At 56.6% G+C, this 114928-nt stretch carries 108 protein-coding genes (1 of these 108 running past the window's edge); 46 read left to right on the top strand and 62 right to left on the bottom strand.

Features of this window, described 5'->3' with window-relative positions; genetic code table 11:
• Positions 1-23: 23 nt before the first annotated feature.
• The 12 genes from trpS to BJP35_RS01095 all read right to left on the bottom strand — a co-directional run bounded on the left by trpS (position 24) and on the right by BJP35_RS01095 (position 10025).
• Positions 24-1028 (bottom strand): tryptophan--tRNA ligase, encoded by a 1005-nt coding sequence (trpS, locus tag BJP35_RS01155; protein ID WP_014171943.1) that lies wholly within the window; start codon positions 1026-1028, stop codon positions 24-26.
• A complete protein-coding gene (gene gph / locus BJP35_RS01150) occupies positions 1021-1782 on the bottom strand; it encodes a phosphoglycolate phosphatase (RefSeq protein WP_020884582.1) in 762 nt (253 codons plus the stop codon). Before gph ends, trpS begins: the two co-directional genes overlap by 8 nt.
• Entirely contained in the window at positions 1775-2452 is a 678-nt protein-coding gene (gene rpe / locus BJP35_RS01145; RefSeq protein ID WP_014885523.1) for a ribulose-phosphate 3-epimerase, read from the bottom strand. Before rpe ends, gph begins: the two co-directional genes overlap by 8 nt.
• A 41-nt stretch (positions 2453-2493) precedes the next feature.
• Positions 2494-3306, bottom strand: a complete 813-nt coding sequence (dam, locus tag BJP35_RS01140; protein WP_014171946.1) for an adenine-specific DNA-methyltransferase — start codon at positions 3304-3306, stop codon at positions 2494-2496.
• 67 nt (positions 3307-3373) lie between these two features.
• The gene (damX, locus tag BJP35_RS01135; protein ID WP_047366225.1) at positions 3374-4702 is read right to left on the bottom strand and encodes a cell division protein DamX; all 1329 of its coding nucleotides are present in this window, start codon (positions 4700-4702) and stop codon (positions 3374-3376) included.
• Positions 4703-4794: 92 nt separating this feature from the next.
• Entirely contained in the window at positions 4795-5883 is a 1089-nt protein-coding gene (aroB, locus tag BJP35_RS01130; protein ID WP_086462864.1) for a 3-dehydroquinate synthase, read from the bottom strand.
• Between the two features lie 57 nt (positions 5884-5940).
• Entirely contained in the window at positions 5941-6462 is a 522-nt protein-coding gene (gene aroK, locus BJP35_RS01125) for a shikimate kinase AroK (protein ID WP_003861630.1), read from the bottom strand.
• Between the two features lie 286 nt (positions 6463-6748).
• Entirely contained in the window at positions 6749-7987 is a 1239-nt protein-coding gene (hofQ, locus tag BJP35_RS01115; protein ID WP_086462863.1) for a DNA uptake porin HofQ, read from the bottom strand.
• Positions 7899-8303 carry a HofP DNA utilization family protein gene (locus BJP35_RS01110; RefSeq protein WP_072049757.1) on the bottom strand — a complete coding sequence of 135 codons (405 nt, stop codon included), beginning with the start codon at positions 8301-8303 and terminating at the stop codon, positions 7899-7901. Before BJP35_RS01110 ends, hofQ begins: the two co-directional genes overlap by 89 nt.
• Positions 8293-8754: a hypothetical protein gene (locus BJP35_RS01105; RefSeq protein ID WP_044866195.1), complete on the bottom strand. Its 462-nt coding sequence runs from the start codon at positions 8752-8754 to the stop codon at positions 8293-8295. Before BJP35_RS01105 ends, BJP35_RS01110 begins: the two co-directional genes overlap by 11 nt.
• Positions 8755-8757: 3 nt before the next feature.
• Complete coding sequence (locus BJP35_RS01100; RefSeq protein WP_086462862.1) at positions 8758-9252, bottom strand: PilN domain-containing protein; 495 nt, start codon at positions 9250-9252, stop codon at positions 8758-8760.
• Positions 9249-10025: a DNA utilization protein HofM gene (locus tag BJP35_RS01095; protein ID WP_086462861.1), complete on the bottom strand. Its 777-nt coding sequence runs from the start codon at positions 10023-10025 to the stop codon at positions 9249-9251. The genes BJP35_RS01100 and BJP35_RS01095 overlap by 4 nt, the downstream gene beginning before the upstream one ends.
• A gap of 119 nt (positions 10026-10144) precedes the next feature.
• Here BJP35_RS01095 and mrcA point away from each other — a divergent pair, with 119 nt between their 5' ends.
• A complete protein-coding gene (gene mrcA / locus BJP35_RS01090; RefSeq protein ID WP_020884575.1) occupies positions 10145-12697 on the top strand; it encodes a peptidoglycan glycosyltransferase/peptidoglycan DD-transpeptidase MrcA in 2553 nt (850 codons plus the stop codon).
• A 72-nt stretch (positions 12698-12769) separates the two neighbouring features.
• Here mrcA and nudE read toward each other — a convergent pair whose 3' ends face one another.
• Entirely contained in the window at positions 12770-13330 is a 561-nt protein-coding gene (nudE, locus tag BJP35_RS01085) for an ADP compounds hydrolase NudE (protein WP_014171956.1), read from the bottom strand.
• A gap of 326 nt (positions 13331-13656) precedes the next feature.
• Between nudE and BJP35_RS01075 the strand changes: the two genes are divergently transcribed.
• From BJP35_RS01075 to pckA, 5 genes are all read left to right on the top strand, one after another.
• Positions 13657-15792: an intracellular growth attenuator family protein gene (locus tag BJP35_RS01075; RefSeq protein WP_047742585.1), complete on the top strand. Its 2136-nt coding sequence runs from the start codon at positions 13657-13659 to the stop codon at positions 15790-15792.
• A gap of 67 nt (positions 15793-15859) precedes the next feature.
• A complete protein-coding gene (gene yrfG, locus BJP35_RS01070; RefSeq protein ID WP_025202858.1) occupies positions 15860-16543 on the top strand; it encodes a GMP/IMP nucleotidase in 684 nt (227 codons plus the stop codon).
• Positions 16540-16941, top strand: a complete 402-nt coding sequence (gene hslR / locus BJP35_RS01065) for a ribosome-associated heat shock protein Hsp15 (RefSeq protein WP_020884572.1) — start codon at positions 16540-16542, stop codon at positions 16939-16941. Before yrfG ends, hslR begins: the two co-directional genes overlap by 4 nt.
• A gap of 24 nt (positions 16942-16965) precedes the next feature.
• Positions 16966-17844: an Hsp33 family molecular chaperone HslO gene (gene hslO / locus BJP35_RS01060; RefSeq protein WP_014171960.1), complete on the top strand. Its 879-nt coding sequence runs from the start codon at positions 16966-16968 to the stop codon at positions 17842-17844.
• A gap of 353 nt (positions 17845-18197) precedes the next feature.
• Positions 18198-19817, top strand: a complete 1620-nt coding sequence (gene pckA / locus BJP35_RS01055; protein WP_032680145.1) for a phosphoenolpyruvate carboxykinase (ATP) — start codon at positions 18198-18200, stop codon at positions 19815-19817.
• Between the two features lie 47 nt (positions 19818-19864).
• Here the strand turns inward: pckA and envZ are convergent, their stop codons facing one another.
• Both envZ and ompR read right to left on the bottom strand, forming a co-directional pair.
• Positions 19865-21211: a two-component system sensor histidine kinase EnvZ gene (gene envZ, locus BJP35_RS01050; protein WP_014171962.1), complete on the bottom strand. Its 1347-nt coding sequence runs from the start codon at positions 21209-21211 to the stop codon at positions 19865-19867.
• A complete protein-coding gene (ompR, locus tag BJP35_RS01045; protein WP_006177890.1) occupies positions 21208-21927 on the bottom strand; it encodes a two-component system response regulator OmpR in 720 nt (239 codons plus the stop codon). Before ompR ends, envZ begins: the two co-directional genes overlap by 4 nt.
• A gap of 232 nt (positions 21928-22159) precedes the next feature.
• Here ompR and greB point away from each other — a divergent pair, with 232 nt between their 5' ends.
• From greB to feoC, 5 genes are all read left to right on the top strand, one after another.
• Positions 22160-22633, top strand: a complete 474-nt coding sequence (gene greB / locus BJP35_RS01040; protein ID WP_014171964.1) for a transcription elongation factor GreB — start codon at positions 22160-22162, stop codon at positions 22631-22633.
• Positions 22634-22721: 88 nt separating this feature from the next.
• Entirely contained in the window at positions 22722-25052 is a 2331-nt protein-coding gene (locus tag BJP35_RS01035) for a Tex family protein (protein WP_025202857.1), read from the top strand.
• A 292-nt stretch (positions 25053-25344) separates the two neighbouring features.
• The gene (feoA, locus tag BJP35_RS01030; RefSeq protein ID WP_020884570.1) at positions 25345-25572 is read left to right on the top strand and encodes a ferrous iron transporter A; all 228 of its coding nucleotides are present in this window, start codon (positions 25345-25347) and stop codon (positions 25570-25572) included.
• 30 nt (positions 25573-25602) lie between these two features.
• Positions 25603-27921: a Fe(2+) transporter permease subunit FeoB gene (feoB, locus tag BJP35_RS01025; RefSeq protein ID WP_086462860.1), complete on the top strand. Its 2319-nt coding sequence runs from the start codon at positions 25603-25605 to the stop codon at positions 27919-27921.
• A 10-nt stretch (positions 27922-27931) separates the two neighbouring features.
• A complete protein-coding gene (gene feoC / locus BJP35_RS01020; RefSeq protein ID WP_014171968.1) occupies positions 27932-28171 on the top strand; it encodes a [Fe-S]-dependent transcriptional repressor FeoC in 240 nt (79 codons plus the stop codon).
• 30 nt (positions 28172-28201) lie between these two features.
• Here the strand turns inward: feoC and BJP35_RS01015 are convergent, their stop codons facing one another.
• Together BJP35_RS01015 and bioH are read right to left on the bottom strand one after the other, a co-directional pair.
• Positions 28202-28471 (bottom strand): YdgH/BhsA/McbA-like domain containing protein, encoded by a 270-nt coding sequence (locus tag BJP35_RS01015; RefSeq protein ID WP_020884569.1) that lies wholly within the window; start codon positions 28469-28471, stop codon positions 28202-28204.
• Positions 28472-28582: 111 nt separating this feature from the next.
• Positions 28583-29356 (bottom strand): pimeloyl-ACP methyl ester esterase BioH, encoded by a 774-nt coding sequence (gene bioH, locus BJP35_RS01010; protein WP_040018212.1) that lies wholly within the window; start codon positions 29354-29356, stop codon positions 28583-28585.
• Between the two features lie 36 nt (positions 29357-29392).
• Here bioH and gntX point away from each other — a divergent pair, with 36 nt between their 5' ends.
• The 3 genes from gntX (at position 29393) to gntT (ending at position 32337) form a co-directional block, all read left to right on the top strand.
• Entirely contained in the window at positions 29393-30076 is a 684-nt protein-coding gene (gene gntX, locus BJP35_RS01005; RefSeq protein ID WP_086462859.1) for a DNA utilization protein GntX, read from the top strand.
• A gap of 61 nt (positions 30077-30137) precedes the next feature.
• Positions 30138-30713 carry a Fe-S biogenesis protein NfuA gene (nfuA, locus tag BJP35_RS01000; RefSeq protein WP_003861601.1) on the top strand — a complete coding sequence of 192 codons (576 nt, stop codon included), beginning with the start codon at positions 30138-30140 and terminating at the stop codon, positions 30711-30713.
• A gap of 307 nt (positions 30714-31020) precedes the next feature.
• Positions 31021-32337, top strand: a complete 1317-nt coding sequence (gene gntT / locus BJP35_RS00995) for a gluconate transporter (RefSeq protein WP_014171973.1) — start codon at positions 31021-31023, stop codon at positions 32335-32337.
• A gap of 52 nt (positions 32338-32389) precedes the next feature.
• On the opposite strand, the gene malQ is transcribed toward gntT, so the two are convergent.
• Positions 32390-34471: a 4-alpha-glucanotransferase gene (gene malQ, locus BJP35_RS00990; protein ID WP_086462858.1), complete on the bottom strand. Its 2082-nt coding sequence runs from the start codon at positions 34469-34471 to the stop codon at positions 32390-32392.
• Between the two features lie 9 nt (positions 34472-34480).
• Entirely contained in the window at positions 34481-36874 is a 2394-nt protein-coding gene (malP, locus tag BJP35_RS00985; protein WP_025202851.1) for a maltodextrin phosphorylase, read from the bottom strand.
• 585 nt (positions 36875-37459) lie between these two features.
• Here malP and malT point away from each other — a divergent pair.
• Complete coding sequence (malT, locus tag BJP35_RS00980; protein ID WP_020884564.1) at positions 37460-40165, top strand: HTH-type transcriptional regulator MalT; 2706 nt, start codon at positions 37460-37462, stop codon at positions 40163-40165.
• Between the two features lie 83 nt (positions 40166-40248).
• On the opposite strand, the gene BJP35_RS00975 is transcribed toward malT, so the two are convergent.
• From BJP35_RS00975 to glpE, 3 genes are read right to left on the bottom strand one after another with little or no spacing between them, the layout of a single operon-like run.
• A complete protein-coding gene (locus tag BJP35_RS00975) occupies positions 40249-41007 on the bottom strand; it encodes a DeoR/GlpR family transcriptional regulator (RefSeq protein ID WP_008503060.1) in 759 nt (252 codons plus the stop codon).
• Between the two features lie 16 nt (positions 41008-41023).
• Positions 41024-41854 (bottom strand): rhomboid family intramembrane serine protease GlpG, encoded by an 831-nt coding sequence (gene glpG / locus BJP35_RS00970; protein ID WP_086462857.1) that lies wholly within the window; start codon positions 41852-41854, stop codon positions 41024-41026.
• Between the two features lie 47 nt (positions 41855-41901).
• On the bottom strand, positions 41902-42234 hold the full coding sequence (glpE, locus tag BJP35_RS00965; RefSeq protein WP_041162890.1) for a thiosulfate sulfurtransferase GlpE: 333 nt from the start codon (positions 42232-42234) through the stop codon (positions 41902-41904).
• Between the two features lie 252 nt (positions 42235-42486).
• Here glpE and glpD point away from each other — a divergent pair, with 252 nt between their 5' ends.
• Entirely contained in the window at positions 42487-43995 is a 1509-nt protein-coding gene (gene glpD, locus BJP35_RS00960; protein ID WP_020884561.1) for a glycerol-3-phosphate dehydrogenase, read from the top strand.
• Positions 43996-44082: 87 nt separating this feature from the next.
• On the opposite strand, the gene glgP is transcribed toward glpD, so the two are convergent.
• From glgP to asd, 6 genes are all read right to left on the bottom strand, one after another.
• On the bottom strand, positions 44083-46530 hold the full coding sequence (gene glgP, locus BJP35_RS00955; protein WP_014171981.1) for a glycogen phosphorylase: 2448 nt from the start codon (positions 46528-46530) through the stop codon (positions 44083-44085).
• Positions 46531-46548: 18 nt separating this feature from the next.
• Positions 46549-47982 carry a glycogen synthase GlgA gene (gene glgA / locus BJP35_RS00950; RefSeq protein ID WP_014171982.1) on the bottom strand — a complete coding sequence of 478 codons (1434 nt, stop codon included), beginning with the start codon at positions 47980-47982 and terminating at the stop codon, positions 46549-46551.
• Complete coding sequence (gene glgC / locus BJP35_RS00945; protein WP_020884559.1) at positions 47982-49277, bottom strand: glucose-1-phosphate adenylyltransferase; 1296 nt, start codon at positions 49275-49277, stop codon at positions 47982-47984. The genes glgA and glgC overlap by 1 nt, the downstream gene beginning before the upstream one ends.
• A gap of 17 nt (positions 49278-49294) precedes the next feature.
• Complete coding sequence (gene glgX / locus BJP35_RS00940; RefSeq protein ID WP_025202848.1) at positions 49295-51268, bottom strand: glycogen debranching protein GlgX; 1974 nt, start codon at positions 51266-51268, stop codon at positions 49295-49297.
• Positions 51265-53451 (bottom strand): 1,4-alpha-glucan branching enzyme, encoded by a 2187-nt coding sequence (gene glgB, locus BJP35_RS00935; protein ID WP_086462856.1) that lies wholly within the window; start codon positions 53449-53451, stop codon positions 51265-51267. Before glgB ends, glgX begins: the two co-directional genes overlap by 4 nt.
• A 231-nt stretch (positions 53452-53682) precedes the next feature.
• The gene (gene asd, locus BJP35_RS00930) at positions 53683-54786 is read right to left on the bottom strand and encodes an aspartate-semialdehyde dehydrogenase (RefSeq protein ID WP_014171986.1); all 1104 of its coding nucleotides are present in this window, start codon (positions 54784-54786) and stop codon (positions 53683-53685) included.
• A gap of 177 nt (positions 54787-54963) precedes the next feature.
• Between asd and yhgN the strand changes: the two genes are divergently transcribed.
• Positions 54964-55557 carry an NAAT family transporter YhgN gene (yhgN, locus tag BJP35_RS00925; protein ID WP_003861574.1) on the top strand — a complete coding sequence of 198 codons (594 nt, stop codon included), beginning with the start codon at positions 54964-54966 and terminating at the stop codon, positions 55555-55557.
• Positions 55558-55607: 50 nt separating this feature from the next.
• Here yhgN and gntU read toward each other — a convergent pair whose 3' ends face one another.
• The 5 genes from gntU to BJP35_RS00900 form a co-directional block, all read right to left on the bottom strand.
• Positions 55608-56948 carry a gluconate transporter gene (gntU, locus tag BJP35_RS00920; protein WP_014171987.1) on the bottom strand — a complete coding sequence of 447 codons (1341 nt, stop codon included), beginning with the start codon at positions 56946-56948 and terminating at the stop codon, positions 55608-55610.
• A gap of 3 nt (positions 56949-56951) precedes the next feature.
• Positions 56952-57479, bottom strand: coding sequence for a gluconokinase (gene gntK / locus BJP35_RS00915; RefSeq protein ID WP_020884556.1), 528 nt, complete (start codon positions 57477-57479; stop codon positions 56952-56954).
• Between the two features lie 126 nt (positions 57480-57605).
• On the bottom strand, positions 57606-58601 hold the full coding sequence (gene gntR, locus BJP35_RS00910; protein WP_014171989.1) for a gluconate operon transcriptional repressor GntR: 996 nt from the start codon (positions 58599-58601) through the stop codon (positions 57606-57608).
• Positions 58602-58701: 100 nt separating this feature from the next.
• Positions 58702-59397, bottom strand: coding sequence for a pirin family protein (locus tag BJP35_RS00905; protein WP_014171990.1), 696 nt, complete (start codon positions 59395-59397; stop codon positions 58702-58704).
• Between the two features lie 122 nt (positions 59398-59519).
• Positions 59520-60557: an oxidoreductase gene (locus BJP35_RS00900; RefSeq protein ID WP_020884555.1), complete on the bottom strand. Its 1038-nt coding sequence runs from the start codon at positions 60555-60557 to the stop codon at positions 59520-59522.
• A 308-nt stretch (positions 60558-60865) separates the two neighbouring features.
• Between BJP35_RS00900 and yhhY the strand changes: the two genes are divergently transcribed.
• Positions 60866-61354 carry an N-acetyltransferase gene (gene yhhY / locus BJP35_RS00895; RefSeq protein WP_014171992.1) on the top strand — a complete coding sequence of 163 codons (489 nt, stop codon included), beginning with the start codon at positions 60866-60868 and terminating at the stop codon, positions 61352-61354.
• Between the two features lie 39 nt (positions 61355-61393).
• Here the strand turns inward: yhhY and ggt are convergent, their stop codons facing one another.
• Positions 61394-63136 (bottom strand): gamma-glutamyltransferase, encoded by a 1743-nt coding sequence (ggt, locus tag BJP35_RS00890; protein ID WP_025202845.1) that lies wholly within the window; start codon positions 63134-63136, stop codon positions 61394-61396.
• Positions 63137-63262: 126 nt separating this feature from the next.
• Between ggt and BJP35_RS00885 the strand changes: the two genes are divergently transcribed.
• The gene (locus BJP35_RS00885; protein ID WP_025202844.1) at positions 63263-63649 is read left to right on the top strand and encodes a DUF2756 family protein; all 387 of its coding nucleotides are present in this window, start codon (positions 63263-63265) and stop codon (positions 63647-63649) included.
• Here BJP35_RS00885 and ugpQ read toward each other — a convergent pair.
• The 10 genes from ugpQ to livK all read right to left on the bottom strand — a co-directional run bounded on the left by ugpQ (position 63630) and on the right by livK (position 73629).
• Positions 63630-64379 (bottom strand): glycerophosphodiester phosphodiesterase, encoded by a 750-nt coding sequence (gene ugpQ / locus BJP35_RS00880; protein WP_047742597.1) that lies wholly within the window; start codon positions 64377-64379, stop codon positions 63630-63632. The two genes, BJP35_RS00885 and ugpQ, sit on opposite strands and share 20 nt — an antisense overlap.
• Positions 64376-65446: a sn-glycerol-3-phosphate import ATP-binding protein UgpC gene (locus BJP35_RS00875; protein ID WP_032679131.1), complete on the bottom strand. Its 1071-nt coding sequence runs from the start codon at positions 65444-65446 to the stop codon at positions 64376-64378. The genes ugpQ and BJP35_RS00875 overlap by 4 nt, the downstream gene beginning before the upstream one ends.
• 1 nt (position 65447) lies before the next feature.
• Positions 65448-66293 (bottom strand): sn-glycerol-3-phosphate ABC transporter permease UgpE, encoded by an 846-nt coding sequence (ugpE, locus tag BJP35_RS00870; protein ID WP_014171997.1) that lies wholly within the window; start codon positions 66291-66293, stop codon positions 65448-65450.
• Positions 66290-67177, bottom strand: coding sequence for a sn-glycerol-3-phosphate ABC transporter permease UgpA (gene ugpA, locus BJP35_RS00865; protein ID WP_014171998.1), 888 nt, complete (start codon positions 67175-67177; stop codon positions 66290-66292). The genes ugpE and ugpA overlap by 4 nt, the downstream gene beginning before the upstream one ends.
• A gap of 73 nt (positions 67178-67250) precedes the next feature.
• Complete coding sequence (ugpB, locus tag BJP35_RS00860) at positions 67251-68567, bottom strand: sn-glycerol-3-phosphate ABC transporter substrate-binding protein UgpB (protein WP_047742599.1); 1317 nt, start codon at positions 68565-68567, stop codon at positions 67251-67253.
• A gap of 226 nt (positions 68568-68793) precedes the next feature.
• Complete coding sequence (gene livF / locus BJP35_RS00855; RefSeq protein WP_020884549.1) at positions 68794-69507, bottom strand: high-affinity branched-chain amino acid ABC transporter ATP-binding protein LivF; 714 nt, start codon at positions 69505-69507, stop codon at positions 68794-68796.
• A gap of 1 nt (position 69508) precedes the next feature.
• Positions 69509-70276: a high-affinity branched-chain amino acid ABC transporter ATP-binding protein LivG gene (gene livG, locus BJP35_RS00850; protein WP_014172002.1), complete on the bottom strand. Its 768-nt coding sequence runs from the start codon at positions 70274-70276 to the stop codon at positions 69509-69511.
• The gene (gene livM / locus BJP35_RS00845; RefSeq protein WP_014172003.1) at positions 70273-71550 is read right to left on the bottom strand and encodes a branched chain amino acid ABC transporter permease LivM; all 1278 of its coding nucleotides are present in this window, start codon (positions 71548-71550) and stop codon (positions 70273-70275) included. The genes livG and livM overlap by 4 nt, the downstream gene beginning before the upstream one ends.
• On the bottom strand, positions 71547-72473 hold the full coding sequence (livH, locus tag BJP35_RS00840) for a high-affinity branched-chain amino acid ABC transporter permease LivH (RefSeq protein WP_020884547.1): 927 nt from the start codon (positions 72471-72473) through the stop codon (positions 71547-71549). The genes livM and livH overlap by 4 nt, the downstream gene beginning before the upstream one ends.
• Positions 72474-72519: 46 nt before the next feature.
• Positions 72520-73629, bottom strand: coding sequence for a high-affinity branched-chain amino acid ABC transporter substrate-binding protein LivK (gene livK, locus BJP35_RS00835; protein ID WP_020884546.1), 1110 nt, complete (start codon positions 73627-73629; stop codon positions 72520-72522).
• Between the two features lie 423 nt (positions 73630-74052).
• Here livK and panM point away from each other — a divergent pair, with 423 nt between their 5' ends.
• Positions 74053-74445 carry an aspartate 1-decarboxylase autocleavage activator PanM gene (gene panM, locus BJP35_RS00825; RefSeq protein ID WP_020884545.1) on the top strand — a complete coding sequence of 131 codons (393 nt, stop codon included), beginning with the start codon at positions 74053-74055 and terminating at the stop codon, positions 74443-74445.
• A gap of 86 nt (positions 74446-74531) precedes the next feature.
• Here the strand turns inward: panM and livJ are convergent, their stop codons facing one another.
• The 6 genes from livJ to ftsY form a co-directional block, all read right to left on the bottom strand.
• Positions 74532-75632, bottom strand: a complete 1101-nt coding sequence (gene livJ, locus BJP35_RS00820; protein ID WP_072126534.1) for a branched chain amino acid ABC transporter substrate-binding protein LivJ — start codon at positions 75630-75632, stop codon at positions 74532-74534.
• Between the two features lie 196 nt (positions 75633-75828).
• Positions 75829-77094: a 4-aminobutyrate--2-oxoglutarate transaminase gene (locus tag BJP35_RS00815; protein WP_014172010.1), complete on the bottom strand. Its 1266-nt coding sequence runs from the start codon at positions 77092-77094 to the stop codon at positions 75829-75831.
• Between the two features lie 135 nt (positions 77095-77229).
• Positions 77230-78087 carry an RNA polymerase sigma factor RpoH gene (rpoH, locus tag BJP35_RS00810; RefSeq protein ID WP_014172011.1) on the bottom strand — a complete coding sequence of 286 codons (858 nt, stop codon included), beginning with the start codon at positions 78085-78087 and terminating at the stop codon, positions 77230-77232.
• A gap of 251 nt (positions 78088-78338) precedes the next feature.
• Positions 78339-79394 (bottom strand): permease-like cell division protein FtsX, encoded by a 1056-nt coding sequence (ftsX, locus tag BJP35_RS00805; RefSeq protein WP_014172012.1) that lies wholly within the window; start codon positions 79392-79394, stop codon positions 78339-78341.
• Positions 79387-80052: a cell division ATP-binding protein FtsE gene (gene ftsE, locus BJP35_RS00800; protein WP_014172013.1), complete on the bottom strand. Its 666-nt coding sequence runs from the start codon at positions 80050-80052 to the stop codon at positions 79387-79389. The genes ftsX and ftsE overlap by 8 nt, the downstream gene beginning before the upstream one ends.
• Positions 80053-80054: 2 nt before the next feature.
• A complete protein-coding gene (gene ftsY, locus BJP35_RS00795) occupies positions 80055-81521 on the bottom strand; it encodes a signal recognition particle-docking protein FtsY (protein ID WP_044857784.1) in 1467 nt (488 codons plus the stop codon).
• Positions 81522-81648: 127 nt separating this feature from the next.
• On the opposite strand from ftsY, the gene rsmD reads away from it, so the two are divergent.
• Together rsmD and BJP35_RS00785 are read left to right on the top strand one after the other, a co-directional pair.
• The gene (gene rsmD, locus BJP35_RS00790; protein WP_020884541.1) at positions 81649-82251 is read left to right on the top strand and encodes a 16S rRNA (guanine(966)-N(2))-methyltransferase; all 603 of its coding nucleotides are present in this window, start codon (positions 81649-81651) and stop codon (positions 82249-82251) included.
• Positions 82235-82516 carry a DUF1145 family protein gene (locus BJP35_RS00785; protein WP_014172016.1) on the top strand — a complete coding sequence of 94 codons (282 nt, stop codon included), beginning with the start codon at positions 82235-82237 and terminating at the stop codon, positions 82514-82516. Before rsmD ends, BJP35_RS00785 begins: the two co-directional genes overlap by 17 nt.
• A gap of 47 nt (positions 82517-82563) precedes the next feature.
• Here the strand turns inward: BJP35_RS00785 and BJP35_RS00780 are convergent, their stop codons facing one another.
• Entirely contained in the window at positions 82564-82923 is a 360-nt protein-coding gene (locus BJP35_RS00780) for a DUF2500 domain-containing protein (RefSeq protein ID WP_032679142.1), read from the bottom strand.
• Between the two features lie 129 nt (positions 82924-83052).
• On the opposite strand from BJP35_RS00780, the gene BJP35_RS00775 reads away from it, so the two are divergent.
• Positions 83053-83679 carry a lysoplasmalogenase gene (locus BJP35_RS00775; RefSeq protein ID WP_014172018.1) on the top strand — a complete coding sequence of 209 codons (627 nt, stop codon included), beginning with the start codon at positions 83053-83055 and terminating at the stop codon, positions 83677-83679.
• A gap of 76 nt (positions 83680-83755) precedes the next feature.
• Entirely contained in the window at positions 83756-85942 is a 2187-nt protein-coding gene (gene zntA / locus BJP35_RS00770; protein ID WP_047742608.1) for a Zn(II)/Cd(II)/Pb(II) translocating P-type ATPase ZntA, read from the top strand.
• Between the two features lie 42 nt (positions 85943-85984).
• On the opposite strand, the gene BJP35_RS00765 is transcribed toward zntA, so the two are convergent.
• From BJP35_RS00765 to tusA, 4 genes are all read right to left on the bottom strand, one after another.
• The gene (locus BJP35_RS00765) at positions 85985-87271 is read right to left on the bottom strand and encodes a TRAP transporter large permease (RefSeq protein ID WP_014172020.1); all 1287 of its coding nucleotides are present in this window, start codon (positions 87269-87271) and stop codon (positions 85985-85987) included.
• Positions 87272-87281: 10 nt separating this feature from the next.
• Positions 87282-87791 (bottom strand): TRAP transporter small permease, encoded by a 510-nt coding sequence (locus BJP35_RS00760; RefSeq protein ID WP_014172021.1) that lies wholly within the window; start codon positions 87789-87791, stop codon positions 87282-87284.
• An 11-nt stretch (positions 87792-87802) separates the two neighbouring features.
• On the bottom strand, positions 87803-88774 hold the full coding sequence (locus BJP35_RS00755; protein ID WP_014172022.1) for a TRAP transporter substrate-binding protein: 972 nt from the start codon (positions 88772-88774) through the stop codon (positions 87803-87805).
• Positions 88775-88965: 191 nt separating this feature from the next.
• Entirely contained in the window at positions 88966-89208 is a 243-nt protein-coding gene (tusA, locus tag BJP35_RS00750) for a sulfurtransferase TusA (protein ID WP_020884537.1), read from the bottom strand.
• 166 nt (positions 89209-89374) lie between these two features.
• Here tusA and BJP35_RS00745 point away from each other — a divergent pair, with 166 nt between their 5' ends.
• Together BJP35_RS00745 and BJP35_RS00740 are read left to right on the top strand one after the other, a co-directional pair.
• Positions 89375-90040 (top strand): 7-cyano-7-deazaguanine/7-aminomethyl-7-deazaguanine transporter, encoded by a 666-nt coding sequence (locus BJP35_RS00745; RefSeq protein ID WP_020884536.1) that lies wholly within the window; start codon positions 89375-89377, stop codon positions 90038-90040.
• A gap of 72 nt (positions 90041-90112) precedes the next feature.
• Complete coding sequence (locus BJP35_RS00740; RefSeq protein ID WP_014172025.1) at positions 90113-90670, top strand: DcrB family lipoprotein; 558 nt, start codon at positions 90113-90115, stop codon at positions 90668-90670.
• A 4-nt stretch (positions 90671-90674) separates the two neighbouring features.
• On the opposite strand, the gene BJP35_RS00735 is transcribed toward BJP35_RS00740, so the two are convergent.
• Positions 90675-91892 (bottom strand): MFS transporter, encoded by a 1218-nt coding sequence (locus BJP35_RS00735; protein ID WP_020884535.1) that lies wholly within the window; start codon positions 91890-91892, stop codon positions 90675-90677.
• 144 nt (positions 91893-92036) lie between these two features.
• Between BJP35_RS00735 and BJP35_RS00730 the strand changes: the two genes are divergently transcribed.
• The 20 genes from BJP35_RS00730 to acpT all read left to right on the top strand — a co-directional run bounded on the left by BJP35_RS00730 (position 92037) and on the right by acpT (position 109090).
• The gene (locus BJP35_RS00730) at positions 92037-93086 is read left to right on the top strand and encodes an AI-2E family transporter (RefSeq protein ID WP_014172027.1); all 1050 of its coding nucleotides are present in this window, start codon (positions 92037-92039) and stop codon (positions 93084-93086) included.
• A 323-nt stretch (positions 93087-93409) separates the two neighbouring features.
• Positions 93410-93799 (top strand): hypothetical protein, encoded by a 390-nt coding sequence (locus tag BJP35_RS00725; RefSeq protein ID WP_020884534.1) that lies wholly within the window; start codon positions 93410-93412, stop codon positions 93797-93799.
• Positions 93800-93866: 67 nt separating this feature from the next.
• A complete protein-coding gene (locus BJP35_RS00720; protein WP_014172029.1) occupies positions 93867-94931 on the top strand; it encodes a methyltransferase in 1065 nt (354 codons plus the stop codon).
• 64 nt (positions 94932-94995) lie between these two features.
• Positions 94996-95718 (top strand): beta-ketoacyl synthase chain length factor, encoded by a 723-nt coding sequence (locus tag BJP35_RS00715; RefSeq protein ID WP_040018231.1) that lies wholly within the window; start codon positions 94996-94998, stop codon positions 95716-95718.
• Positions 95715-96530 carry a 1-acyl-sn-glycerol-3-phosphate acyltransferase gene (locus BJP35_RS00710; protein WP_025202835.1) on the top strand — a complete coding sequence of 272 codons (816 nt, stop codon included), beginning with the start codon at positions 95715-95717 and terminating at the stop codon, positions 96528-96530. Before BJP35_RS00715 ends, BJP35_RS00710 begins: the two co-directional genes overlap by 4 nt.
• Positions 96511-96768: a phosphopantetheine-binding protein gene (locus BJP35_RS00705; protein WP_020884530.1), complete on the top strand. Its 258-nt coding sequence runs from the start codon at positions 96511-96513 to the stop codon at positions 96766-96768. Before BJP35_RS00710 ends, BJP35_RS00705 begins: the two co-directional genes overlap by 20 nt.
• A 13-nt stretch (positions 96769-96781) precedes the next feature.
• Positions 96782-97033, top strand: coding sequence for an acyl carrier protein (locus tag BJP35_RS00700; protein WP_014172033.1), 252 nt, complete (start codon positions 96782-96784; stop codon positions 97031-97033).
• 6 nt (positions 97034-97039) lie between these two features.
• Positions 97040-97627 carry a hypothetical protein gene (locus tag BJP35_RS00695; RefSeq protein ID WP_047742612.1) on the top strand — a complete coding sequence of 196 codons (588 nt, stop codon included), beginning with the start codon at positions 97040-97042 and terminating at the stop codon, positions 97625-97627.
• On the top strand, positions 97620-98981 hold the full coding sequence (locus BJP35_RS00690; protein ID WP_047742614.1) for an AMP-binding protein: 1362 nt from the start codon (positions 97620-97622) through the stop codon (positions 98979-98981). The genes BJP35_RS00695 and BJP35_RS00690 overlap by 8 nt, the downstream gene beginning before the upstream one ends.
• Complete coding sequence (locus tag BJP35_RS00685; RefSeq protein WP_020884527.1) at positions 98968-99321, top strand: beta-hydroxyacyl-ACP dehydratase; 354 nt, start codon at positions 98968-98970, stop codon at positions 99319-99321. Before BJP35_RS00690 ends, BJP35_RS00685 begins: the two co-directional genes overlap by 14 nt.
• Positions 99312-101003 carry a glycosyltransferase gene (locus tag BJP35_RS00680; protein WP_047742617.1) on the top strand — a complete coding sequence of 564 codons (1692 nt, stop codon included), beginning with the start codon at positions 99312-99314 and terminating at the stop codon, positions 101001-101003. The genes BJP35_RS00685 and BJP35_RS00680 overlap by 10 nt, the downstream gene beginning before the upstream one ends.
• A gap of 3 nt (positions 101004-101006) precedes the next feature.
• On the top strand, positions 101007-101429 hold the full coding sequence (locus BJP35_RS00675) for a thioesterase family protein (RefSeq protein WP_014172038.1): 423 nt from the start codon (positions 101007-101009) through the stop codon (positions 101427-101429).
• Complete coding sequence (locus tag BJP35_RS00670; protein ID WP_025202832.1) at positions 101426-102031, top strand: outer membrane lipoprotein carrier protein LolA; 606 nt, start codon at positions 101426-101428, stop codon at positions 102029-102031. The genes BJP35_RS00675 and BJP35_RS00670 overlap by 4 nt, the downstream gene beginning before the upstream one ends.
• On the top strand, positions 102000-104324 hold the full coding sequence (locus BJP35_RS00665) for an MMPL family transporter (RefSeq protein WP_047742620.1): 2325 nt from the start codon (positions 102000-102002) through the stop codon (positions 104322-104324). Before BJP35_RS00670 ends, BJP35_RS00665 begins: the two co-directional genes overlap by 32 nt.
• The gene (locus tag BJP35_RS00660) at positions 104321-104899 is read left to right on the top strand and encodes a DUF3261 domain-containing protein (RefSeq protein WP_014172042.1); all 579 of its coding nucleotides are present in this window, start codon (positions 104321-104323) and stop codon (positions 104897-104899) included. Before BJP35_RS00665 ends, BJP35_RS00660 begins: the two co-directional genes overlap by 4 nt.
• A gap of 1 nt (position 104900) precedes the next feature.
• Positions 104901-106070: a beta-ketoacyl-[acyl-carrier-protein] synthase family protein gene (locus tag BJP35_RS00655; RefSeq protein ID WP_047742622.1), complete on the top strand. Its 1170-nt coding sequence runs from the start codon at positions 104901-104903 to the stop codon at positions 106068-106070.
• Entirely contained in the window at positions 106067-106540 is a 474-nt protein-coding gene (locus tag BJP35_RS00650) for a 3-hydroxy-fatty acyl-ACP dehydratase (RefSeq protein ID WP_025202828.1), read from the top strand. The genes BJP35_RS00655 and BJP35_RS00650 overlap by 4 nt, the downstream gene beginning before the upstream one ends.
• Entirely contained in the window at positions 106537-107268 is a 732-nt protein-coding gene (locus tag BJP35_RS00645) for a 3-ketoacyl-ACP reductase FabG2 (RefSeq protein ID WP_020884521.1), read from the top strand. The genes BJP35_RS00650 and BJP35_RS00645 overlap by 4 nt, the downstream gene beginning before the upstream one ends.
• On the top strand, positions 107265-108494 hold the full coding sequence (locus BJP35_RS00640) for a beta-ketoacyl-ACP synthase (protein WP_020884520.1): 1230 nt from the start codon (positions 107265-107267) through the stop codon (positions 108492-108494). Before BJP35_RS00645 ends, BJP35_RS00640 begins: the two co-directional genes overlap by 4 nt.
• 2 nt (positions 108495-108496) lie before the next feature.
• Complete coding sequence (gene acpT / locus BJP35_RS00635; protein WP_025202827.1) at positions 108497-109090, top strand: 4'-phosphopantetheinyl transferase AcpT; 594 nt, start codon at positions 108497-108499, stop codon at positions 109088-109090.
• Here the strand turns inward: acpT and arnF are convergent.
• The 6 genes in view from arnF to arnC are tightly spaced (each overlapping or abutting the next) and all read right to left on the bottom strand, a layout consistent with a single transcriptional unit that may run on beyond the window.
• Positions 109047-109451, bottom strand: a complete 405-nt coding sequence (gene arnF / locus BJP35_RS00630; protein ID WP_020884519.1) for a 4-amino-4-deoxy-L-arabinose-phosphoundecaprenol flippase subunit ArnF — start codon at positions 109449-109451, stop codon at positions 109047-109049. The genes acpT and arnF overlap by 44 nt on opposite strands.
• The gene (arnE, locus tag BJP35_RS00625; RefSeq protein WP_014172049.1) at positions 109448-109786 is read right to left on the bottom strand and encodes a 4-amino-4-deoxy-L-arabinose-phosphoundecaprenol flippase subunit ArnE; all 339 of its coding nucleotides are present in this window, start codon (positions 109784-109786) and stop codon (positions 109448-109450) included. Before arnE ends, arnF begins: the two co-directional genes overlap by 4 nt.
• Positions 109783-111438, bottom strand: coding sequence for a lipid IV(A) 4-amino-4-deoxy-L-arabinosyltransferase (gene arnT, locus BJP35_RS00620; protein WP_047742624.1), 1656 nt, complete (start codon positions 111436-111438; stop codon positions 109783-109785). Before arnT ends, arnE begins: the two co-directional genes overlap by 4 nt.
• Complete coding sequence (gene arnD, locus BJP35_RS00615) at positions 111435-112337, bottom strand: 4-deoxy-4-formamido-L-arabinose-phosphoundecaprenol deformylase (RefSeq protein WP_020884517.1); 903 nt, start codon at positions 112335-112337, stop codon at positions 111435-111437. The genes arnT and arnD overlap by 4 nt, the downstream gene beginning before the upstream one ends.
• Positions 112334-114316, bottom strand: a complete 1983-nt coding sequence (gene arnA / locus BJP35_RS00610) for a bifunctional UDP-4-amino-4-deoxy-L-arabinose formyltransferase/UDP-glucuronic acid oxidase ArnA (RefSeq protein ID WP_025202824.1) — start codon at positions 114314-114316, stop codon at positions 112334-112336. The genes arnD and arnA overlap by 4 nt, the downstream gene beginning before the upstream one ends.
• On the bottom strand, positions 114313-114928 hold the 3' portion of the coding sequence (arnC, locus tag BJP35_RS00605) for an undecaprenyl-phosphate 4-deoxy-4-formamido-L-arabinose transferase (RefSeq protein WP_020884516.1). 368 nt of this gene lie beyond the right edge of the window; only the last 616 of its 984 coding nucleotides appear in the window; its start codon lies beyond the right edge, outside the window; it ends in the stop codon at positions 114313-114315. The genes arnA and arnC overlap by 4 nt, the downstream gene beginning before the upstream one ends.

Below are 114928 nucleotides of genomic sequence, written 5' to 3'. Positions count from 1 at the left end.
CATGCTTACCCGACAAAACAGGGTTACGGTTTACCCACAAACCCAATCGCCTGGTACACCGCTTTAAGGGTTTCAGACGCGCGGGCACTGGCTTTTTCCGCGCCCTCTTTCATCACTTTCTGCAGGAAAGCTTCGTCGTTACGGTAGCGGTGATAACGCTCCTGCAGCTCGGTCAGCATGCCGGAAACAGCATCCGCCACTTCCCCTTTCAGGTGACCATACATCTTGCCTTCGAAGTGTTGTTCCAGCTCAGGAATGCTCTGACCCGTCACACCGGAGAGGATATCCAGCAGGTTGGAGACGCCCGCTTTGTTCTGCACGTCGTAACGCACAACAGGTGGCTCATCGGAGTCGGTCACCGCACGCTTGAGCTTTTTAACCACCGATTTCGGGTCTTCCAGCAGGCCGATAACGTTGTTGCGGTTATCGTCAGACTTGGACATCTTCTTGGTTGGCTCCAGCAGCGACATCACGCGTGCGCCGGATTTCGGAATGAACGGCTCAGGCACTTTGAACACGTCGCCGTACAGCGCGTTAAAGCGCTGGGCGATATCGCGGCTCAGTTCCAGATGCTGTTTCTGATCTTCGCCAACCGGCACCTGGTTGGTCTGGTACAGCAGAATGTCTGCTGCCATCAGTACCGGGTAATCAAACAGACCGGCGTTGATGTTTTCTGAGTAGCGCGCGGATTTATCCTTGAACTGCGTCATGCGGCTCAGTTCGCCGAAGTAGGTGTAGCAGTTCAGCGCCCAGCCCAGCTGCGCATGCTCTGGAACGTGAGACTGAACGAAAATGGTGCTCTTCTCAGGATCAATTCCGCAGGCCAGATACAGCGCCAGGGTGTCCAGTGTGGCTTTACGCAGCTTCTCAGGATCCTGACGTGCAGTGATAGCATGCAGATCCACAATGCAGTAAATGCAATGGTAATCATCCTGCATGCTGACCCACTGACGTAACGCACCCATGTAGTTACCAATGGTCAATTCACCTGACGGCTGTGCGCCACTAAAAACGATGGGCTTAGTCATTATTCAATTCCTGATTATCACTGTGCGAAAGCCCGAGTGCGGGCAACAAATCTTTGAAGTGGTCGAACACGACGTCCGGCTCACTCAGCGTGATGGCCTCACCATAGTTGTAGCCATAGGTTAATCCCACTGAAGGACAACCCGCCGCTCTGGCAGCCAGAATATCATTGCGGGAATCACCGACAAAGAGCAGCTCCGCGGGCGTTAAGGATAATTTTCCGGCCACCAGCAGTAACGGTTCCGGATGCGGCTTTTTGTTCTGCACATCATCACCGCCAACAATGACGGAAAAATACTTTGCGATGTCCAGCGCTTCCAGCAGAGGGGCGACAAAAGGTGTCGGTTTGTTTGTCACCAGCCCCAGCGGAATGCCGTTGGCATGAAGCGCACTCAGCGTTTCTGCGACATCCGGGAACAGGAAGCTGCCCTCTTCGACCGTCTCTTCATAGAAACGATTGAACAATTTACGCAGGATACGCAGCTGTTCTTCCTGCGGGATATCCGCATGATCCACGCTCGGTTTACCCTGTGCGGAACGCTGGGACACACGCTCCTGGCGGGCCCATGTCAACGCGCGCTCCATCAGGACATCGGCGCCATTGCCAATCCACGTGATGACACGCTCTTCGCCCGCAACGGGCAATTCAAGAGCATACAGCGCCTGGTCTACGGCGCTGGTTAAGCCCGGCGCGCTGTCGACCAGCGTGCCGTCGAGGTCAAATGCGATACCCCGGGTTGCCTGCAATTTATCCATGACTTACCTTCGCCAGTTCACGGCGCATTTCATCAATGACTTTTTTGTAATCCGGTTGGTCGAAAATCGCTGAACCTGCAACGAACATATCCGCGCCCGCTGCCGCAATTTCACCAATGTTATTCACTTTTACGCCACCGTCGACTTCCAGACGAATGTCGTAACCTGACTCATCAATACGACGGCGCACTTCACGCAGTTTATCCAGCGTATGAGGGATAAACGACTGACCACCAAAGCCCGGGTTAACGGACATCAGCAAAATGACATCCAGCTTATCCATTACATGGTCGAGATAGCTCAGCGGCGTAGCCGGGTTGAAAACCAGACCCGCTTTACAGCCATTCTCTTTGATGAGCTGCAGCGTGCGATCCACATGTTCAGACGCTTCAGGGTGGAAGGTGATGATACTGGCTCCCGCAGCGGCAAAATCAGGCACGATACGGTCAACAGGCTTCACCATCAGATGAACGTCAATCGGCGCGGTAATGCCATAGTTACGCAGCGCTTTAAGCACCATCGGGCCAATGGTCAGATTAGGAACGTAGTGGTTATCCATAACGTCGAAATGGACGACATCCGCGCCCGCCGCGAGTGCTTTTGCAGTGTCTTCACCCAGGCGGGCAAAATCGGCCGACAGAATTGAGGGAGCAATCAAAAACTGTTTCATCCGCATCTCCTTGAAATGTGTTTACCGGCGGGCAAAACGGCTCAGGGGCGATAAAGAGCCAGGAGTTCGTCCACCTTTTTACGTGTGCCGCCGTTGCTGCTTATGCTACGCCGCACTTTGACCTGAAAATGCTTCGCGGCTTTGTACCATTCGCGCGTATCAGGGGTATCGTGATTCGAAATTAACACCGGAATTCTTTTGCTGACCAGCTTTTCCGCCATCTCCGCCAGACGGGCCTGCTCGGCCGGACTGAAGCTGTTGGTGTGATAAGCGGTGAAATTTGCCGTCGCAGACAGCGGTGCGTAAGGCGGGTCGCAATAGACCACCGAGTTTACGCCTGCCAGCTCCATGCACTCTTCATAGGAGAGGCAGTGGAATTCGGCATTCTGCGCTTTTTTAGCAAAGTGATACAACTCATCCTGTGGGAAATACGGACGCTTATAACGGCCAAACGGCACGTTAAACTCACCACGAAGATTATACCGACACAGGCCGTTGTAGCCGTGTCGATTGAGATAGAGGAACAACAGCGCCCGGCGGAACGGATCCTGACTCTGATTAAACTCAGTGCGGAACTGGTAGTAAACGTCCGGATTATTGTGCTCGGGTGTAAACAGCTTCCGAGCCTCTTCCACGTACTCGTCGGTCCGCAGTTTGACGATGTTGTAGAGGCTAATGAGGTCGCTGTTGATATCCGCCAGGATATAACGAGAAAAATCGGTATTCAGGAATACCGATCCAGCGCCCACAAAGGGCTCGATAAGACACTCGCCTTTCGGCAGGTGCTTTTTAATATCATCGAGCAGGGGGTATTTCCCCCCTGCCCATTTCAGAAAAGCGCGATTTTTTTTCATGCTGACTAACTGATTACACCTTCTCCGGCTGTGGAGAAAGCTCCGACAGCATCCTGCGCTTTAAACATTACTTCAGATCAGCCTGAACCTGATGAATTGGCTTAGCCCATGGGTTTTTCGCCTGAACGTCGGCGGGCAGCGTTGCGACAGCACGTTTTGCTTCATCTTTTGAAGCATAAACGCCACTTACCAGCACGTACCACGGCTGACCATTACGGGTCGTCTGATAAACCACATAGTTTTTCAGATTTGTTTTCTTCGCCCAACCGTTGAGGTTGTCATAGTTAGACGAACTGCTCAGCTGCAGCGTGTAATTGCTGGACGGGGCTGACTTCAGCGAACCGACGTTACCTGCAGTCTTGCCTGCTGCGGCGCTGGTTGTTGCCGTCGCTGCAGGTGCAGTTGCAGTAGGTGCAGTTGCAGTTGGTGCCGAAGTGGCAGCCGGTGCCGTGGTGGTCGCCGTTGCTTTCGGTGCAGTCTGCGTAACCGGTGCTTTTGCCGGTTCGCTCACCGTGGCCGTTTCAGTACGTTTTGTCTGAGCCGGCGCTTTCACTTCAGGCGCTTTGACGACTGCCTGAGGTTTGGTTTCACGCTTAGGTTCAATCACAGCCTGCTTACGTTCAGGACGGGTCGCAGGTTGCGTCTGGCGCGGTTTGGTTTCGGTTGCAGCCGTTTGCGGCTGAGCGTTACCACCGCGGATCGGCGCAACGGTCGCAGGTTCAGTTGGCAGCGTAGAGTTAACCACGGCATTGTCCACCTGCGCCTGATTTTGCGGCTGCGTCAGGGCATTGTTCAGGTCGCCCTGAACTTCTACACGCTGCTGGCCTTCCGGCGTGGCAGGTGCCTGACCCTGTGCGGGGGTAGAAGAAACTGGCGGCAGAGAAACATCCTGCGGCTGTGTTGTATTTCCGGCAGTCTGCTCGGCGGAGGTGGTACCCGGCGCTGGCTGTGCACCATTCGCCTGATCGGTCGCATCGTTACCAGAGAGGCTGATGCTCTTCTCAGTGGATGCCGCTTGCTCACCGGAAGGGGTCGAAGGCGCTTTTAGCGCAGAACCAATACCGACAATCAGCAGCACGAGCACCAGAACGCCGAGTCCCATCATGATGTACTGGCGGGAGGCGGGTTTCTGCGCAGCGGCTTTTTTACGTTTACGTGGGCGACGCTCTACAGGCTCTTCGTCCATTGAATCTTCTTCGGACTCATAACCCTCTTCTTCTTCTCGCTCATCACGCGCGTTGCGGCTACGCGAAGGGCGACGATCGTCTGCATCCAGATCAACATCGTCAAAGTTGATCTGCGGCTCGTTATCACGTTCTGAAGATTGACGAGAACGACCAGTACGACGATCGCTGGGATCGGGTTTCAGCTCGTCTTCTGGTTTGAATTCATCCATTTAACACCCCACTCAAAGGCTTATGCCAACGACTTTGCATTTCGCCTGAAGCTAAACGACCACCTGTAACAGTGGCCTGACCTTTCTAGTTGTTACGCCTGCTGACAGTCAGCAATAGCGCCAAGAACCACATCATGCGGCACTCCGCCGCGTACTTCACTCTTCCCTATTGCAAGCGGGAGTACAAGACGCATCTCACCTGCCAATACTTTTTTATCGCGCATCATGTGGGGTAAATACGCTTGTGCCGACATCTCTTTCGGCCCGGTTACCGGCAAGCCCGCACACTCAAGCAGCGTGATGATGCGTGCCGTCTCTTCCGGTTTAAACTGCCCCAGACGTTCAGAAGTGCGGGCAGCCATTACCATTCCGGCAGCGACTGCTTCACCGTGAAGCCAGTTACCGTAACCCATTTCGGCTTCAATCGCGTGACCAAACGTATGCCCAAGATTCAGTAAAGCACGTAAGCCCGTTTCACGCTCGTCTGCAGCGACAACTTCCGCTTTCAGCTCACAACAACGACGAATGCAGTAAGCCAGTTTCGCCTCATCCAGGCGCAGCAACGCATCCATATTCTCTTCCAGCCAGTCAAAGAACTCGCCATCCAGAATAATGCCGTATTTGATCACTTCAGCCAGGCCAGAAGCCAGCTCGCGTTTCGGTAGGGTTTTCAGACAGTCGAGATCCACCACCACCGATGCCGGCTGGTAGAACGCGCCAATCATATTTTTACCGAGCGGATGGTTAACGGCCGTTTTGCCGCCGACAGAAGAGTCGACCTGAGACAGTAACGTGGTAGGGATTTGAATAAAACGCACACCACGTTGATAACTTGCAGCCGCAAAGCCCGTCAGATCGCCCACAACACCGCCGCCCAGGGCAAGCAGTGTTGTATCGCGACCATGCGGTTTTTGCAGCAATGCGGTAAAGACGGTATCCAGTACCGCCAGGCTTTTATACTGCTCGCCATCGGGCAGAATCACACTGTCGACTTTAACGCCCGCCTGTTCAAGCAGGTGGCGAACGCGGTCGAGATAACGCGGAGCCAGCGTCTCATTGGTGACCAGCATCGCCTGATCACCCGCTTTCAGTGGTAAAAAGGAAGCTGGGTCGTTAAACAAACCAGCCGCGATGGTGATTGGGTAACTACGTTCCCCGAGAGTAACTGTAATCCTCTCCATGACGCGACATCCACCTTTAATGCTTTTACCCGCAGGCGATTGTATATAAAGCCAGAATCAGTTGCTTTCCAGCATATGAATAATCTGGTTTGCAACCACTTTAGCGCTCTGATCGTCAGTACGAATGGTCACATCAGCAATCTCTTCGTACAGCGGATTGCGTTCATCGGCCAACGCTTCCAGAACTTCGCGTGGTGGCGTTTCAACCTGCAGCAGCGGGCGCTTTTTATCGCGCTGCGTACGTGCCAGCTGTTTTTCGATGGTCGTCTCGAGATAGACCACTACGCCACGGGCGGAGAGACGGTTGCGGGTTTCGCGAGATTTGACAGAGCCACCGCCTGTTGCCAGAACAATGCCCTGCTTTTCCGTGAGTTCGTTGATCACTTTTTCTTCTCGGTCACGGAAACCTTCTTCGCCTTCTACGTCGAAAACCCAGCCCACATCAGCTCCGGTTCGTTTCTCAATCTCTTGATCAGAATCGTAAAATTCCATATTGAGTTGTTGAGCTAACTGACGCCCAATAGTGCTTTTGCCGGCACCCATAGGCCCAACCAGAAAGATATTGCGTTTCTCTGCCATTTTATCGGTACTACTAAGACTATTCGTTAATGGTAATCCCCGCTTCGCAGACACCCGGCGTAGCAGGACATGAACTGAAACCTCATATGCAATAGAGCGAGAGTCAGACTAAAAATTATCTCAATACTCCGGCTTGTTTGGCAACTGATTAAATCACCGCACCAGACGCATAAGGCAATAAGACGTAAGTCCAACTCAAATCGGTACTCCTTGTATGCTAATTCATGCCCCACGTCAAACATCTGCAACAATCTGAATGCAAAATCATTGGGAGGATCGTGACTCTTCAGCGAATACCGACCAGTCGTGGTGTAATAAACACCACTAACTCCCGTCGTTCATTGTCCTTTCCGTCATGGCGAAAAAGCTGTCCAAGCCACGGGATGCTGCCCAGCCCAGGCACGCGATCGCTTCCGGTTTTATTCTTTTGCGAAAAAATTCCGCCCAGCGCCAGCGTTTCTCCACTTTTTACTTCCACCTGGGTTTCAATTTCTTGTTTATCGATGGCGAGCGTTTCACCATCGGCCTGCTGCAGCACCTGTCCTGGCATATTTTCACTGATGTGCAGCTTCAGGCGTACGCGACCGCCGGGCAGCACCACCGGCGTCACCTCCATGCCTAACACCGCCTCTTTGAATTCCACGGAGGTCGCCCCGCTGTCACCGCTGGAGACCTGATATGGGATCTCACTGCCCTGCTTAATACTGGCCGGTTGCATATGCGAGGCCAGCAGTCGTGGGCTGGCGATGATATCGACCTGCTGCTTTTGCTCCAGCGCCGACAACTCCAGATCCAGCAGCCTGCCGTTAATCCGCCCGATATTAAAACCCACATGGGTGGTGGCGTTTGCCACGGACAGATCGCTGCCAAGCGTTGTGAGTTGCCCGACCTTGCCCGCCTCCGTTGCGTCGGCGAGATTCCACTTCACCCCCAGCTCACGCAGGCTTTTTTCATTGATGGTCACGATATGCGCCGCCAGTTCCACCTGCTCGACAGGGATATCCATCTGTGTCGCCCAGTGCTGCAGCGTATCAAGCACCGCCTGGTTATCCCGTATCAGCAGACGGTTCGTGCGCTTGTCGACAGACAAACTCCCCTTTGGGCTGAGCAATTTTTCCGCCGCTTTTTGCAGCTCCCCGGCGTCAGCGTAAGAAAAAGGTATGCTGTGCGAGACCAGCGGCGCATCAAGCTGTCGGCGTGTCCGCTCCTGCTCTTTGCGTTCCAGCTGTTGACGCTGCCAGGCTGCGGTGTGAACATAAAAAATGCCCCCTTCTTCATGCAGAACAAGCCCGGCGCTGGTGACGACCGTCTGTAGCGCCTGTCGCCAGGGGACGCGTGTCAGATTGAGCGACAGCGTGCCGCTGACATCTGGCGATACCACCAGATTACGGTTCTCCTGTGCGACCAGCGCCTGTAGCACCTGCACCACCGGTACCTCATCCACCACCAGCGTGACCGGCTTTGGCGCGGCGGCCCACAGCGGATGACTGAACGCCAGCAGCCACAGCGTTATCCTTATGTTCATTCTTTTTCGTTCCTTCTCGTTGCCATGTCCATTGTCTGGGTTCACATGCATCCCCCACATCGACGACCAGTTCCCTTTCATTGAGGGCCGTTACCCGCCAGCCCACCGGGAGGCGCTGTTGCGGTGTCAGGCGATGCCAGCGCTTTTGCCCATCCTGTAAAATGCCGGTGTCCTGAGTGCCGCCCACCATCCCGTGGTAATGCCACTGCGCCAGTTGCCCTACCGCACAAGGGTCATCCGGCGGGCGAAAAGGATCCCGCATCCCGGTCACTAACAGGGCGCAACACACCAGCAGGCAACGCGCGCTATTTTGCATGCGGCTCCTCCAGCTCCACCCGCAGGCGTAATGCCGAACCCTGTGCAGAGAGAGCAAAGGCGGCAACCTGAACATCCCACTGCGCCAGCCGGGTGAAAACTGTCGGGATGGCCTGCCATTCGGCATCCAGCGTCAGTTCCCCTCCGTTTTGCAACGGCTTCCAGTGAACCAGTCTTGTGCCCGCCCCCTGAAACTCGAGTGGCGAAAAAGGCGTCATTACCGTGGCTTCACGGGGTGCGTGACGCCGCGGCACCTGACTGGCGGCGGGCCATAGCGAGACATTAGCCTGTGCGGCCTCGCTGACCTGCCGCTGAAGTTCAGCCACCTGCTTTGTTACCGGTCGAAGCACCATGCCCCACGTCGTACTCCCCAGAAAGAGAATGCTCAGACACCAGCACAGCACCCGACATCGGGGGCTGCTTTCGCACCAGCGTTCGAACAAGGTTTCCACGCATTAGCCCTCGCTTCGCAGATGAAAGGTGAACATCCAGCGCCCCTGGTCGTCCTGCTGTAATTCCCCCGTCGGCCCCGGGGTAAACCCCACCATTTTTCCGAGCCCATCCCGCAGAGCAGAGAGCGCGGGGAGTGTTGCGGCATATCCGGTTAACATCAGTGAAGGGGGCTGATAGCGCAGTTCGGTCAGCCAGACCTGGGATGGCATCATCCCGGCAAAGGACTCCAGCACCGGCTGCCAGGCGCGTCGTTGAGGCGCTGGCACGGGCATTGGCGTCTCCGTGCCTGACCTTGTACGAGACACCAGCACCTGCTGCACGGACTGCATGCCCGCCAGTTGAATATGCAGCGCACGCGACATCACGAGAGGGTTCATCCGCAGGCTGAAAACCCCCATCAGTATCAGCAGCCACGTAGCGACAAACAGTACGCCCCAGAATCGCAGGCAGCGCACGCGCCGCTGCCGCCGCCACGGCAGAAAGTTCGTCATGCTCATTCCGGCACCTCACTCATGGCCAGCGCCAGCGCGACGGTATAATCAGCGCCGCATGCCGGCAGAGGAGCATGGCAACGAATCAGCGCGTCCCAGGGGTCTCGCTGGCTATCAAAGAGGGCAATGTCCTGCGGCGTGAGGGCCAGCAGTGCCGCGAGATCGGCCACGTTTTCCGCTTCCGTGGTAAAACGCCGTCCCCACTGATGGCGCATCGCCCACAGCCACTGATGCCCATCCCGCCAGGCGACACACTGCGCCGGCGCTACCGAAGGGAGAAGGTTCGCCAGCGCACTGGCATCCGGGGTGATCGTCACGAGCCGTAAACGCAACATTTTTGCCAGCGTCAGCAGGGGGTGAATCTCGTTGTTTTGTGCAGCGGTGACATGGAATGTATTGCTGAACGTATCCTGCGCATAATCAAAACAGAGCGTGTCAGCAGCCATCTCCAGTTCACGCGCGAGCGTCGCCCCCAGCCAGGAGAGCTGTTCGCTGTCGCGCAGCGCCACGCCCGGACGGGGAAGCGATCGTTGCAGCGTGCGTGCCGCCGGAAATGAGAGAAACACCCGATGGGAGTGTGGCAACGTTTTCCGCCAGTCGCGCAGGGCGTCAACCAGTTGTTCAGGCTGGCAAATTTTGCCATCCCGGATAATCCCTTCGGCCAGAGTGATCGCCCACCAGCGGCACAAACGCCAGCCCGACCGCTCCCGGGCCAGCGCCACTATCTGCACCCTATCCTGTTGAATATGAACGCCTGTTTGCCATGTTTTGAAAGCCATGCTTCACGATCTCCTTATCGCCCGTCAGGTGACGGCTATATCAATGAATCAGGCTTGCCTTTATACTACCGCGCGATTGTTTAGAAACTGCCCAAGTGAAACCAAATGGGAAATCTCCGGTGAAGTTCGTAAAGTATTTATTAATCCTTGCAGTCTGTTGCATTCTGCTGGGAGCAGGCTCGATTTATGGTTTGTACAAATATATTGAGCCGCAGCTGCCTGATGTCGCTACGCTTCGCGATGTGCGACTCCAGATCCCGATGCAGGTCTACAGCGCCGATGGCGAGTTAATGGCGCAGTACGGCGAAAAGCGTCGTATCCCGCTGACCTTAAATCAAATTCCGCCCGTGATGGTCAAAGCCTTTATCGCTACCGAGGACAGCCGTTTTTACGAGCACCACGGTGTCGATCCGGTGGGGATTTTCCGTGCTGCAAGTATTGCGCTGTTCTCCGGTCATGCCTCTCAGGGGGCAAGTACCATTACACAGCAGCTGGCGCGTAACTTCTTCCTTAGCCCAGAAAAGACCCTGACCCGTAAGATCAAAGAGGTGTTCCTTGCGATCCGTATTGAGCAGTTGTTGAGCAAAGACGAGATCCTTGAGCTGTACCTCAATAAAATCTACCTCGGCTACCGCGCCTACGGTGTTGGTGCGGCCGCGCAGGTGTACTTTGGTAAACCTGTCGAGCAGCTGACGTTAAGCGAAATGGCGACCATTGCCGGTCTGCCTAAAGCGCCATCGACCTTCAACCCGCTCTACTCGCTTGAACGCGCTACGGCGCGTCGTAACGTCGTCCTGTCACGTATGCTGAGCGAAGGCTATATCAGCCAGAGCGAGTACGAACAGGCGCGCAACGATGTCATCGATGCCAACTACCATGCGCCGGAGATTGCCTTCTCTGCCCCTTATCTCACCGAAATGGTGCGTCAGGAGATGGTGAGCCGCTACGGCGATAAAGCCTACGAAGATGGCTACCGCGTTTACACCACCGTGACCCGCAACGTTCAGCAGGCGGCTCAGGAAGCGGTGCGTAACAACGTGATGGATTACGACATGCGCCACGGTTATCGCGGCCCGTCGAATGTGCTGTGGAAAGTCGGCGAAAGCGCCTGGGACAGCAAAAAAATCACCAGTACGCTGAAAGCGCTGCCCACCTATGGCCCGCTCCTTCCCGCCGTGGTGACTCAGGCCGATCCGCAGGAAGCGGTGGCAACGCTGGCGGATGGAACGTCTGTCTCCCTGCGTATGGACGGGATCCGTTGGGCTCGCCCGTACCGCTCAGACACCCTGCAAGGCCCGACGCCGCGTAAAGTGACGGATGTCGTCCAGACCGGACAGCAAATCTGGGTACGCAAGGTGGGCGACAGCTGGTGGCTGGCGCAGGTGCCAGACGTTAACTCGGCCCTGGTGTCCATCAATCCGCAGAACGGTGCCGTGCTGGCCCTGGTCGGTGGGTTCGATTTTAACCAGAGCAAATTTAACCGCGCCACCCAGGCGTTGCGTCAGGTTGGCTCTAACATCAAGCCGTTCCTCTACACCGCAGCCATGGATAAGGGACTGACTCTCGCCAGTATCCTGAACGACGTGCCTATCTCCCGCTGGGATGCTGGTGCCGGTTCTGACTGGCAGCCGAAGAACTCACCGGCGGAATATTCAGGCCCTATTCGTCTTCGTCAGGGTCTTGGGCAGTCGAAAAACGTGGTGATGGTGCGCGCAATGCGTGCGATGGGTGTCGACTATGCCGCGGAATATCTGCAACGCTTCGGTTTCCCGGCTCAGAACATCGTGCGCACCGAATCGCTGGCGTTAGGGTCTGCGTCCTTTACGCCGCTTCAGGTGGCGCGGGGGTACTCGGTGATGGCTAACGGCGGCTTCCTGATTGACCCGTACTTCATCAGTAAAATCGAGAACGACCAGGGTGGCGTGCTGTTTGAAGCGAAGCCGAAAATTGCCTGCCCTGACTGCGATATTCCGGTCATTTACGGCAATACACCAAAATCTGAGGTGATTGAAAACAAAGACATGGAAGACGTTGCCGTGTCTCAGGAGCAGACGAACCCTGTGTTGCCGCAGCCGCAGCTGGAACAGGCTAACCAGTCGCTGGTAGCGCAGAGCGGGGCGCAGGAGTATGCACCGCATGTCATCAACACGCCGCTGTCGTTCCTGATAAAGAGCGCGCTGAACACCAACATCTTCGGCGAACCTGGCTGGCAAGGGACCGGCTGGCGGGCAGGACGTGATTTACAGCGCCATGATATCGGCGGTAAAACGGGGACAACAAACAGCTCGAAAGATGCGTGGTTCTCCGGTTACGGCCCGGGCGTGGTGACGTCAGTCTGGATCGGTTTTGACGATCATCGCCGTGATTTAGGCCGCACCACGGCTTCAGGCGCGATTAAAGATCAGATTTCTGGCTACGAAGGCGGCGCGAAGAGTGCGCAACCGGCCTGGGATGCCTATATGAAATCCGTGCTGGAAGGCGTTCCGGAGCAACCGCTGACGCCACCACCGGGCGTGGTTACCGTCAATATCGACCGCAGCACCGGGCAGCTCGCCAATGGCGGCAATAGCCGTGCAGAGTATTTCATCGAGGGCACGCAGCCAACCACACAGGCGGTGCATGAGGTGGGTACAGAAATCATTGATAACGGCGAAACGCACGAGTTGTTCTAACGGGCAACGTAAAAACGGCAACCTCAGGTTGCCGTTTTTTTTGTTCTCTCACACGTTGTAGACATCAGGCTGTTATAACCGCCCCTGCCCCTTCAGCCATTCGCGTACCAGGAACAGCGCGCTCACGTTGCGGGCCTCGTTAAAGTCAGGGTCTTCGAGCAGGTCCATCATATGGGCCAGCGGCCAGCGAACCTGTGGCAGTGGCTCCGGCTCGTCCCCTTCCAGCGATTCTGGATAGAGATCCTCAGCAACCACAATGTTCATTTTGCTGGAAAAATAGGAGGGTGCCATGCTCAGTTTTTTCAGGAACGTCAGTTCGTTCGCGCCAAAACCGACCTCTTCTTTCAACTCGCGATTGGCCGCCTCAAAGACCGTTTCACCAGGATCGATGAGCCCTTTCGAGAACCCAAGTTCGTAAGATTCGGTTCCCACGGCATACTCGCGGATTAAGATCAGATGGTCGTCGACGACAGGAACAATCATCACCGCTTCGCGCGAAGAAGGGCGCATACGTTCGTAAACGCGACGCACACCGTTGCTGAACTCCAGATCCACACTTTCGACATTAAACAGGCGCGATTTTGCGACTGTTTCAACATTCAGAATGGTGGGTTTTTGTAGTGGTTTGCTCATCGTGATGGGGTCTTAGCAGTGGGAACTGGCTTTATTGTGCGATACGCCGCACGGTTTCGGCAATGTCAATTGTTCTGTATTTACATTTATGCAACGTAACAGGAATCAATCCTCAATTCAAAACAAATGTCAAGAGGTTGAAATGTTTCCAGGAATTTGCTGATATCGCGCCATAACAGGCTTTGCTATCATCATCGGTCACTGGGATGCGCTTCAGAATGCTCAAGTTCGACTCCATACTTGCCGATAGCCAACCACAGACTCTCATTCAATGTTAAAGGTGCTACTGACTACACCTGTAAGAAGATAAGTAAGATGGGGAAAGCATGAGCACCATTTTGATTGTTCTCGCTGCTATGCTGGCCGGCGCATTGGTTGCAGGGTGGGTATACAGGCGTCGCGTAAGGCGTCGTTACCGGCTGCCCTTTTTAAACGCCTTTGCCGGTGCGACGACGCGTAAACTGACGCAAGAAGAGCGCGATGCAGTAGAAAACTATCTCGAAACACTGAACCGTTCTCAGTTAACACCTGGGCCGACGGGGGCAACTGCTGCGCCGGTGGCGCTCAAGTTAAATGCGCAAAGTGACACAGTGCTCTGTGTGACGCGCTCCATCACCCGCTATGGCATCACCACAGACGATCCCAATAAATGGCGCTATTACCTGGATTCGGTTGAAGTGCATCTGCCCCCGTCCTGGGAGCAGTACATCAATGACGAAAACAGCGTAGAGCTGATCCATACCGATTCGTTGCCGCTGGTTATCTCGCTCAACGGCCATACGTTGAATGAATATCTTCAGGAAGCCCCGCGTTTTGCGCTGGAACGCGCAAGCTCAACGCAGGCCTCCATTCGTGGCGAAGAGACAGAGCAGATCGAGCTGCTGAACATTCGCCAGGAGACGCATGAAGAGTACGCCCTGAGCCGCCCTGACGGCATTCGCGAAGCGATTCTGATCGTGGCCGCGTTCCTGCTCTTTTTCATCTGCCTGCTGACGCCGGATGTGTTTGTCCCCTGGCTGGCTGGCGGTGCCGTACTGTTGCTGGCAGCCGGACTGTGGGGGCTCTTTGCCCCGCCGGCAAAAACCTCGCTACGTGAGATCCACTGCCTGCGCGGTACCCCTAAGCGCTGGGGTCTGTTCGGTGAGAGTGACCAGGAGCACCTCAATAATATCTCGCTCGGTATTATCGATCTTATCTACCCGCGCCACTGGCAGCCGTGGATTGCCCAGGATTTAGGTCAGAAAACCGATATCGATATCTACCTTGACCGCCATGTGGTGCGCCAGGGGCGCTTTTTATCCCTGCATGATGAAGTAAAAAATTTCCCGCTTCAGCACTGGTTACGCAGTGCGGTCATTGCCGGAGGGGCAGCGCTGGTCTTTATCATGCTTCTGCTGTTTGTCCCGCTGGATATGCCCATTAAATTTACCCTGTCATGGATAAAAGGGGCGCAAACCATTGAGGCAACCAGCGTCAACCAACTGGACGAGGCTGGCGTGCGGGTCGGTGATACGCTGCGCCTGAAGGGCACCGGGATGTGTAACATTCATACGCCTGGCGCATGGAATACGCGTCAGAGCTCGCCGTTCATGCCGTTCGATTGCTCACAAATTATCTGGAATGATGCGCCGCCGCTGCCGCTGCCTGAATCTGAGGTTGTCAATAAAGCCACGTCGCTTACCCAGACGGTCAACCGCCAGCTGCACCCGAAACCCGATGACGACTCGCGCGTGAGCCCTGCCCTGCGCTCGGCCATTCAGAAATCGGGGATGGTGCTTCTGGACGACTTTGGTGACATCGTTCTGAAAACGCAGGATTTGTGTTCCGCTCAGGACGAATGCGTACGTCTCAAAAACGCCCTTGTGAACCTGGGTAACAGTAAAGACTGGGATTCGCTGGTGAAACGCGCGGAAGCAGGCCGGCTGGATGGCGTTAACGTGCTGCTGCGTCCGGTCAGCGCCGAGTCGCTGGATAATCTGGTCGCCACGTCAACCGCACCCTTCGTGATGCGCGAAACCACCCGCGCGGCGCAGGCGCTGAACAGCCCGGCACCGGGCGGCTTTGTGATCGTCAGTGATGAAGGGAGCGACCTGGTCGATCAGCCATACCCGCAGGTCGCACTTTATGACTACCCGGCTCAGGAACAGTGGGGCCAGTTCCAGCGCCTGGCGCAGATGCTGATGCAGACGCCGTTTAGCGCGGAAGGGATTGTGACGAGTATCTTTACCGATGCCAACGGCACGCGCCACATCGGCCTGCACCGCATGCCGGACAGCGCAGGCCTGTGGCGCTACATCGGCACCTCGCTGCTGATGATTGCGATGCTGGTATGCATTTGCTGGAACGGTTTTATGGCGCTGCGTCGCTATCAGCGCTCACGCACCAGGCTTGCCGACATCCAGCAGTATTACGAAAATTGCCTTAACCCTAAGCTGATCCCCTCCTCTGAGAGCCTGATCTGATAACGTCGATGCGCGACAAGATGTGCTACCCTGTCGCGCACGTTTCTTCAGGCTGGAGTTCCCCCTTATGCATCTTGATATCGCCTGGCAGGAGGTTGATACCGTTCTGCTGGATATGGACGGCACGCTGCTCGATCTCGCCTTTGATAACTATTTCTGGCAAAAGCTGGTTCCGGAAACCTATGGTGAACAGCAGGGGATCTCCCCGGCAGAAGCGCAGGAATTCATTCGTTCGCAATATAGCGCGGTGCAGCATACGCTAAACTGGTACTGTCTTGACTACTGGAGCGAGCGCCTCGGTTTGGATATTTGTGCCATGACCACCGCCCAGGGCCCGCGCGCCGTACTGCGTGAGGATACCGTGCCTTTTCTGGATGCGCTGAAAGCGAGCGGCAAGCGCCGTATCTTGCTGACCAACGCCCATCCTCACAATCTGGCCGTGAAGCTGGAGCATACGGGTCTTGCTTCGCACCTTGATTTATTACTTTCCACCCACACATTTGGTTATCCGAAAGAGGATCAGCGGTTGTGGCATGCGGTGGCGGAAGAGACCGGTTTGCAGCCGGAACGTACGCTGTTTATTGATGACAGCGAGCCTATTCTGGATTCCGCGGCCAGGTTTGGCATTCGCTATTGTCTGGGCGTTACCAACCCTGACTCAGGCCTGGCTGAAAAAAGCTATCTGCGCCATCCGGGGCTGAACGACTATCGCCAGATGATCCCCTCACTGACCGTGAAGGAGAGGCCATGAAAGAAAAACCCTCTGAAGGGGTAAGACTGGATAAATGGCTGTGGGCGGCCCGTTTTTATAAAACGCGCGCCCTTGCCCGCGACATGATTGACGGCGGTAAAGTGCATTACAACGGCCAGCGCAGCAAACCGAGCAAGCTGGTCGAACTGAATGCCACCTTAACGCTGCGTCAGGGCAACGATGAACGTACCGTGGTGATTAAAGCCATTACTGAACAACGACGGCCCGCAACCGAAGCCGTCCTGCTGTATGAAGAGACGGCTGAGAGCATTGAAAAACGCGAGAAGACCGCGCTAGCGCGCAAAATGAATGCGCTGACAATGCCCCACCCGGACCGGCGTCCGGATAAAAAAGAGCGCCGCGATCTGATGAAATTTAAACACGGTGAGACCGAGTAACCCTCACCTGCACGAGAGACTATTATGGCCCAACACGACCAATTACACCGCTATCTGTTTGAACAATTCGCCGTGCGCGGCGAGCTGGTCACCGTATCCGAAACCTGGAAACAGATTCTGGAAAACCACAACTACCCGCTGCCGGTGAAAACCCTGTTGGGCGAACTGCTGGTTGCCACCAGCCTGCTGACTGCCACCCTGAAATTTGCCGGGGATATCACCGTGCAGTTGCAGGGTGATGGCCCTATGACCCTGGCGGTCATCAACGGTAATAACCAGCAGCAGATGCGCGGCGTGGCGCGCGTACAGGGCGATGTTCCTGAAAACGCGGACCTGAAAACGCTGGTGGGTAATGGCTATCTGGTCATCACCATCTCCCCGGAGGAAGGTGAGCGCTATCAGGGCGTGGTTGGCCTCGAAGGCGATACGCTGGCGGCCTGCCTGGAAGATTACTTCATGCGTTCTGAACAGCTGCCGACGCGTCTGTTCATCCGCACCGGTGAAGTAGACGGTCAGCCTGCTGCTGGCGGTATGCTGCTGCAGGTTCTGCCTGCGCAGGACGCGCAGACCAACGACTTCGAGCACCTCGCGACTCTGACGGAAACCGTCAAAGCAGAAGAGCTGTTCACCCTGTCGGCGACCGATGTCCTGTGGCGTCTTTATCACGAAGAAGAAGTGACGGTTTACGACCCACAGTCGGTGGAATTTAAGTGCACCTGTTCACGTGAACGCTGCGCTGGCGCGCTGAAGACCCTGCCGGATGAAGAGATCGACAGCATCATGGCGGAAGACGGCGAAATCGATATGCACTGTGACTACTGCGGTACGCACTACGTGTTCAATTCGATGGATATTGCTGAGATCCGCAACAACGCCTCCCCGGCGGATCCTCAGGTCCACTAAGCAAAGCCTGCCCTCACCTTGCCCTCTCCCTTTTGCGAGAGGGCAAAGTGCAAAAAAGCCCTCTCTGGCTGAATCGTTTTTAACACTGTAACTCTTACGTAATTTTCTTACGTGTATGCGATTACATTCACATTCCTTCCGATAAAATCACCAGCCATTAACCTTTTCGGAACATTTTCCCCAACCAAAAAGCGATTCCTGCGATAATCCGCCTGCCCTGTGACTGGAGTCGCAGCGTTTTCCGTTAGTAAGGGTTTTGTCCAGATGCGTAAATCTATGAGCCCCGTCGCGGTTAACAACCTCACAAAAACCCTACAATTTCAGACAGTACATATTGGCTAAGGAGCAGTGATATGCGTGTTACTGGTTTAACCCCGCAAGATCTCAAGGCTTATGGTATTCACGACGTCCAGGAAATCGTCTACAACCCCGATTACGATACGCTGTATCAGGAAGAGCTCAATCCAGCACTGGAAGGATACGAGCGAGGTGTGTTGACTAACCTTGGTGCTATCGCCGTCGATACCGGTATCTTTACCGGTCGTTCGCCGAAAGATAAATACATCGTCCGAGACGAGACCACCCGCGACACACTGTGGTGGGCTGATAAAGGCAAAGGGAAGAACGATAACAAACCGCTCTCTCCGGAAACCTGGCAGCATCTGAAAGGGCTCGTTACCCATCAACTTTCCGGCAAGCGTCTGTTTATCGTTGATGCTTTCTGCGGCGCTAACGCCGATACCCGCCTTTCCGTGCGGTTTATCACTGAAGTGGCCTGGCAGGCGCATTTCGTGAAAAACATGTTTATTCGTCCTGACGACGAAGAGCTGCAGGATTTCACCCCTGACTTCATCGTGATGAACGGGGCGAAATGCACGAACCCACAGTGGAAAGAGCAGGGTCTTAACTCCGAAAACTTCATCGCCTTTAACCTGACCGAGCGTATTCAGCTGATCGGCGGTACCTGGTACGGCGGCGAAATGAAGAAAGGGATGTTCTCGGTGATGAACTACCTGCTGCCGCTGCGCGGTATCGCCTCCATGCACTGTTCGGCAAACGTCGGTGAAAAAGGGGATGTGGCGGTGTTCTTCGGCCTGTCCGGCACCGGTAAAACCACCCTTTCTACCGATCCGAAACGTCGTCTGATTGGCGATGACGAGCACGGCTGGGATGATGACGGCGTGTTTAACTTCGAAGGGGGCTGCTACGCGAAGACCATTCGCCTGTCTGAAGAAGCGGAGCCAGATATCTTCCATGCCATCCGCCGCGATGCGCTGCTGGAAAACGTCACCGTACGTGCCGATGGAACGATCGACTTCGACGATGCCTCGAAAACCGAAAACACCCGCGTGTCTTACCCTATCTACCACATCGACAACATCGTGAAGCCGGTGTCAAAAGCGGGCCACGCGACGAAGGTGATTTTCCTGACGGCAGATGCGTTCGGCGTGTTGCCTCCGGTGTCCCGCCTGACCGCCAGCCAGACGCAGTACCACTTCCTGTCTGGTTTTACCGCCAAACTGGCCGGTACCGAGCGCGGCGTGACGGAGCCAACGCCAACCTTCTCCGCCTGCTTCGGCGCAGCGTTCCTGTCGCTGCACCCGACGCAGTACGCGGAAGTGCTGGTCAAACGCATGCAGGCGTCCGGTGCACAGGCGTACCTGGTGAATACCGGCTGGAACGGCACCGGCAAACGTATCTCCATCAAAGATACCCGCGCCATTATCGACGCCATTCTGGATGGTTCACTCGATAACGCCGAAACCTTCACGCTGCCGATGTTTGATCTGGCAATCCCGACGGCGCTGCCGGGCGTAGAGACCCGTATTCTCGACCCACGCAATACCTACGGTTCACCGGAGCAGTGGCGTGAGAAAGCAGAATCGCTGGCGAAACTGTTTATTGAGAACTTCGAGAAGTATACCGATACCCCGGCAGGTGAAGCGCTGGTGAGTGCGGGTCCGAAGCTGTAACAGCTGACACGACCTGCAAAAAAAAGGGTGGCTTTTGCCACCCTTTTTTAACTCTCTCTCACCTGCCCGCGCGTCACCGGCACCGGTAACCATGCGCGAATGCTTAAACCGCCCCGCTCACTGGTCCCAATCTCCAGCAAGCCGTTATGGTTATCTACAATACGCTGCACAATCGCCAGGCCTAAGCCGGTTCCGCTGGTACTGCGCGCGCTATCGCCCCGCACAAACGGCTGGAACAGATGCTTACGCTGCTCTGGCTTAATGCCCGGACCGTCATCTTCCACCTGGAACCAGGCGCGGTTGAGCTCAGACCCGCTGCTGACTTTAATCCAGCCATTGCCATAACGGGCCGCGTTAACCACCATATTGGCCACCGCACGTTTAATGGAAAGCGGGTGCATCCGCACCTGAATTTCACCGGCCTGCAGGTCGGTATCGATTTCCCGCTCGTAGCCGCTTTCCGCCGCGACCACTTCACCGAGTACCGCATTCAGATCGGCCATCTCCATCGGCATTTCCTGCCCGGTACGCAGGTAGTCAATGAACTGCTCGATGATGGCGTTACACTCTTCGATGTCCTTGTTAATGGACTCCGCAAGATAACCATCCTCTTCGCCCATCATCTCCGTCGCCAGGCGGATACGCGTGAGCGGCGTGCGCAGGTCATGACTCACGCCCGCCATCAGCAGCGTACGGTCGTCTGCCAGTTGCTTCACGCCGGCCGCCATATGGTTAAAGGCCCGCGTCACGGAACGCACTTCTGAGGCGCCGTACTCACGCAGTGGCGGGGGGATAATCCCTTTACCGACCTGCAGCGCAGCGTGCTCCAGGTCGACCAGCGGTCGGTTCTGTATACGAATAAACAGCCACGCGCCGCCTATCGCCAGCAGCATAATGGCAAGGGTGTAGCGGAACAGCGGTGAGAAGTCACCCTGGTGAATTTCGGTCAGCGGGACGCGCACCCAGATATTGGGTGACAGCCACGTTTTCAGCCAGACGACCGGCGAGCTTTTGTTGACCTCAACGCGCACTTCCGTCGGGCCACCTAACTGCTGCGCCATCTGCTGGCTGAGGAACTCATAATGCTGCGCCCAGCGCAGGCCAGCATCTTCTGCCGCTTCGTTGGAGTAAAGCGAAATACCCAGCTCACGGTAAATTTCACGGCGAAACGCCGGGGGAACAACTAACTGCGTGCCGTCCTCCAGTTGCAGTTTATCGGTCATCAGCATACGCACTTCGTATGCCAGAACCTTATTGAACTGCTGGAGGCTCGGCAGGATCGCAAAGTTCAGCACCACCAGATAGGTTGTCACCAGGCTGACGAACAGCAGGGTGACAATCAGTAACAGCGTACGGGCAAATGAGCTTCGCGGAGAGAAGCGCATTCGCCTCATGCTTTAGCGCCGTCCGGGACAAACACGTAGCCCAGACCCCATACGGTCTGAATATAACGAGGATGCGCCGGATCTTCCTCCACCATGCGGCGCAGACGGGAGATCTGCACGTCAATGGAACGTTCCATTGCGGAGTATTCACGGCCGCGCGCCAGGTTCATCAGCTTGTCACGTGAAAGCGGCTCACGCGGGTGGCTGACCAGCGCTTTCAGCACCGCGAACTCACCGCTGGTGAGCGGCATAGGTTCATCTTCACGGAACATCTCACGGGTACCGAGATTCAGCTTGAACTTACCAAACGCAATCACCGCTTCTTCCTGCGACGGTGCGCCAGGCAGTTCGTTCGCCTGACGGCGCAGCACGGCGCGAATACGGGCCAGCAGTTCACGCGGGTTGAACGGTTTTGGAATGTAGTCGTCAGCGCCGATTTCCAGACCAACGATGCGGTCAACCTCTTCCCCTTTCGCCGTCACCATGATGATCGGCATAGGGTTGCTCTGGCTACGCAGACGACGACAGATGGAAAGCCCGTCTTCACCAGGCAGCATCAGGTCGAGTACCATAAGATGGAATGATTCGCGGGTCAGCAGACGGTCCATCTGCTCAGCGTTGGCCACGCTACGAACCTGGAAGCCCTGCTCGGTCAGATAACGCTCAAGCAGCGCACGCAGGCGCATGTCGTCATCCACGACCAGAATTTTGTAGTTCTCTTGCATTGTGTGTACTCCCAAAGGTTCGGATAGTCTAATAACAGCGTATTCTAAAAAAGTGCACGTGTTCGACCAGCTAATTCTGGTATAAATTCTAGTCGAAATTGTTACAAAGCATATTTAACAGCAGCTTATCTGCACATTTCATCACATAAATCATTATTAACGTTGTCTGTTAGACTACGTGATACGTAATGTGCGCAAAGAATGCAATGATGTCGAGTCTTAAGGTCACCCCATGAAAACGCCCCTGATCACCCGCGAAGGGTATGAGAAACTCAAAAAAGAGATGGATTACCTGTGGCGCGAAGAGCGTCCTGAAGTGACCAAGAAAGTGACCTGGGCCGCAAGCCTGGGCGATCGCAGTGAAAATGCTGACTACCAGTACAACAAAAAACGGTTACGTGAAATCGACCGCCGGGTCCGCTATCTGACCAAATGCCTTGAGAACCTCAAAATAGTGGATTACTCCCCACAGCAGGAAGGCAAAGTGTTTTTCGGCGCGTGGGTCGAGATTGAGAACGACGATGGCGACACCCTGCGTTTTCGTATCGTCGGCTATGACGAAATTTTTGGTCGTAAGGATTACATCTCTATCGACTCACCAATGGCCCGTGCGCTGCTGAAAAAGGAAGTGGGCGATTTGGCCGTCGTGCAGACCCCTGGCGGCGAAGCCAGCTGGTACGTCAACGAAATTACGTACGTTAAATAGTCCGAGAGCGCCCTCCGCGGCTGGCATTTTGCCGTGTCAGCCCGTATAACTATCCCCTGATTTTTTCGACTCAACAGATGATAAAGCCATGATGAAAGATTCGCTCTGCCGCATTATTGCGGGTGAACTTCAGGCCAGAGCCGAACAGGTAGAAGCTGCCGTTCGCCTGCTTGATGAAGGGAACACCGTGCCGTTTATTGCACGTTATCGTAAGGAAGTCACCGGCGGTCTGGATGACACGCAGCTGCGTAACCTGGAGACCCGTCTCGGTTACCTGCGTGAACTGGAAGACCGTCGTCAGGCGATCCTCAAATCCATCGGCGAACAGGGAAAACTGACCAGCGAGCTGGAAACCGCAATCAACGGCACCCTGAGCAAAACCGAACTCGAAGACCTTTATCTGCCGTACAAACCGAAGCGCCGCACCCGTGGACAGATTGCCATTGAGGCAGGCCTGGAGCCGCTGGCCGAACTGCTGTGGAACGAACCGTCCCACGATCCGGAAACCGAAGCCGCGAAGTTTATCGATGCCGATAAAGGGGTCGCAGACACCAAAGCCGCACTCGACGGCGCGCGCTATATTCTGATGGAGCGTTTCTCCGAAGATGCCGCCCTGCTCGCGAAAGTGCGTGACTATCTGTGGAAAAACGCCCACATCGTCTCTACCGTGGTCAGCGGGAAAGAGGAAGAAGGCGCCAAGTTCCGCGATTATTTCGATCATCACGAACCCATCTCTACCACCCCTTCACACCGCGCGCTGGCGATGTTCCGCGGCCGCAACGAAGGCGTGCTCCAGCTCTCCCTGAATGCCGACCCACAGTTTGACGAGCCACCAAAAGAGAGCCACTGCGAGCAGATCATTATCGACCACCTCGGCCTGCGCCTGAACAACGCGCCGGCAGACAGCTGGCGCAAAGGCGTGGTGAGCTGGACGTGGCGCATCAAGGTGCTAATGCACCTCGAAACCGAACTGATGGGCACCGTGCGTGAACGCGCCGAAGACGAAGCAATCAACGTCTTCGCCCGTAACCTGCACGACCTGCTGATGGCCGCACCTGCCGGCCTGCGCGCCACCATGGGTCTCGATCCGGGTCTGCGTACCGGCGTAAAAGTGGCCGTGGTTGACGGTACCGGCAAGCTGGTGGCTACCGACACCATTTATCCGCATACCGGCCAGGCGGCGAAGGCTGCCGTCGTGGTTGCGGCGCTGTGCGAGAAATACAACGTGGAGCTGGTGGCCATCGGCAACGGTACGGCCTCCCGTGAAACCGAGCGTTTCTACCTCGACGTGCAGAAACAGTTCCCGAAAGTCACCGCACAGAAAGTGATTGTCAGCGAGGCGGGCGCTTCCGTCTATTCGGCGTCTGAACTGGCCGCCCTGGAGTTCCCGGACCTGGACGTTTCCCTGCGCGGTGCGGTTTCTATCGCCCGTCGTCTGCAGGATCCGCTGGCGGAGCTGGTTAAGATCGACCCGAAATCCATCGGCGTCGGCCAGTATCAGCATGACGTGAGCCAGACTCAGCTGGCCCGTAAGCTGGATGCGGTCGTGGAAGACTGCGTAAACGCCGTCGGCGTTGACCTGAACACGGCCTCTGTTCCCCTGCTGACCCGCGTGGCGGGCTTAACCCGCATGATGGCGCAAAACATCGTTGCCTGGCGTGATGAGAACGGCCAGTTCCAGAACCGCCAGCAGTTGCTGAAGGTGAGCCGTCTGGGGCCAAAAGCGTTTGAGCAGTGCGCGGGCTTCCTGCGCATCAACCACGGCGATAACCCGCTGGATGCCTCAACCGTTCACCCGGAAGCGTACCCGGTAGTGGAACGCATTCTGGCCGCAACCCAGCAGGCGCTGAAAGACCTGATGGGCGACAGCAGCGCGCTGCGCAACCTGAAGGCGGTCGATTTTACCGACGAACAGTTCGGGGTGCCGACGGTCACGGACATCATCAAAGAGCTGGAAAAACCGGGCCGCGATCCGCGTCCTGAGTTTAAAACCGCGACCTTCGCCGACGGCGTTGAAACCATGAATGACCTGCTTCCAGGCATGGTACTCGAAGGGGCGGTCACTAACGTCACCAACTTTGGCGCGTTTGTCGATATCGGCGTGCATCAGGATGGTCTGGTCCACATCTCTTCCCTTGCCGATAAATTCGTTGAAGATCCGCATACCGTGGTCAAAGCGGGCGACATTGTGAAGGTGAAGGTGATGGAAGTGGATCTGCAGCGTAAGCGTATCGCCCTGACGATGCGTCTGGACGAGCAGCCAGGTGAAACCAACGCGCGCCGCGGCAGTAACGGCGGCGGACGCGAGCAGCAGCGCCCGGCCGCAAAAGCGGCGAAGCCACGCGGACGTGACGCCCAGCCTGCGGGCAACAGCGCCATGATGGATGCGCTGGCGGCAGCAATGGGTAAGAAACGCTAACCGCATAAAAAAGGCCCGGTGATGCGTCACTCACCGGGCCGATATCCCGCCGAAATTAATTGTAAAATATGAAACCGGTTGTATATCTATATTTCAACTATCAGTGATCACACTATTAACAAATAAGCCTTTCCTCTCCCTGCCGCAGAATCAGTAAATATTGAGCAAGGTCAAACAGGCCGTAAATTAATACCGCAAACAACATTCCGTCACAGTTTTATTATTGCTGATAAAAACTATTCTCATTATCATCCCATAGTAGATATTTTAACCTCTCGTGGAATCAGGCATTATGCAATTCACTCCAGACAGTGCATGGAAAATTACCGGTTTTACCCACGAAATTAGCCCGGCCTACCGACAAAAGCTGCTGTCGCTGGGCATGCTGCCCGGCTCGTCATTTCAGGTCGTGCGCGTCGCCCCGTTAGGTGATCCGGTGCATATCGAAACCCGACGCGTAAATCTGGTATTGCGTAAAAAAGATCTCGCATTAATAGAAGTCGAAGCCTTATCCCGATAACAAGCCAGCGGTTTCAGTGAGTCCAGAAAAATGAAAAAATTAACTATTGGCTTAATTGGCAATCCTAATTCCGGCAAGACAACGCTATTTAACCAGCTCACGGGTGCGCGCCAGCGCGTCGGTAACTGGGCTGGCGTAACGGTTGAACGTAAAGAAGGCCTGTTCTCAACAACAGATCACCAGGTCACGCTGGTTGACCTGCCCGGCACGTACTCCTTAACCACGATCTCCTCGCAAACTTCGCTCGATGAGCAGATTGCCTGCCACTATATTCTTAGCGGCGACGCGGATCTGCTCATCAACGTGGTTGATGCCTCAAACCTTGAGCGTAACCTCTACCTGACGCTGCAGCTGCTGGAGCTGGGCATTCCCTGCATCGTGGCGCTCAACATGCTCGACATTGCAGAGAAACAGAAACTGCGTATCGACGTCGATGCCCTCTCCGCACGGCTGGGGTGCCCGGTCGTTCCGCTGGTGTCGACGCGCGCCCGCGGTATTGATGCCCTGAAACTGGCTATCGATCGCCACGCGGGAAATCGTAACGTTGAGCTGGTGCACTACGCCCAGCCGCTCCTGCGCGAAGCGGAACTGCTGGCGCAAGAGATGGACAAAAGCATGCCCGCGAAACAGCGCCTGTGGCTCGGCCTGCAAATGCTGGAAGGGGATATCTACAGCCGCGCCTATGCTGGTCATGCGGCAGATAAACTGGACGTGGTCCTCGCCCGTCTGAGCGACGAGCTGGATGACCCGGCCCTGCATATCGCTGATGCTCGCTATCAGGCCATCGCCGCGATTTGCGACGTGGTCAGTAACGCCCTGACGGCGGAACCGAGCCGCTTCACCGCGGCCGTGGATAAGGTTGTGCTTAACCGCTTCCTCGGTTTGCCGGTCTTCTTGCTGGTGATGTACCTGATGTTCTTGCTCGCCATTAACATTGGTGGCGCACTCCAGCCGATTTTCGATGCCGGTTCCGTTGCTATCTTTGTTCATGGCATTCAGTGGGTGGGTTACACCCTGCATTTCCCGGAATGGCTGACCATCTTCCTTGCCCAGGGGATTGGCGGTGGTATCAACACCGTACTGCCTCTGGTGCCGCAAATCGGCATGATGTATCTGTTCCTCTCCTTCCTTGAGGATTCCGGTTACATGGCGCGCGCCGCCTTCGTCATGGATCGCCTGATGCAGGCGCTCGGTCTGCCAGGCAAATCCTTCGTGCCGCTGATCGTGGGCTTCGGCTGTAACGTGCCCTCGGTTATGGGTGCCCGTACGCTGGATGCACCGCGTGAACGTCTGATGACCATTATGATGGCACCGTTTATGTCCTGCGGTGCGCGACTGGCTATCTTCGCGGTCTTTGCCGCGGCCTTCTTTGGGCAGCAGGGGGCGCTGGCGGTCTTCTCGCTGTACGTGCTGGGTATCGTCATGGCCATTCTCACGGGGCTGATGCTGAAACACACCATCATGCGCGGCGAAGCGTCGCCGTTCGTTATGGAACTGCCGGTCTACCACGTCCCCCATCTTAAAAGCCTGGTGATCCAGACCTGGCAGCGCCTGAAAGGCTTCGTCCTGCGTGCCGGTAAAGTGATTGTTATCGTGAGTATTTTCCTGAGCGCGCTGAACAGCTTCACCCTGAGCGGACAGGCTGCGGATAACATCAACGACTCCGCCCTCGCCTCCGTCAGCCGCGTCATAACCCCGGTCTTCAAACCGATTGGCGTCCATGACGATAACTGGCAGGCGACCGTCGGTCTGTTCACCGGTGCGATGGCGAAAGAGGTGGTCGTCGGGACCCTGAATACGCTCTACACCGCGGAGAACATCCAGGAGCAAGCGTTCAATCCGGCAGAGTTTAATCTCGGTAACGAACTGCTGGGCGCCGTCGAAGAGACATGGCAGAGCCTGAAAGACACCTTTAGCCTGAGCGTGCTGGCGAACCCTATCGAGGCCAGTAAAGGTGACGGCGAAATGGCAACGGGTGCCATGGGCGTGATGAGCGAGAAATTTGGCAGCGCCTCTGCGGCCTACAGCTACCTCATCTTTGTTCTGCTCTATATTCCGTGCATCTCCGTCATGGGCGCGATTGCCCGCGAGTCCAGCCGTGGCTGGATGGGCTTCTCCATTCTGTGGGGGCTCAACATCGCGTACTCGCTGGCGACGCTCTTTTATCAGACCGTTAACTTTAGCCAGCACCCGCGGTATAGCCTGGTGTGCATCCTGGCGGTTGTGCTGTTTAACGTGCTCGTTCTCGGCCTGCTACGCCGGGCACGCAGCCGGGTTGATATCAACCTGCTGGCAAACCGCAAAACGGCTGCCACCTGCTGCAACAGCCCGGCGGGCGACTGTCACTAAGGGGTAAGCCATGGCATCGTTGATTCAGGTACGTGACCTGCTGGCGTTACAAGGGCGAATGGAGGCGAAACAGCTGAGCCTCACCCTGCATACGCCGCAGCCGATGATCGATGCCATGCTGGAAAGACTGGAAGCCATGGGAAAAGCGGTGCGTATTCAGGAAGAAGCGGAGGGCTGCCTGTCCGGCAGTTGTAAAAGCTGCCCGGAAGGAAAAGCCTGCCTCAGAGAGTGGTGGGCACTGCGCGCATAAAGCCGGGCATCGCTGCCCGGCATTATCGTATTACTTATAGACGTCCGCCGTTGCGCGAACGTTTTTGGTCTGTTTTTCTGCACTGGTGACGACGTAGTACTTCCCACCCAGCTCATCCGCTTTCTTAGACAGCTCTCTTTTGGCGTCCATCGGCGCGGTCGTGTCAGACGTAGAAATCTCACCAACTTTGGTCAGATTCATCCCGGCAACTTTATCTTTTTCCAGCTCTTGTGCCGCAAAGGCGCCAAATGAAAGTGACCCAATAACCAGAGAAGTGACGATACCTGTAACAAGTTTCATAGCCTGACTCTCCATAGGATTGTTGTTTTGATTATCGTAGGCAGAACAACCGCAACGACATCTGGAGTATGGTTGCGGTGTGAAACTTTTTCCAGGCTGGATAGAAAATAATCAGTCTAAACGTTGACTTAACGCAATCAGCGCTGAACAAAACTCCGCCGGATGAGAGATAAACGGTGCATGCGCGGCTTTGTTTATCACCAGAGACTCACTTTGTGGCCAGAGTGAATCCAGTACTGGAACCACTTTGCGCGGCACCAGCCCGTCGAGGTAGCCGTAGATACGCAGGTGCGGCATCGCCAGCGCGGCCAGCGGCTCACGCAAATCGACGGTTTTGAGGATCTCAAGCCCCCCGTTAAGCACCTCAACGTCCGGCATCGGCAGGGAAAGCACGGTCTGCTTCAGCGCTCTGGCATCCTGACGCGCGGTGTCGGTTCCCATTGTCTGCAGGGCCAGGAAACGCTCAACGGTCCGCTGGAAGTCTTCGCTCAGCTGTTTCTGGAACCCGGCCAGCACATCCGGTTTTATGCCCGGCCAGTCGTCCTTTGCACTGAAGCACGGTGACGAGGCTACCGTGACCAGCGCACGCACGCGCTCGGGATGGGTCAACGCAATCTGGCTCGCCACCAGCCCGCCCAGGCTCCAGCCCAGCCAGATGGCGTGTTGCGGCGCAGCGTCCAGCACCTGCTGCGCCATCTCCTCGACCGACATTGCCCCAAAGCCGCGACTGCGGCCAAAGCCCGGTAAATCCACCAGATGCAGGGTAAATTGCGAGGCGAGTTCCCCGGTTATGCAATTCCATACTTCGGCATTCAGGCCCCATCCGTGCAGCAGCACAAGATGGCAATTTCCCGTCCCTACGGTCTGCCACCACAGCGTCTTCATCAGTTACTGTTCTCTTTTTTCACATGGAGGTTGCACATGTTAACAGTGCCTGGCTTGTGCTGGCTATGCCGGATGCCGCTTGCCCTCAGCGCATGGGGCGTCTGCTCCGTTTGCACCCGCTCGCTGAAAAGGCAGGCGATGACGTGTCCGCAGTGTGGGCTAAATGCCACCGGGCGAGACGTTCCCTGCGGTCGCTGCATGAAAAAAGCGCCGCCGTGGTGTGCCCTGGTGGCTGTGGATGATTATGTTGCGCCGTTAAGCGGCCTTATACATGCGCTGAAGTTTGCCGGCCAGAGTGTGCTGGCGCGTCCCCTCGCCCGCCTGTTACTGCTGGCCGTTTTGCAGGCGCGACGCACCCGCGGCCTGCCGAACATCGACATGGTGGTCAACGTGCCTTTATACCGTCGCCGACACTGGCGACGCGGCTACAACCAAAGTGACCTGCTTTGCCGCCCGCTCGCGCGATGGCTCGGTTGCCGTTACGACGCCCGTGCGCTCAAACGCGTCCATAATACGGCCATCCAGCATCAGCTCACGGCCCGGCTTCGCAAAAGGAACCTCAAAAATGCCTTTCGTCTTGAATTCCCGGTCAAAGGCCTCCATATCGCGATTGTGGATGATGTCGTCACCACAGGCAGTACCGTTGCTGAACTTTCCCGACTGCTTTTGCAAAGCGGCGCCGCGTCGGTTCAGGTATGGTGTCTGTGCCGTACCTTGTAGCCCTTCTTCAATGGGCGTATGATTATACCCAGGTAATTTAGTCAACTATTAGGCCAAAGCTATGATCCGTATTTCCGATTCTGCACAAGCGCACTTTGCCAAACTGCTGGCAAATCAGGAAGAAGGGACGCAGATCCGCGTGTTTGTGATCAATCCAGGCACTCCGAATGCAGAATGTGGTGTCTCTTATTGTCCTCCGGACGCAGTGGAAGCGACTGACACTGCCCTTAAATTTGAACAGCTCACGGCTTACGTTGATGAGCTGAGCGCACCGTATCTTGAAGATGCGGAGATCGACTTCGTCACCGATCAGCTGGGTTCTCAGTTGACCCTGAAAGCGCCAAACGCCAAAATGCGTAAAGTGTCTGACGATGCCCCCCTGATGGAGCGCGTCGAGTACCTGCTGCAGTCTCAGATCAACCCACAGCTGGCGGGCCACGGCGGTCGTGTTTCCCTGATGGAAATCACTGAAGACGGCCTGGCGATCCTGCAGTTCGGCGGCGGCTGTAACGGTTGTTCAATGGTTGATGTCACGCTGAAAGAAGGGATCGAGAAGCAGTTGCTGAACGAATTCCCGGAACTGAAAGGTGTGCGCGATCTGACCGAACACCAGCGCGGCGAGCACTCTTACTACTAAGTGTCCGCCTGCTTTTGCCCGGTGGCGCTATGCTTACCGGGCCTGCTTTCCCCTCCCTGCCTTGCCTCCCCATATGTTGACCTGCGTCTCATAATTCAAATTTAGCCCCCCAGGGTGATTCTCAACCACGACATGTTACCCGTATCATTCTCGTGGGCACTAAGCACCTTCATAACAGCCGACTAAACTTAATAGTTTCCAAGGCAACAGTATTAGTGCCGTTAACACTCTGTTCCCAGTTGGGACAATCGGAATTTGTCGTTGAAACAATGACGTTACCCATAACAATTCAAAGGCCAGGTAAATCATGCCATTAGTCATCGTTGCTATCGGTGTTGTGTTATTACTGCTCTTGATGATCCGTTTCAAAATGAACGGGTTTATCGCTCTGGTTCTGGTGGCACTTGCAGTCGGTCTGATGCAAGGGATGCCGCTGGTGAAAGTCATCAGCTCCATTAAAGCCGGTGTCGGCGGCACGCTCGGTAGCCTGGCACTGATCATGGGCTTTGGCGCTATGCTCGGCAAAATGTTGGCAGACTGTGGGGGCGCCCAGCGTATTGCCACCACGCTGATTGCCAAATTTGGTAAGAAGAATATCCAGTGGGCGGTTGTGTTAACCGGGTTTACCGTCGGTTTCGCACTGTTCTATGAAGTGGGCTTCGTGCTGATGCTGCCACTGGTGTTCACCATCGCAGCGGCAGCGAACATTCCACTGCTGTATGTCGGTGTACCGATGGCCGCCGCGCTGTCCGTTACGCACGGTTTCCTGCCACCACACCCGGGTCCAACCGCGATCGCCACCATCTTCCATGCCGATATGGGTAAAACCCTGCTGTTCGGTACGATTCTGGCAATCCCGACGGTGATCCTGGCCGGCCCGGTTTATGCCCGCTTCCTGAAAGGGATTGATAAGCCTATCCCGGAAGGTCTGTACAGCGCGAAAACCTTCACGGAAGAAGAGATGCCTGGTTTTGGCGTCAGCGTCTGGACCTCTCTGGTACCGGTCATCCTGATGGCGATGCGTGCCGTGGCGGAAATGATCTTGCCAAAAGGCCACCCGTTCCTGTCCGTTGCCGAATTCCTGGGCGACCCGGTGATGGCGACGCTGATTGCGGTGCTGATTGCGATGTTCACCTTCGGCCTGAACCGTGGTCGTTCAATGGATCAGATTAACGACACCCTGACCTCTTCCATCAAAATCATTGCCATGATGCTGCTGATTATCGGTGGTGGCGGTGCGTTCAAGCAGGTGCTGGTCGACAGCGGCGTGGATAAATACATCGCGGCCATGATGCATGAAACCAATGTGTCACCGCTGCTGATGGCGTGGTCTATCGCTGCGGTGCTGCGTATCGCGCTCGGCTCTGCAACCGTTGCAGCAATCACCGCCGGTGGTATCGTTGCGCCGCTGATTGCGACGACGGGCGTGAGCCCTGAGCTGATGGTTATCGCGGTAGGTTCCGGTAGCGTGATTTTCTCTCACGTGAACGATCCGGGCTTCTGGCTGTTCAAGGAATATTTCAACCTGACTATCGGTGAAACCATCAAGTCCTGGTCTGCACTGGAAACCATTATTTCGGTATGTGGTCTGGTCGGGGTTCTGCTGTTGAACATGGTTATCTGATATCAAAAAGCCGGGTAGCTTGCGCTTACCCGGCTTTCTTCTCTCTGTGAGACTACCGCGTTTTACCCACCGCTTTTCTGCGCTTATCCAAATCCTTAATCAGCCTGTTCACCCCGTCATCGGCAAACATCTTCTCAAGCGTGATGGACAATTTGCGACGCCAGTTCTTGTACTGATAGCTGGTACCCGGAATGTTCACCGGCTCCGCCATATCAATCCAGTCTTCCGGCTGCAGACCCAGCAGGGCACTGTTGCTGTCGGCGATATAGCGCTGCAATCCGCGGTTGAGCGTAGGCGTCATCGACATCAGTGATGCCTTATGCCCGGCGCGTTTCGGCAGGCAACCATGCTTGTGTAACGCATCAAGCAACCCTTGCTTCGCCAGTTCGCGATCCTGATACAGCCCACGTAAGACCTCTTCATCCGGATACAGGCCCAGCGTTTTACCGAGCGTCAGATCGCCGCTTTCCCAATAGCCACGAAGCGTAGGAAGGTCATGCGTCGTCGCGACTGCCATTGACTGTTCAGGGTACGCTTTCGGCGCGCGGAAGGTTTTCTCATGGTCGTTTTCAAAATAGAGCACTTTATAGGAGTAAACACCGCTGTCGCGGAGCTTACTGACAATCTCAACCGGCACGGTACCGAGATCTTCGCCGATCACCATGCACTGATGACGTTTACTCTCCAGCGCCAGGATCGAGAGCAGATCGTCAACCGGATACTGTACATACGCGCCGTGGTCAGCCGTTTCACCATAAGGGATCCACCACAGACGCAGGACGGACATCACGTGGTCAATTCGCAGCGCGCCGCAGTTTTGCATGTTGGCGCGCAGCAGGTCGATAAACGGCTCGTAAGCCCGCGCAGCCATGACGTGCGGATCCATCGGCGGCAAGCCCCAGTTCTGGCCGAGCGGGCCAAGAATATCCGGCGGTGCGCCCACGGAGGCCTTCAGGCAATAAAGCTCGCGGTCACACCAGGTTTCCGCCCCGCCTTCTGCCACGCCAACGGCCAGATCGCGGTACAGGCCGATCGGCATTTTATAGCCCTGGCTCACCTGCCAGCAGGCGGCAAACTGGCTGTAAGCCAGCCACTGCAGCCAGAGGAAGAAATCCACCTCGTCAGCATACTTTTTGCAGAACACCTGCACTTCGGGCGTATCGACAGATTGATACGCTTCCGGCCATACCGGCCAGCCCCAGCGCATTTCGTCCTCTTTTACCTGATAAGCGTGCAATGCATCGAACGCCGCCTGCCAGTAAAGGCTCTCGCCTTCCTGAGCTACAAACTGGCGGAAAGCCGACATTTGCTCGTCATCACGCTGCGAAAAACCTTTCCACGCCAGACGTAACGCGGCCATTTTCAGTGCGGTGACGGTGGCATAGTCTACCCAGTCCGTCTCGCGCGCCTGCTTCAGCGCCTGCTGAGTGGTCGTGAGGTTCCACCACGCCTGCGCCTCTTTGCTGCTTTTGAAATCGTCTAAGGCATTCACGTCAATGTAAATCACGTTCAGCCAGCGACGGGATGACGGGCTGTACGGACTGGCACTTTCCGGGTTCGCCGGATAGAGCGCATGGATGGGGTTGAGGCCGATAAACGCACCGCCGCGCTCGCCCACATCCGCCAGCATCTTTTTCAGGTCGCCAAAATCGCCGATACCCCAGTTGCTGTCAGAGCGCAGCGTGTAGAGCTGCACGCAGGCCCCCCACAGCTTTTTACCCTCGAGCAACGCCTGCGGCTCATAGCAGCGTTTTGGCGCAACAATCACCCGACAATGAAAACGCTGGTCGTCCTGCGTGAGGGTTAACGTGTGATAGCCCTCCGGCAGTTTTGCCGGAAGATTAAGCGCTTTGCCACCGGTGGCGTGGCCTTTGTGCTGTTGCCCCTCTTCGGTCGTGAGCAGCCAGCTAAATTCGCCGCGCCCGTTTACCGTAAGCGGCATCTTCTTACCGGCGGTAAACACCTTCACGTTCGGCACCGGAGCAACCGACGCTTTCGCGTCGGTCTTGTGCATGGCATCCAGCAAACGTCTTTTGGTGTCGGCGCCAATAGACTGTGGTTTGCCGTGAGCATTAATGTAACTGAGGCTGATCCCCGCCGCCTGCGCGGCACTGTCCAGACGTTTACTCTCCATCGCGCTTCCTTAGCGTTTTGCCTGCCAGATACGAGCCTGATAATCACGGATTGAGCGGTCAGAACTGAACATCCCGCAGCGGGCGGTGTTCAGAATGCACGCCCGGGTCCATGCTTCCTGGTCGCGATACAGCACATCGACCTGTTTTTGCGCGTCCACATAGGCCGTAAAGTCCGCCATGACCAGATACGGGTCACCGCCGTGTTTGTCCATGCTGTGCAGCATCTGGTCAAAGGCATGTTTATCGCCATCGCTGTACTTACCGCTTTCCAGCTCTTTCAAAACCGCATCAAGAACTTTGTCTTTCTTACGCCATTTCACCGGGTCGTAACCTTTGGCTTTGAGGGCTTTCACTTCTTCGACGGTATGGCCGAAGATAAAGATGTTCTCTTCCCCCACCTTTTCGGCGATCTCGACGTTCGCGCCGTCGAGCGTACCGACGGTCAGCGCACCGTTCAGCGCCAGCTTCATGTTGCCGGTACCGGAAGCTTCTTTCCCTGCCGTGGAGATCTGCTCGGAGATATCCGCCGCCGGGATCAGCATCTCAGCTGCAGAGACGCAGTAGTCCGGCAGGAACACCACCTTCAGCTTGTCACCCACTTTCGGATCGTTATTGATGGCCGCGGCCACTTTATTAATGGCGAGGATAATGTTTTTCGCCAGGTAGTAGCCCGGTGCGGCTTTCGCCCCAAACAGGAACACGCGCGGTACGCGGTCAGCCTGCGGGTTCTCGCGGATCTCTTTATACAGCGCCAGAATGTGCAGCAGGTTCAGGTGCTGGCGTTTGTACTCATGCAGACGTTTGATCTGAATATCGAAAATGGCGTTCGGGTTGATCTCAATCCCGGTACGCGCTTTGACAAAATGCGCCAGACGCACTTTGTTTTCGAGCTTAATGGCGCGGTACTGCTCGCGGAATGCCGCGTCGTCGGCATACTTTTCCAGATTGATAAGCTGGTCCAGATCGTTGGCCCACTCTTTCTTCAGGGTTTTGTCCAGCAAGCCGGCCAGCAGCGGGTTGCACTGCTTAATCCAGCGACGCGGCGTGATGCCGTTGGTCACGTTATGGAATTTGGTCGGCCACAGCTGGTGGTATTCCGGGAACAGGTCTTTCACCACCAGATCCGAGTGCAGCGCCGCCACACCGTTCACCGCAAAACCGCTCACCACGCACATGTTCGCCATGCGCACCTGTTTGTCATGTACCACAGCCAGCTTCGCCCACACCGCTTTGTCGCCCGGCCAGGTTTTATCCACTTGCTTTTTAAACGCGTCGTTAATCTTGTTGATGATCTGCATATGACGTGGCAGCAGGGCTTTCACCAGCTTCTCATCCCAGCACTCCAGCGCTTCAGGCATCAGGGTGTGGTTGGTATAGGCAAACGTACGGCTGGTGATCGCCCACGCGTCATCCCAGCTCAGTTGGTGCTCGTCAATCAGCACGCGCAGCAGTTCAGGAATCGCAATCGTCGGGTGCGTATCGTTAAGCTGGATCACTTCGAAGTCCGGCAGCTGCGCCAGCTTGCGGCCCGCCAGGTGATGACGACGCAGAATATCCGCAATGGAACAGGCACACTGGAAGTACTGCTGCATCAGACGCAGTTTCTTGCCCGCCAGATGGTTGTCGTTCGGGTAAAGGACTTTGGTCAGTTTCTCAGCGTCGATCCCCTGCTGCTCGGCACGCAGGAAATCGCCGTCGTTGAATTTGGTCAGGTTGAAGGGATGAGCGTGCTTTGCCTGCCACAGACGCAGCGGTTGCGCCACGCCGTTACGGTAGCCCAGCACCGGCAGATCCCAGGCTTCGCCGGTCAGGGTAAACGCAGGCTCCCACAGCCCCTGCTTCGTGACTTTACCACCAATGCCCACCTGCACATCAAGCTGTGCATTGTGGCGGAACCAGGGGTAAGTATTACGGTGCCAGTCATCCGGCGCTTCCATCTGATGACCATCAGCAAACGACTGACGGAACAGGCCGTACTGGTAGTTCAAACCGTAGCCAATGGCCGACTGACCGACGGTGGCCATCGAGTCAAGGAAACAGGCCGCCAGACGTCCCAGACCACCGTTACCCAGCGCCGGGTCAATCTCTTCTTCCAGCAGGTCGGTCAGGTTAATGTCATGCTCTTTCAGCACATCACCCACCTCCTGATACCAGCCGAGGTTCAGCAGGTTGTTACCTGTCAGACGGCCAATCAGGAACTCCATTGAGATGTAGTTAACGTGGCGCTGGTCTTTCGCCGGTTTTGCCAACGGTTGAGCATCCAGCTGCTCCGCGAGCGCACCGCTCACTGCCTGCCACCACTGGTGAGGCGTCATCTCGTTTGCAGCGTGAAGGCCAAAACGCTGCCACTGACGCGTCAGGGCAGCCTGGAATTGAGCTTTGTTAAAGGTAGGCTGTGACATAGGGAATTGGCATCCTGTAGAGAGAAAACACATGTTGGCGCTAGTGTGCCAGGCTCATTTCGCCTCTTCCTCATCCCGCAGGGGATTAGGCAGGGAGGAGTAGCGGGGATGAGCATAAAAGTGTGATCAAGGCCACTCTGAGAGCATAGTGCGAGTGTGCCAGGAAGAAAAAAAGATAACCGGGGAGAATGTCAAAAAAATGAAATACAGTTTCGGATGAAATTAATCCGCGCCGAAATGATTACTTACGCAGAATAATATTTCTGCAATGGGGCCTTACCTAAGGGGATTATTAATCTCACTCAACTTTACCCGAACTTTATTAAATTTGACGTCACTATACCTTTCTGAAACCAGTTTCAGCGTAACCGTGTGACACTGGGACAAGCCAGCGCTGACGCGGTGTTAAAGCCATTCTGGAAAAGTTCCGGTACTCGCCTGAATGTTTTGTGACAGAGTGCAAATTCAGAGCCACAAAACCCAGACATAACTTGCAATAGTTCTCTTTCTGGCCGACCTTATAGCTATTAATTACGAAGCGCAAAAAAAATAAATTCTCTCGTTCCCCACAGTGAAGTGAAAACTATGTTGATTCCGTCTAAATTAAGTCGCCCGGTTCGTCTTGACCATACAGTGGTCCGCGAGCGTCTGCTGGCTAAACTTTCCGGCGCGCATAATTTCCGACTGGCGCTGGTTACGAGCCCTGCAGGTTATGGAAAAACAACGCTCATTTCGCAATGGGCCGCAGGTAAGAGCGACCTTGGCTGGTACTCCCTTGATGAGGGCGATAACCAGCAAGAGCGTTTTGCCAGCTATCTGATTGCTGCCATTCAGCAGGCAACCAACGGACACTGCGTCGCCAGTGAGGTCATGGTGCAAAAGCGCCAGTACGCCAGTCTGTCTTCCCTTTTCTCACAGCTGTTTATCGAACTGGCCGAATGGCATCGCCCGCTGTACGTGGTGATTGATGATTATCATCTCATCACTAACCCGGTTATCCATGAATCGATGCGTTTCTTCCTGCGTCATCAGCCGGAAAACCTGACCCTGGTCGTGCTGTCGCGTAACCTGCCGCAACTGGGCATCGCCAACCTGCGTGTGCGCGATCAGCTGCTGGAAGTCGGCAGCCAGCAGCTGGCCTTTACCCATCAGGAAGCCAAACAGTTCTTTGACTGTCGACTGAACTCGCCAATTGAGGCCTCCGAAAGCAGCCGTCTGTGTGATGATGTCGCCGGCTGGGCGACGGCGCTGCAGCTGATTGCTCTCTCTGCCCGGCAAAATAACAGCCCGACGCACCAGTCTGCGCGTCGCCTGGCGGGGATTAACGCGAGCCATCTTTCTGATTATCTCGTCGACGAAGTGCTGAACAGCGTTGATCCGTCGACCCGAAATTTCCTGCTCAAAAGTTCTCTGCTGCGTTCCATGAACGACGCGCTGATCGTGCGCGTGACCGGCTGTGAAAACGGTCAGCTGCAGCTGGAAGAGATTGAACGCCAGGGCCTGTTCCTGACCCGAATGGACGATCCCGGCGAGTGGTTCAGCTATCACCCACTGTTCGGCAGTTTCCTGCGCCAGCGCTGTCAGTGGGAGCTTGCGACGGAACTGCCGGAAATCCATCGCGCCGCCGCCGAAAGCTGGATGGCCCAAGGTTTCCCGAGCGAGGCGATTCACCACGCGCTTGCCGCCGGTGATGCCGGCATGCTGCGCGATATCCTCCTTAACCACGCATGGGGCTTGTTTAACCATAGCGAGCTGACGTTGCTTGAAGAGTCACTGAAAGCCCTGCCGTGGGAGAGCCTGCTGGAGAATCCGCGCCTGGTGCTGCTGCAGGCCTGGCTGATGCAGAGCCAGCATCGCTACAGTGAAGTAAATACCCTGCTGGCACGTGCCGAGCAGGAGATGGAAAGCGATATGGATGCCACCCTGCACGGCGAATTCAACGCCCTGCGAGCGCAGGTGGCGATTAACGACGGTGATCCGGAAGAGGCAGAGCGCCTGGCGATGGTTGCGCTGGATGAACTGCCGCTGGCCAATTTCTACAGCCGTATTGTGGCCACCTCGGTACACGGTGAAGTTCTGCACTGCAAAGGCGAGCTGACGCGCTCCCTTTCGCTCATGCAACAAACTGAACAGATGGCCCGCCGCCACGATGTCTGGCATTACGCGCTGTGGAGCCTGATCCAGCAAAGTGAAATTTTGTTTGCGCAGGGGTTCCTGCAGGCCGCCTGGGAAAATCAGGAAAAGGCCTTCCAGCTGATTCGTGAGCAGCATCTGGAACAGCTGCCGATGCACGAGTTCCTGCTGCGCATTCGTGCACAGCTTCTTTGGGCATGGTCGCGTCTGGATGAAGCGGAAAGCTGCGCCCGTCAGGGTGTGGACGTTCTCTCCAGCTTCCAGCCACAGCAGCAATTGCAGTGTCTGGCGCTGCTGGTCCAGTGCTCGCTGGCGCGTGGCGATCTCGATAACGCCCGCAACCACCTTAACCGTCTGGAAAACCTGCTCGGTAACGGTCAGTACCACAGCGACTGGGTGTCCAACGCCGATAAGGTGCGGGTGATTTACTGGCAGATGACCGGCGACAAAAAATCCGCCGCTAACTGGTTACGTCAGACCCCTAAACCGGAATTTGCCAACAACCACTTCCTGCAGAGCCAGTGGCGCAATATTGCCCGCGTCCAGATCCTGCTCGGTGAATTAGAACCTGCCGAAATCGTGCTGGAAGAGCTTAATGAAAACGCCCGCAGCCTGCGTCTGATGAGCGATCTCAACCGCAACCTGCTTCTGCTGAACCAGCTTTACTGGCAGGCGGGCCGCAAAAACGATGCCCAGCGCGTCCTGCTGGAAGCGCTGCAGCTGGCGAACCGCACCGGGTTTATCAGCCACTTTGTCATTGAAGGTGAAGTGATGGCCCAGCAGCTGCGACAGTTGATTCAACTCAATACGCTGCCAGAGCTGGATCAGCATCGTGCCCAGCGTATTCTGCGCGAGATTAACCAGCACCATCGCCATAAGTTTGCGCACTTTGATGAGAACTTTGTTGAACGTCTGCTGAACCATCCGGAAGTACCGGAACTGATCCGCACCAGCCCGCTCACTCAGCGCGAATGGCAGGTGCTGGGGCTAATCTACTCAGGCTACAGCAACGAGCAGATCGCCGGTGAACTGGCGGTGGCGGCGACGACCATCAAAACCCATATCCGTAATCTCTATCAGAAGCTGGGCGTCGCCCATCGTCAGGATGCGGTGCAGCATGCACAGCAGCTGCTGAAGATGATGGGGTACGGCGTGTAATTCCGGTGCGCGTGGGTGCCCTCACCCGGCCTGTTTTGCAGAAACTAAAAACGGCAACCTTCGGTTGCCGTTTTGCTTTTACGTCAGCACAGTTCCAGCTGCAGATTATTATCCTTAATCACCTGCATCACGCCTGCCGGCGGCATCACGTCGGTATAAACCGCATCAACCATGCTGATGCTGCCCATATTCACCATCGCGTTACGGCCAAACTTGGAGTGGTCCACCACGAGCATAACGTGGCGTGAATTCTCAATAATCGCACGCTTGGTGCGGACTTCATGATAATCAAACTCCAGCAGGGAGCCATCGCTGTCGATACCGCTGATCCCGAGAATGCCGAAATCGAGACGGAACTGAGAGATAAAGTCGAGCGTCGCTTCACCGATGATACCGCCGTCGCGGCTGCGTAACTCGCCGCCCGCAAGGATGATGCGGAAATCGTCTTTCTGCATCAGGGTATTCGCGACGTTCAGGTTATTGGTCACGACGCGCAGGTTTTCATGATCCAGCAGCGCATGGGCGACGGCTTCCGGCGTGGTGCCGATATCAATAAACAGCGTCGCCCCGTTAGGGATCTGGCTGGCGACTTTCCGCGCAATACGCTCTTTCTCCGCCGTTTGCGTGGCTTTACGGTCATGCCATGAGGTGTTGACCGAGCTGGACGGCAGCGCCGCCCCGCCGTGGTGGCGCAGAATACGGTTTTGATCGGCAAGGTCGTTCAGGTCACGACGAATGGTCTGCGGGCTGACGGCAAACTGCTCGACCAGCTCTTCGGTGCTGACATATCCCTGTTTTTTAACCAGTTCGATAATGGCGTCATGACGTTGTGTTTGTTTCATCAATTATCCCTGAGAATTATGTTCGTTTTCGCGCATGGAGCGTGTCGGCAAACGCCATCGCCAGCCCAACGGCCAGCCCGGTGACGTGTGCACCATTGGCGATAGACATACCAAACAGATCAAACCATCCGGCAATTAGCCATATTAACGCAAAGGTTATTAACCCGCGTTGCAGATAGATGCCACTTTCAGGATCGCGCTCACCTCTGAGCCAGACATAGCCCATCAGGGCATACACAACACCTGATAATCCGCCAAACCACGGGCCGCTGAATTTGTGCTGCACATAGCCACTCAACAGGGCACTGATGACGGTGATCACAATCAGCTTCCCGCTGCCCAGACGCTTCTCGACGGCACCGCCAAGGTACCACCACCACAGCAGGTTAAAGAGAATATGCATCACCGAGAAGTGCATCAGCGCGTGGGTAAAATAGCGCCAGACGTCAACGTCCAGTGAAGGGTCATAGGGCCATGCCAGGGCGATCATGACGCTCTGGTCGCCGACCACGTTCATCATAATGAACACGATAATGCAGGCCGCCATCAGCAGCAGCGTAAAAGGACCCGCGCGTTTGCGCACGGTGGCAAAGAAGGGAAAACGGCGATAGTGCAGCCCGCTGCCCGTCTGGCCTGATTGCCAGCTTGCGGCCAGATAGCGCGGGTCGCCAGGGTTCTCAAGGAATCGCGCCAGCTCCTCATTTACCCTCGCGGCCTGGCTCTCGTCGGCCAGCCACACATCGGTCTGATGATGTTGCTGGATGGTCAGAATAACGCCCTGCGTCGCCATATAGTCGACAAACGCCTGGGCGACGCGCGGGTTGGTAAAAGAGGTGATCATCAACATGGGCAGCCGTCGCTTATTTCCACACAAAAGGGGACAGTATAGCGGTATCAGCGCTCAAACGCGTATTCAACTTCTGCCGGGAAATGACGATGCCAGGCATCGAAGCCGCCATCGACGCTGTAAACCGCATCGTAGCCCTGCTGAAGCAGGTACTGCGCTGCACCTTTACTGCTGTTGCCGTGGTAGCACATGACCATCACCGGCGTGTCGAAGTCGTTATCGCGCATAAACGCGGCCAGGGAGTCGTTGGTCAGGTGGAACGCGCCTGGCGTGTGGCCCATCGCAAAGCTCTGTGGATCGCGGATGTCCACCAGCACAGCCGTTCCCTGGTGCATTTTCTGATGGGCTTCTTCTACGTTAATACATTCAAACTGATCCATGGTGCTCTCATCTTATATTCAGGTGTGGTGCGCTTCCTCTCACCCCCACTCTCTCCTGAAGTGAGAAGGATGGGCGAGGGCATCAAGCGGCACTATTTTACCCCGTAGTGTACGTCCTGGCGGCGGGTAAACGCCATTATGTTATCCATATCACTCTAAATTGTTTTTTTGATGTTACCAAAAGCGCGTTCCTTTGCTATTATGAGCGATATCGAACATTTCTGAGCTTTAACGAAAGTGCGTGAGGGTGTTATGGAAACCAAAGATCTGATTGTGATAGGCGGTGGCATCAACGGTGCCGGGATTGCGGCCGATGCTGCAGGACGCGGTTTATCCGTGCTGATGCTGGAAGCTAACGATCTCGCCTGCGCGACCTCGTCCGCCAGCTCCAAACTGATCCACGGTGGCCTGCGCTACCTGGAACACTACGAATTCCGCCTGGTCAGCGAAGCCCTGGCCGAACGTGAAGTGCTACTGAAAATGGCCCCGCACCTGGCGATTCCGATGCGCTTTCGCCTGCCCCACCGCCCGCATCTGCGTCCGGCGTGGATGATTCGAATCGGTCTGTTTATGTACGATCATCTGGGCAAACGTACCAGCCTGCCAGGATCGACCGGTTTGCGTTTTGGCTCAGAATCGGTCCTTAAACCTGAAATCGTGCGCGGATTCGAATATTCCGACTGCTGGGTAGACGATGCGCGTCTGGTCCTTGCCAATGCGCAGATGGTGGTGAAAAAGGGCGGCGAGGTGAAAACCCGCACCCGCGCCACGGCTGCCCGTCGTGAAAACGGCCTGTGGGTTGTTGAAGCGGAAGACGTGGATACCGGCGAGAAGTTCAGCTGGAAAGCGCGCGGGCTGGTGAACGCCACCGGTCCGTGGGTGAAACAGTTCTTTGATGAGGGAATGCACCTGCCTTCGCCGTACGGCATCCGCCTAATCAAAGGCAGCCACATTGTCGTGCCACGCGTGCATACCCAGAAGCAGGCCTATATCCTGCAGAACGAAGATAAACGTATCGTGTTTGTGATCCCGTGGATGGACGAGTTCTCCATCATCGGCACCACCGACGTGGAGTACAAAGGCGATCCGAAAAATGTCGAGATCGACGAAAGTGAAGTCAGCTACCTGCTGAAAGTGTATAACGCGCACTTCAAAAAACAGCTGGCACGCGATGACGTGGTCTGGACCTACTCCGGCGTGCGTCCGCTGTGTGATGACGAATCGGACTCACCGCAGGCTATCACCCGCGATTATACGCTGGATATTCATGACGTGGACGGCCAGGCACCGCTGCTGTCGGTCTTTGGCGGCAAGCTCACTACCTATCGTAAGCTGGCCGAACACGCACTGGAAAAACTGGTGCCGTACTACAAGGGCATTGGCCCGGCCTGGACTAAAGGAGCCGTATTGCCTGGCGGCGATATCGGGGATAACCGCGATGATTATGCCGCGAAACTGCGCCGTCGCTACCCGTTCATCACCGAAGGGATGGCGCGTCACTACGCCCGTACCTACGGCAGTAATACGGAATGGATCCTGGGTGAAGCCAAAACGCTTGCCGACCTGGGTGAACATTTCGGTCACGAACTCTACGAAGCCGAGCTGCGCTATCTGGTTGAGAACGAGTGGGTGCGCCGCCTGGATGATGCCATCTGGCGTCGTACCAAAGAAGGGATGTGGCTGGATGCCGAGCAGCAGTCGCGCGTGGCGCAGTGGCTGGCGCAGAACGCGGGAAAGCGTGAGCTGTCATTAGCATCGTGATGTAAAAAAGCCCGGTGGCGTTACGCTTCCCGGGCCTGCAGATCGCACAAGCCGGGTCAGGCGAAGCCGCCACCCGGCTCTGTTTTTTTATAACCGCACGGGATCGATATGCCAGATAGTTTCAGCGTATTCTTTGATAGTACGGTCTGATGAGAAATACCCCATATTGGCGATGTTATGCATCGCGGCGCTGGTCCACTTCTCCTGCTGACGGTACAACTCGTCCACGTTGTCCTGACAGTCGACATAGCTGCGGTAATCCGCCAGCACCTGATAGTGGTCACCAAAGTTAATCAGTGAATCGACCAGATCGCGATAGCGGCTCGGCTCTTCAGGGTTAAACACGCCGGTGGCGATTTGCGTCAACACCTGACGCAGCTCTTCATCTTCTTCGTAGTACTCGCGCGGCGAGTAGCCCTTCCTGCGAAGCGCCTCCACCTCCTCCGTCGTGTTACCGAAGATAAAGATATTCTCTGCCCCCACATGTTCCAGCATCTCAACGTTCGCGCCATCCAGCGTACCGATGGTCAGTGCGCCATTCAGGGCAAACTTCATATTACTGGTGCCGGAGGCTTCCGTACCGGCCGTGGAAATCTGCTCAGACAGGTCCGCCGCCGGAATGATCAACTGTGCCAGACTCACACTGTAGTTCGGGACAAAGACCACCTTCAGCTTGTCACCGATATCCGGATCGTTGTTGACCACCTTCGCCACATCATTGATGAGATGAATAATGTGCTTCGCCATGTAGTATGCCGACGCCGCCTTACCGGCAAAGATTTTCACCCGTGGCACCCAGTCGGCCGTTGGGTCGGCTTTGATGCGATTGTAGTGCGTGATGACGTGCAGCACGTTCATGAGCTGTCGCTTGTACTCATGGATACGCTTGATTTGCACATCAAACAACGCTTTCGGGTTGGCCACTACGTTCAGGTGCAGCGCAAGATACACCGACAGCCGCTTCTTGTTCAGAAGCTTGGCTTCACGCACGGCTTTGTTCACCGCCGGGAAATCCAGGTGCTGTTCAAGCTCACCCAGCTGACTCAAATCGGTACGCCAGGTGCGGCCAATATGTTCGTCCAGGACGTCGGAGAGCGGCTGGTTAGCCAGCGCCAGCCAGCGACGCGGGGTAACACCGTTCGTCACGTTGCAAAAACGCGTCGGGAAGATCTTCGCGAAATCAGCAAACAGCGACTGCACCATCAGGTTCGAGTGCAGTCCGGAAACCCCGTTCACCTTGTGGCTGATCACCACCGCCAGCCAGGCCATACGCACGCGGCGACCGTTGGATTCATCAATGATTGAAGCCCGGCTCAGCAGGCCAGTATCGTTCGGATACTGCTCCTGCAGCGTCTTCAGGAAGTAGTCGTTAATCTCAAAGATAATCTGCAGATGGCGCGGCAAAATTTTACCGAGCATGTCGACCGGCCAGGTTTCCAGCGCTTCGCTCATCAGGGTGTGGTTGGTGTACGAGAAGACCTGGCAGGTCACTTCAAACGCATCATCCCAGCTGAACTTGTGCTCGTCGATCAGCAGACGCATAAGCTCGGGGATCGAAAGCACCGGGTGGGTGTCGTTGAGGTGAATGGCGGTTTTTTCCGCCAGGTTACTGTAGGTTTTGTGCAGCTGATAGTGACGGCTCAGGATGTCCTGAATCGTCGCGGACACAAGGAAATACTCCTGACGCAGACGCAGTTCGCGTCCGGAATAGGTCGAGTCGTCCGGATAAAGTACGCGGGAGACGTTTTCAGAGTGGTTTTTATCTTCCACCGCCGCAAAATAGTCGCCCTGGTTGAATTTACCGAGGTTGATTTCGCTACTGGCCTGGGCGCTCCACAGGCGCAGGGTGTTGGTGGCATCGGTGTCGTAGCCGGGGATAATCTGGTCATAGGCCACGGCCAGGATCTCTTCCGTCTCAACCCAGCGGGATTTTTTTCCCTCCTGCTGAATACGGCCACCAAAGCGCACTTTGTAGCGCGTGTTGTGTCGTTTGAATTCCCACGGGTTGCCGTACTCAAGCCAGTAGTCCGGAGACTCTTTCTGTCGGCCTTCCACAATGTTCTGCTTGAACATGCCGTAGTCGTAGCGAATCCCGTAGCCGCGGCCCGGCAGGGCCAGCGTCGCCAGCGAGTCCAGGAAACAAGCGGCCAGGCGCCCCAGGCCACCGTTACCGAGGCCCGGGTCGTTCTCTTCGTCAATCAGCTCTTCTAAATCTAACCCCATCTCTTCCAGTGCGGTTTTGACGTCGTCATAGATACCGAGCGACAACAGCGCATTGGACAGCGTGCGGCCAATCAAAAATTCCATCGACAGGTAATAAACCTGCCGCGTTTCCTGCGAGAGCTGGGCGCGGTTAGAGCGCAGCCAGCGTTCCACTAAGCGGTCACGCACGGCAAACAGCGTGGCGTTCAGCCACTCGTGTTTGTTGGCGATGACCGGGTCTTTCCCGATGGTGAACATCAGCTTATAGGCGATAGAGTGCTTTAACGCCTCAACGCTGAGCGTGGGTGAAGAATAGCTAAAAGGAGCATTCATATCAGTAACTTCGCCTCGTTACATCAAGCGTTGATAAAGGTCGCGGTATGACTGCGCCGCAACGTGCCAGCCAAAGTCCAGAGACATCGCCTGACGCTGAACGTAACGCCACAGAGATGGACGGGACCACAAGACGAAAGCACGCCGAATCGCCCGCAGCAGCGACCAGGCATTACTGTCCTCAAAGACAAACCCGCTGGCGATACCGTCCGCAAGGTTTTCCAGAGAACTGTCCGATACGGTATCCGCCAGCCCGCCGGTACGACGTACCAGCGGCAGCGTGCCGTATTTCAGGCCATAGAGCTGCGTCAGGCCACACGGTTCGAAACGGCTCGGCACCAGAATGACGTCAGCACCGCCCATAATCCGGTGCGAAAACGCTTCGTGATAGCCAATCTGCACCCCTACCTGCCCGGGGTGTTCCGCCGCTGCCGCAAGGAAACCTTCCTGCAGCACCGGGTCGCCGGCGCCGAGCAGCGCCAGTTGTCCTCCCTGCTCCAGTAAGCCCGGCAGCGCCTCCAGCACTAAATCCAGCCCTTTCTGGCTGGTCAGACGGCTGACGACGGCGAACAGCGGCACTTTATCGTTCACCTTCAGCCCCATCGCAATCTGCAGCTGGCGTTTGTTTTCCGCTTTGTCTTCCACGGAATCGCGGCCATAGCGTGCCGCCAGCAGAAGATCGGTCTCCGGATTCCAGATCTGCTCATCAACGCCGTTGAGGATCCCCGACAGGCGGCCCTCACGATGGCGCTGTCGCAGCAACCCTTCCAGACCGTTACCAAACTCCGGCTGGGTAATTTCCCGGGCGTAGGTCGGGCTCACGGCCGTAATGTGATCGGCGTAGTAGATGCCGGCTTTCAGGAACGAAATCTGCCCGTTAAACTCCAGCCCGTGCATGTTATAGAACGACCATGGCAGATCGATGTCATTCATGTGATGGGCATAGTACATGCCCTGATACGCCAGGTTGTGAACGGTAAAGACCGATTTCGCCGGGTGGCCGCGCGCCGCCAGATACGCCGGTGCAAGCCCGGCGTGCCAGTCATGAGCGTGTACCACATTCGGGCGCCAGAACGGATCCAGCCCGGTTGCCATTTCAGCACCGACCCAGCCGAGCAGTGCGAAACGCAGCACGTTGTCGGTATAGGCGAACAGGTTCGTATCGTGATACGGGCTACCCGGTCGATCGTATAAATGCGGCGCATCAATCAGGTAAATGCCTACGCCATTGTAATGTCCAAACAGCAGGGTGATGCGTCCGGCGAAGGTTTCACGACGAGTGACCACCTTTGCATCTGGAATACCACGCCGGATATCCGGAAAAGCGGGCAACAGAACTCGGGTATCTACACCCCCGGCGATTTGCGCCGCAGGCAATGCGCCAAGAACATCCGCCAGACCGCCCGTTTTTAACAACGGGAACATCTCAGAACATACATGTAAAACCTGCATTATCGCTCCTGTTTGACCTGCAGCTTCCGCAACATTTCCCGTGTTACTAACACGATCCCCTCTTCCGAACGGTAGAAACGACGCGCGTCTTCTTCCGCATTTTCACCAATCACCATGCCTTCAGGTATGACGCAGGCACGGTCGATAACGCAACGGCGCAGACGGCATGAGCGTCCGACCCAAACATCCGGCAGCAGCACCGCCGAATCGATATTACAGAATGAGTTCACGCGCACGCGGGGGAACAGCACCGACTGCACCACCACCGATCCTGAGATAATGCATCCGCCGGACACCAGCGAGTTCAGCGTCATGCCGTGACTGCCGGAGCGGTCCTGAACGAATTTCGCCGGCGGCAGCGATTCCATGTGGGTACGGATTGGCCAGTTCTGGTCGTACATATCCAGTTCAGGCGTCACCGACGCGAGATCGAGGTTTGCCTTCCAGTAGGCCTCCAGCGTTCCGACGTCGCGCCAGTAAGGTTCAGCATTCGGATCAGACTGCACGCAGGACAACGGGAAGGGATGTGCATACGCCATGCCAGCTTTGGTAATTTTCGGAATGATATCTTTGCCGAAGTCGTGGCTGGAGTTTTCGTCTTTGTCGTCTTCTTCCAGCAGCGCGTAAAGATAATCGGCATCAAAGACATAGATCCCCATGCTGGCGAGCGATTTGGTATCGTCCCCTGGCATTGTCGGTGGGTTCGCCGGTTTTTCGACAAAATCGATAATCTTGTCGTCGGCGTCGACGTGCATCACCCCAAATGCCGTCGCCTCAGCAACAGGCACGGGCAGGCATGCCACGGTGCAACGCGCCCCTTTTTCGACGTGGTCGATCAGCATATGGGAGTAGTCTTGCTTGTAGATATGATCGCCCGCGAGGATCACGATGTATTCCGCGTTATAACGGCGAATAATGTCGAGGTTTTGCGTCACCGCATCCGCCGTCCCGCGATACCAGTTCTCACCGTGAACGCGCTGCTGGGCAGGCAGAAGATCGACAAACTCATTCATCTCTTCACTGAAGAATGACCAGCCGCGCTGGATGTGCTGCACCAGAGTATGCGACTGATACTGCGTAATGACGCCAATGCGGCGAATGCCTGAGTTCAGGCAGTTGGAGAGCGCAAAGTCGATAATACGGAACTTACCACCAAAGTGGACGGCAGGTTTGGCGCGTTTGATGGTCAAATCTTTCAGACGAGTACCACGCCCGCCTGCGAGTATCAGGGCAACAGTTTTTAATGGTAGCTGGCGTGCCAACATTAAGGGATCGTTCTTCTCTAATCTAACCATGACTAACTCCTTTTTTATCATCTTTGGAATACGCACACTCCGTGCGCAGGCCCGTGCCAGACAGCCATTACTACCGGATTATCCGCTCCGGCAAATGGGGGAACAGCGCGCCATTCCCCGTCAGGTAAAACAATCTCAGCGACGTCATCCGTCGCGTTCAGCGTGACCAGCCACCTCTCCGAAAGCAGGATTTGCAGGCGTGGTACGCCGTGTTGCCACTCTTGCGCGCTTAAGGGTTGCGCGTCTTGATTCAGCCAGCGGACATTACCGTCGCCCTCTTCCCACCAGCGATCGGCGGTGAGCGCGGGAATTTGCTGGCGAAGATGGATCAGCGCAGCGGTAAAGTGAATCAACCCGCTGTTCGCTTCACCCCAGTCGAGCCAGGTCAACGTGTTGTCCTGGCAATACGCATTGTTGTTACCATGCTGACTGTGACCATGTTCATCGCCTGCCAGCAGCATCGGCGTGCCCTGCGACAATAACAGCGTTGTCAGCAGCGCATGCACGCTGGCGCGTCGCCGCTCGATAACATCAAGGCTTCCGCCTAACCCTTCTATACCATGATTGAAGCTATGGTTATTGTTAGTGCCATCGCGATTCTCCTCGCCGTTCGCTTCATTGTGTTTCTGATTGAAACAAACGCAGTCCCGGAGCGTAAAACCGTCGTGCGCCGTCAGCAGGTTGATCGTCGCAGACGGTCGTTTGCCATCGCGCTTAAAAAGATCGCTGGACCCGGCAAAGCGTCCGGCGAACTCCCCCAGCGACAGATTCCGTTCCAGCCAGAAGCGGCGCGCGGCATCGCGATAGTGATCGTTCCACTCGGCAAACAGGGGCGGGAAATTCCCGACCTGATAACCCCCTTCACCGATGTCCCACGGCTCGGCAATGAGCTTCACCTGTGACAGCACCGGACAGTTTTTAATCGCTTCAAACAGCGGCGCCTGCTGGCTGAAGGCCGGCGTACGCCCCATAACGGGTGCCAGATCAAAACGAAAACCGTCGACGTGGAACGTGTCCACCCAGTACTTCAGGCATTCATACGCGAAATGCATGACCGCCGGGTGGCTGAGATTGAGCGTGTTACCGCAACCGGTCCAGTTGAAGTAATCGCCATCGTCCCTGATCCAATAATAGCTACGGTTATCAATTCCGCGCATGGAGAGCGTCGGTCCATCGAGATCGCTTTCCGCACTGTGGTTCAGTACCACGTCCAGAATGACCTCAATACCTGCCGCATGAAGCGCCTTTACCGCATCACGAAACTCGTCCCGCGCCTTGTCCGGATGAGCGGCATAGCGGGGTTCGAGCGCAAACATCGCCAGCGGGTTGTAGCCCCAGTAGTTACTGAGCCCCAGCCGCTGCAGACGAGGTTCACTGGCAAAATGCGCGACGGGCAACAGCTCCAGGGCCGTGATCCCGAGGTGCTTAAGGTAGGCAATCATGGTCGGATGACCGAGCGCCTTGTAGGTGCCGCGCATCTCTTTCGGGATTGACGGATGCAGATACGTCAGCCCTTTGACATGCGCCTCGTAGATAACGGTGTTGCCCCACGGCGTGCGCGGCGGGGCATCGTCTTCCCAGTCGTAGAGATCGTTCACCACCACGCTTTTAGGCGCCACGGGGGCGCTGTCGCGGTGGTCGGGTTCACCGTAGCCGACATGGAAAATAGGGTCGTCTTTAAACTCGCCATCCACGCGGTGCGCACACGGATCGATCAGCAGCTTCGCCGGGTTAAACCAGTGCCCCTGCGCAGGTGCCCACGGGCCGTGTACGCGATAGCCGTAGTGCATTCCTGGCCGTCCCCCGGCCAGGTAGCCGTGCCAGGTATCTCCTGTGCGAGACGGCAGGTCGTAACGATGTTCATTACCCTCGCCGTCAAATACGCACAGTTCAACCCGCTCCGCATGGGCAGAAAAGAGCGTGAAATTCACCCCCTTTCCATCAAAACGTGCCCCGAGCGGTTCGGGTTTACCTGCCGTAAGCTGGGTCATTCCCCCTCCCGGATCAGCCAGATGGTACTGAGCGGCGGTAGCGTAAGGCTCAGGGAATTCGGTCGCCCGTGGCTTTCAATGGCATCGCTTTGCACCAGACCACCGTTACCGGCATTGCTGCCGTGGTAGTGCGTGGAATCGGTATTCAGGATTTCACGCCACTTGCCGGCCTGGTTAATCCCGAAGCGATAATGATGGCGCGGTACAGGGGTAAAGTTGCTGGCGACGATAATTTCGTTGCCGGCTTTATCCCGCCGCACAAAGACAAACACCGAGCGCTCATGGTCATCCACCACCAGCCACTCGAAACCGTACGGGTCAAAATCAAGCTCATGCAGGGCTTTGTGGTGACGGTAGGTCAGGTTAAGGTCCCGCACCAGACGCTGTACGCCGTGGTGCCAGTTGTCGCCCCCTTCCAGCAGATGCCAGTCGAGGCTGGTGTCGTGGTTCCACTCGCGCCCCTGGGCGAACTCATTGCCCATAAACAGCAGTTTTTTACCCGGGAAGGCGAACATCCAGCCGTAGTAGGCGCGCAGGTTGGCGAACTTCTGCCATGCATCGCCCGGCATGCGGTCGAGAATGGATTTTTTGCCATGCACCACTTCGTCATGCGACAGCGGCAGCATGAAGTTCTCGGTGTAGTTGTAGAGCAGCCCAAAGGTGAGCTTGTCATGGTGATACTGGCGGTAGACGGGATCCAGCTTCATGTAGTCGAGCGTGTCGTGCATCCACCCCAGGTTCCATTTGTACCAGAACCCCAGTCCGCCGGTTGACGGTGGACGGGAGACGCCAGGGAAGTCGGTGGACTCTTCCGCCATCGTCACCGCACCTTCTACCTGCTCGCCGATAATACGGTTGGTGTTGCGCAGAAACTCAATCGCTTCCAGGTTTTCACGGCCGCCATACTCGTTCGGGATCCACTCGCCTTCTTTGCGGCTGTAGTCGCGGTAGATCATCGACGCCACGGCATCAACGCGCAGGGCATCAATGCCAAAGCGCTCAATCCAGTACAGCGCATTGCCCACGAGGTAGTTTGCCACTTCACGACGACCGTAGTTGTAGATCAGCGTGTTCCAGTCCTGGTGATAGCCTTCGCGCGGGTCGCTGTGCTCGTACAGCTTAGTGCCGTCAAACTCTGAAAGACTAAAATCATCGGACGGGAAATGACCCGGCACCCAGTCGAGGATCACGTTTAACCCGGCGGCGTGCGCGGCATTGATAAAATAGCGGAAGTCATCGCGCGTGCCGAAGCGACGCGTCGGGGCGTACATCCCGGTCGGCTGATAACCCCAGCTTCCGTCGAACGGGTGTTCATTAATTGGCAGCAGCTCAAGGTGGGTAAAGCCCATCCATTTCGCGTACGGAACCAGCTGGTCGGCAAGCTCCCGGTAGCTGAGCCAGAAGTTATTATCGGTATGGCGACGCCAGGAACCGAGATGCACTTCGTAGACGGAGATTGGCGCATCAAAGCGGTTGGCCTGCTTGCGTTCTTCACTCTGGACAACTTTTTCCGGCAGGCCGCAAATCATTGACGCGGTTTCCGGACGCATCTGCGCTTCGAAGGCGTACGGGTCGGACTTAATACGCAGCTTGCCTTGCGCATCGATCATCTCGAATTTATACAGCTGGCCGTTGTGCGCGCCGGGGATAAACAGCTCCCAGATACCGCTTTCGCGGCGCAGACGCATCGGGTGACGACGGCCATCCCAGTAGTTGAACTGGCCGACAACGGAAACTCGCTGGGCGTTAGGCGCCCACACGGCAAACCGCGTGCCGGTGATGCCATCCATCGTATCGGCATGGGCACCCAGCGTTTCATAAGGTCGCAGGTGGGTACCTTCAGACAGCAGCCACGCGTCCATCTCCTGTAAAAGAGGCCCAAAACTGTAGGGATCATCGATGAGATTTTGCTGACCATGCCAGATAACGGCAAGCTGATAACGAAAAGGGTTTTTACGACGGGGCATTACGCCCGAAAAGAAGCCACGAGAATCGAGGCATTCCAGATTGCCGACCTTGCGGCCGGTTTTGGGTTCGATAACCCACACTTCTGTGGCATCCGGTAACAGTGCCCGGACTTCCAGCCCGGCCTCGGTACGGTGCATCCCCAGTACGGAAAAGGGGTCGGCAAAATGACCCGCAATAAGCGCATTAATCACGTCTCTATCCACACGATCGGACATGGTATTCATCCTGTTTTTTATGTCGTCCTTTTTTAGCGCCTGGGACGACTTTAATGTGACCTGAACGGGCATCCTCTCAGCCCCGTCCTAACCTCAGGTAAGAAATAACTCTTCCTTAAAGCATAGCCAACGCTCTAAATGACTCCTGATAAAAAATAAGACATATGCGTTTTACTCCATGTAGTACGCGGAAAAGGGGGTGAAAATCACCCCCCAGGGTTTAACAAATTATTACGCCAGCTGGCGCAGCATGCGACGCAGCGGCTCGGCTGCGCCCCACAGAAGCTGGTCGCCGACGGTGAATGCAGAAAGGAACTCCGGCCCCATGTTCAGCTTACGCAGACGACCCACCGGGGTGGTCAGCGTGCCGGTGACGGCAGCCGGGGTCAATTCACGCATGGTGATGTCGCGATCGTTTGGAACCACTTTCGCCCACGGGTTGTGTGCAGCCAGCAGCTCTTCCACGGTCGGAATCGACACATCTTTTTTCAGTTTAATCGTGAAGGCCTGGCTGTGGCAGCGCAGCGCGCCGATACGTACGCACAGACCGTCAACTGGAATGGTGTTCGCGGTATTGAGTATTTTGTTGGTCTCAGCCTGACCTTTCCACTCTTCGCGGGTCTGGCCGTTATCCAGCTGTTTGTCGATCCACGGGATCAGACCACCGGCCAGCGGTACACCAAAATTATCCACCGGCAGCTCGCCGCTGCGGGTCAGCTCGGTGACTTTACGCTCGATATCGAGAATAGCGGAGGCCGGGTTTGCCAGCTCGGTTGCAACGCTGTGGTGCAACTGGCCCATCTGCGTCAGCAGCTCGCGCATATGGCGCGCACCGCCGCCGGACGCGGCCTGGTAAGTCGCCACGGAGACCCACTCCACCAGGTCCTGCGCGAACAGGCCGCCGAGGGACATCAGCATCAGGCTGACGGTGCAGTTACCGCCGACAAAGGTTTTTACGCCGTTGTTCAGGCCGTCGGTGATGACGTCCTGGTTGACCGGGTCGAGAATGATGATGGCATCGTCTTTCATGCGCAGTGAAGACGCCGCATCAATCCAGTAGCCCTGCCAGCCGCTTTCACGCAGCTTTGGATAAATTTCGTTGGTATAATCGCCGCCCTGGCAAGTGACAATAATGTCGAGTGCCTTCAGCGCTTCCAGATCGAAAGCATCCTGCAACGTACCGGTGCTGCCGCCAAAAGAAGGTGCAGCCTGGCCGAGCTGGGAAGTGGAGAAGAAGACCGGGCGGATGGCGTCAAAATCGCGCTCTTCAACCATGCGTTGCATGAGAACAGAGCCGACCATACCGCGCCAGCCGATAAAACCAACGTTTTTCATAGCATTTTTTTCCTGCAGAGGGTGTGTGCTGATTGTGCAAACCAGTATTCAACTGGGATATGCTTCACATTACAAAATGCTGCCAAAGTCGCAAGCGAAATTAATCGATGATGGCCCGCCAATCAGAAATAGCGCTAATCATCATAATAACCATAGAGAGTTTCAGGGATAATTTTAATGAGTGAAATCATATCCGCGGCGGTTTTATTGATCCTGATAATGGATCCTCTGGGCAACCTGCCTATCTTCATGTCGGTGCTGAAGCACACCGAACCCAAACGCCGTCGGGCGATCATGATCCGCGAGCTGCTTATCGCGCTGCTGGTGATGTTCATCTTCCTGTTTGCCGGTGAGAAAATCCTCGCCTTCCTGAATCTGCGTGCCGAAACGGTTTCGATTTCCGGTGGGATTATCCTGTTCCTGATAGCGATTAAGATGATTTTCCCGAGTGCCGAAGGCAGCAGCAGCGGCCTGCCCGCGGGGGAAGAGCCGTTTATTGTGCCGCTGGCGATTCCCCTTGTCGCCGGACCGACGATTCTGGCAACGCTGATGCTGCTGTCGCATCAGTACCCCAATCAGATGAGCCATCTGGTGATTGCCTTGCTGATTGCCTGGGGCGGGACGTTTATCATTCTGCTGCAGTCGTCGTTGTTCCTGCGCCTGCTGGGTGAGAAAGGCGTAAACGCGCTGGAGCGCCTGATGGGGTTGATTCTGGTGATGATGGCGACGCAGATGTTCCTGGACGGGATCCGCGCGTGGATGAAGGGCTAGGTAAAAACAAAAAAGGACAACTTATGTTGTCCTTTAGCTTTTAGCCGGGTTTAACTCAACAGCGTAAACGCAATCATCCCGACAATGGCACCCGTCGTACCGAGGATGGTTTCCATCAGCGTCCAGGTTTTCAGGGTTTGCGCTTCGGTCGCACCGGTAAATTTACCAAACAGCCAGAAGCCGGCGTCGTTGACGTGTGACACCACAATCGAACCGCCCGCAATACAGATTGAGAGCGCGGCCATCTGGGCACCGGAGTAGTTAAGCTGTTCAATCACCGGCATCACCAGACCCACGGCGGTTAAACATGCCACCGTCGCAGAGCCCTGGATGATACGCACCGCCGCAGCCAGTACGAAACAGGTCACCGCAATGGGCAGCCCCATGCCGGTCAGGGCTTCGCCCAGCGCCGGCCCCACGCCGGAATCCACCAGCACCTGTTTGAACACGCCACCGGCACCGATCACCAGCAGAATGATACCCGCCGGCTGCAGCGCATGGCCGCAGATTTCCATCACTTTGTCTTTCGGCATGCCCTGACGCATCGCCAGGCCGTACATCGCCACCAGACACGCCACCAGGATCGCGGTGAACGGGTGGCCGATAAACTCAAACCATTCGTACGCGGTAGACCCCACCGGCACGAAACGCGCGGCGATGGTTTTCAGCCCCACCAGCACCAGCGGCAGCAGGATCAGCGCCAGGCTGAAGCCGAAGGACGGCATTTTGCCTTCGCCAAGGTGCGGCTCGGTGACGTCATCCGGAATGTGAAGCTCAACGTAACGGCTGATGAAGTTGCCCCACAGCGGGCCGGCAATAATCATTCCCGGGATCGCTGCACACAGGCCGATCAGTATCATCCAGCCAAAATCGGCGTGCATCTGAGAAGCCAGCAGCATCGGCGCAGGCCCAGGCAGCAGGAACGCCGCCGCAGCCGCCACGCCCGCAAACAGCGGAATCACCAGCTTCACGAGGTTAGTGCCGGTATGGCGCGCCATCGAGAACGCCACGCTAATCAGCAGCACCACGGCCACTTCGAAGAACAGCGGCAGCGCACAAATCAGACCGGCGAGGCCAATCGCGTAGTGCGCACGGCTGTGTCCGAAGGATTTGAGCATTTTGACGGCAATCTGGTCGACTGCGCCCGTCTCATGCAGGATCTTGCCAAACATCGCGCCCAGCGCGACCACAATGGCCAGGAAACCCAGCGTGCCTCCCATCCCTTTTTCCATCGTCGCTGCGATCTTATCGAGCGGCATACCGGAAAAGAGACCTGCACCAATAGACACCACCATTAAGGCAACGAAAGCATGCATACGCGCTTTCATCACTAAAAACAGCAGCAGCAATACGGAACCAACTGCTGTTAAAACTAGCGTTAATGTACTCAAAACTTACTGCCTTTTATTAATGACCTCGATGGTGCTGGCAACAACACCCTCCAGTGACTGATCGATATCAACCACTAAGACGTCTTTCTCATCGTCACCCGGCTCCTGCAACGCTTCGAACTGCGTCACCAGCATCTGGGTTTTGAAGAAGTGGCCTTTACGCGCCTTCAGACGGCTCTCAATCACCTCGAAATCGCCTTTCAGGTAGATGAAAGAGAGGTTCGGGTTGCCGTCACGCAGCAGGTCGCGGTAGGTTTTTTTCAGCGCGGAGCAGACGATCAGGGAGACCTTGTTGGTACGCTGCATCGCGAACGCGGCGTCATTCAGCGCCTGCAACCACGGTTTGCGGTCGTCATCGTTCAGCGGCTCGCCGGAGGCCATTTTCATGATATTGCTGCGCGGATGGAGGAAGTCGCCATCAAGAAACGCCGCATGAAGTTGATGCGCCACTTCGCTGGCCACGGCAGATTTACCGCTACCGGAAACGCCCATCAGGACGTAAACGTGGTGATCATGATTAGTCGTGCTCAAAGGGTGTCCCTCAGTCAATTGTTACGGGTAACAGTTATCGGTAACATTGTCCTGCCGGGGCAAAAGAGAAGCAATATCCAAACGTGCGCGAAGTGAATAAGTGTGACCCACTTCAAATTTGTCAGCTTAAATAGATCCACCCGGTGACAAGGTGAAACCTAAATCTAACATTTTCGGCGTCACCGTCTCGCCACGTATGCGCGCCAGCAGGCGTTCTGCGCCAATACGGCCCATACGTTCACGCGGTGTCAGGACGCTCGCCAGACGGGGTTCCATCACTTGGCCGATGTCGTGGCCGTGGAAACCGGCAATCGCCATGTCTTCGGGGATCTTCAGCCCCAGACGCTGGCATTCGAACGCTGCACCGACCGCAAGGTCATCGTTGGTACAGAAAATACCGTCCAGTTGCGGATACTCGCGTCGTGCCTGACGCATCAGCTCAATACCCGACGTATAGGATGACGACTGCTCAACCATCACGCTGTACGGTGTTAAACCGGCGTCGAGCATTGCCTGCTCGTAACCCTTCTGTTTGATGATAGTACGTTCATCCAGACGTGCACCCAGGTAGGCAATATGGCGATGGCCGCGGGCAATGATAGCCGCCGTCATCTGGCGCGCCGCTTCGAAGTTATCAAAGCCCACCGCAATATCGAGACACGGCGACTGGCTGTCCATCAGCTCCACCACCGGAATGCCTGCCACTTCAATCATTTTTAGCGTACGGGGGGTGTGAGTACGTTCGGTTAAAATCAGACCGTCGATGTTCCAGGAGAGCATGGACTCAAGACGTTCTTCTTCCAGTTCCGGCTTGTACCCATAGTGGGCGAGCATGGTCTGATAGCCAAAGGCATCGGTCACGCTTTCAATGCCGCGCAACACTTCGGCAAAAACCTGGTTGGTTAAGGAAGGCAGGAGGACGCCAACCGCGCGGCTGGTCGCATTCGAAAGAATATCGGGGGCGCGGTTAGGGATATACCCCAGTTCATCGAGGGCAGCGGCAATCTTGCCACGCAACGCCACGGAAACCTGTTCCGGGTTACGTAAAAACCGGCTGACCGTCATTTTGGTCACACCGACGCGATCGGCTACATCCTGAAGTACGGGGCGTTTCTTTTTCATCGTCCTGAGAAATCGTAAGTGATAGATTTGCTCAGTTTATCACGGACAAAGCCCATCCTTCCCCTGTCAAAGGGAAGGATGGGCATTTATTTATGATTTATTACACCGGTGGCAGATCAAACAGCAGAATTTCGCTTTCACTGTCGGCATGCACGGACAGTGCCTGCTCATCCCAGATTGCCAGACCATCCGCCGTGGTAGCTTTCGTGCCGTTAATAGACACCTCGCCTTTCACCACCTGGATCCAGACGCGGCGGTTAGCGGCAATCTGATGGACAGACTGTTCGTCTTTTGCCAGCGCCCAGCGGTACAGTTCCATATCCTGGTGCACTTTCAGCGAACCGTCACGCGCATCCGGAGAGAGCACCAGCTGTTTGCCCTGTTTAGCATCAAAGCGGCGCTGTTCGTAGCGCGGGGTGATGCCGGTTTCTTCCGGAATGATCCAGATTTGATACAGGTGCAGTTTTTCCGTTTTGCTTGGGTTGTATTCAGAGTGACGCACCCCGGTACCCGCACTCATAATCTGGAACTCGCCCGCCGGAACCTGCTCTTTGTTGCCCATGCTGTCCTGGTGCTCAACCGCCCCTTCCAGCACATACGTCAGGATTTCCATGTCTTTGTGCGGGTGGGTACCGAAGCCCTGGCCTGCATCAATCACGTCATCGTTAATGACGCGCAGTGCGGAGAAGCCCATAAAGTTCGGGTCGTAGTAGTCAGCAAACGAGAATGAATGCCATGAGTCCAGCCAGCCATGATTCGCGTGACCACGTTCGTTTGCTTTGCGTAAGTAGATCATTATTTCACCCTCAGTTCGTTTCGATGGAGTAAGTGTGGACGCAAACGGCCTGGGATCATAGAGGGTGAAAATTGACTCCTCTGTTCAAAAATTTAGAACAAGCAAAGAGGAGTCATGTTTTCTTATCTGGCGAGGGTTATCGTGGCAGGAGAGGCCTGTTCGAAGGCCCGTTCAAGGAGTTCGAGATTGGTCATAACTTCAGATTCCTTGACGTAATTGGGCGCACCGTTAGTCAGGGTCTCATACAGCGCATCGTAAACGCGTCCGTAGTCACCCGCTTCGGGTTTCACGTCCTCTCTAACGGTGATGCCCTCTGCGTTGACGTACTCCAGCACGCCCACGGAGTCATCCGCCGCAAACCCCGGGTCGCCGGGCATAATGTTCGCCTTCAGGCTGGTCTCCTGCTGGTCGATACCGTACTTGATAAACGAGCCTCGGGTGCCGTGAACGATAAATTTCGGGTAGTCAATTTTCACCAGATGGCTGGTTTTGACGATGGCTTTCAGGTCGCCGTAAAACAGCTGGGCTTCGAAGGTGTCATCCGGATTGGCTTTGTTGCGCAGGCTGCGGATATCGTACGCCATGTGGTCCGGTCGGCCAAACAGAGAGATGATTTGATCGAGCGTATGCACGCCCAGACCATAGAATGAGCCATCCTGCGGCAGGCCGGGATGCGTTTCGGCCACCGGACGGTAGTAATCAAAGTGGCTTTCAATCTCGACGATGTCACCCAGTTTACCGCTCTCAATCACTTTTTTTGCCGTCAGGAAGCAGCTGTCAAAGCGGCGGTTTTGGTACGGCGTGACGGTCAGCCCTTTGCGCTTCGCCAGGTCAAACAACGTTTTCGCCTCTGCCATTGTCGGGGTAAACGGCTTTTCCACCAGCACGTTTTTGCCCGCCTCCAGCGCGCGTTTTGCGTACTCGAAATGGCTGTCAGCATGGGTACAGACAATCACCAGTTTGACCTGCGGATCGTTGAGGACCTCATCAAGATCGCAGGTGAAATGAATATGGGAGTACTGGGGAGACTGCTCTTCCGGCTTCGCGCGACGCCGGTAGATATGGGCAACGTGCCAGCTGTCTTTGCGGTTGAGAACATACGGAAGGTGGTAACGCGTGGTGCTTTTGCCAAATCCAATAAATGCGCAATGTAATGTCATGGCTCAGTCCTTTTTAAGGTTACTGAGTGCAACCATAGCGCAAGTTTTGCCCTCACCCCAGCCCTCTTCCATGGGGAGCGGGCGAAAAAAGACAAAAAAAAGCCAGCGTAAAGCTGGCTAAAGTAATACTGGAAGCAATGTGAGCAATGTCGTGCTTTCAGGTTCCCGTAGGGGTCTTCCTGAACGCAGAGCAATAATAATCATTCTCATTCGCACTTGTCCAATCTTTTTTGCAAAAATTAGCAGTTGACTCAAATTTTAATCTCACTGATGTTGGAATGGACGTTTAACTGACTGAGGATGAAGGAATGAGTGAGATTGTGATACGCCATATCGAAGCCCGCGATGCAGAAGCGCTACGTGACATTATGTCGCATCCTGGGGTGTATCACGACACGCTACAACTTCCCCATCCCTCAATGGATATGTGGCATGACCGGGTCGCGACGAAACCGGGAAGACGGCATCTCGTCGCCTGTCTGGACCAGCGAGTGGTTGGCCATATGGCACTCGATGTGATGGAAAATCCCCGCCGCAGCCACGTTGCAACGTTCGGCATTAGCGTGGCCGCTGATGTACAGGGACGCGGTGTGGGTCGTGCGCTCATGCGCGAAATGGTCAATCTCTGCGACAACTGGTTGCGCATTGAACGCATTGAGCTCACGGTTTTTGCGGATAACCCTGCGGCACTGGCGCTGTATAAGAAGTTTGGGTTTGAAATCGAAGGGACCGGCAGGAACTTCGCCCTGCGTAACGGCGACTATGTGGACGCGTATTACATGGCGCGGCTGAAGTGATAAATTGCCCGGTAACGCGACGCTTACCGGGCAATAAAATCAGAACCCCGCCGTCAAATCATCCACCGAACGCGGATCCGAGGCCCCAAACAGCGTGCCGTCCGGGCCGACCATAATGCTCTGGGTGCTGCCCATTGCCTCTTTCAGCGCCACCTTCTGCCCGCGCTGCTCCAGCAGTTTTAAGGTGTCCGGGCTAAAGCCCTTCTCAACGCGCAACTCATCCGGCAGCCACTGATGATGGAAACGTGGTGCGTTCGTCGCTTCGGCGACATTCATTCCAAAGTCGATGCTGTTCACCACCATCTGCAGCACCGTGGTGATAATACGGCTGCCGCCAGGGCTGCCTGTCACCAGCCAGGTTTTACCGTCTTTGACCACGATGGTAGGCGACATGGACGATAGCGGACGCTTCTTCGGTCCGACCGCATTCGCATCCCCACCCACCAGCCCGTAGACGTTCGGCACGCCCGGTTTGGCCGAGAAGTCATCCATCTCGTTATTGAGCAGAATCCCGCTGTTGCCTGCCACGATGCCTGTACCAAAGGTGGTGTTGAGGGTATAGGTCACCGCCACCGCGTTACCGTCTTTATCCACCACCGAGAAGTGGGTGGTCTGGTTGCTCTCATACGGTGCCAGCTTGCCCGGGCGGATCTCGCTCGACGGTTTGGCCTTGTTGATGTCAATCTCATCAGCAATCGATTTAGCATAGGCTTTATTGGTCAGCGCCTGCCACGGCACCTTCACGAAGTCCGGGTCGCCCAGGTATTCTGAACGGTCGGCGTAGGCGCGTTTTTCCGCCTCTGCCATCACCTGCATGGCATCCGCACTGCCGAAGCCGAACTTGTGCATATCGAAGTTTTCAAGAATGTTGAGGATCTGCACGATGTGAATGCCGCCGGAAGACGGAGGCGGCATCGAGAAAACGTCATAGCCGCGATAGCTTCCGTGAATCGGCTCACGCTCGACGGCCTTGTACTCCGCGAGATCCGCTTTGGTGATAAGCCCACCGTTCTTTTGCATCTCTTCGGCAATCTGGTCGGCAATCGCCCCTTTGTAGAACGCATCCGGGCCGTGCTCCGCGATCAGCTCCAGACTTTTCGCCAGGTTCTTCTGCACCAGCTTATCGCCCTTCTTCAGCGGTTCGCCGTCTTTCCAGAAGATAGCCTTGCTGTTTTCGTGATTCGGAATCACTTCGCTGCCATAGGTTTTAAGATCGTCAGCCAGGGCGTCATTCACCACAAAACCTTCGCGGGCGAGCTTAATCGCAGGCTGTACCACTTTGTTGAGCGGCAGGGTGCCATATTTTTCCAGCGCCAGGGAGAAGCCTGCGACGGTGCCCGGCGTACCGGAGGCAAGATGCGAGGTCAGGGATTTTTTGCTGTCCGGGTTGCCTTGATCGTCAAGGAACATATCGCGGGAAGCCTGTCCGGGGGCCATCTCACGGAAGTCGATGGCGGTGGTTTTGCCGTCTTTGGTCCGCAGCATCATAAAGCCGCCGCCGCCCAGGTTCCCCGCCTGCGGATGCGTCACCGCCAGCGCATAGCCCACCGCGACTGCCGCATCCACCGCATTACCGCCCTGCCGGAGAATATCGACGCCCACTTTCGTTGCCAGCGCATCCACCGACGCCACCATACCCTGCGTTGCCCGCACGGGATGAAAAACATCTTCCTCCACGCCGTACGAGACTGGCGGAGCCGCTGGCGGGTTGGCCGCCACGCTAAATGTGCCGCCTGCCATCAGCGCGGCGATCGCTATCCAGCGCAAAAACGTTGGTTTCATCATTATTGTTCTCCAGGTGAAGAGGGCCATATTCCCCGCTTAAGCCTGGTTCACAACTCCTAAAAAATCATCGTCATGGTGAAATCAGGGTAAACTTAAGAGAAGCCTCAAAAGAAGGAGATGACAATGAAACGCTTACTGATTCTTACGGCGCTGCTTCCGTTTGCCGCGCTCGCACAGCCACTCAATACGATGAACAACCCGAACCAGCAGGGCTACGTCATTCCAAGCCAGCAGCGTATGCAAACGGAGATGATGAGCCAGCAGCAACAGCAGAAAGGGATGCTGAACCAGCAGTTGAAAACGCAGACCCAGGTGCAGCAGCAAAGCCTGCAAAACCAGATGAACACCAACACCCAGCGCATACAGCAGGGTCAGGTGCGTGAGCAGCCGCTGCCTAACCCGAACGGCGGGATGCTGGGCGGGATGACCTCGTCGGGCAGCGGACAGCAGCATATGCTGCCGTCCCAGTCACCGTCGAATGGCGGGATGCTTAATTCTTCGCAGAACTAAAGTTCGGGCCGATTACGTCAATCGCATCGGTACAGATACTGTCCACCCCCCAGCGCAGCAGCTCTGCCGCGCGCTGGGGTTTGTTGACGGTATAGACCAGGATATGCAGCCCCGCCTCTTTCAACATTTTTACCCGCGCCTCATCCAGCAGCGCGTGGTTCAGGTGAATCGACACACACCCTAAACGGCTGGTCAGCTCACGCCAGTCATCACGCCACGTGTCGAGCAGCAGTCCGCGCGGCAACGCCGGAACGGACGCCTGCGCCGCCTCCAGGGCATCAATGTCAAACGACGACAGCAGGGGTGGCGTCATGCCCTCCCACAGCTCACGCGCGGCCAGCGCAATGACTTTACCTGTGAACGGCCCGGTGCCGGTGGTTGGTTTGATTTCGATATTGGCCATCATGCCGTGCAGGCGACAGCGGTCGGCCACTTCCGCCAGCAGCGGCAGCGGCTCGCCTTTGAACTCGCTGCTGTACCAGCTTCCGGCGTCGACGTTCAGCAGATCGCGCCACGGCAGGTCTCCCGCCACGCCCCAGCCATTGCTGGTACGTTCGAGGTTGTCATCATGCAGAAGGAAAATCTCGCCGTCTTTCGATAGCTTGGCGTCGAACTCGATCATCGTGTGACCGTAATGCGCGCCCATATCGATAGCCGCCAGCGTGTTTTCCGGCGCCAGTTTACCGCCGCCCCGGTGGGCGACGATGTGGGGATAAGGCCAGTTACTCATATACGTTGTCCTGTTTCACCGTCGAATACGTGCAGGTGATTTTCCGGCAGATGCAGCCACAGCGTGCTGCCTGCTTTAGGGCGCTCCTGATGGGCCAGACGCACCACCATTTTTTGTTCACCCCAACGTCCGTGCGCCAGGTTGTCAGCCCCCAGCATCTCCAGCGTGTCCATGACCAGCGGCACGCCGCCTTCCGCCTGTGAGGTTAACCCAATATGTTCCGGGCGGATACCGAGCGTCATCTTACGCCCGGCATAGCCACGATAGTACCCGTTTACGGGCAGCGCCATCCCACTTTCCAGCTCAAAATGCGTACCGGCGCTGCTGAGCCGCCCTTCCAGCAGGTTCATCGCCGGACTGCCAATAAAGCTCGCCACAAAGCGGGAGGCCGGTTTCTCGTATACCTCCACCGGGGTGCCAATCTGTTCGGCGACGCCTTTGTTCATCACCATCACGCGCTGGGCGAGGGTCATCGCTTCCACCTGATCGTGCGTCACATACAGGGAGGTGGTTTTCAGACGACGGTGCAGCTGCTGCAACTCAAGGCGCATCTGCACGCGCAGCTTGGCATCAAGGTTTGAGAGCGGCTCGTCGAACAGGAACACCGCAGGGTCACGCACAATGGCGCGCCCCATCGCCACGCGCTGGCGCTGTCCGCCGGACAGTTCACGCGGACGACGCTTGAGCAGGCCATCCAGCTCCAGAATACGCGCCGCCTCTTTCACGCGCTCATCGATATGGCTTTTGCCCATCCCGCGGATTTTCAGCCCCCAGGCCATGTTCTCTTCCACGCTCATGTGCGGATAAAGGGCGTAGTTCTGAAACACCATCGCGATGCCCCGGTCCTTCGGCTCCATCTCGGTCACGCGCTGGCGATCGATCCAGATATCGCCGCTGGTCACACGTTCAAGCCCGGCAACCATACGCAGCAGCGTCGATTTGCCGCAGCCTGACGGGCCAACCATCACGATAAACTCCCCGTCCGCCACGTCGAGCGTTAACGGCTGAATGACCTGGGTTTTGTTGTCCCAGCTTTTGGTCACTGCCTGTAATTTTAAACCTGCCATCTTATTTCTCACTGTCCACTAAACCACGCACGAACGCACGTTGCATGGCTAAAACGATAACGACCGGGGGGATAAGGGTGAGCAGCATCGCCGCCATCACCTGATTCCAGAGCGTGGTGCCTTCACCGGTGGCGATCATGCCTTTGATGCCCGCCACGGCGGTGCCAAGATTGACGTCCTGAATAATCAGCAGCGGCCACAGATACTGGTTCCAGCCGTAGATAAAGGTGATGACAAACAGCGCCGCAAGGTTGGTTTTCGACAGCGGCAGCACGATGTCACGGAAGAAGCGCATCGGCGAGGCTCCGTCAATACGCGCGGCCTCAATCAGCTCGTCCGGCAGGGTCATAAAGAACTGGCGGAACAGGAAGGTGGCGGTGGCCGAGGCCATCAGCGGCAGGGTTAAACCTGCGTAGCTGTCCAGCATCTTCAGGTTGGCGATCACTTCCACCGTCGGGAAGATACGCACTTCGACCGGCAGCATCAGGGTGATGAAGATCATCCAGAAGAACAGGTTACGCAGGGGAAAGCGGAACCAGACGATGGCGAAAGCCGAGAGCATCGACACCGTGATTTTGCCCACCGTAATACCGAACGCCATGATGAAGCTGTTCAGCATCATCAGCCAGAATGGCGCGCTGTTAGCGCCCACGCCCTGGGTCCAGATGGTTTTCATGTTTTCGAAAAGATGCCCGCCTGGGATCAGCGTCATCGGCGTATCAAACACCGCTTTGGTGTCCAGCGTGGCGGCAACGAAGGCCACATACAGCGGGAACAGAATGACGATGATGCCCAAAATCAGCATGGTGTGGCTGAACATCGTCAGCCCGCGACGGTTCTCGATCATTGGTAGCGCACCTTACTTTCGACATAACGGAACTGCACTACCGTGAGAAGGATGACGAGGAACATCAGCACGACCGACTGGGCGGCAGATGCCGAGAGATCCAGACCGGCAAAGCCTTCGCGATAGATCTTATAGATAAGCGTCGTCGTGGCCTGCACCGGGCCACCGGCCGTGGCGGCGTCGATCACCGGGAAGGTGTCGAAGAAGGCGTAAACCAGGTTGACCACCAGCAGGAAGAAACTCACCGGGGCAATCAGCGGCAGCGACAGCCTAAAGAAACGACGGACCGGCCCTGCACCATCAATCGCCGCGGCTTCAACCAGCGAGCGCGGAATAGACTGCAGCGCAGCAAAGAAGAACAGGAAGTTGTAGCTGATCTGTTTCCACACCGACGCGAAGACCACCAGGAACATCGCCTGACCGCTGTTCTGGGCGTGGTTCCAGTCGTAGCCGAACTCCGCCAGGAAATGGGTAATCAGCCCGCGCCCTGGGTTAAACAGGAAGATCCACAGCACGGCGGCGACGGCAGGCGCCACGGCGTAAGGTAGCAGCATCAGCGTCTGATACAGACGGCTGCCGCGCACCACGTAATCCACCAGCGCCGCGAAAAAGAGCGATGCGACAAGGCCGCTGACAGTGACCAGCGCGCTGAACTTCATGGTCGTCCAGAAGGCGTCGAGGTAATAGCTGTCATGGAACAGTGCGGTAAAGTTGTCCAGCCCGACAAACTGGCTGGAAAGCCCAAACGGATCGACGCTTTGTACCGAGTACCAGAGCGCCTCGCCCGCAGGCCAGATAAAGAAGATAACGGTGATGACCAGCTGCGGCGCGACCAGCAAATACGGCAGCCAGCGCGAACGGAACACCGGACGGGATGAGGACATAGTTTAGCTCAGCGTAGGTAGCCCTCACCCCAGCCCTTCCCACAGGGAGAGGGACAGGATGAGGGTAAAATGATTAAGACTTTGTTGATTGCTCAAAGCGGCGCAGCAGCTGATTACCGCGCTCTACCGCAGAATCCAGCGCCTGCTGTGGGGTTTTCTTCCCGGTCCACACGCTTTCCAGCTCTTCATCTACGATGGTACGGATCTGCGGCATGTTCCCCAGACGCAGGCCTTTGGTGAACGGCAATGGCGGCTTGTTGAGCATCTGACGCGTCGCGATATCCGCGCCCGGGTTTTTGCTGTAGAAGCCCTGCTCGCGGGTCAGGTCATACGCAGCCGTGGTGATAGGCAGGTAGCCGGTTTTCTGATGCCATTCGGCGGCATTCTCTGGTTTCGCCAGGAAGTCGAGGAACTCGGCCACGCCCTTGTAGGTGCCCTTGTCTTTGCCCTGCATGACCCACAGGCTCGCCCCACCGATGATGGCGTTCTGCGGTGCGCCTTTCACGTCAGCGTCGTAAGGCATCATGCCTACGCCGTAGTTGAATTTTGCGTAATGACGGATATCCGCCAGAGAGCCGGAAGAGGCGGTCGTAATCGCGCAGTCACCGTTGTAGAACTTCTCGGTGGATTCGTCTTTACGCCCGAAGTAGCTGAAATCGCCCTTCTTGTTGAGATCGGCAAGCAGAGCGATGTGCTTCACCTGCTCTGGCTTGTTGAACTCCAGTACCGCGTCGGTGCCGTCGAAGCCGTTGTTTTTGGTGGCCACCGGCAGGCCGTGCCAGGCGCTGAAGTTTTCAATCTGGATCCAGCCCTGCCAGCCGCTGGCGTAGCCGCACTTCATCCCCGCCGCTTTCAGCTTAGCGGTGTACGCCGCCAGATCCTGCCAGGTTTTTGGCGGTTGTTCCGGATCTAAACCGGCTTTCCTGAAGGCGTCTTTGTTGTAGTACAGCACCGGCGTGGAGCTGTTAAACGGCTGAGACAGCAAATGACCGGTTTTGGAATCGGTGTAGTAACCCGCCACGGTCGGCACGAACTGCGATTCGTCGAAGTTGATACCTGCGTCTTTAAACACTTCGTAAACCGGTTTAATGGCTTTAGAGGCCATCATGGTCGCAGTACCGACTTCGTAAACCTGAAGCAGCGCAGGTGCATTACCGGTACGGAAAGCGGCAATGCCCGCGCTCAGGCTCTGCTCGTAGTTACCTTTGTACACCGGCACAATTTTGTAATCCGGATGGGTGTCGTTGAAACGCTGCGCCAGGGAGTCAACTTCTTTACCCAACTCCCCTTCCATGGAATGCCAGAACGGAATGGTGGTGACAGCCATTGCGTTCGCCGCAAAAGCCAGACCCATTGCCAGACCCAAAGCTGTGTGTCGTAACGATGTCATTGTCATCTCTCTTATTGTGCCGGATGCGCGATATCACGCGTTTTTATGCTCGCGAGGTAACATGACATGCTCGAATGACAGAAAAATAACTTTTTCTTTACAGTGAGATGACAACAAAACGTCAGGCGGATGATGGTTGTGTGAAGGCGGTTGGGGTAAGTTCGGTGCGGTCTGGTGCCCTGCATGAAAAAAGGCAACTGACGTTGCCTTTTTGCTTTTGCTTTATCTAGCCGCCGAGATAGGCGCTTCGCACCGCTTCGTTTGCCAGCAGCGCGTCACCGGTATCGGAGAGCACCACGTGGCCGTTTTCCAGCACGTAGCCGCGGTCGGCGAGCTTCAGCGCCTGGTTGGCGTTCTGCTCGACGAGGAAGATGGTCATCCCCTCTTTACGCAGCTGTTCGATGGTGTCGAAGATCTGCTGAATGATGATCGGCGCAAGACCGAGCGACGGTTCATCCAGCAGCAGTAAACGCGGCTGGCTCATCAGCGCGCGACCAATCGCCAGCATCTGCTGTTCACCACCGGACATCGTGCCGGCCCGCTGAATACGGCGCTCCCACAAACGCGGAAACAGCTCATAGACCCATTTGATGCGGGACTGGTACTGGTCGCGGTCGGCAAAGAAGCCGCCCATCGCAAGGTTCTCTTCCACCGTCATTCGTGAGAAGACGCGACGCCCTTCCGGGACAATCGCTACCGCTTCACGCATGATTCTGGCGGTTTGCCAGTCGGTAATATCTTTGCCATCAAAGACAATCCGCCCGCTGGTGGCGCGCGGGTCGCCGCACAGGGTGCCGAGCAGCGTGGTTTTACCCGCACCGTTCGCGCCAATCAGGGTGACGATTTCGCCCTGATTGATATGCAGGCTGACATCGTGCAGCGCCTGTATCTTGCCGTAGTGAGCATTAACCTTGTCGAACGTTAACATCGCTTTTTCCATCTTATGCCTCACCCAGGTATGCACGGATCACGTCCGGGTTGTTGCGGATCTCTTCCGGCGTCCCGTTTGCCAGCGGCGTGCCCTGGTTTACCACGTAGATACGGTCAGAAATGCCCATCACCAGCTTCATATCATGCTCAATCAGCAGGATGGTGGTGTCATGATGATCGCGCAATTCGGCAATCAACTCGTCCAGCTCTTTGGTCTCTTTCGGGTTAAGCCCTGCCGCCGGTTCATCGAGCATCAGGATTTCTGGCTGCGTCACCATGCAGCGCACGATCTCCAGACGACGCTGGTCACCGTAGGCCAGGTTGCTGGCCTGACGGTTCGCATGCTGCAGCAGGCCGATACGGTCGAGCCAGGTGGCGGCGCGGTCGAGCGCTTCATCCTGAGCACGGCGGAAGGCCGGGGTTTTCAGCAGGCCAGAGAAAAGGCCGGTTTTGAGCTGCAGGTGTTGCGCCACCAGCAGGTTCTCTATCACCGTCATCTCGCGGAACAGACGCACGTGCTGGAAGGTACGCACCACCCCCATGCGGGCAATCTGCTGGCCCGGAAGCCCTTCCAGATGCTGGTCGCGCAGCTTGATGGTGCCACCCGTCGGCTTGTAGAAACCGGTCAGGCAGTTAAAGACCGTGGTTTTCCCCGCGCCGTTAGGGCCAATCAGGGAGACAATCTCTTTCTTGTGCAGATCCAGATTCACGTTGTTGACGGCCAGCAGGCCGCCAAAACGCATCATCAGGCCGTTAACGGATAATAATGGCTGGCTCATGCCTGCTCTCCTTTCGCTTGCCCGTTTTTCAGCTTCAGCTGTGGACGGGTCATCGGCAGCAAGCCCTGCGGACGCCAGATCATCATCAGCACCATCAAACCACCCAGCATAAGCATGCTGTATTCGTTAAAGTCACGCATCAGCTCACGGGAGACCACCAGCAGAATGGCCGCCAGGATAACGGCAAACTGCGAGCCCATACCGCCGAGCACCACAATCGCCAGCACAAAGGCAGATTCAGCAAAGGTAAACGATTCGGGGCTGACAAAGCCCTGACGCGCGGCAAACAGCGTACCGGCAAAACCGGCAAACGCGGCGCTGATGGTAAACGCGGTCAGCTTGATGCGGGTCGGGTTGAGGCCCAGTGAACGGCAGGCGATTTCATCTTCACGCAGCGCTTCCCACGCACGGCCCAGCGGCATACGCAGCAGACGGTTAATCACAAACAGGGTAAGCACCACCAGCAGCAGCGCCACCAGGTAGAGCCAAATCACCCGGTCGGACGGATCGTACTTCACGCCAAAGAAGTTGCTGAAAGTATCCCAGCCCCCTTCGCGAGCCGTACGGCTGAACTCCAGACCAAAGAAGGTCGGTTTCGGGATCTGGCTGATCCCGTTCGGGCCGCCGGTCACTTCGGTGTTGTTGAGCAGCAGGATACGCACGATTTCGCCGAAGCCTAAGGTCACAATCGCCAGATAGTCACCGCGCAGGCGTAAGACCGGGAAGCCCAGCAGGAAGCCCGCCGCGGCGGAGACCAGGCCCGCCAGCGGCAGACAGGTCCAGAAGCCGAGACCGTAATAGTGGTTCAGCAGCGCGAAGGTATAGGCCCCGATGGCGTAGAAACCACCGTAGCCCAGCACCAGCAGGCCAGACAGCCCCACCACTACGTTCAGGCCCAGACCGAGGATCACGTAGATCATGGTCAGGGTCGCGATATCGACCGTACCGCGAGAGACCACAAACGGCCACGCCACCGCAGCCACCAGCAGCGCCACGAAGAACAGCTTCTGCTTAACGGTTGAGCCGTCGAGAGCCGGCAGAACGAATTTCGGACCGGAGACACTTTTCAGCGTCTTCTGGAACACAGGACGCAGCATCTGGAACAGAAACACAACCGCGGTGCCAATGAATATCCACTGCCAGCGAATGTCGGCGGCGGTATCCACCACCAGTTTTGTGCCGTCCAGCTCTAACTGGACGCCCATAAAGACGCCTGCCAGCACGAAGAACATGGCGGCTGAGAGGAGCGCCATTGCGAAATGCATCGGTTTCATACTTTCTCTACCTCCGGACGACCCAGAATACCGGTAGGCATTACCAGCAGAACCAGAATCAGCAGGGCAAACGACACCACATCTTTATATTCCGTACTCAGATACGCGGAGGAGAGCGCTTCGGCCACGCCCAGGATCAGGCCGCCAATCATCGCGCCTGGAATACTGCCGATACCGCCCAGGACCGCCGCGGTGAAGGCTTTCATCCCGGCCATAAAGCCGATGTACGGGTTGATAACGCCGTAGAACTGCCCCAGCAGGACACCCGCGACCGCCGCCATCGCTGCCCCAATCACAAAGGTCAGGGCGATAACGCGGTCGGTGTTGATGCCAAGCAGGCTCGCCATCTTCAGATCTTCTGCGCAGGCACGGCAGGCGCGTCCCATACGCGAGTAGCGGATAAAGACCGTCAGGGCGAGCATTGCAACGAAGGTCACCACCCAGATCACCAGCTGCATGGTGGTGATAGAGGCAGAGAAGTTCTCGCTGGCACCGACCACCCACTGACCGTTGAACAGGCTTGGCAGCGCCACGTCGCGCGAGCCTTCCGTCAGGCTGACGTAGTTTTGCAGGAAGATCGACATCCCGATGGCGGAGATCAGCGCAATCAGGCGTTTGGAGCTACGCACCGGCCGGTACGCCACGCGTTCAATGCTCCAGCCATAGGCGCTGGCAATCACAATCGCGCCGACAAACCCGGCGGCGACCAGCAGCCAGCTGCTGTCGATACCCATCATCATCAGGGCGGCGATAATCATAAAGGAGACATAGCTACCGATCATGTAGACCTCGCCGTGGGCGAAGTTAATCATGCCGATAATGCCGTAAACCATCGTGTACCCGATGGCGATCAGCGCGTAGGTGCTTCCCAGCGTGACGCCGTTAAACATCTGCTGCAGGAAATAGAGAAACTGCTCGGACATATGCAAACCTTTTTATACCCGCCCGGCGGTCCGGGCGGTGGGATAATTATTTGGCGACCGAGGACGAACCGTCGGCGTGCCACTTAAAGACACCAAACTCAAATCCCTTCAGATCGCCTTTCTCATCCCAGTTCAGCGGCCCAATCACGGTGTTCGCCCCGTGTGCTTTTAAATCTTTCACCAGATCCAGCGGTTCTTTGCTGCCGGTGCGATCCAGCGCGGTTGCCAGAGACTGCACCGCCGCGTAGGTGATCCAGACGTACGGACCACTTGGATCTTTCTTCTGCGCCTTGAGCGCGTCTACGATAGCCTTGTTCGCAGGATCCTGGTCATAGCGTTTTGGCATCGTCACCAGCATGCCTTCGCCTGCGTCCCCGGCGATGTTCGACAGGGAGGCGTTACCGACGCCTTCTGGGCCCATAAACTGGGTTTTCAGCCCGACCGAACGCGCCTGACGCAGCATCTGACCCATTTCCGGGTAGTAGCCGCCGTAGTAAACAAAATCGATATTCTCTTTTTGCAGACGGGCGATCAGCGCGGAGAAATCTTTCTCGCCAGCGGTAATGCCATCAAAGAAGACGATATTCGCGCCGCCTTTTTTCAGCCCGTCCTGAACGGAGCGCGCCAGGCCTTCGCCGTACTGCTGTTTGTCATGAATAATGGCGATGCGCGTCGGCTTGACGGTATCGAGGATGTATCGGGCGGCGGTTGGTCCCTGAGACGAGTCCAGACCGGCAGTACGCATGATGTGCTGATAACCGCGCTGAGTCAGTTCAGGGTTGGTTGCGCCCGGGGTAATCATCAGAATGCCTTCGTCTTCGTAGATGTCCGACGCAGGCTGGGTGGACGACGAGCACAGGTGGCCAATCACGTACTGAATACCATCGTTCACGATTTTGTTAGCAACCGCGACGGCCTGTTTGGGATCGCAGGCGTCGTCATATTCCACGCCAACCAGCTTGTCGCCTTTGATGCCGCCTTTGGCGTTGATGTCTTTGATTGCCTGGCGAGCACCGTTGAACTCCATGTCCCCCCACTGGGCAACAGGACCGGACATCGCACCCACTACAGCAACCTTAATATCTTCCGCCATGGCTGCATGCGAAATCGCCAATGCAACCATCCCCGCGATTAACGTCTTCGCGTTCCTTTTCATCTCTGAATCCCCATTCGTGATGTCGTGTATATATTTTGTTTTATTATGGTTAAAAAGCATTCTGTACTTTTAATGCACAACGCTATTTTTACCAGCGCCTTTAATGGTTTAGCGCAGTTTTTCATAAAAACCAGACTAAAATCTCTATTTTTCAGGCGATTAAGCAAAGATAATATTCTGAAACAAGGCAGAGATAAACAAATAAAATTGCAGTTTGCAGCATAAAATAACGGTACAAAGCGCCGAATAATTCACTGCCATTCAGGTTAAAATTCTGCTTATTTTTCGATCCATGTGTTTTCAAACTGCCCTTCGCGCTGCCAAAAAACTAATCACCTGGTGAGCCGGGATAAAAAGAGGAAGCCGCTGAGGGAATAAATTGAGTACACTGCCCCTACTCAATTTGATTTGGACAAGCAGCTAATGAAACTGACTATCGTGCGTCTGGTGACCTTTAGCGACCAGGATCATATCGACCTGGGCAAGATCTGGCCGGAATATTCCCCTTCGTCGCTCCGTGTCGATGAGACACACCGCATCTACGCCGCGCGCTTTAACGAGCGTCTGCTCGCCGCGGTTCGCGTGACGCTGAGCGGCACCGAAGGGGCGCTGGACTCACTGCGCGTACGTGACGTGACCCGTCGTCGCGGTGTGGGGCAGTATTTAATTGAAGAAATAATCCGTGAAAACCCGAACGTTACCTCCTGGTGGATGGCCGACGTGGGCGTGGAAGACCGCGGCGTGATGGCGGCGTTTATGCAGGCGTTAGGGTTTACGGCGCAGGAAAACGGGTGGGAGAAACGTCAGGTTTGCTGAATGCCGCCTGATGCCCTCACCCCGCCCCTCTCCCACAGGAGAGGGTGCAAATACTAAAACGGCAACCGAAAGGTTGCCGTTTGCTTTTATTTGGCGTCGGTTGCCGTTCCGTTAGCATGCCAGTCAAACACGCCGAACTCGAAGCCTTTCAGATCGCCCTTCGCATCCCAGGAAAGCGGACCCATCACGGTATCGACAGAGTTGGCTTTCAGCCAGGTGGCAATCTCAGCCGGATCGGCTGACTGGTTCAGACCCGCCTGCAGAGACTGCAGCGCAGCGTAGGTGGTCCAGACGAACGCGCCGCTTGGATCCTGTTTCTTCGCCTTGATGGCATCTACGATCGGTTTGTTCGCAGGCACCTGGTCGTAGTTCTTCGGTTTGGTCACCAGCAGGCCTTCAGCAGACTCACCGGCGATGTTAGACAGGGAAACGTTCGCAACCCCTTCCGGACCCATAAACTGGGTTTTCAGGCCAGCCGCACGTGCCTGACGCAGGATCTGGCCCATTTCAGGGTGATAGCCACCGTAGTAAACGAAATCAATATTCTCTTTCTTCAGACGTGCCACCAGAGTGGAGAAGTCTTTCTCACCGGCGGTGATACCGTCAAAGAAGACCACATTGGCATTGCCTTTCTTCAGACCATCCTGCACGGCACGCGCCAGACCTTCACCGTACTGCTGTTTGTCGTGAACAATCGCGATACGCTTCGGCTTCACGTTGTCCAGAATGTATTTTGCCGCGGTTGGGCCCTGGTCTGAATCCAGACCGGTGGTACGCAGGGTCAGCTTATAGCCACGTGCGGTCAGCTCCGGCGCCGTTGCAGCCGGGGTGATCATCAGAATGCCTTCGTCTTCGTAGATATCAGACGCGGGCTGCGTGGAAGAGGAGCACAGGTGACCGATAACGTATTTGATCCCGTCGTTCACCACTTTGTTCGCCACGGCAACCGCTTGTTTCGGGTCACAGGCATCATCATATTTTACGATCTGCAGTTTTTCGCCCTTGATACCGCCCTTAGCATTAATGTCTGCAACCGCCTGTTCTGCGCCGGTAAATTCCTGGTCGCCGTACTGTGCTACCGGACCGGACATCGCGCCCACGACAGCCACTTTAATATCGGCCTGTGCCATCGTGCTGAATGCCAACGCAATACATCCTGCCAGTAACGCTTTACCCTTCATATTCATCCTGAGATTCCCCATTATTATGGTTATTACGATTGTCGTGATGTTGTTGTGTAGCGCTTTATTTCAGTTATAGGTATGACAGTCGCGCTTTTTCAGCATACTCTGCTAAAACATACCCCATTTTTATGATTTTGGAATAGCTAATTTGAAATGAATATATGATAAGCCCGGCAGGGATCACCGCCGGGCCAGGGCTTTAACGTGTCAGCGACGCGGAGATAATATCCAGCGCTTTACGGAACTGAACTTCGGGGATGGTAAGCGGATAGAGGAAACGGATAACGTTGCCGTACACGCCGCAGCTCAGCAGCAATAGACCTTCCTGTAACGCACGCTCCTGGACCTGACGCGTGAATTCCGGCGACGGCAGCCCGGTTTGCGGGTCGTTAAACTCCACCGCCACCATTGAGCCCTGGGCACGAATATCAGCGATAAACGGACAGTCCCCCTTCGCTTTGTTCAGCACTTCCACCAGATGATGGCCAAGATGCGCCGCGCGCGTGCAGAGATCCTCTTCATCAATCACATCCAGCACGGCATGGGCTGCGGCAATCGCCAGCGGGTTGCCGGCGTAAGTCCCGCCCAGCCCGCCAGGTGCGGGGGCATCCATCACTTCCGCCCGGCCAGAGACCGCCGAGAGCGGCATCCCGCCGGCCAGGCTTTTCGCCATGGTGATCAGATCCGGCTTCACGCAATGGTGTTCCATCGAGAACAGCTTGCCGGTTCGCGCAAAGCCACTTTGCACTTCGTCGGCAATCAGCAAAATTCCGTGCGTATCGCACAGTTCGCGCAGGGCCTGCATAAAATCGGCGGGGGCAATGTTGAACCCCCCCTCCCCCTGAACCGGTTCCAGGATAATGGCCGCCACCTGGTCCGGCGCAATGTCTGCTTTGAAGATGCGTTCGAGGCTTTTTAACGCTTCTGCCGTGCTGACGCCGTACAGATCATTTGGATAGTGCGCGTGATAAACCGATCCGGGAAACGGACCGAAACCGAGTTTGTACGGCGCCACTTTCCCCGTCAACGCCATCGTCATAAAGGTACGGCCGTGGAAGGCACCGCCAAAGGCGATCAGGCCAGGACGACGGGTATACGCGCGGGCAATTTTTACCGCGTTTTCGACCGCCTCTGCTCCCGTAGAGAAGAAAGCCGTTTTGGCAGGCCCATCAACGGGTACACGTTGGTTGATACGCTCGGCAAGCGCCACATAGCCTTCGTACGGGACAATCTGATATGCCGTATGGGTAAATGCGTGGAGTTGTTTTTCGATGGCGGCAACGACTTTTGGATGCCGATGGCCGGTATTCAGCACCGCAATCCCGGCGGCGAAGTCGATATACTCGTTACCCTCGACGTCCCACACCGTGGCATTTTCGGCTTTATCGGCGTAGAAGTTACACATCACGCCGATACCGCGCGGCGTCGCCTGCAAACGCCGGTCATTCAGTTCACTGTTTTTCACCCTGTCCCCCTGAGAAATTCACCTGCTTAGCGCATCTGTAAGTGTTTGCCAGGGGGAGGGAATTCGCCAGAGCGGGAGATAAAAAAACAAAACCCCCGAATTTGCATTCGAGGGTTATCGGGGACATCGCGGAAATTACGCTTCGATAGCGGCGCGAAGTTTTTTCATGGCGTTCTTTTCAAGCTGACGCACACGTTCAGCGGAGACGCCGTAGCGATCGGCCAGCTCCTGCAGCGTGGACTTGTTATCTTCGTCCAGCCAGCGGGCGCGGATAATATCCTGGCTACGTTCGTCGAGGCCTTCCATTGCTGAAGTCAGCTTGTTCGCGGCCTGATCTTCCCAGTTATCCTCTTCAATGCCGTCAGCAAAGTTAGAGGTTTTATCCTGCAGATACAGAACCGGTGCCATTGGCTGGCTGTCAGAGCCGTCGTCGTCGGAGGACATATCGAAGGTCATGTCCTGCGCGGCCATACGGGATTCCATCTCACGCACGTCTTTGCTGGATACGCCCAGCTCGCGCGCCACCATTTCAACTTCATCCTGATTGAACCAGCCCAGACGCTGCTTGGTTTTACGCAGGTTGAAGAACAGTTTACGTTGCGCTTTTGTCGTGGCGACTTTCACGATACGCCAGTTGCGCAGCACGTATTCATGAATTTCTGCTTTGATCCAGTGTACGGCGAAGGAGACCAGTCGCACACCCACTTCCGGGTTGAAGCGACGTACAGCCTTCATCAGACCGATGTTACCTTCCTGAATCAAGTCCGCCTGCGGCAGGCCATAGCCCGCATAATTACGAGCAATGTGAACAACAAAGCGCAGGTGAGACAGGATCAGCTTTTTCGCTGCTTCCAGATCGCCCTGGTAATGCAGCTTTTCAGCAAGCTCCTTTTCTTCCTCGGCCGTTAACATCGGCCAGGTGTTCGCAGCCCGGATATAAGATTCCAGGTTACCAACAGGGGCTAAAGCTAAAGTTTGCATTTCTTTGGTCATTCATTCCTCTCAATGTTTCTTCTGGTCCAGGCTGTCCCCATCAGGCAACAACCATGCCAAAGCGTTTGAGCCACGAGATTAGCATTCACTCTTTTATCAGACAGTGATTTTATCCACAAGTTCCAGGTGCAACGGTGAATAAATTACGCACAAATTGTGACATGGAGATGATAACAGGGGAAGAGACAACAGGGACGCTTTCCCTGCAGAGCGAACATCTCGGTGCAGGGAAAGATTATATCACGCTTTTATTAGTCGGGAGTAAAGTGACGTAAATGTTGCACGGTTGCCAGCCATGCTGCCACCCAGCCGATCATCGAGCACACCAGCAGCAGTAACAGGCACTCATCGAACCCTAAGCCGCTGATATCAAACTTCGTTCCGAAAACCTGCGCCACTTCGGTTACGGCAGAGGACAGCCGCATCACCAAAATTTCTGACAATATCAGTGAAAGAAATGCGCCGGAAAAACCGAGCAATGCGCCGCCGTACAGGAACGGACGCAGGATGAAGCCATCCGTCGCACCAATCAGTTTCTGCACGTTGATGGTGTCGCGACGCGCGAAAATGCTCAGGCGTACGCTGTTACCGATGACGAGGAAGACCGCCGCCACCATCAGCACACCAATCATCGCCGCCACGCGCCCTACCAGCCCGGTCAGCGCAGCAAGACGCGCAAACCAGCTGTCATCCATGCGCACTTCATCAATCCCGTTGATACGGGTGATGCGGTCACGCAGGGTGTTGAGCGAGTCGGTCCCCTGGAAATCGAGTTTCGGGATCACCACCGCCACGGCCGGGAGGGGGTTCTCTTCAAGCATGTCCAGCGCACCGCCAAAGCCTGACCAGTTACGGAACTCACCCAGGGCTTCTTCACGAGAGAGATAATTCACTTTCTCTACGCCCTGTTCGGCCTGGATTTGCCCCACAACCTGCGCCGCTGCGTTATCGTCGAGCGCCTTATCCAGATAGACCGTGATCTGCGGAGAAGGATAGTACTGCGACGCCGCCTGGTTAACGTTTTTATAGACCATGTAGCAGACGCTTGGCAGCGTCAGGGAGATGGCAATCACCATCACCGTCAGGAACGTCGCCAGCGGTTTGCTTTTCAGGTCCTGCAACGCACCGTGGAAGGCATAACGCACCTGCTCGTTGAACACGTTGGTTTTGCGGGAGTTCGGCTTAGGTGCCGCTTTCGCACGCTTTGGCGCATTACGATTGCCGTCACCGCCGCCCTGCGGCTTACGGAAGCGGTCAAACCGGTTTCCGAACTGCCGAATCTGGTTTATTGCATCACGCTTATTCACCGAGGCCTCCGTGCAAATGACCGTCGCTCAGGGTCAGCATGCGGTACGAACGACGGGAAATCAGCCCGATGTCGTGCGTTGCCATCAATACCGTCACCCCAACGCGGTTAAATTCCTCAAACAGACGCAAAATCCCTTCTGACAGGGCGTCGTCCAGGTTACCGGTCGGTTCATCCGCCAGCAGTACCGCAGGTTTATTCACCACCGCACGGGCAATCCCCACACGCTGCTGTTCACCGCCAGACAGCTGGATCGGGAAGTTCTTCGCTTTGTCCAGCAGCCCGACTTTATCCAGCGCCGCAGAGACGCGACGACGGATATCATCATAGCTGGCACCGGCAATAATCAGCGGAATGGCCACGTTATCGAAAACGGTGCGATCCATCAGCAGGTGGTGGTCCTGGAAAATCATGCCAATCTGACGACGCAGGAACGGCACCTCACGGTTTTTCAGACGGCTAATATCATGGCCGCTGAACCAGATTTTCCCGGCGCTCGGCCGCTCGATCCCACAGATAAGCTTGAGCAGGGTACTTTTCCCCGCGCCGGAATGGCCGGTCAGGAATGCCATCTCGCCTGGCTGCAGGTGGAATGTCACCCCCTGCAGCGCTTGTCTCCCACCGAGATAGGCCTTGCTGACGTGTTCAAAGCGAATCATTGTTAGTCCTCTCGGGCAAATAGTGCCTCAATAAAGTCGTCCGCTTTAAACGGACGTAAATCCTCAATACGCTCGCCCACACCAATGTAACGGATAGGAATATTGAACTGATCGGCCACGGAGAAGATCACCCCGCCTTTCGCGGTGCCGTCCAGTTTGGTCAGCGTGATCCCGGTCAGCCCTACCGCTTCATGGAACAGCTTCGCCTGGCTGATGGCGTTCTGTCCGGTGCTGGCATCAATGGTCAGCATAATTTCATGCGGTGCCTCTTCGTCCAGCTTCTTCATGACGCGGACGATTTTCTTCAACTCTTCCATCAGGTGCGCTTTGTTCTGCAAACGCCCTGCGGTATCGGCAATCAGCACATCCACGTTACGCGACTTCGCCGCCTGGATGGCGTCAAAGATAACGGAGGCGGAATCCGCACCGGTATGCTGCGCAATCACCGGGATGTTGTTACGCTGGCCCCAGACCTGCAGCTGCTCAACCGCCGCCGCACGGAAGGTATCACCTGCCGCCAGCATTACCGATTTGCCCTGCTGCTCAAACTGTCGCGCCAGCTTGCCGATGGTGGTGGTTTTCCCCACACCGTTCACGCCAACCATCAGAATAACAAATGGCGTTTTGCCTTCAATATTAAGCGGTTCGTCAACTTTTGCGAGGATTTCGCCCATCTCGTCTTTCAGCAGACCGTACAGCGCTTCGGCGTCACGCAGCGCCTTGCGGCTCGCCCCTTCGGTCAGACTGGCGATGATCTTACGGGTTGTTTCCACCCCAACGTCGGCGATCAGCAGTTGCTCTTCCAGCTCTTCAAAGAGATCGTCGTCGATCTTCTTGCCGCGGAACAGACTGATAAATCCGGAACCTAAGTTTTCTTTGGTTTTGAGCAGGCTACGCTTCAGGCGGGCGAAGAAACCTTCTTTAGTGGGTTTTTCCTGCTCCTGAGCAACCTCTTCACCCTGCTCTGGTTGCGCTTCCACCGGCACAACGATAACCGCTTCTTCCGCCGCGTCTGCCGCCAGCGCCTGGGCTTCCAGCTCTTCGTCGGTAAGCGCTGGCTCGTCTTGTGCTTCTTCTTCCACCGCCTCAACAATTTCGACGGTTTCTGCCTCGGCCTGCCACTCCTGCGCTGAAACCTCTTCGGCTTTCACCTCTTCCGGCAGTGGCAACGTTTCATGTTCGATAATCGCCTGCGGCGTATCGATGACGTCTTCTACCACAACGGGTTCTGGCTTCTCGCTTTCCTGAACCTGTTCGGTAACTTCCACCACCTCTTCAGCAAAGGCTTCGGTCTCTTCTTTGCTGTGCGCGTGCTCTTCCGCGTCGACAACGGCGGCAGTTTCTACCGGCGTTTCAGGCTGAGACTGCTCTTCAACGGCTTGTTGTTCTTCGGTTTTCTGCTCTGTTTCTTGCTCTTTTTCACCGAAGCCCAGCCAGGAAAAGAAGCCACGTTTTTTTTGTTTTGCCATCTGCGACTACACTCCTCGCGGCGCTATATACATGGAAGCTAAAAAAATGATGAAATAGTCTAACACTTTACTTAATTGACATCACCGCCCGCAATCGCAGGCCAATTGTTAACAGAGCTTTCCAGAGATGAAGAAACCCAACCGCGCCCCAGCCGGTCAAATTCGTATTATCGGCGGCCAGTGGCGAGGCCGGAAATTACCGGTGCCGGATAGCCCCGGACTACGCCCAACCACGGACCGCGTACGCGAAACGCTGTTTAACTGGCTGGCCCCCTCAATGGTGGATGCCCACTGCCTGGACTGCTTCGCGGGCAGCGGCGCGCTGGGTCTGGAGGCGCTGTCGCGCTATGCCGCCAGCGCCACGCTGCTGGAAATGGAGCGCGGCGTTGCGCAGACGTTGCAGCAAAATCTGGCAACGCTAAAAGCGACCAACGCCAAAGTAGTGAATACCAACACACTGAGCTTCCTCGCGCAAAAGGGCACGCCGCACAACGTGGTGTTTGTCGACCCGCCGTTCCGCAAGGGGCTGCTGGAAGAGACGTTATCCCTGCTGGAAAACAACGGCTGGCTGGCGGATGACGCGTTAATCTACGTCGAAAGCGAAGTCGAAAATGGTTTACCGCCGGTCCCGGTACACTGGGATCTGCACCGAGAAAAAGTGGCAGGTCAGGTCGCTTATCGTCTGTATCACCGTCAGGCACAAGGAGAATCCAATGCCAGTACTGATTAATGTGGGACGTTTGTTGATGCTGGGCGTCTGGGCATTTCTGCTCCTCAATCTGGTGCACCCGTTCCCGCGCCCGATGAACATCTTTGTGAACGTGGCCTTTATCTTTACCACCTTCATGCACGCCCTGCAGATGGTGATGCTGAAAAACGGCCTGCCAAAAGACGGTCCGCAGATGACCGGCTGGCAGCAGCTGCGCGTGTTTATTTTTGGCGTATTTGAACTGCTGGTGTGGATGAAGAAATTTAAGGCCCAGGCGAAGAAGTAAGGCGCCTCAAGCCTCAGCTGACCCCTCTCCCTGCGGGAGAGGGAACATTACCGATCTGGCGTAAACCCTTCAAACCGCGACCCTTTGTAACTCAGAATCCCTTTTTCTCCCACCGTCAGTTGATGGTACTGCTGCGCCTCCAGACGGTAGGTCATCTCCAGCCCGCCGGTTTCCGGCTTAAAGCTCGCTTCATAGCGCATGGTGGCTCCCGCCGGCGTAACCTGCTGCTGGCGCGAGCGTCGGTCATTGAGGGCTTTCTCGCGTTTATTGCTTACCACCACGCGTTTTTGCATCAACGGCGCGGCATCGTTGTCCGCCTTCTCACGGCGCTGCTGCACGAAACGAAAGGAGGCGGCAATGACGATAATCGCCACCACGATAACGAAAAAAAGCGGCATCTTGCTCATTCAAAAATCCCATCAGATTATACGGAATTCAGCATACCCTGCCTTCCCCGGCATTGCCAAACGCCTGCCCCCATCACTACACTGAAGAAGAAACTGATTATTCAGACTCAACAGTTACAGGGAGTTAATATGCTTTGGTCATTTATCGCTGTCTGTTTTTCCGCATGGCTTTACGTCGATGCATCCTATCGCGGCCCTGCCTGGCAGCGATGGTTGTTTAAACCCGTCACGCTGTTGTTACTCCTGCTGCTTGCCTGGCAAGCGCCCATGTTTAACGCCGTCAGCTATCTGGTTCTTGCCGGTCTGTGTGCGTCCCTGATTGGTGATGCCTTAACCCTGCTGCCGCGACAGCGCCTGCTGTATGCCGTTGGGGCATTTTTCCTGTCGCATCTGCTTTATACCATTTACTTCGCCAGCCAGATGACGCTCTCCTTCTTCTGGCCGCTGCCGCTGGTGCTGCTGGTCATTGGCGCGCTGTTGATCGCGGTGATCTGGACGCGTCTGGAAGAGATGCGCTTGCCTGTCTGCACGTTTATCGCCATGACGCTGGTGATGGTATGGCTGGCGGGTGAACTGTGGTTCTTCCGTCCGACGGCACCGGCAATGTCCGCGTTCTTTGGTGCCACGCTGCTGTTACTCGGGAATATCGTCTGGCTGGGCAGCCACTATCGTCGCCGCTTCCGTGCGGATAACGCGATTGCCGCCGCCTGCTACTTTGCCGGTCACTTCCTGATTGTGCGTTCACTGTATATCTAAATAAGCCTTGACTCTGGAGTCGACTCCAGAGTGTATGCTGCGGTTAATGAGAAAATTATCATTACCGGAGACTGCCATGTCGACTCCAGAAACACCTAAAAAAGTTCCACAATTCTCGGCACTTAAGCTCAGCCCCGTTCCCGCGAAGGACGACTGCTGCTGCGACGGCGCATGCGAAACGCAAAACACGCTGCCGCTCCCGGAAAGCGCAAACCGCTACAGCTGGGTGGTCAACGGTATGGACTGCGCGGCCTGCGCCCGTAAAGTCGAAAACGCGGTAAAACAGGTCCCCGGCGTCAGCCACGTCCAGGTGCTCTTCGCCACCGAGAAGCTGCTGGTCAGCGCCGATAATGACATCAGCACGCTGGTTGAAGCCGCCGTCAGTAAGGCCGGTTACAGCCTGCGCAGCGAAACCGCACCTGTCGAAAAGACGTCAGCCCTGCGAGAAAACCTGCCCATTATCACCCTTATCATCATGATGGCCCTGAGCTGGGGTCTGGAGCAGTTTAACCACCCGTTCGGTAACCTGGCGTTCATCGCCACGACGCTTGTCGGACTGTTCCCGATTGCCCGTCAGGCCGTGCGGCTGATGAAAAGCGGAAGCTGGTTCGCCATCGAAACGCTGATGAGCGTGGCGGCGATCGGCGCGTTGTTTATTGGCGCGACGGCGGAAGCGGCCATGGTGCTGCTGCTGTTCTTAATTGGCGAGCGCCTTGAGGGCTGGGCGGCGAGTCGGGCACGGAAAGGGGTCAGCGCGCTGATGGCGCTGAAACCGGAAACCGCAACGCGGGTGACGGGCAGCGAACGCCAGACGGTGGCAATTAACACGCTGCGCCCGGGTGATGTGATTGAGGTCGCCGCTGGCGGGCGTCTGCCTGCGGACGGTGAATTGCTTACCGCCACGGCGAGTTTCGATGAAAGTGCCCTCACCGGCGAGTCGATTCCGGTTGAACGCTCAGCGGGCGAGAAAGTGCCTGCAGGCGCCACCAGCGTCGATCGTCTGGTGCAACTCACGGTCCTCTCCGGACCGGGTGAGAGCGCCATCGACCGCATCCTGAAGCTGATAGAAGAGGCCGAGGAGCGTCGCGCACCCGTTGAGCGCTTTATCGATCGCTTCAGCCGGATCTACACCCCCGCCATCATGCTGGTCGCCCTGCTGGTGACAATTATTCCACCGTTATTCCTGGGCGCAGCCTGGGAAAGCTGGGTTTATAAAGGTCTGACGTTGCTGCTGATTGGTTGCCCGTGCGCGCTGGTGATCTCCACGCCGGCGGCCATTACCTCCGGTCTGGCGGCCGCGGCGCGTCGTGGAGCGCTGATTAAAGGCGGCGCGGCGCTGGAACAGCTGAGCCAGGTGCAACATATCGCCTTCGATAAAACCGGTACGCTGACGGTGGGTAAACCGCAGGTCACGGGCATTTATCCTCAGGAGGTCAGTGAAAATACGCTGCTCACCCTGGCCGCTGCCGTCGAACAAGGCTCCACCCACCCGCTGGCACAGGCAATAGTCCGCGAGGCGCAGTCGCGTGGGCTGGACATCCCTGCCGCCACCGCACAGCGGGCGCTGGTCGGGTCCGGGATTGAAGCCGACGTTGAAGGGAATAACGTCCTGATCGTTGCCGCGAATACGTTTCCGGCGGCCGGGCTGAGCCAGCAAGTCCAGGCGCTGGAACAGGCCGGGCAAACCGTGGTGATGGTAGTGCAAAACGGCGTGGCGATAGGGATGCTGGCACTGCGTGATACCCTGCGTGACGATGCAAAAGACGCCGTCGCCGCGCTGCATCAACTGGGCGTGCAGGGGGTGATCCTCACCGGGGATAACCCGCGAGCCGCGGCAGCGATTGCCGGTGAGCTGGGGCTGGCGTTTAAAGCCGGGTTATTGCCTGCGGATAAAGTGAGCGCCGTAACGGAACTGAACAACCATGCACCGCTGGCAATGGTGGGTGACGGCATCAACGATGCCCCGGCGATGAAAGCCGCCACCATTGGCATTGCAATGGGCAGCGGCACCGACGTGGCGCTGGAAACCGCCGACGCAGCACTCACCCATAACCGCCTGACCGGGCTGGCGCAGATGATTGCTCTGGCGCGCGCCACGCGGGCCAATATCCGTCAGAACATCGGGATTGCGCTGGGCCTGAAGGGGATTTTCCTGGTCACCACGCTGCTCGGTATAACCGGCCTGTGGCTGGCGGTACTGGCGGATACCGGCGCGACGGTACTGGTGACGGCGAACGCGCTCCGCTTATTACGTCGACAATAACACGAGATGCCCTCTCCCACCGGGAGAGGGCGGAAAACGGCGTCACTGCATCCCTAACACGCGCGGCAGCCACAGCGAGATGGCCGGGATGTACGTCACCATCGCCAGCACCACCAGCAGCATGCCGTAAAACGGCAGCATCGCGCGAACCACATGCTCGATTTTCTGTTTACTTACCGCGCTCGCCACAAACAGCACCGAACCGACCGGCGGCGTAATCAGCCCGATCCCCAGGTTCACCATCATGATCATCCCAAAATGCACCGGATCGATGCCCAGCGAATTGGTCACCGGCAACAGCACTGGCGTCAGGATCAGGATGATCGGTGCCATGTCCATTAACGTGCCGATCAGCAGCAGCATGATGTTGAGATACATCAGGATCACGTACTTGTTATCGGAGAGTGAGGTGAAGAACTCGGTGATACGGCTCGGGAGCTGCATGTAGGTCATCACCGCGCCAAACGCCGCCGCAAAGCCAATCAGTATCATCACGATGGTGACGGTTTTCACCGTCCTGCACATCAGCTTCGGCAGCTCGTTCCATTTATAGTCCCGGTAGATAAACATGGTGACAAAGAACGCCCACAGACAGGCCACGGCAGCGGATTCCGTTGCGGTAAATATCCCGGACAGTATCCCGCCGAGAATAATCACTACAGTCATCAGCCCCCACAGCGCGTCCAGCGTGATTTTCAGCGCCTGCTTAAAGGGAATTTTTTCCCCTTTCGGGTAGCCACGTTTGCGGGCAAAGCCCAGACACATTGCCATCAGGCTTACGCCGAGCAGCAGCCCTGGCAGCACCCCCGCGATAAACAGCGTCGCGATAGAGACCGTCCCGCCTGCCGCAAGGGAATAAATTACCGAGTTGTGGCTGGGCGGGATCAAAATCGCCTGTACCGATCCGCTGGCGGTCACCGCCGCCGCATAATCGCGTGGATAGCCCTTCTTCTCCATCTCCGGGATCATTACGCTGCCAATGGAGGCCGTATCCGCCACCGACGAGCCGGAAATCGCGCCGAAGAACGTGGAGGCCACAATATTCACCAGCGACAGCCCACCGCGAATAAAGCCAACAAACACGTAGGCGAAATTGACCAGCCGTCGGGCAATCCCCCCTTCCGCCATAATCGCACCCGCGAGAATAAAGAAGGGGATCGCCAGCAGCGTGAATTTATTCACCCCGCTGGTTATCTGAATCATCAGCGCCTCGAGAGGTAAATCTATCCACAACGCGCCCGCGACGGCGCTTAGCCCGACGGCAAAGGCCACCGGCATCCCCAGCGCCAGCAAAATGGCGAGGGTGAATAACAAAACGAATGCATCCATTGTTCACCCCTTAACTGTGGTTGCCGATCAGCACGACGGGACGGTTTTCCTGCGAGCCAAACAGCAGGCGCTCAATCACAAACAGGATCAGAACGGCAGAGCCCACCGGCAGCGGCAGATAGCTCTCGCCGGAGGTCAGGACCGGAAATTCGGCGACCGGTTGCTCCCAGAGTTCGACGCACAGCCAGTAGCTGTACCAGAACATCAGGCCAGCGATCAGCAGCATCAGCAGATCAACGGCCCGCGCGCAGACGGTTTTTAACGGCCCGGGCAGCCGGTCGGTGAGCATATTCACCGCAATGTGCGAACCGGCACGGTAGCTGACCGCCGCGCCGATAAAGGTGAAGGTCACCATGCAGATGATGGCAACCGGCTCCGGCCAGGATTCACCGCGGTTAAGCACATAGCGCGAAAAAATGCCGATGGGGATCACAATCGTCATCACCAGCAGCGAAATGCCCGCCACGGCCATCGCCAGCAGGTAGAGACGGTCCATCCACTTCAGATAGAGTTCGGACATACGTACTCCGGTTACTTGACGTCAGCGATGGCTTTCATCAGATCCTGATGCTTTTCGCCATACTGGGCGCGCACCGGCTCTGTGGCTTTGATAAATACCGTTTTGTCGATCTCGTGGAACTGCACCCCGCCAGCCTTCATTTTTTCCAGCGCCTGGGCGTTATAGGCTTCCCACAACTTACGTTGTTCAAACTGGGCTTCACGGGCCAGGGTCAGGATCTTTTTCTGCTCGTCGGCGCTGAGTTTGTCCCACTTCACTTTTGAGTAGAGCAGCATTTCCGGGGTGATAAAGTGGCCGCTGAGGGTGTAGTTTTTGGCGACCGGCATATAGTTATGCGCGACATAGGTCGGTGGATTATTCTCCGCGCCGTCAATCACGCCGGTTTGCATTCCGCTGTAAACTTCGCTTACCCCCATTGCCACCGCGTTAGCGCCCATATCTTTCAGCGTCGCCAGCGCCACCGGACTGCCCTGTACGCGGATTTTCTTCCCTTTCAGATCGTCGGGTTTAACAATCGGATCTTTGGTGATCAGGTTGCGGGTGCCGGAGTCCATCCAGCCGAGGAATACCAGTCGTGATTTCGGGTTGGCGGTTAGCTTATCGCCAATTTGCTTGCCGATATCCCCGTCGATCACTTTGTGCATGTGGTCTTCATCGCGGAAAACGTAGGGCAGCGTGAAGACTTCGATATCGGGCAGGATGGCCGCCACCGGCGCCATCGAGACGCGGATCATATCGATCGCCCCCATCTGCGCCTGCTCAATCATCTGTTTTTCATCCCCCAGCACGCCGCCGGGGAAAACCTTAATCTCCAGCTTGCCGTCGGTTTGTTGTTTGAGTTTTTCACCCATTTGCTGAACCGCCACCACGTTCGGGTAGCCTTCAGGGTGCACATCGGCGGCTTTGATGGTTTGCGCAGCGACAGAGCAGGCAAAAGCGGAGAGGCACAGGGCGGCCAGTAACGGCTTGAGGGTCGTTTTCATCGGGTCAACTCCAGGGTAGTGAGATAAGCGTTAAAACAGTGTTTTATTTTTGTACGCTTAAAAACTAGACTACGGCCGGAAAAGCGGGGGTGAAGCGCCTCACAAAAGCGTGAAATATTGAAACGATGGTTTAGAAAGGTTTTCTCCCTCTCCTTGTGGGAGAGGGTCGGGGTGAGGCCATCAGGCCGCATTTACCCCTTGCGGATCACATACCGGTACGGCAGCGTTTCGGTCTGCTGTGCCACCAGCTCATGTTCCATAAAGGTACAAAAACCGGGAATGTCGCGGGTGGTGGCGGGGTCGTCGGCGATGATCAGCAGCGTCTCACCGGTCTGCATGTTGCGCACGGTTTTACGTACCATCATTACCGGCTCCGGGCAGCGAAGGCCCTGAGCATCAAGGGTGTGGTCTGGGCTGGAAAACAGATCGGTCATGTTCTTCTCGGTCAGGTAAAAACGGCTGTAGTTTACGCCCCATCGTCGGCAATGCAACCAGGTTAACGATTGCGTAAAAACTAACCATTGCAATGTCCGGCCAAAGCAGTATCATGCTGCGGTTTTTATTGGGTTCCCTCACCCCAACGTATAAAAAGGTTACAACATGATGCAGTTTTCTGATTCGCAGCGCGTTAAAGCGTTGTTCTGGCTTTCGCTTTTTCATTTGCTGGTCATTACCTCCAGCAACTATCTGGTGCAACTCCCGATCTCCATCTTTGGTTTTCATACCACGTGGGGCGCGTTCAGTTTCCCGTTTATTTTTCTCGCCACTGATTTGACCGTACGTATTTTCGGCGCACCACTGGCTCGCCGCATTATTTTTGCGGTCATGCTGCCGGCGCTGTTCATTTCGTACGTGATCTCTTCCCTGTTTTATATGGGAAGCTGGCAGGGGTTCGAGGCATTAACGCACTTCAACCTGTTTGTCGCCCGTATCGCCTCCGCCAGCTTTATGGCCTACGCGCTGGGGCAGATCCTCGACGTTCACGTGTTTAACCGCCTGCGTCAAAATCATCGCTGGTGGATGGCACCCACGGCGTCCACGCTGTTCGGCAACGTCAGCGACACGCTGGCCTTCTTCTTTATCGCATTCTGGCGTAGCCCGGATGCATTTATGGCCCAGCACTGGATGGAAATCGCCCTTGTGGACTACTGCTTCAAGGTGCTTATCAGCATTGTGTTCTTCCTGCCGATGTACGGCGTCCTGCTGAATATGCTGCTGAAAAGACTCGCAGATAAATCTGAAATCACAGCATTGCAGGCTGGTTAAGGGTTCGCTTTATCAGTTGTGATAAGATGAGCCAATCAGCCGTTATGGCCGTTTATCGAAAGGAAGAAGTTAATGCGCAATCTGGTTAAATATGTCGGGATTGGCCTGCTGGTTGTGGGCCTTGCAGCCTGTGATAACAGCGACACGAAAACGCCTGCTCAGGGCGCGTCTGCAGAGAGCAACGCCACCGGTCAGCCGGTGAGTCTGCTGGACGGTAAACTCAGTTTCTCTCTGCCGGCAGATATGACTGACCAGAGCGGCAAGCTGGGTACCCAGGCGAACAATATGCACGTTTACTCCGATGCAACCGGGCAGAAAGCCGTCATTGTGATTGTGGGCGACGACACCAGCGAAGACCTGGCCGTCATGACCAAACGTCTGGAAGATCAGCAGCGCAGCCGCGATCCGCAGCTGCAGGTCGTGACCAATAAATCTATCGAACTGAAAGGCCACACGCTGCAACAGCTGGACAGCATCATCTCAGCAAAAGGCCAGACCGCTTACTCTTCCGTGGTGCTTGGTAAGGTCGATAATAAACTGCTGACCCTGCAGATCACCCTGCCGGCGGAAAATCAGCAGAAAGCGCAGACGGCTGCTGAAAACATCATTAATACCATCGTGATCCAGTAATTCTTCACGATGATGACGTGGCCTCCGGTGCCTGCACCGGGGGCCATTTTTTTAGCCGCCATGTCAGCATCAATGCGATAACCACCAGACCCGCCGCGGCAAGATAGATTACCGGTACCCCTGCCCACGCCATCACCAGCCCCGCCAGCGGCCCGGTAATGCCCAGCGACATGTCCATAAACACCGTGTAGGTCGCCAGCGCCGACCCCTGGTTCTGCTGCGGCACGGCTTTTACCGCGACCACGCCGAGTGCCGGGAAGACCAGCGAAAAGCCAGCGCCGGCGAGGAAAACGCCCATTTTCGCCATCCACGGTGCGGTGGCAATCCCGGTCAACACCAGCCCGACAATCTCTACCGCAAAGCAGATCAACGCCACATTCAGTCCCCCCAGACGGTTGATACCGTTCGGGAAGAGCAAACGCGCGCCGACAAACGCACAGCTAAACAGCGTCAGGGCAAAGGCTGCGCCGTCCCAGCCTTTGGCGTCATAGAAGAGAGTAATGAACGTGGCGATCACGCCGAAGCCGGTGGTTGCCAGCGCCAGCGCCATACCATAAGGCCAGACGCGCCCCAGCACCGCCCTGAACGGCAGCGGCTTGCCTTTGCTGGCCTTCACCTTCGGGCGCGGCAGGGCAAACAGAATCGCGAGCAGCGCGACGACCATAATGGTGATAGCCAGCCCGGATAGCCCGCCATAGGCATAACAGATCACCCCCAGCGGTGCGCCCAGCGCCATTGCGCCGTAGGTGACGATACCGTTCCAGGAGATCACCCGGCCAATATGGGACGCACCCACCACACCCACGCCCCACAGCGTCGAACCGGTACCCGCCAGACTTTGCCCAATACCCAGAATCACACGCCCCAGACAGAGCAGCGCCAGGCTGACCAGCGGCCAGTGGCTGGTGGTGGCGGCCAGCAGGTAGCCCAGACCACTCAGAAAACAGCCGCAGAGCCCCACAATGACGATGCGCTTTGGCCCAAACAGATCCGCATAGCGCCCGGCATGCGGGCGGCTCAGGAGCGTGGCGAAATACTGCAGGCTGATGACCAGCCCCGCCCAGAATGCGCTAAAACCCATGACGTCATGGACATAGCCCGGCAACACCGCCAGCGGCAGGCCAATCGTCAGATAACTGGCGAAGTTAAAAATCACAACGGAAACAATGCGCAGATTGAGGCGCAATCCGCTCAGCGCCGGTTCGGCGGCATGCTCTGGCATGGGGTTTAACCTGAATTTTTACAACAGTGTTTCACTATTACCACGGCAGGATAAGAAAATCAGCACTGACTTTCAGATTATCGGCTCCAGACGAAGCGGCCACCGGGCACTACACTTAACGGGCTATCACATTAAGGAACCCGCATGATACCGAACCAGTCCGACAAAGCAGGACTTCACATCTTATTAAAACTCGCCTGCCTGGTGGTTATCCTCGCAGGTATCCATGCTGCCGCTGACATCATTGTCCAGCTCCTGCTGGCGCTCTTTTTTGCCATTGTGCTTAATCCGCTGGTGACCTGGTTTTTGCGCCGGGGCATCAGCCGTCCGGTAGCCATTACTATCGTGGTCATCGTGATGATGATTGCCCTGACGGCGCTTTTCGGCGTGCTGGCGGCGTCGCTCAGTGAATTCTCCACCATGCTTCCACAGTACAACAAAGAGCTGACGCGTAAGATCGTTTCGCTTCAGGAGATGATGCCTTTTCTTAACCTGCATATCTCACCCGAGCGGATGTTACGCCGCATGGATTCAGAGAAGGTCATGACCTACGCCACCACCCTGATGACCGGCCTTTCCGGCGCGATGGCCAGCATCCTGCTGCTGGTGATGACGGTGGTGTTTATGCTGTTCGAGGTCCGCCATGTTCCTTATAAGCTGCGCTTTGCGCTGAATAACCCGCAAATTCATATTGCGGGTTTACACCGGGCCCTGAAGGGCGTGTCCAAATATCTGGCCCTGAAAACGCTGTTAAGCGTCTGGACCGGGGTGATTGTCTGGCTGGGACTGATGCTGATGGGCGTGCAGTTCGCGCTGATGTGGGGCGTACTGGCGTTTCTGCTGAACTACGTACCCAACATCGGCGCGGTGCTTTCCGCCGTGCCGCCGATGATTCAGGCGTTTCTGTTCAATGGCTTTTACGAATGCATGCTGGTGGGGGCGCTGTTCCTGGTCGTGCATATGGTACTGGGCAATATCCTTGAGCCGCGCATGATGGGCCACCGTCTCGGAATGTCGACGCTGGTGGTGTTCTTGTCGTTGCTGATCTGGGGATGGCTGCTGGGACCGGTCGGGATGTTACTGTCAGTCCCGCTGACCAGCGTGTGTAAGATCTGGATGGAAACCACCAAAGGTGGCAGCAAACTGGCGATCCTGTTGGGTCCCGGGCGACCGAAAAGCCGTCTGCCGGGATAACGGGTCCCACAACGCGTAACAGTGCAACACACCGAAAATTACCGCGACGCTCACCGCGCGGTAATTTTCATTTTCGGTAAGGAGGATTTCGCGTTATTTATCTTGCCCTAATAAATGAATCGTCATGCAAATATTTATTTAACGCAAATTACATGACATATAATTCTCACCCTTTCGTTTCAATGCATTACACCTCCCCTCGCGTAAAATAAACACCCACTTTTATATCGACAAAAATTATCCTCATTAGCGATAATACTCCGCCAAAATATATTTTTTTAAAATTACTGATTTAAATTGTTATTATTGATACGGAGTTGTTGATGAAAAAGATCATTAAATGGTTTGCTGCTGTTGCTGTCGTCGGCGCACTGGCCGGTTGCGCGCGTACCGCCCCAATCGATCAGGTTCACGCTACTGTCAGTACGGGCCACACCGCTGAGCAGGTGAAAACCGCCATTCTGAAAGCAGGCCAGAAGCGCGACTGGATCATGAGCGAAGCGGGCCCGGGCGTAATTAAAGGCCGTCTGCAGGCACGCGACCATTCGGTCGAAATCCGTATTCCTTATTCTGCGACAAGCTATTCAATTAATTACGAAAGCAGTATGAACCTGAAAGCCGCCGACGGTAAAATCCACAAGAACTATAACCGCTGGGTTCATAACCTCGACCACGATATTCAGATGAACCTCTCTGCAGGCGCCGCGCTGTAATATTTTCCTCATGTCGGGCCGACATGGCCCGATAACGTTTTTCTCGGCCTCATAAGGTTACGCACGCATGTACGAAAAGGACACCCTCAACGCGCTGGACGCCATTACCGAAGCGCAACGCATTGCTTTTGCGCCGATGCTGTTTCAGACCGCGCGTTGTCTGCGTAATTCGGGCGTGCTTTCCTGGCTGGATAAAAAAGGGAAAACAGGGGCAAGTCTCGAGGAAATAACCGAAAACAGTACCCTGAGCAGTTATAGCGTAAGCGTATTGCTGGATATGGGATTAAGCGGGCGGATCGTTACCTGTAAAGAAGGGCGCTATTTCCTGGCAAAGGTGGGCCATTTCTTATTGCATGACACCATGACCCGCGTGAATATGGATTTCACGCAGGATGTTTGTTACCAGGGATTATTCCATCTGGCCGATGCCCTGCAGGAAGAAAAACCTGCGGGATTATCCGTGTTTGGCAACTGGCCAACTATCTATCCGGCATTATCACAATTACCCGCGCAGGCAAAAGAGAGCTGGTTCGCTTTTGATCATTACTATTCTGATGCCGCTTTCGACGCGGCGCTGCCATATATATTCGCAAGCTCGCCGACAAAATTGTACGATGTGGGCGGAAATACGGGTAAATGGGCGTTACGCTGCTGCCGCTATGACGACAATGTTGCCGTGACGATCCTTGACCTGCCACAGCAGATAACGCTGGCGCAGGAAAACATCGAAAAAGCAGGTTTATCTCATCGCATTGGCTTCCATGCTGTCGATATGCTTAGTCATGCGACATTGCCGGGTGAAGCCGATATCTGGTGGATGAGCCAGTTCCTGGATTGTTTCTCTCCGGACCAGATTGTCGCCATGTTGACTCGCGTTGCACAGGTTATGAAGCCCGGCGCGCGACTGTGCATCATGGAACTGTTCTGGGATGCCCAAAAATTTGAAGCCGCCTCATTCAGCCTGAATGCTACCTCGCTTTATTTCACCTGTATGGCGAACGGCAACAGCCGGTTTTACAGTGTAGAGAAATTTTATCACTACCTGGAGCGGGCCGGTTTCCACGTAGAACAGCGGCTGGACAACCTTGGGGTAGGTCATACCCTATTGATTTGTCAAAAAATTGAACAATAGAGCAGTTGAACTGCCCGGCAGGCTTGCCTGTCTTTTAATGATGGTTTTCCGCGGACGCGCGTAGATGAAATTTTCACTGAACATAATTGACTGGCAGGCAAGAGCGCCAGGCCTGAGCGATGCCGCAGAGTGGCAGGCGTGGTCACGCCAGCACCTTACCCTCGACCCGGCTGCGCCGCTGCCTAAGCTTACCGAACTGCCGATGATGACCGCGCGCCGCCTCAACTCGGGCAGTAAGCTGGCGGTAGACCTTGGACTCACCCTGCTTCGCCGCCACGCGATTGATGCCGTTGTCTATTCCAGCCGTCATGGCGAACTGGAGCGTAATTTCCGCATCCTGCATTCCCTGGCGACCGGTCAGGCCGTCTCGCCGACAGACTTTGCCATGTCCGTGCACAATTCGGCGGTGGGCAACCTGACGATCACTGCGCGACACCCCATCGTCTCGTCTTCTGTTTCTGCCGGGCTGGACACCTTCCAGCAGGCATTATGTGAAGTGTTGAGCCTGCTTCAGGCGGGCTATTCCCGCGTCTTGCTGGTCGATTTTGACGGTGCCCTGCCCGATTTTTATCATCCGGGTTTACCGCCGCAGATGCCCACCTGGCCCTACGCGCTGGCCCTGGTGATTGAAGCCGGGAGCACACTGCAGTGCGAAACCCGCAGCGGCAGCACGGGTGAAGAACCTCCCCTGCCGCAGAGCCTGATGTTCCTGCAACGTTACCTCCGCGATGAACGACAGTTTGTGGTTTCAGGCGAACGTCTGCTGTGGCAATGGACACGCGAATGAGCCGCCTGACTGCCCGTATCAACTGGTTATGGCGTCTGATGATGACCGGCTTCTGCTTCGTGCTGTTTGGCACGGGCGGGTTGCTGCTGTCGCTGGTGTGGTTCAATCTGCTGTTGCTGGTTCAGCGCGACCGCGCCAGACGCCGTCGCCTGGCGCGTCGCAGTATCGCGGCCAGCTTCCGCTTTTTCTTACATGTCGCCCGTGGCACCGGGGTACTGGACTATCGCATTCACAACCTTGACGCCCTTCGCGGGGACCGTGGTTGTCTGGTGGTGGCCAATCACCCGACGCTGATTGATTACGTGATCCTGGCGTCCGTCATGCCCGAAACCGACTGTCTGGTGAAAAGTGCGTTGCTCCGCAACCCCTTTGTCAGCGGCGTCATTCGCGCAGCGGATTACCTGATTAACAGCGAAGCGGAAACGCTCCTCAGTGCAAGCCAGCAGCGTCTGGCCCAGGGCGACACGCTGTTAATCTTTCCGGAGGGCACACGAACCCGGTCGGGAGAGGCAATCTCCCTCCAGCGCGGCGCGGCAAATATTGCCGTGCGCTGCCACAGCGACCTGCGCATCGTGGTGATCCACTGCAGCGAACCTCTGCTGGATAAAAAAAGTCACTGGTACGACGTACCGCCCGTAAAACCTGTTTTCACCGTAGATGTTCGCGATCGCGTGAATATCGACGCTTTTTACGATGCAAAGACACAAGAACCGGCACTGGCGGCAAGGCAGTTAAACCGGCATCTGCAGCATCGATTAACATCAGGCCTTCAATCTTTGTCAGGAATTAATGATGCAAGCGCTTCATCTTGAAATTAAAAATCTCATCATCACCACGCTGAATCTGGACGAGCTCACCGCCGAGGATATCGATACCGATGCTGCGCTGTTTGGTGATGGACTGGGTCTCGACTCTATCGACGCCCTGGAACTTGGCCTGGCCGTGAAAAACCAGTATGGCGTGGTGCTGTCTGCCGAAAGCGAAGAGATGCGTCAGCACTTCTTTTCCGTCGCCACGCTGGCTTCTTTTATCAACGCTCAACGCGCCTGAGATGTGATCCGTTATGACTGAACAAGAAACCATTTATCAGGAAGTCTGCGAACTCCTGGCTACGCTGTTTGAACTCGACCCACAGGAAATCACGCCTGAGGCTCGCCTGTACGAAGATCTGGATCTGGACAGTATCGATGCAGTGGACATGATTGTTCACCTGCAGAAGAAAACGGGGACGAAAATCAAACCGGAAACCTTCAAATCTGTCCGTACCGTGCAGGATGTGGTTGACGCTGTCGCTCAGCTTTTGCGCGACGAGTAAACCACCGTGCCTGGAGGACGAGCGTTTCCGGCGATCCCACTCCTGACGGGAGTCGTGTTGCTGGCGTGGCCATTGCTGATTGGATTGGGGCTGACGCACAACGGTCTGCACTGGCTGTTGCCGCTGATGGCCCTGGTGCTGGTGCTGCGTCTGCATCAGGCGCGGCGAAACGCAGGCCCGATGCGGTATGTGGTGCAGTGCATTGCGCTGGCAGGCCTGGCGCTCTGCGCGGCAAGCTATCTGCTGAAAGCGCACCAGTGGCTGCTGCTCTATCCGGTGGTGGTTAATCTCGTGATGCTGGCCGTGTTTGGCGGCTCACTGTGGACAACCATGCCGCTGGTTGAACGGCTGGCACGTCTGCGTGAACCGAATTTGCCTCCGGCGGGTGTGCGATATACCCGTAAGGTGACGCTGGTGTGGTGCGGGTTTTTCCTCGGTAACGGTGCGATAGCCCTTTTTACCGTGCTACACGGCGATATGCATGTCTGGACAGTGTGGAACGGTATGGTGGCTTATTTTCTGATGGGCACGCTGATGGCGACAGAGTGGCTGGTGCGTCAACGGGTGATGAAAAAAGAGAAGCTCGATGAATAAACCCCTCCCGCTGGGCCAGTGGTTAAATGCTCCACGCCCTGACGACACGCCGATCGCCTGGCTTGACGATCGCACCTGGACGCTGGGCGAGTTGCGCCACAATGTCACCTTGCTGGTAGAAGTATTGCGACAGCAGGAGGGTGAACGCTGGGCGCTGTGCTTTGAAAACAGCTACCTGTTTATTGTTGCGCTGCTGGCCTCACTGCATGCCGGTAAAACCCCGGTCATTCCAGGCCATAGCCGGGTCTCTCTGCTCGACGAACAGCAGTCGCTGTTTAGCGGTGTCCTGAGCGATCAGACGCTGGATATTCAGGGAAAGGTCATTGTGGTGACCTCCTCCCCTCAGACCGCGCGCCAATGGGCACCGTTGCCCGTCATTGACGACGCGCGCTTTGTTGAGCTTTTTACCTCGGGCTCCACGGGCACCCCACGCCGGGTCATTAAGCACATCACCAGCCTGGACCGTGAAGCATGCCTGCTGGCGAACCGTTTTGGCGAACGCCTGGCGGGCTGCAGCATTGTGGCCTCGGTCGTACCACAACATCTCTATGGCCTGACGTTCCGCATCATGTTGCCAATGGCGATGGGGCTTCCGCTGCACGCCGCCATGCTTTATTACGCTGAGCAGCTGGCGGCACTCCCTCACGACAGGCAGTACCTTTTTATCACCAGTCCGGCGTTCCTGAAACGGCTGGATACCGAGCTGACTGCCCCTCCCGTCGTGATGCTGATCTCCGCCGGGGGAATGCTGCCCTGGTGCGATGTCACGGAGACCCATGACTGGCTTAACGTCTGGCCGGATGAAATCTATGGCAGCACCGAAACCGGGATCCTCGCCTGGCGGCACCGTCAGGCGGACAGCGTACCCTGGTTCGCCTTCCCCGGTGTGGTGTTCCAGAGTGAAGGGGAAATCTGCCGCGTGACCTCCCCGCTCATTCACGAAGCCGCAGGGTTACAGCTGGACGATATCCTGCACTTCGACAGTAACGGTTTTTTTAGCATTGCCGGACGTCGTGGTCCGGTGGTCAAAATCGAAGAAAAGCGTATCTCACTGAACGAGATTGAACGTCGCCTGCTGGAGCTTGAGGGCATATGTGAAGCCGCAGCATTACCGGTTACCCGCGGAGGTCGTCAGGGTATAGGTGTCCTGCTGGTTCTGGATGAGAAGACCCGTCAGCGCTGGCATCAGCAGGGCAAAAAAACGCAGGAACTGGCCTGGCGCCGCGCCCTGCGGCCCTGGCTTGAGCCGGTCGCCGTCCCCCGCTACTGGCGCATTATCGATGCGATGCCGGTAAACAGTATGAATAAGCGTGTCTATGCGCAGTTACAGGAGTTGTTTCATGAAAATTCATGAAATCGAACGCCACCAGGCACAGCCGCAGCACCTGGAAATCGTTTTGCATCTTGACCCCTCCCTGTTCTGGTTCCAGGGGCATTTTGCCGTACAGCCGTTGCTGCCAGGTGTGGCACAGATTGACTGGGTCATGCACTACGCCACCACGCTGCTGGCACCGGGTTACCGTTTTCACAGCATCCAAAATGTGAAATTCCAGGCCCCTCTGCTGCCGGATACCACGGTCACGCTGGTCCTTAACTGGCATGCCGAACGTCAGATACTGACCTTCAGCTACCAGCGCCATGCCGGTGACGATCGCCATACTGCCAGCAGCGGGAAGATTCGCCTGTGTCAGTAACCTTCCGCCCCTGCGTGCTGATCCCGTGCTACAACCATGGCGCGATGATGGCAAAGGTACTGTCGCGGCTGGCGCCGTTCGGCTTGCCCTGCCTGGTGGTCGATGACGGAAGTGACGAGCAGACGCGCCGCATTCTGGAGCATCTGGCCGCCGGGCAGCCCCAGGTTACGCTGGTACGTCTGGCGCAAAACGCAGGTAAAGGTGCCGCGGTCATTAAGGGGCTGGAAGCGTCGGCCCGCGCGGGCTATACCCACGCCGTACAGGTGGATGCCGACGGCCAGCATGCTATTGAGGATATCCCCAAAATGCTGGCTCTGGCTGAGCGTCACCCGGAGGCGCTGATATCTGGCCAGCCCATTTACGATGATTCCATTCCGCGCTCCCGCCTCTACGGTCGCTGGATAACGCACGTCTGGGTATGGATTGAAACCCTGTCCCTGCAACTTAAAGACAGCATGTGCGGTTTTCGGGTCTACCCGGTCTCGCCCACGCTGCAGCTGGCCGCACGCGTATCGCTTGGTAAACGTATGGACTTTGACACCGAAGTGATGGTCCGTCTCTACTGGCAGGGCAATACCAGCTATTTTCTGCCGACCCGCGTTACCTATCCGCCGGACGGGTTATCCCATTTCGACGCGCTCAAAGACAACGTGCGGATCTCGCTGATGCACACCCGGCTGTTCTTCGGCATGCTGCCCCGCATTCCCGCCCTGCTGTTTCGTCGTCGCCGCCAGCACTGGGCGCAGCAGGACGAGGTGAAAGGCCTGTGGGGAATGCGCCTGATGCTGCGCGTCTGGCAGCTGTTTGGCCGCCGGGCCTTTACCGTGCTGCTGTGGCCGGTTATCGCGGTGTACTGGCTTACGGCCCGACCGGCGCGACAGGCTTCACAGCAGTGGACAGCACGAGTGAAGCAGGTGCTGACGCAGCGGAACATGCCTGTTCCGCCACGCCTTAACAGCTTTTTCCATTTTATGCGCTTCGGTAACGCCATGCTGGATAAAGTCGCCAGCTGGCGCGGCGAACTGAAGTTTCATCGTGACGTGGTCTTTGCTCCCGGTGCATATGACGTGCTGGATGCTGACGCATCGCAAGGCAAACTGCTGCTCGCATCGCATCTTGGCGATGTGGAAGCCTGCCGGGCACTGGCTCAGCTGGAAGGCAGCAAAGTCATCAACGCGCTGGTCTTTAGCGATAACGCGCAGCGCTTTAAACAGATCATGACCGAGATGGCCCCCCAGGCGGGGGTTAACCTGATGCCCGTGACGGACATTGGCCCGGATACTGCTATCGCCATCAAAGAGAAGCTTGAGCGCGGTGAATGGGTCGCCATTGTGGGCGATCGCATAGCGGTCACGCCACAGCGCGGCGGCGACTGGCGGGTGATCTGGAGTTCGTTTATGGGACAGCCCGCCCCGTTCCCGCAAGGGCCGTTTATTCTCGCCTCCATTCTGCGCTGCCCGGTGGTGCTGATTTACGCCCTGCGTCAGCAGGGTGCGCTCACGATACACTGCGAACCATTTGCCGACCCGCTGCTTCTGCCACGCGGGGAGCGCCAGCAGGCGCTGCAACAGGCCGTCGATCGCTATGCACAGCGGCTTGAGCATTACGCCTTAATGTCACCGCTCGACTGGTTTAATTTTTTCGATTTCTGGCACCTGCCGGATGCCAAAGAGAAGGAGTAAAGGGTGCTGACCGATCCCCGCTTTACGACCGAAGTAGAAATCACCGTTCCGTTCCACGATGTCGATATGATGGGCGTGGTCTGGCACGGCAACTATTTCCGCTACTTTGAGATTGCCCGCGAGGCGCTGCTCAACCAGTTTAACTACGGTTATCGCCAGATGAAGGCGTCAGGCTATGTCTGGCCGGTAGTCGATACCCGGGTGAAATACCGCGATGCGGTGACCTTTGAGCAGCGCATCCGTGTACGCGCGCACATCGAAGAGTATGAAAACCGTCTGCGCATCGCCTATCAAATTTTCGACGCGCAAACCGGTAAACGCACCACCACCGGCTATACCATCCAGGTGGCCGTCGAAGAAGCCAGCCGTGAAATGTGCTTTGTCAGCCCGGCTATATTATTTGAACGAATGGGAGTTACGCCATGAGATGGTTGCCTGTGCTGGCACTGATGATCAGCCCGCTGGTGAGCGCCGTGACGCTGGATGAGCTGCAGCAGCGGTTTACCGGGCAACCTGTCGTGCGCGCGCATTTCGAACAGGTCCGGACGATTAAGGATCTGCCGCAGCCGCTGCGCTCGCAGGGCGAAATGTTGATCGCACGCGACAGCGGCCTGCTGTGGGATCAAAAAGCGCCTTTCCCCATGACGTTGTTGCTGGATGATAAACGAATGATCCAGACGATCAACGGCCAGCCTCCGCAGACCATTACCGCCGACAATAATCCGCAGATGTTCCAGTTCAACCACCTGCTGCGGGCGTTGTTCCAGGCCGACCGCAAGGTGCTGGAAGAGAACTTCCGCATCGATTTTCGCGATCTCGGTGAAGGCCGCTGGTCGCTGGTGCTGACCCCCACAACGACACCGCTGGACAAAATTTTCGCTACCCTCGATCTGGGCGGCGCGACCTACCTTGAGACGATTCGCCTCAACGATAAGCAGGGCGATCGTACCGATATCGTCCTTTCCCGCCACACACTGACGCCCGCCAGCCTGACCGATGACGAACGCCAACGCTTTGCCGCACCGTAAATCCCTGCGCCCGGCGCTGCTGTGGGCGACGGTATGCCTGATTCTGTTGGGCGTGTTGCTGTCGCTGCTGCCCGGCGCGCGCCTGAACAGCAGCGTACTGGCTATGCTGCCGAAGCAGACGCTCGGGGCAATCCCGCCGGCACTCAACGACGCGTTTATACAGCGTCTTGACCGCCAGCTTGTCTGGCTGGTCAGTCCCGGTAAAGAACCCGATCCGCGGGTGGCGCAGCAGTGGCTGGATCTGTTGAAAAACAGCCATTCGCTCAGGGAGGTTAAAGGCCCGATGGACGCCGCCGGGCAAAAGGCCTGGGGCGAGTTCTTCTGGCAGCATCGCAACGGCCTGATTGATTCAGCCACCCGGGCCCGCCTGCAAAACGGCGGTGAGGCACAGGCGCAGTGGATTTTATCCCAGCTCTACTCGGCCTTTTCCGGCGTGAGTGGCAAAGAGTTGCAAAGCGATCCCCTGATGCTGATGCGCGGCTCGCAGCTGGCGCTGGCGCAAAACAGCCAGAAGCTACGGCTGATGGACGGCTGGCTGGTTACCCAGGATGCCAGTGGAAATTACTGGTATATGCTGCACGGTGAGCTGGCGGGATCATCGTTTGATATGCAGCAAACCCATCAGCTGGTAACCACCCTTACCGCCCTGCAGGAGACGCTGAAAACGCGCTTTCCGCAGGCGCAGCTGCTCTCACGCGGTACCGTGTTTTACAGTGATTACGCCAGCCAGCAGGCAAAACGGGACATCTCCACGCTGGGCATCGTCACGATCCTTGGGGTTATCCTGCTCATCCTGGCAGTGTTTCGTTCCCTGAAACCCCTGCTGCTGTGTCTGATTTCCATTGCCACAGGTGCGCTGGCGGGCACGGTGGTGACGCTGCTGCTGTTTGGCGAACTGCATCTGATGACGCTGGTGATGAGCATGAGCATCATCGGAATTTCAGCGGATTACACGCTCTATTACCTCACCGAACGCATGGTGCACGGCGCAGAACATTCCCCGTGGCAAAGCCTGGCCAAAGTGCGTAATGCGCTGCTGCTGGCGCTGCTGACGACCGTTGCCGCCTACCTGATTATGATGCTGGCCCCCTTCCCCGGGATCCACCAGATGGCGGTGTTTGCCGCGGTGGGGCTGAGCGCCTCCTGCCTGACGGTGATTTTCTGGCATCCCTGGCTGTGCCGTGGTTTGCCGGTGCGCCCGGTTCCGTTTATGGTCCTGATGTTGCGCTGGTTGGCCGCCTGGCGACGCAATAAAAAACTCTCTGTGGGCCTGCCTGTGGTACTGGCGCTGGTCTCGGCTGCCGGGCTTGCCACCCTGAAGGTCAACGACGATATCGCCCAGCTACAGGCGCTCCCCAAAGACATTCTGGCGCAGGAGAAAACCATTACCGCCCTGACCGGGCAAGGTGTCGATCAGAAATGGTTTGTGGTGTATGGCGCATCGCCGCAGCAAACGCTGGAACGGCTGGAAGCCTTTACCCCGGCGTTAGCCCAGGCCCAAAAAGCGGGGGATATTACCCGCTGGCGGACCCTGCCCTTAAATTCGCTGGCGCGCCAGAAAAGCGATCTGCTGCTGTTGCAGCAGGCCGCGCCGGCCATAACGAACGCGCTGCGAAACGCGGGGCTGAGCACCGTCACACCGAATCTGAACGCCATGCCCGTGAGCGTGGAGGCGTGGCTCGCCAGCCCGGCCAGCGAAGGCTGGCGTCTGCTGTGGCTGACCCTGCCTGACGGCGAAAGCGGTGTGTTAGTGCCGGTGGACAACGCCCGGAACAGCGCCGCACTCAGCGAAGTAGCCGCCCGTCATGCGGGCGTCGTCTGGGTCGATCGCAAGGCCAGTTTTGACAGCCTGTTTGAGCTCTACCGCACGCTGTTAACGGGACTCTTGTTTGTCGCGCTGGCGGTGATTGCCTGCGGGGCGATGGTACGCCTCGGCTGGCGAAAAGGGCTTATCAGTCTGGTCCCGTCCGTGCTGTCGCTCAGCTGCGGGCTGGCCGCGCTGGCCGTCACGGGGCATCCGGTAAATCTGTTTTCACTGCTGGCGCTGGTCCTGGTGCTCGGCATTGGCATTAACTACACGCTGTTTTTCGGCAACCCGCGCGGTACGCCGCTGACGTCGATGCTGGCCATCACGCTGGCGATGATGACCACGCTGCTGACGTTAGGCATGCTCGTGTTCAGCGCCACGCAGGCCATCAGCAGCTTCGGTATTGTGCTGGTGAGCGGCATTTTTACCGCCTTCCTGCTGGCGCCGCTGGCGATGCCTGTTAAGAAAGAGAGAAAACGAAAATGAATGCTTTTTACCGCGCAGCCGCGCTGGTCGCGACGCTGCTGCTGGCAGGCTGTAGCCATTCGACCGATACTGAAGGGACGCGCCCGCAGGCCTGGCTTCAGCCGGGAACCCGAGTGACGCTGCCGCCGCCCGGTATTACCCCGGCGGTCAGTTCGCAGCAGCTGCTGACCGGAACCTTCAACGGACAAACGCAGTCCCTGCTGGTCATGCTCAACGCGGATGATCACAAAGTGACGCTTGCCGGGCTCTCTTCCGTCGGTATCCGTCTGTTCCTGGCGACTTACGACGACACCGGGATCCACACCGAACAGTCGATCGTTGTGCCGCAGCTGCCTCCCGCCAGCCAGGTACTGGCCGATGTGATGCTCAGCCACTGGCCACTCAGCGCCTGGCAGCCACAACTGCCAAAGGGCTGGACGCTTAAAGACAAGGGCGATCGGCGCGAGCTACGCAATGCCAGCGGCAAGCTGGTGACTGACATTGTCTACCTGCAACGCAAAGGCAAGCGCGTGCCAATCAGCATCGAGCAACACGTCTTTAACTACCACATCACCATTCAATATCTGGGTGACTGAGATGATTTACATTTCTGCTGTTGGCATGGTCAACGCGCTGGGTAACTCGCTGGATGAGATTGCCGCTAACCTGACGGCAGGCGTAGCCCCTGGCATGCATTGTCGGTCCGGCTGGTTGCAGGATGCACCCGACGCCGTGCTGGGTGGCGTGGAAGGTGAATTGCCGTCCATTCCGGATACCCTGTCCGCGCACCGCACCCGCAATAACCAGCTGCTGCTGGCCGCGCTGGCACAGATTCAATCCACCGTTGACGACGCGATTACCCGGGTCGGCCGCGACCGCGTGGCCGTGGTTTTGGGTACCAGCACCTCCGGCCTCGATGAAGGGGATGAGCACGTACGATTAACGCTCAACGGCGAAGCCAGCACCCGGTGGCAGTATCCGCAACAGGAGCTGGGCGATCCGTCCCGCTTTCTTGCAAACTGGTTACAGCTCGAGGGCCCGGCATATACCCTCTCGACCGCCTGCTCCTCCAGCGCGCGGGCAATTATCAGCGGCCGGCGTCTGATTGACGCCGGGCTGGTGGATATTGCCATTGTGGGCGGCGCAGATACCCTGAGCAGGATGCCCGTCAATGGCTTTCACAGTCTGGAATCGCTTTCCCCAACGCTCTGCGAGCCGTTTGGCCGCGACCGTCGGGGTATCACCATTGGTGAAGCCGCTGCGCTGATGGTGTTGAGCCGTGAACCCGCCGGGGTCGCGCTGCTGGGAACAGGCGAGTCCAGCGATGCTTACCATATTTCGGCGCCGCATCCGCAGGGTGAAGGCGCCATTCGCGCCATTACCCAGGCGCTCAATGACGCGGGTCTGCAGCCTGAGGATATTGGCTATATCAACCTGCACGGCACCGCCACACCGCTCAACGATCAGATTGAATCACACGTGGTACACGACCTCTTTGGAGAAAACGTGCCCTGCAGTTCTACCAAACACCTTACCGGCCATACGCTGGGCGCTGCCGGTATCACCGAAGCGGCGTTGAGCTGGCTTATTCTGACGCGTGACCTGCCGTTACCCCCACAGGATTTCGCCCGCTACGCACTGGACGAGACGCTGTCGCCGTGCGGCGTGCTGCACCAGAGTACCGCGCTGAAAAAACCGGTCATTTTATCTAACTCGTTCGCGTTTGGTGGCAACAATGCCAGCATCCTGTTGGGGAGAGTGTCATGAGCTACTTATCACCCGTCGACTATCTGCCGCACGATGCGCCAATGATGCTGCTGGGATCCGTTGAACGCGTCACCGACGATTCCGCCGTATGCCGTGTCGCGGTCAACGGCCAAAGCGTACTGGCGCCCTTTTTGAATGCCGAGGGCGATTTGCCTGGCTGGTACGCGCTCGAACTGATGGCGCAGACCGTTGGCGTCTGGTCAGGCTGGCATCGCCAGCAGAAAGGGCAAGATCATATTGCGCTGGGCATGGTGCTGGGTGCGCGCGAGTTGGTCTGCGCCAGTGGACGTTTCGCAAAAGACGCGACGCTGGACATCACCGTCAGACTGCTGATGCAGGATGAACGCTTCGGCAGTTTTGAATGTACGATCTCCTCCGGTGAGGAGACGCTGGCCACGGGCCGGGTCAATACCTTCCAGCCGAGCGCAGAAGAATTAACATCGCTTTTTAATCAGGGATCCCACGCATGAGTCGTTCCGTACTGGTCACCGGGGCCAGCAAAGGCATTGGTCGTGCCATCGCCTGCCAGCTTGCCGCTGACGGGTTTACCGTAGGCGTACATTACCACCGTGACGCCGCAGGCGCGCAGGCGACGCTGGATACCATCACACAGGCGGGCGGTCAGGGTCGCCTGCTCTCTTTCGATGCAGGTAACCGCGAACAGTGCCGTGACGTGCTGGAGCAGAATATCGAGGCCCACGGCGCATGGTATGGCGTGGTCAGTAATGCCGGTATCACCCGCGACGGTGCGTTTCCGGCCCTCAGCGAAGACGACTGGGACAGCGTCATCCATACCAATCTCGACAGTTTTTATAACGTTATTCAACCCTGCATTATGCCGATGATCGCCACCCGAAAAGGGGGGCGCATTATCACCTTATCCTCCGTGTCCGGCATGATGGGCAACCGCGGTCAGGTGAACTACAGCGCGGCAAAAGCGGGCATTATTGGCGCGACCAAAGCACTGGCAATTGAGCTGGCAAAACGCAACATCACCGTGAACTGCATTGCGCCGGGACTGATTGATACCGGCATGATTGAAATGGAAGAGGCTGCGCTGAAAGAGGCAATGTCCATCATTCCCATGAAACGGATGGGCCAGGCCGAAGAGGTTGCAGGACTTGCCAGCTATTTGATGTCAGATATTGCAGGCTACGTTACCCGCCAGGTCATTTCCATCAACGGAGGAATGCTATGACGCGTCGCGTGGTGATTACCGGTATGGGCGGCGTTACCGCCTTCGGTGAGGACTGGCAATCCGTTTCCCGCAGGCTGCTGGCGTATGACAACGCGGTACGCAAAATGCCGGAGTGGCAGGTTTACGATGGCCTCCACACCCTGCTGGGCGCGCCGATTGATGATTTCACCCTGCCGGAACACTATACCCGCAAGCGTATTCGCGCCATGGGCCGCGTGTCGTTGATGTCGACCCGCGCCACCGAGCTGGCGCTGGAGCAGGCGGGGCTGATTGGCGAGGCGGTGCTCACGAATGGCCAAACCGGTATCGCCTATGGCTCCTCCACAGGCAGTACCGGGCCGGTCAGCGAATTCGCCACCATGCTCACCGAAAAACACACCCACAACATCACCGGTACGACCTATGTGCAGATGATGCCGCACACGACCGCGGTGAATACCGGCCTGTTCTTTGGCCTTCGGGGTCGCGTTATTCCGACGTCGAGTGCCTGTACGTCGGGCAGTCAGGCCATTGGCTACGCCTGGGAAGCCATTCGTCACGGTTATCAGACCGTGATGGTCGCAGGCGGAGCAGAGGAGCTTTGTCCGTCAGAGGCGGCGGTATTTGACACCTTATTCGCGACCAGCCAGCGCAACGATGCGCCGAAAACCACCCCTTCGCCATTTGATACGCAGCGTGATGGTCTGGTCATTGGGGAAGGCGCAGGCACCCTGATTCTGGAAGAGCTTGAGCATGCCAGAGCACGCGGTGCAACTATCTATGGCGAGATCGTTGGCTTCGCCACCAACTGTGATGCAGCCCATATCACCCAGCCACAACGTGACACCATGCAAATTTGTATGGAGCAGTCGCTGGCGTTAGCAGGGTTAAGCGCGCGGGACATGGGGTACATCTCCGCGCACGGTACCGCCACCGATCGCGGTGATATCGCCGAAAGCCAGGCCACCGCCGCCATCTTTGGCGACAACGTGCCAATTTCGTCGCTGAAGAGCTATTTTGGCCACACGTTAGGCGCCTGTGGGGCATTGGAAGCCTGGATGAGTCTGCAGATGATGCGTGAGGGCTGGTTTGCCCCGACGCTCAATTTAAGACAACCGGATGAGCAATGTGGTGCTTTAGATTATATTATGGGTGAAGCCCGTCAGATTGACTGCGAGTATCTACAAAGCAATAACTTCGCATTTGGCGGCATCAACACGTCGATAATCATCAAACGCTGGGCGTAACTATGTACCAGTTTATACTGGGAAAGATCTCCACCCTGAGCGCAGACCCGCTGGCGTCGACGCTTGCACATATGGCACCTGCGGGTGCACGAAATGCATCCTGGCTGGCGGGGAGAACCCTGCTCGCCAAAACGCTTTCTCCTTCTCCGTTACCCGAGATCGTCTATGGTGAGCAAGGGAAGCCGGCCTTCGTGGATGCGCAGCCCTTCTGGTTTAACCTGAGTCACAGCGGCGATAATATCGCGCTGCTGCTGAGCGACGAAGGCGAAGTGGGATGTGATATCGAAGTTATCCGCCCACGTGAAAACTGGCAGGCGCTGGCTAACGCCGTCTTCAGCGTGGCGGAACATGCGGAGCTGGAGCGCGAAGACCCGGAGACAAAGCTTTCTGCTTTCTGGGGGATCTGGACGCGTAAAGAGGCCATCGTGAAGCAGCGAGGCGGCAGCGCCTGGCAGATTGTCAGCATCGACAGCACGTCGCAGACGCATTCGGTAAGCCAGCTCCAGTTCGGCTCGCTCAGTCTTGCCGTCTGCACCTCAACGCCTTATACCCTTACCGCCGGGACGATTGCTCACCACGGGATGTCCGTGGCATAAAAATCACCAGCACGCCGAGAATAATCATCCCGACCCCCGCCAGCCCGTGCCAGGAAAAGTGTTCGTTCCAGCCGGGCAACAAAATGGCCGCGGCCCACACCAGAATGTAACTGAGGCTCAGCAAGGCATACGCTTTGCTGAGCGCCATGCGATGCAAAGCCAGATACCAGCAGCCCATCGAGGCCACATACCCCATGAGTCCCAGCAGCAGCGCGCCAGTACCGGATGAGAAGTGCCAGAGCGCGGAGACAAACGCATCAAGCTCGCTGACTGGTGGCAGGGCCTGCATGGCATAGCGCAGCAGCAGCTGCGCCGCGCTGACCAGCATTACGCTGCATAACGCCCAGAATGTTCCTCTCACAGGCTTCCTCCGAGGATAACAATGCCGATGATGATGAACCCGACGCCCAGCCAGTGATGCAACGCGACTTTTTCATGCCAGAATGCTTTCGCCGCCAGGGTCACCCAGACAAAATTGAGGCTCAGCATAGGGTAGGCAACGCCGACAGGCAGGCGCTGCAGGACCACCAGCCAGACCAGCATGCCGCTGCCCAGTGCCAGCAATGCCAGGCCCAGCCACAGCATAATATGCGCGCCACGCCGCCCGGCTTTCGCCGGACGGGTGGCCTGCTTCTGACACAGCTGCCCTGCGCAGGTCAGCAGGCTTGCCAGTATCAACCAGAGCCAGGTCGTCATTGCGGTAAATACTGCAGCCAGGCCAGACGGCCCTGAATATACAGGCTGTCCGGTTCTGGCAGATGAGCCCGCTTAATATCGTCGTGTTTTGACAGCAGGATCACCAGTGACACGCCCCCCTGCTGGCGATGCGTTGCCAGCCACTGCGCAAAATTATCTTTCTCGACAAACCGGTCTTTCACATCCGGGTACGCTAGCCCGTAGCTCAGCTCGCCGCTCTGACCAAACAGAATGATGTCATTACGCTTAAGCTCCCACGCCAGCCCAGAGGCCACGCCAACATTGTTCGCCAGCACAAACCGGCTGCTCTGAAGCGGGTCACGGATGGTATCCACCAGCGACTGCGGCTGTTTGGAATCTACCACCAGGTTAGGAATGGCAAACCCAATCAGCAGCGCCACGCCAGCAGGACACAACGCCGCCAGCCACCAGCGCTGCGCGCTTTGCCGCACGGTAAACCAGCCGACAGCCGCCCAGACGAGAAACGCCAGCACCGCGCAGAAGACTTTATACAGCTCAACGGATGTCCAGACCGGATGCTTAGCAACCCCCCACGGCGAGACCACCAGCGCCGCCACCACGCCAATCACACCAAACGCCAGGTTAATCCCGCCGTTAATGCGTAACGCTCTGGCCCCTTTGTCCGCCGCGATGCAGGCATAGCGCGCCATCAGGATAGCCAGCGGAGCAAAACACGGCAGGATGTAGGTTGGCAGTTTGCCTTTGGCAATGCTGAAGAACAGCAGCGGCATCACGACCCATCCAAGCAGATAAAAGCCACCGCCCGTGTTGTCTCTTTCGCGCCAGCCCAGCCGAAATGCGCCGGGCAACAGCGCCAGCCACGGCAGACTGCCGGCCAGCAGGAACGGCAGGTAGTACCAGAACGGCGCCTTGTGCTGAGCATCGCTCTGGGCAAAGCGCTGAATATGCTCAACCCAGAAGAAGTAGCGCCAGAAATCAGGCTCTCGATGCGCAATGGCCAGCGCCCAGGGCAGGACGATCAGCACACAGCTCACGATGGCCAGCCAGCCAAAGATCAGCACCTCTTTCCAGCGCTTCTGCGCAATCACCCACGGCAGCACGCCTATCACCGGCACCGCCAGCGCCAGGAATCCTTTGGTCATCACCCCCATGCCGCAGGCAAGCCCGAGCAGCACGTAGCCACCCGCTTTTCCGGTCACGGTTTCAGCCTGCGAGGCCAGCCAGAAGCTGCACATAGCGGCCACCAGCCACAGGGTAATGATGGGATCCAGCACGGCGTACGTACCAATGCCATACACCAGGAACAGGGTCAGGAAGATAAGGCCGGAAAAAATGGCAACGCGCTTATCCCGCCACAGGCGCCACGCCATCCAGATCACCAGCAGAGCCGTCAACCCGGTTGAGAATATGGCGCCGGCGCGCACGGCAAAGTTAGTATGCCCAAACAGCAGTTGTCCGATACTGTTGATCCAGTAGCCCGCAATCGGCTTTTCAAAGTAACGCAGCCCCAGAAAATGCGGGACAATCCAGTCTCCTGACGCCAGCATTTCGCGGCTGATTTCCGCATAGCGCGTTTCATCAGGCTGCCACAGCAGGCGGATATCGATCGGAATGAGGTAGTAAACGATAAACAGTGCGAGAAGCGCTAAGCCATAACGGGCTGCTTTCATGATACCGGACTCACGGTTTGTTGGTAGCCAAGCCAGCCTTCCCGGCCAGCCAGTTCATTACGCACAATTTTGCCCACGGGCAGGACGCTAAGATCCTCTGGCAGCAATTCGCTCAATGGACAAAACTGAATGCCCTCCTGAGCGGCCATCGTCAACAGTGCATCGAAATCATGCTGATACGCAATCCCTTCCACTTCCGCGTGGATGGTATAGACGGGCGTACCGGTGTCGCGATGAATGCAGTCCAGAATATAGCGATTGAACCCTCCGGCACTGACCTCGCGCCCAACCACTTCATCCCAGGTGGGAAGCGTGACCGGGATTTGCACCGTCCCCAGGCGATTCTCCCCGATGAGCGGCAAAAAAGGCCCGGTGCCGCGGCAATCGCTGTTGTAGCGAAACGCGAAGGGTTCTTTGGCTTTCACCACGCGTTGGTCGGCACGCCATCCCGCCACGGCGGAGCAGCGAATCGTCTGACCGGTAATGGCCTCCAGCTCCAGCATGCCGCGCTCAACTTCACGCGACAGGCGTGGAATATCCCAGACGCCAGCCCAGGCCTGCCAGGCATGGTGATCCCAGGCATGCAGTCCAACCTCATGGTGCTGTGCCGCGTCGCGGATAACGGCTTCGTTACCCGCGCCAATGCGCCTGCCGGGCCATGCGGTTCCGGCCAGCAAAATATCCCAGCCGTAGAGAGAGGCTGCGCGTGAGCGCAGCATTTTGAACAGAAATGCCGGTTTAACCAGACGCCATAAATGACGTCCCATATTGTCAGGCCCCACGCTGAAGAAAATGGATGAGCGCACGTTGTGCTTGCTCAGCAGTTCCAGCAGTTTGGGTACGCCGTCACGCGTCCCCCTGAAGGTGTCGACATCAATGCGTAAACCGACTTTTCTCATGAGACCTGTTCCGACAGCTCCACGGTGCGCAGGAAGAAATCGAGCGTTTCATCAATGGTCTGATCCATCTTCACCGTCGGTGTCCAGTTCAGGCAGCGTTTCGCATTACGAATGCTGGGTTTCCGGTGCTCAACGTCCTGATAACCTTTACCGTAGTAGCTGCTGCTTTCCACTTCACGGAACCCGGCAAACGGCGGGAAGCGATCGCGTAGCGGATGACGTTCAAAGCTTGCCAGCAGCATCTCAGCCAGCTCGCGAATGCTCGCTTCGTTATCCGGGTTACCGATGTTGATGATCTCTCCGTTGCAGCGACCCTCTTTGTTTTCGATGATGCGGAACAGCGCCTCGATACCGTCGCTGATATCCGTAAAGCAGCGTTTTTGTTTACCGCCTTCGATAAGCTTGATGGGCGAGCCTTCCACCAGGTTCAGGATCAGCTGGGTGATGGCACGTGAGCTGCCGATACGCGCCGCGTTAAGGTTATCCAGACGTGGCCCCATCCAGTTAAACGGACGGAACAGCGTAAAGCGCAGACCCGCTTTCTCACCGTAGGCCCAGATCACGCGGTCGAGCAGCTGCTTGGAGACGGAATAAATCCAGCGCTGTTTGTTGATCGGCCCGACGACCAGGTTAGAGGTATCTTCGTCGAAGTTTTTGTCAGTACACATGCCGTACACTTCAGAAGTGGACGGGAAGATGATGCGCTTGTCGTATTTCACACAGTCGCGGATGATCTTCAGGTTCTCTTCGAAGTCCAGCTCGAACACGCGCAGCGGGTTACGGGTGTACTCAATCGGCGTGGCAATCGCCACCAGCGGCAGCACCACGTCACATTTTTTAATGTGATATTCAATCCACTCGGAGTGAATGCTGATATCCCCTTCCACAAAGTGGAAACGCGGGTTGTCGAGGAAACGACTGATGGCATCAGCACCGATATCCAGACCATAAATTTCGTAGTTATCGTCTTTCAGCAGACGCTCGGTCAGGTGGTTGCCGATAAAGCCGTTGACGCCGAGGATCAGCACGCGGGTGCGGCGTTTGATGGCCACAACTGGTGCGCTGGTGATCAGTGCGCCAGTGACCAGCCCCAGAGACTGAGCCAGTTGCGCGCCCTGAACGTAAACGCCGTTATCGGTTTGCCCGGTCACGATCTCCAGCGCCTGCTCGCCGCAGCTGACAATCAGCGGGGAAGCCGAGACAACGGTGCCCGGTTTGGCGGCAGGAATGTCGTCGCGTACGCGGGATTTCCAGACGATAAATTTACTCACGCCGGCAAAGCTGTACGCCCCCGGCCAGGGGTCGGTAACGGCACGCACCAGGTTGTGCAACTGACGAGCCGGCTTGTTCCAGTCCAGGCGACCATCTTCTGGCCGGCGACGGCCAAAACAGCTCGACTGGCTCTCATCCTGCGCGGTTTCGCTGAAGGTGCCGTTAAGGATCGCCGGCAACACATCACGTAGCAGGCTTTGCGCTACGGTGCAGAGCTTCTGATGAAGCTGCAGCGCAGTTTCATCCGCGTCGATAACCACGCGCTGCTGCGCGATGATGGCACCGGCATCTGCGCGATGCACCATACGGTGCAGAGTGACGCCGGTTTCCGTTTCGCCGTTCACCAGCACCCAGTTCAGCGGTGCGCGGCCACGGTAGGCGGGCAGCAAAGAGCCGTGAAGATTAAATGCCCCTTTTGCGGCCAGACTTAAAATCTCATCGCAAATCAGGTTGCGATAATAGAATGAGAAGATGGCATCAGGCGCGAGCGCCCGGATGCGGTCCACCCACAGCGGATGGTTGACATCGTCCGGGGCGTAAACCGGAATACCGCGCTCTGCGGCGATACGCGCCACCGAGCCAAAGAAGTTATTCTCTCCGGCCGTGTCCGGATGCGTGAAGATTGCAGCGATTTCATAGCCCGCTTCCAGCAGGGCCAGCGTGCCCGCACACCCCATATCGTGATAGGCAAAGACAACAGCTTTCATGGGTGAATTTCCTCTTGAGATGCTTTGTGTTCCTGGCGGACAACACGTTGAATAAAGTAGCGCGGACGTGCGCGAACATCGTTATAAATACGGCCAATGTATTCCCCGAGCAGGCCCATCCCGACAAACTGGGCGCCGATGAACATAAACAGCACGGCAAAGAGCATGAAGACCCCTTCCGCCGCCCACTGGGGACCGTAGATCAGGCGGAGTAACACCAGCAGCACGGAGAGCGCGAAGCCGAACACGGCAATGATGCTGCCGAAAACGCTCAACAGGCGCAGCGGCGTGGTGGTCAGGCAGGTGATAAGGTCGTACATCAGGTTGATGAGACGCATAAAGCTGTACTTCGACTCCCCGTGCTCGCGCTCGGCGTGCAGTACCGGGATTTCCGTCGCCTTACGGGCAAAGGTGTTCGCGAGAATGGGAATAAACGTGCTGCGTTCATGGCAGTGCAGCATGGCGTCGACAATATGGCGGCGGTAGGCGCGCAGCATGCAGCCATAATCGCCCATCGCTTTGCCGGTGGTCCGCTGGATCAAACGGTTGATTGTGCGGGAAGCCAGCTTACGGAACAGGCTGTCCTGACGGTTTTGCCGCACCGTGCCGACC

The sequence above is a fragment of the Enterobacter sp. J49 genome, assembly GCF_002148625.1.
GTDB classification, from domain to species: Bacteria; Pseudomonadota; Gammaproteobacteria; order Enterobacterales; family Enterobacteriaceae; genus Enterobacter; species Enterobacter ludwigii.
Note: the sequence above shows the minus strand (reverse complement) of the source record. Positions and strands in the feature narration are given on the sequence as shown.

Bases quoted from the DNA above. Each gene is read 5' to 3' on its own strand.
- BJP35_RS01100 (WP_086462862.1), bottom strand. From the start codon at position 9,252: ATGAGCATGACGAACTTTCTGCCGTGGCGGCGGCAGCGGCGCGTGCGC.
- feoC (WP_014171968.1), top strand. From the start codon at position 27,932: ATGGCATCGTTGATTCAGGTACGTGACCTGCTGGCGTTACAAGGGCGA.
- BJP35_RS00645 (WP_020884521.1), top strand. From the start codon at position 106,537: ATGAGTCGTTCCGTACTGGTCACCGGGGCCAGCAAAGGCATTGGTCGT.
- nudE (WP_014171956.1), bottom strand. From the start codon at position 13,330: ATGAGCAAACCACTACAAAAACCCACCATTCTGAATGTTGAAACAGTC.
- BJP35_RS00710 (WP_025202835.1), top strand. From the start codon at position 95,715: ATGAGCCGCCTGACTGCCCGTATCAACTGGTTATGGCGTCTGATGATG.
- ftsY (WP_044857784.1), bottom strand. From the start codon at position 81,521: ATGGCAAAACAAAAAAAACGTGGCTTCTTTTCCTGGCTGGGCTTCGGT.
- ftsE (WP_014172013.1), bottom strand. From the start codon at position 80,052: ATGATTCGCTTTGAACACGTCAGCAAGGCCTATCTCGGTGGGAGACAA.
- BJP35_RS00665 (WP_047742620.1), top strand. From the start codon at position 102,000: ATGACGAACGCCAACGCTTTGCCGCACCGTAAATCCCTGCGCCCGGCG.
- BJP35_RS00650 (WP_025202828.1), top strand. From the start codon at position 106,067: ATGAGCTACTTATCACCCGTCGACTATCTGCCGCACGATGCGCCAATG.
- livG (WP_014172002.1), bottom strand. From the start codon at position 70,276: ATGAGCCAGCCATTATTATCCGTTAACGGCCTGATGATGCGTTTTGGC.
- BJP35_RS00905 (WP_014171990.1), bottom strand. From the start codon at position 59,397: ATGATCTACTTACGCAAAGCAAACGAACGTGGTCACGCGAATCATGGC.
- BJP35_RS00745 (WP_020884536.1), top strand. From the start codon at position 89,375: ATGATGCAGTTTTCTGATTCGCAGCGCGTTAAAGCGTTGTTCTGGCTT.
- yrfG (WP_025202858.1), top strand. From the start codon at position 15,860: ATGCATCTTGATATCGCCTGGCAGGAGGTTGATACCGTTCTGCTGGAT.
- malP (WP_025202851.1), bottom strand. From the start codon at position 36,874: ATGTCACAGCCTACCTTTAACAAAGCTCAATTCCAGGCTGCCCTGACG.
- BJP35_RS00655 (WP_047742622.1), top strand. From the start codon at position 104,901: ATGATTTACATTTCTGCTGTTGGCATGGTCAACGCGCTGGGTAACTCG.
- BJP35_RS00775 (WP_014172018.1), top strand. From the start codon at position 83,053: ATGCTTTGGTCATTTATCGCTGTCTGTTTTTCCGCATGGCTTTACGTC.
- trpS (WP_014171943.1), bottom strand. From the start codon at position 1,028: ATGACTAAGCCCATCGTTTTTAGTGGCGCACAGCCGTCAGGTGAATTG.
- BJP35_RS01095 (WP_086462861.1), bottom strand. From the start codon at position 10,025: ATGGCTTTCAAAACATGGCAAACAGGCGTTCATATTCAACAGGATAGG.
- glgA (WP_014171982.1), bottom strand. From the start codon at position 47,982: ATGCAGGTTTTACATGTATGTTCTGAGATGTTCCCGTTGTTAAAAACG.
- malQ (WP_086462858.1), bottom strand. From the start codon at position 34,471: ATGGAGAGTAAACGTCTGGACAGTGCCGCGCAGGCGGCGGGGATCAGC.
- BJP35_RS00730 (WP_014172027.1), top strand. From the start codon at position 92,037: ATGATACCGAACCAGTCCGACAAAGCAGGACTTCACATCTTATTAAAA.
- tusA (WP_020884537.1), bottom strand. From the start codon at position 89,208: ATGACCGATCTGTTTTCCAGCCCAGACCACACCCTTGATGCTCAGGGC.
- livJ (WP_072126534.1), bottom strand. From the start codon at position 75,632: ATGAATATGAAGGGTAAAGCGTTACTGGCAGGATGTATTGCGTTGGCA.
- BJP35_RS00875 (WP_032679131.1), bottom strand. From the start codon at position 65,446: ATGGCAGGTTTAAAATTACAGGCAGTGACCAAAAGCTGGGACAACAAA.
- BJP35_RS01075 (WP_047742585.1), top strand. From the start codon at position 13,657: ATGAGCACCATTTTGATTGTTCTCGCTGCTATGCTGGCCGGCGCATTG.
- BJP35_RS00670 (WP_025202832.1), top strand. From the start codon at position 101,426: ATGAGATGGTTGCCTGTGCTGGCACTGATGATCAGCCCGCTGGTGAGC.
- BJP35_RS00780 (WP_032679142.1), bottom strand. From the start codon at position 82,923: ATGAGCAAGATGCCGCTTTTTTTCGTTATCGTGGTGGCGATTATCGTC.
- glpD (WP_020884561.1), top strand. From the start codon at position 42,487: ATGGAAACCAAAGATCTGATTGTGATAGGCGGTGGCATCAACGGTGCC.
- livK (WP_020884546.1), bottom strand. From the start codon at position 73,629: ATGAAAAGGAACGCGAAGACGTTAATCGCGGGGATGGTTGCATTGGCG.
- BJP35_RS00765 (WP_014172020.1), bottom strand. From the start codon at position 87,271: ATGGATGCATTCGTTTTGTTATTCACCCTCGCCATTTTGCTGGCGCTG.
- BJP35_RS00975 (WP_008503060.1), bottom strand. From the start codon at position 41,007: ATGAAACAAACACAACGTCATGACGCCATTATCGAACTGGTTAAAAAA.
- dam (WP_014171946.1), bottom strand. From the start codon at position 3,306: ATGAAAAAAAATCGCGCTTTTCTGAAATGGGCAGGGGGGAAATACCCC.
- gntX (WP_086462859.1), top strand. From the start codon at position 29,393: ATGTTAACAGTGCCTGGCTTGTGCTGGCTATGCCGGATGCCGCTTGCC.
- BJP35_RS00685 (WP_020884527.1), top strand. From the start codon at position 98,968: ATGAAAATTCATGAAATCGAACGCCACCAGGCACAGCCGCAGCACCTG.
- arnA (WP_025202824.1), bottom strand. From the start codon at position 114,316: ATGAAAGCTGTTGTCTTTGCCTATCACGATATGGGGTGTGCGGGCACG.
- zntA (WP_047742608.1), top strand. From the start codon at position 83,756: ATGTCGACTCCAGAAACACCTAAAAAAGTTCCACAATTCTCGGCACTT.
- bioH (WP_040018212.1), bottom strand. From the start codon at position 29,356: ATGAAGACGCTGTGGTGGCAGACCGTAGGGACGGGAAATTGCCATCTT.
- glgB (WP_086462856.1), bottom strand. From the start codon at position 53,451: ATGTCCGATCGTGTGGATAGAGACGTGATTAATGCGCTTATTGCGGGT.
- glgP (WP_014171981.1), bottom strand. From the start codon at position 46,530: ATGAATGCTCCTTTTAGCTATTCTTCACCCACGCTCAGCGTTGAGGCG.
- gntT (WP_014171973.1), top strand. From the start codon at position 31,021: ATGCCATTAGTCATCGTTGCTATCGGTGTTGTGTTATTACTGCTCTTG.
- acpT (WP_025202827.1), top strand. From the start codon at position 108,497: ATGTACCAGTTTATACTGGGAAAGATCTCCACCCTGAGCGCAGACCCG.
- hofQ (WP_086462863.1), bottom strand. From the start codon at position 7,987: ATGAACATAAGGATAACGCTGTGGCTGCTGGCGTTCAGTCATCCGCTG.
- ugpE (WP_014171997.1), bottom strand. From the start codon at position 66,293: ATGATCGAGAACCGTCGCGGGCTGACGATGTTCAGCCACACCATGCTG.
- ugpB (WP_047742599.1), bottom strand. From the start codon at position 68,567: ATGACATCGTTACGACACACAGCTTTGGGTCTGGCAATGGGTCTGGCT.
- envZ (WP_014171962.1), bottom strand. From the start codon at position 21,211: ATGAGGCGAATGCGCTTCTCTCCGCGAAGCTCATTTGCCCGTACGCTG.
- aroK (WP_003861630.1), bottom strand. From the start codon at position 6,462: ATGGCAGAGAAACGCAATATCTTTCTGGTTGGGCCTATGGGTGCCGGC.
- glgX (WP_025202848.1), bottom strand. From the start codon at position 51,268: ATGACCCAGCTTACGGCAGGTAAACCCGAACCGCTCGGGGCACGTTTT.
- feoB (WP_086462860.1), top strand. From the start codon at position 25,603: ATGAAAAAATTAACTATTGGCTTAATTGGCAATCCTAATTCCGGCAAG.
- gntR (WP_014171989.1), bottom strand. From the start codon at position 58,601: ATGAAAAAGAAACGCCCCGTACTTCAGGATGTAGCCGATCGCGTCGGT.
- livM (WP_014172003.1), bottom strand. From the start codon at position 71,550: ATGAAACCGATGCATTTCGCAATGGCGCTCCTCTCAGCCGCCATGTTC.
- glpE (WP_041162890.1), bottom strand. From the start codon at position 42,234: ATGGATCAGTTTGAATGTATTAACGTAGAAGAAGCCCATCAGAAAATG.
- nfuA (WP_003861601.1), top strand. From the start codon at position 30,138: ATGATCCGTATTTCCGATTCTGCACAAGCGCACTTTGCCAAACTGCTG.
- yhhY (WP_014171992.1), top strand. From the start codon at position 60,866: ATGAGTGAGATTGTGATACGCCATATCGAAGCCCGCGATGCAGAAGCG.
- BJP35_RS01110 (WP_072049757.1), bottom strand. From the start codon at position 8,303: ATGCAAAATAGCGCGCGTTGCCTGCTGGTGTGTTGCGCCCTGTTAGTG.
- BJP35_RS00735 (WP_020884535.1), bottom strand. From the start codon at position 91,892: ATGCCAGAGCATGCCGCCGAACCGGCGCTGAGCGGATTGCGCCTCAAT.
- BJP35_RS00885 (WP_025202844.1), top strand. From the start codon at position 63,263: ATGAAACGCTTACTGATTCTTACGGCGCTGCTTCCGTTTGCCGCGCTC.
- rsmD (WP_020884541.1), top strand. From the start codon at position 81,649: ATGAAGAAACCCAACCGCGCCCCAGCCGGTCAAATTCGTATTATCGGC.
- rpe (WP_014885523.1), bottom strand. From the start codon at position 2,452: ATGAAACAGTTTTTGATTGCTCCCTCAATTCTGTCGGCCGATTTTGCC.
- feoA (WP_020884570.1), top strand. From the start codon at position 25,345: ATGCAATTCACTCCAGACAGTGCATGGAAAATTACCGGTTTTACCCAC.
- ugpA (WP_014171998.1), bottom strand. From the start codon at position 67,177: ATGTCCTCATCCCGTCCGGTGTTCCGTTCGCGCTGGCTGCCGTATTTG.
- livH (WP_020884547.1), bottom strand. From the start codon at position 72,473: ATGTCCGAGCAGTTTCTCTATTTCCTGCAGCAGATGTTTAACGGCGTC.
- glpG (WP_086462857.1), bottom strand. From the start codon at position 41,854: ATGTTGATGATCACCTCTTTTACCAACCCGCGCGTCGCCCAGGCGTTT.
- aroB (WP_086462864.1), bottom strand. From the start codon at position 5,883: ATGGAGAGGATTACAGTTACTCTCGGGGAACGTAGTTACCCAATCACC.
- BJP35_RS00725 (WP_020884534.1), top strand. From the start codon at position 93,410: ATGAAAAAGATCATTAAATGGTTTGCTGCTGTTGCTGTCGTCGGCGCA.
- yhgN (WP_003861574.1), top strand. From the start codon at position 54,964: ATGAGTGAAATCATATCCGCGGCGGTTTTATTGATCCTGATAATGGAT.
- rpoH (WP_014172011.1), bottom strand. From the start codon at position 78,087: ATGACCAAAGAAATGCAAACTTTAGCTTTAGCCCCTGTTGGTAACCTG.
- pckA (WP_032680145.1), top strand. From the start codon at position 18,198: ATGCGTGTTACTGGTTTAACCCCGCAAGATCTCAAGGCTTATGGTATT.
- arnT (WP_047742624.1), bottom strand. From the start codon at position 111,438: ATGAAAGCAGCCCGTTATGGCTTAGCGCTTCTCGCACTGTTTATCGTT.
- ggt (WP_025202845.1), bottom strand. From the start codon at position 63,136: ATGAAACCAACGTTTTTGCGCTGGATAGCGATCGCCGCGCTGATGGCA.
- BJP35_RS00660 (WP_014172042.1), top strand. From the start codon at position 104,321: ATGAATGCTTTTTACCGCGCAGCCGCGCTGGTCGCGACGCTGCTGCTG.
- damX (WP_047366225.1), bottom strand. From the start codon at position 4,702: ATGGATGAATTCAAACCAGAAGACGAGCTGAAACCCGATCCCAGCGAT.
- BJP35_RS00785 (WP_014172016.1), top strand. From the start codon at position 82,235: ATGCCAGTACTGATTAATGTGGGACGTTTGTTGATGCTGGGCGTCTGG.
- greB (WP_014171964.1), top strand. From the start codon at position 22,160: ATGAAAACGCCCCTGATCACCCGCGAAGGGTATGAGAAACTCAAAAAA.
- gph (WP_020884582.1), bottom strand. From the start codon at position 1,782: ATGGATAAATTGCAGGCAACCCGGGGTATCGCATTTGACCTCGACGGC.
- BJP35_RS01035 (WP_025202857.1), top strand. From the start codon at position 22,722: ATGATGAAAGATTCGCTCTGCCGCATTATTGCGGGTGAACTTCAGGCC.
- arnD (WP_020884517.1), bottom strand. From the start codon at position 112,337: ATGAGAAAAGTCGGTTTACGCATTGATGTCGACACCTTCAGGGGGACG.
- ompR (WP_006177890.1), bottom strand. From the start codon at position 21,927: ATGCAAGAGAACTACAAAATTCTGGTCGTGGATGACGACATGCGCCTG.
- panM (WP_020884545.1), top strand. From the start codon at position 74,053: ATGAAACTGACTATCGTGCGTCTGGTGACCTTTAGCGACCAGGATCAT.
- BJP35_RS00760 (WP_014172021.1), bottom strand. From the start codon at position 87,791: ATGTCCGAACTCTATCTGAAGTGGATGGACCGTCTCTACCTGCTGGCG.
- livF (WP_020884549.1), bottom strand. From the start codon at position 69,507: ATGGAAAAAGCGATGTTAACGTTCGACAAGGTTAATGCTCACTACGGC.
- BJP35_RS00720 (WP_014172029.1), top strand. From the start codon at position 93,867: ATGTACGAAAAGGACACCCTCAACGCGCTGGACGCCATTACCGAAGCG.
- BJP35_RS00700 (WP_014172033.1), top strand. From the start codon at position 96,782: ATGACTGAACAAGAAACCATTTATCAGGAAGTCTGCGAACTCCTGGCT.
- hslO (WP_014171960.1), top strand. From the start codon at position 16,966: ATGGCCCAACACGACCAATTACACCGCTATCTGTTTGAACAATTCGCC.
- hslR (WP_020884572.1), top strand. From the start codon at position 16,540: ATGAAAGAAAAACCCTCTGAAGGGGTAAGACTGGATAAATGGCTGTGG.
- BJP35_RS00715 (WP_040018231.1), top strand. From the start codon at position 94,996: ATGAAATTTTCACTGAACATAATTGACTGGCAGGCAAGAGCGCCAGGC.
- BJP35_RS01015 (WP_020884569.1), bottom strand. From the start codon at position 28,471: ATGAAACTTGTTACAGGTATCGTCACTTCTCTGGTTATTGGGTCACTT.
- arnE (WP_014172049.1), bottom strand. From the start codon at position 109,786: ATGACGACCTGGCTCTGGTTGATACTGGCAAGCCTGCTGACCTGCGCA.
- malT (WP_020884564.1), top strand. From the start codon at position 37,460: ATGTTGATTCCGTCTAAATTAAGTCGCCCGGTTCGTCTTGACCATACA.
- ugpQ (WP_047742597.1), bottom strand. From the start codon at position 64,379: ATGAGTAACTGGCCTTATCCCCACATCGTCGCCCACCGGGGCGGCGGT.
- asd (WP_014171986.1), bottom strand. From the start codon at position 54,786: ATGAAAAACGTTGGTTTTATCGGCTGGCGCGGTATGGTCGGCTCTGTT.
- BJP35_RS00900 (WP_020884555.1), bottom strand. From the start codon at position 60,557: ATGACATTACATTGCGCATTTATTGGATTTGGCAAAAGCACCACGCGT.
- glgC (WP_020884559.1), bottom strand. From the start codon at position 49,277: ATGGTTAGATTAGAGAAGAACGATCCCTTAATGTTGGCACGCCAGCTA.
- BJP35_RS00755 (WP_014172022.1), bottom strand. From the start codon at position 88,774: ATGAAAACGACCCTCAAGCCGTTACTGGCCGCCCTGTGCCTCTCCGCT.
- BJP35_RS00705 (WP_020884530.1), top strand. From the start codon at position 96,511: ATGCAAGCGCTTCATCTTGAAATTAAAAATCTCATCATCACCACGCTG.
- BJP35_RS00690 (WP_047742614.1), top strand. From the start codon at position 97,620: ATGAATAAACCCCTCCCGCTGGGCCAGTGGTTAAATGCTCCACGCCCT.
- BJP35_RS00740 (WP_014172025.1), top strand. From the start codon at position 90,113: ATGCGCAATCTGGTTAAATATGTCGGGATTGGCCTGCTGGTTGTGGGC.
- BJP35_RS00640 (WP_020884520.1), top strand. From the start codon at position 107,265: ATGACGCGTCGCGTGGTGATTACCGGTATGGGCGGCGTTACCGCCTTC.